This is a genomic window from Streptomyces sp. GESEQ-35 (assembly GCF_017948485.1).
GTDB lineage: Bacteria > Actinomycetota > Actinomycetes > Streptomycetales > Streptomycetaceae > Streptomyces.
Genome location: NZ_JAFFSX010000036.1, coordinates 1 through 115,343, shown reverse-complemented (window position 1 = coordinate 115,343; position 115,343 = coordinate 1). Strand labels below are relative to the sequence as shown.

General features: G+C 70.0%; 92 protein-coding genes, 1 tRNA gene, 1 other RNA gene and 2 pseudogenes (1 of these 96 running past the window's edge). 64 read left to right on the top strand and 32 right to left on the bottom strand.

What is annotated here, in order from left to right:
* Positions 1-403, top strand: partial view of an NAD-glutamate dehydrogenase gene (locus KCH87_RS44090; RefSeq protein ID WP_210593596.1) — the 3' end only. Its footprint begins 4,544 nt before the window's first position; only the last 403 of its 4,947 coding nucleotides appear in the window; its start codon lies off the left edge, out of view; it ends in the stop codon at positions 401-403.
* Positions 404-468: 65 nt separating this feature from the next.
* On the opposite strand, the gene KCH87_RS44085 is transcribed toward KCH87_RS44090, so the two are convergent.
* On the bottom strand, positions 469-1,323 hold the full coding sequence (locus tag KCH87_RS44085; RefSeq protein WP_210593595.1) for an ABC transporter ATP-binding protein: 855 nt from the start codon (positions 1,321-1,323) through the stop codon (positions 469-471).
* A complete protein-coding gene (locus KCH87_RS44080; protein WP_210593594.1) occupies positions 1,316-2,236 on the bottom strand; it encodes an ABC transporter permease in 921 nt (306 codons plus the stop codon). The genes KCH87_RS44085 and KCH87_RS44080 overlap by 8 nt, the downstream gene beginning before the upstream one ends.
* A 181-nt stretch (positions 2,237-2,417) precedes the next feature.
* Here KCH87_RS44080 and KCH87_RS44075 point away from each other — a divergent pair, with 181 nt between their 5' ends.
* The 14 genes from KCH87_RS44075 (at position 2,418) to KCH87_RS44010 (ending at position 16,370) form a co-directional block, all read left to right on the top strand.
* Positions 2,418-3,056 (top strand): TetR/AcrR family transcriptional regulator, encoded by a 639-nt coding sequence (locus tag KCH87_RS44075; protein ID WP_247197708.1) that lies wholly within the window; start codon positions 2,418-2,420, stop codon positions 3,054-3,056.
* Positions 3,057-3,618: 562 nt separating this feature from the next.
* Complete coding sequence (locus KCH87_RS44070; RefSeq protein WP_210593592.1) at positions 3,619-4,587, top strand: LLM class flavin-dependent oxidoreductase; 969 nt, start codon at positions 3,619-3,621, stop codon at positions 4,585-4,587.
* Positions 4,587-5,522: a daptide biosynthesis RiPP recognition protein gene (gene mpaB / locus KCH87_RS44065; RefSeq protein ID WP_210593591.1), complete on the top strand. Its 936-nt coding sequence runs from the start codon at positions 4,587-4,589 to the stop codon at positions 5,520-5,522. The genes KCH87_RS44070 and mpaB overlap by 1 nt, the downstream gene beginning before the upstream one ends.
* Positions 5,519-6,352: a daptide-type RiPP biosynthesis methyltransferase gene (mpaM, locus tag KCH87_RS44060; protein WP_247197707.1), complete on the top strand. Its 834-nt coding sequence runs from the start codon at positions 5,519-5,521 to the stop codon at positions 6,350-6,352. Before mpaB ends, mpaM begins: the two co-directional genes overlap by 4 nt.
* Entirely contained in the window at positions 6,349-7,608 is a 1,260-nt protein-coding gene (gene mpaD / locus KCH87_RS44055; RefSeq protein WP_210593590.1) for a daptide-type RiPP biosynthesis aminotransferase, read from the top strand. The genes mpaM and mpaD overlap by 4 nt, the downstream gene beginning before the upstream one ends.
* A complete protein-coding gene (gene mpaC / locus KCH87_RS44050) occupies positions 7,605-8,783 on the top strand; it encodes a daptide-type RiPP biosynthesis dehydogenase (protein ID WP_210593589.1) in 1,179 nt (392 codons plus the stop codon). Before mpaD ends, mpaC begins: the two co-directional genes overlap by 4 nt.
* Before the next feature lie 37 nt (positions 8,784-8,820).
* Entirely contained in the window at positions 8,821-8,997 is a 177-nt protein-coding gene (locus tag KCH87_RS44045) for a daptide-type RiPP (RefSeq protein ID WP_210593605.1), read from the top strand.
* A 43-nt stretch (positions 8,998-9,040) separates the two neighbouring features.
* On the top strand, positions 9,041-9,229 hold the full coding sequence (locus KCH87_RS44040; protein WP_210593588.1) for a daptide-type RiPP: 189 nt from the start codon (positions 9,041-9,043) through the stop codon (positions 9,227-9,229).
* A gap of 75 nt (positions 9,230-9,304) precedes the next feature.
* Positions 9,305-9,505 carry a hypothetical protein gene (locus KCH87_RS44035; protein WP_210593587.1) on the top strand — a complete coding sequence of 67 codons (201 nt, stop codon included), beginning with the start codon at positions 9,305-9,307 and terminating at the stop codon, positions 9,503-9,505.
* On the top strand, positions 9,495-10,235 hold the full coding sequence (locus KCH87_RS44030) for an ABC transporter ATP-binding protein (RefSeq protein ID WP_247197706.1): 741 nt from the start codon (positions 9,495-9,497) through the stop codon (positions 10,233-10,235). Before KCH87_RS44035 ends, KCH87_RS44030 begins: the two co-directional genes overlap by 11 nt.
* Positions 10,232-10,978 (top strand): hypothetical protein, encoded by a 747-nt coding sequence (locus KCH87_RS44025; protein WP_210593586.1) that lies wholly within the window; start codon positions 10,232-10,234, stop codon positions 10,976-10,978. The genes KCH87_RS44030 and KCH87_RS44025 overlap by 4 nt, the downstream gene beginning before the upstream one ends.
* Complete coding sequence (mpaP, locus tag KCH87_RS44020) at positions 10,975-12,588, top strand: daptide biosynthesis intramembrane metalloprotease (protein WP_210593585.1); 1,614 nt, start codon at positions 10,975-10,977, stop codon at positions 12,586-12,588. The genes KCH87_RS44025 and mpaP overlap by 4 nt, the downstream gene beginning before the upstream one ends.
* 12 nt (positions 12,589-12,600) lie before the next feature.
* Positions 12,601-15,321 (top strand): class III lanthionine synthetase LanKC, encoded by a 2,721-nt coding sequence (gene lanKC, locus KCH87_RS44015; protein ID WP_210593584.1) that lies wholly within the window; start codon positions 12,601-12,603, stop codon positions 15,319-15,321.
* A complete protein-coding gene (locus tag KCH87_RS44010; RefSeq protein WP_210593583.1) occupies positions 15,318-16,370 on the top strand; it encodes a glycosyltransferase family 2 protein in 1,053 nt (350 codons plus the stop codon). The genes lanKC and KCH87_RS44010 overlap by 4 nt, the downstream gene beginning before the upstream one ends.
* Positions 16,371-16,400: 30 nt before the next feature.
* On the opposite strand, the gene galE is transcribed toward KCH87_RS44010, so the two are convergent.
* Positions 16,401-17,390: a UDP-glucose 4-epimerase GalE gene (gene galE, locus KCH87_RS44005; protein WP_210593582.1), complete on the bottom strand. Its 990-nt coding sequence runs from the start codon at positions 17,388-17,390 to the stop codon at positions 16,401-16,403.
* Positions 17,391-17,455: 65 nt separating this feature from the next.
* Positions 17,456-17,920, bottom strand: coding sequence for a MarR family winged helix-turn-helix transcriptional regulator (locus KCH87_RS44000; RefSeq protein WP_210593581.1), 465 nt, complete (start codon positions 17,918-17,920; stop codon positions 17,456-17,458).
* Positions 17,921-18,044: 124 nt separating this feature from the next.
* Here KCH87_RS44000 and KCH87_RS43995 point away from each other — a divergent pair, with 124 nt between their 5' ends.
* Positions 18,045-18,458 carry an organic hydroperoxide resistance protein gene (locus KCH87_RS43995; protein WP_210593580.1) on the top strand — a complete coding sequence of 138 codons (414 nt, stop codon included), beginning with the start codon at positions 18,045-18,047 and terminating at the stop codon, positions 18,456-18,458.
* A 16-nt stretch (positions 18,459-18,474) separates the two neighbouring features.
* On the opposite strand, the gene KCH87_RS43990 is transcribed toward KCH87_RS43995, so the two are convergent.
* The 7 genes and pseudogenes from KCH87_RS43990 to KCH87_RS43960 form a co-directional block, all read right to left on the bottom strand.
* Entirely contained in the window at positions 18,475-20,004 is a 1,530-nt protein-coding gene (locus KCH87_RS43990) for a hypothetical protein (protein ID WP_374199102.1), read from the bottom strand.
* 56 nt (positions 20,005-20,060) lie between these two features.
* Positions 20,061-21,299 (bottom strand): annotated as a pseudogene (locus tag KCH87_RS43985) (CDP-glycerol glycerophosphotransferase family protein); the annotation flags it as partial.
* Positions 21,300-21,342: 43 nt separating this feature from the next.
* Positions 21,343-23,595: a bifunctional glycosyltransferase family 2 protein/CDP-glycerol:glycerophosphate glycerophosphotransferase gene (locus KCH87_RS43980; protein WP_210593578.1), complete on the bottom strand. Its 2,253-nt coding sequence runs from the start codon at positions 23,593-23,595 to the stop codon at positions 21,343-21,345.
* Between the two features lie 150 nt (positions 23,596-23,745).
* On the bottom strand, positions 23,746-24,654 hold the full coding sequence (locus tag KCH87_RS43975; RefSeq protein WP_210593577.1) for a carbohydrate ABC transporter permease: 909 nt from the start codon (positions 24,652-24,654) through the stop codon (positions 23,746-23,748).
* Between the two features lie 88 nt (positions 24,655-24,742).
* Positions 24,743-26,086, bottom strand: a complete 1,344-nt coding sequence (locus KCH87_RS43970; protein WP_210593576.1) for a carbohydrate ABC transporter permease — start codon at positions 26,084-26,086, stop codon at positions 24,743-24,745.
* Positions 26,087-26,090: 4 nt separating this feature from the next.
* A complete protein-coding gene (locus KCH87_RS43965; protein ID WP_210593575.1) occupies positions 26,091-27,473 on the bottom strand; it encodes an ABC transporter substrate-binding protein in 1,383 nt (460 codons plus the stop codon).
* Between the two features lie 180 nt (positions 27,474-27,653).
* Positions 27,654-31,925: an FHA domain-containing protein gene (locus tag KCH87_RS43960; RefSeq protein ID WP_210593574.1), complete on the bottom strand. Its 4,272-nt coding sequence runs from the start codon at positions 31,923-31,925 to the stop codon at positions 27,654-27,656.
* Positions 31,926-32,302: 377 nt separating this feature from the next.
* Here KCH87_RS43960 and KCH87_RS43955 point away from each other — a divergent pair, with 377 nt between their 5' ends.
* The 4 genes from KCH87_RS43955 to KCH87_RS43940 all read left to right on the top strand — a co-directional run bounded on the left by KCH87_RS43955 (position 32,303) and on the right by KCH87_RS43940 (position 37,470).
* On the top strand, positions 32,303-33,970 hold the full coding sequence (locus KCH87_RS43955) for a serine/threonine-protein kinase (protein ID WP_210593573.1): 1,668 nt from the start codon (positions 32,303-32,305) through the stop codon (positions 33,968-33,970).
* A gap of 139 nt (positions 33,971-34,109) precedes the next feature.
* Positions 34,110-35,363 carry a serine/threonine-protein kinase gene (locus KCH87_RS43950; RefSeq protein WP_210593572.1) on the top strand — a complete coding sequence of 418 codons (1,254 nt, stop codon included), beginning with the start codon at positions 34,110-34,112 and terminating at the stop codon, positions 35,361-35,363.
* A gap of 88 nt (positions 35,364-35,451) precedes the next feature.
* On the top strand, positions 35,452-36,558 hold the full coding sequence (prfB, locus tag KCH87_RS43945) for a peptide chain release factor 2 (RefSeq protein ID WP_210593571.1): 1,107 nt from the start codon (positions 35,452-35,454) through the stop codon (positions 36,556-36,558).
* Between the two features lie 312 nt (positions 36,559-36,870).
* The gene (locus KCH87_RS43940; RefSeq protein WP_210593570.1) at positions 36,871-37,470 is read left to right on the top strand and encodes an LPXTG cell wall anchor domain-containing protein; all 600 of its coding nucleotides are present in this window, start codon (positions 36,871-36,873) and stop codon (positions 37,468-37,470) included.
* A 105-nt stretch (positions 37,471-37,575) separates the two neighbouring features.
* On the opposite strand, the gene KCH87_RS43935 is transcribed toward KCH87_RS43940, so the two are convergent.
* Entirely contained in the window at positions 37,576-37,767 is a 192-nt protein-coding gene (locus KCH87_RS43935) for a hypothetical protein (protein ID WP_210593569.1), read from the bottom strand.
* Between the two features lie 293 nt (positions 37,768-38,060).
* On the opposite strand from KCH87_RS43935, the gene ftsE reads away from it, so the two are divergent.
* The 7 genes from ftsE (at position 38,061) to dacB (ending at position 44,758) form a co-directional block, all read left to right on the top strand.
* A complete protein-coding gene (gene ftsE, locus KCH87_RS43930) occupies positions 38,061-38,750 on the top strand; it encodes a cell division ATP-binding protein FtsE (RefSeq protein WP_210593568.1) in 690 nt (229 codons plus the stop codon).
* Between the two features lie 29 nt (positions 38,751-38,779).
* Complete coding sequence (ftsX, locus tag KCH87_RS43925; protein ID WP_210593567.1) at positions 38,780-39,697, top strand: permease-like cell division protein FtsX; 918 nt, start codon at positions 38,780-38,782, stop codon at positions 39,695-39,697.
* Positions 39,698-39,764: 67 nt separating this feature from the next.
* Complete coding sequence (locus tag KCH87_RS43920; RefSeq protein WP_210593566.1) at positions 39,765-40,934, top strand: S41 family peptidase; 1,170 nt, start codon at positions 39,765-39,767, stop codon at positions 40,932-40,934.
* Between the two features lie 58 nt (positions 40,935-40,992).
* Entirely contained in the window at positions 40,993-41,523 is a 531-nt protein-coding gene (gene smpB, locus KCH87_RS43915; RefSeq protein WP_210593601.1) for an SsrA-binding protein SmpB, read from the top strand.
* Between the two features lie 94 nt (positions 41,524-41,617).
* Positions 41,618-42,004: a transfer-messenger RNA gene (ssrA, locus tag KCH87_RS43910) on the top strand.
* Positions 42,005-42,108: 104 nt separating this feature from the next.
* A complete protein-coding gene (locus KCH87_RS43905; protein ID WP_210593565.1) occupies positions 42,109-43,092 on the top strand; it encodes a PHB depolymerase family esterase in 984 nt (327 codons plus the stop codon).
* A gap of 52 nt (positions 43,093-43,144) precedes the next feature.
* Positions 43,145-44,758 carry a D-alanyl-D-alanine carboxypeptidase/D-alanyl-D-alanine-endopeptidase gene (gene dacB / locus KCH87_RS43900; RefSeq protein ID WP_210593564.1) on the top strand — a complete coding sequence of 538 codons (1,614 nt, stop codon included), beginning with the start codon at positions 43,145-43,147 and terminating at the stop codon, positions 44,756-44,758.
* A 27-nt stretch (positions 44,759-44,785) separates the two neighbouring features.
* Here dacB and KCH87_RS43895 read toward each other — a convergent pair whose 3' ends face one another.
* From KCH87_RS43895 to KCH87_RS43865, 7 genes are all read right to left on the bottom strand, one after another.
* Positions 44,786-45,136 (bottom strand): carbohydrate-binding protein, encoded by a 351-nt coding sequence (locus KCH87_RS43895; RefSeq protein ID WP_308299063.1) that lies wholly within the window; start codon positions 45,134-45,136, stop codon positions 44,786-44,788.
* 37 nt (positions 45,137-45,173) lie between these two features.
* The gene (locus KCH87_RS43890) at positions 45,174-46,184 is read right to left on the bottom strand and encodes a LacI family DNA-binding transcriptional regulator (RefSeq protein ID WP_210593563.1); all 1,011 of its coding nucleotides are present in this window, start codon (positions 46,182-46,184) and stop codon (positions 45,174-45,176) included.
* Entirely contained in the window at positions 46,184-48,433 is a 2,250-nt protein-coding gene (yicI, locus tag KCH87_RS43885; RefSeq protein ID WP_210593562.1) for an alpha-xylosidase, read from the bottom strand. Before yicI ends, KCH87_RS43890 begins: the two co-directional genes overlap by 1 nt.
* 11 nt (positions 48,434-48,444) lie before the next feature.
* Positions 48,445-49,269: a carbohydrate ABC transporter permease gene (locus tag KCH87_RS43880; protein ID WP_210593561.1), complete on the bottom strand. Its 825-nt coding sequence runs from the start codon at positions 49,267-49,269 to the stop codon at positions 48,445-48,447.
* Positions 49,266-50,216 carry a carbohydrate ABC transporter permease gene (locus KCH87_RS43875; protein ID WP_210593560.1) on the bottom strand — a complete coding sequence of 317 codons (951 nt, stop codon included), beginning with the start codon at positions 50,214-50,216 and terminating at the stop codon, positions 49,266-49,268. Before KCH87_RS43875 ends, KCH87_RS43880 begins: the two co-directional genes overlap by 4 nt.
* A complete protein-coding gene (locus KCH87_RS43870; RefSeq protein WP_210593559.1) occupies positions 50,213-51,508 on the bottom strand; it encodes an ABC transporter substrate-binding protein in 1,296 nt (431 codons plus the stop codon). Before KCH87_RS43870 ends, KCH87_RS43875 begins: the two co-directional genes overlap by 4 nt.
* 125 nt (positions 51,509-51,633) lie before the next feature.
* Positions 51,634-52,857 carry an MFS transporter gene (locus KCH87_RS43865; RefSeq protein ID WP_210593558.1) on the bottom strand — a complete coding sequence of 408 codons (1,224 nt, stop codon included), beginning with the start codon at positions 52,855-52,857 and terminating at the stop codon, positions 51,634-51,636.
* Between the two features lie 83 nt (positions 52,858-52,940).
* Between KCH87_RS43865 and KCH87_RS43860 the strand changes: the two genes are divergently transcribed.
* From KCH87_RS43860 to KCH87_RS43845, 4 genes are all read left to right on the top strand, one after another.
* Positions 52,941-53,906, top strand: coding sequence for a LysR family transcriptional regulator (locus tag KCH87_RS43860; protein WP_210593557.1), 966 nt, complete (start codon positions 52,941-52,943; stop codon positions 53,904-53,906).
* A gap of 151 nt (positions 53,907-54,057) precedes the next feature.
* Complete coding sequence (locus KCH87_RS43855; protein ID WP_210593556.1) at positions 54,058-55,071, top strand: hypothetical protein; 1,014 nt, start codon at positions 54,058-54,060, stop codon at positions 55,069-55,071.
* Positions 55,071-57,251 (top strand): glycosyltransferase, encoded by a 2,181-nt coding sequence (locus tag KCH87_RS43850; protein WP_210593555.1) that lies wholly within the window; start codon positions 55,071-55,073, stop codon positions 57,249-57,251. Before KCH87_RS43855 ends, KCH87_RS43850 begins: the two co-directional genes overlap by 1 nt.
* Before the next feature lie 116 nt (positions 57,252-57,367).
* Entirely contained in the window at positions 57,368-58,591 is a 1,224-nt protein-coding gene (locus KCH87_RS43845; protein WP_210593599.1) for an acyltransferase, read from the top strand.
* Positions 58,592-58,645: 54 nt separating this feature from the next.
* On the opposite strand, the gene KCH87_RS43840 is transcribed toward KCH87_RS43845, so the two are convergent.
* On the bottom strand, positions 58,646-62,122 hold the full coding sequence (locus KCH87_RS43840) for a DNRLRE domain-containing protein (RefSeq protein WP_210593554.1): 3,477 nt from the start codon (positions 62,120-62,122) through the stop codon (positions 58,646-58,648).
* A 499-nt stretch (positions 62,123-62,621) separates the two neighbouring features.
* On the opposite strand from KCH87_RS43840, the gene KCH87_RS43835 reads away from it, so the two are divergent.
* Both KCH87_RS43835 and KCH87_RS43830 read left to right on the top strand, forming a co-directional pair.
* The gene (locus KCH87_RS43835) at positions 62,622-69,887 is read left to right on the top strand and encodes a polymorphic toxin-type HINT domain-containing protein (protein ID WP_308299062.1); all 7,266 of its coding nucleotides are present in this window, start codon (positions 62,622-62,624) and stop codon (positions 69,885-69,887) included.
* A 15-nt stretch (positions 69,888-69,902) separates the two neighbouring features.
* On the top strand, positions 69,903-70,154 hold the full coding sequence (locus tag KCH87_RS43830; RefSeq protein WP_210593553.1) for a hypothetical protein: 252 nt from the start codon (positions 69,903-69,905) through the stop codon (positions 70,152-70,154).
* Positions 70,155-70,589: 435 nt separating this feature from the next.
* Here the strand turns inward: KCH87_RS43830 and KCH87_RS43825 are convergent, their stop codons facing one another.
* Positions 70,590-70,772 carry a DUF397 domain-containing protein gene (locus tag KCH87_RS43825; protein ID WP_210593552.1) on the bottom strand — a complete coding sequence of 61 codons (183 nt, stop codon included), beginning with the start codon at positions 70,770-70,772 and terminating at the stop codon, positions 70,590-70,592.
* Between the two features lie 7 nt (positions 70,773-70,779).
* On the bottom strand, positions 70,780-71,631 hold the full coding sequence (locus KCH87_RS43820) for a helix-turn-helix transcriptional regulator (RefSeq protein WP_210593551.1): 852 nt from the start codon (positions 71,629-71,631) through the stop codon (positions 70,780-70,782).
* A 233-nt stretch (positions 71,632-71,864) separates the two neighbouring features.
* On the opposite strand from KCH87_RS43820, the gene KCH87_RS43815 reads away from it, so the two are divergent.
* The 5 genes from KCH87_RS43815 (at position 71,865) to KCH87_RS43795 (ending at position 76,696) form a co-directional block, all read left to right on the top strand.
* Entirely contained in the window at positions 71,865-72,323 is a 459-nt protein-coding gene (locus KCH87_RS43815) for an ATP-binding protein (RefSeq protein ID WP_210593550.1), read from the top strand.
* A gap of 83 nt (positions 72,324-72,406) precedes the next feature.
* Positions 72,407-72,757, top strand: coding sequence for a hypothetical protein (locus KCH87_RS43810; protein ID WP_308299061.1), 351 nt, complete (start codon positions 72,407-72,409; stop codon positions 72,755-72,757).
* On the top strand, positions 72,754-73,431 hold the full coding sequence (locus tag KCH87_RS43805; RefSeq protein WP_210593549.1) for a nucleotidyl transferase AbiEii/AbiGii toxin family protein: 678 nt from the start codon (positions 72,754-72,756) through the stop codon (positions 73,429-73,431). Before KCH87_RS43810 ends, KCH87_RS43805 begins: the two co-directional genes overlap by 4 nt.
* A 595-nt stretch (positions 73,432-74,026) precedes the next feature.
* Positions 74,027-75,409 (top strand): NarK/NasA family nitrate transporter, encoded by a 1,383-nt coding sequence (locus tag KCH87_RS43800; protein ID WP_210593548.1) that lies wholly within the window; start codon positions 74,027-74,029, stop codon positions 75,407-75,409.
* A gap of 135 nt (positions 75,410-75,544) precedes the next feature.
* On the top strand, positions 75,545-76,696 hold the full coding sequence (locus tag KCH87_RS43795; protein WP_210593547.1) for a uroporphyrinogen-III synthase: 1,152 nt from the start codon (positions 75,545-75,547) through the stop codon (positions 76,694-76,696).
* Here the strand turns inward: KCH87_RS43795 and KCH87_RS43790 are convergent.
* Entirely contained in the window at positions 76,645-77,169 is a 525-nt protein-coding gene (locus KCH87_RS43790) for a DUF1772 domain-containing protein (RefSeq protein WP_247197705.1), read from the bottom strand. The genes KCH87_RS43795 and KCH87_RS43790 overlap by 52 nt on opposite strands.
* 159 nt (positions 77,170-77,328) lie before the next feature.
* Between KCH87_RS43790 and KCH87_RS43785 the strand changes: the two genes are divergently transcribed.
* From KCH87_RS43785 to KCH87_RS43760, 6 genes are all read left to right on the top strand, one after another.
* Complete coding sequence (locus KCH87_RS43785; RefSeq protein WP_210593546.1) at positions 77,329-77,931, top strand: ABATE domain-containing protein; 603 nt, start codon at positions 77,329-77,331, stop codon at positions 77,929-77,931.
* A gap of 319 nt (positions 77,932-78,250) precedes the next feature.
* Positions 78,251-78,772, top strand: a complete 522-nt coding sequence (locus tag KCH87_RS43780; RefSeq protein WP_010039908.1) for a sigma-70 family RNA polymerase sigma factor — start codon at positions 78,251-78,253, stop codon at positions 78,770-78,772.
* Complete coding sequence (locus KCH87_RS43775) at positions 78,772-79,596, top strand: anti-sigma factor (RefSeq protein WP_282613076.1); 825 nt, start codon at positions 78,772-78,774, stop codon at positions 79,594-79,596. The genes KCH87_RS43780 and KCH87_RS43775 overlap by 1 nt, the downstream gene beginning before the upstream one ends.
* Before the next feature lie 60 nt (positions 79,597-79,656).
* Positions 79,657-82,092, top strand: coding sequence for a UvrD-helicase domain-containing protein (locus tag KCH87_RS43770; RefSeq protein ID WP_210593544.1), 2,436 nt, complete (start codon positions 79,657-79,659; stop codon positions 82,090-82,092).
* A 312-nt stretch (positions 82,093-82,404) separates the two neighbouring features.
* The gene (locus KCH87_RS43765) at positions 82,405-83,814 is read left to right on the top strand and encodes an NAD-dependent malic enzyme (RefSeq protein WP_210593543.1); all 1,410 of its coding nucleotides are present in this window, start codon (positions 82,405-82,407) and stop codon (positions 83,812-83,814) included.
* A gap of 346 nt (positions 83,815-84,160) precedes the next feature.
* Positions 84,161-84,442: an HU family DNA-binding protein gene (locus tag KCH87_RS43760; RefSeq protein WP_105974351.1), complete on the top strand. Its 282-nt coding sequence runs from the start codon at positions 84,161-84,163 to the stop codon at positions 84,440-84,442.
* Positions 84,443-84,575: 133 nt separating this feature from the next.
* Here the strand turns inward: KCH87_RS43760 and murA are convergent, their stop codons facing one another.
* The gene (gene murA / locus KCH87_RS43755) at positions 84,576-85,916 is read right to left on the bottom strand and encodes a UDP-N-acetylglucosamine 1-carboxyvinyltransferase (RefSeq protein WP_210593542.1); all 1,341 of its coding nucleotides are present in this window, start codon (positions 85,914-85,916) and stop codon (positions 84,576-84,578) included.
* Positions 85,917-86,166: 250 nt separating this feature from the next.
* On the opposite strand from murA, the gene KCH87_RS43750 reads away from it, so the two are divergent.
* The 11 genes and pseudogenes from KCH87_RS43750 to KCH87_RS43705 all read left to right on the top strand — a co-directional run.
* Positions 86,167-86,739 carry a YqgE/AlgH family protein gene (locus KCH87_RS43750; protein ID WP_210593541.1) on the top strand — a complete coding sequence of 191 codons (573 nt, stop codon included), beginning with the start codon at positions 86,167-86,169 and terminating at the stop codon, positions 86,737-86,739.
* A gap of 29 nt (positions 86,740-86,768) precedes the next feature.
* A complete protein-coding gene (locus KCH87_RS43745; protein ID WP_210593540.1) occupies positions 86,769-87,062 on the top strand; it encodes a DUF3039 domain-containing protein in 294 nt (97 codons plus the stop codon).
* A 235-nt stretch (positions 87,063-87,297) separates the two neighbouring features.
* Positions 87,298-88,593: an extracellular solute-binding protein gene (locus KCH87_RS43740; RefSeq protein ID WP_210593539.1), complete on the top strand. Its 1,296-nt coding sequence runs from the start codon at positions 87,298-87,300 to the stop codon at positions 88,591-88,593.
* Between the two features lie 53 nt (positions 88,594-88,646).
* The gene (locus tag KCH87_RS43735; RefSeq protein ID WP_374199101.1) at positions 88,647-89,567 is read left to right on the top strand and encodes a carbohydrate ABC transporter permease; all 921 of its coding nucleotides are present in this window, start codon (positions 88,647-88,649) and stop codon (positions 89,565-89,567) included.
* Positions 89,564-90,409, top strand: coding sequence for a carbohydrate ABC transporter permease (locus KCH87_RS43730; protein WP_210593537.1), 846 nt, complete (start codon positions 89,564-89,566; stop codon positions 90,407-90,409). Before KCH87_RS43735 ends, KCH87_RS43730 begins: the two co-directional genes overlap by 4 nt.
* 2 nt (positions 90,410-90,411) lie before the next feature.
* Positions 90,412-92,049 carry a beta-N-acetylhexosaminidase gene (locus tag KCH87_RS43725; protein WP_210593536.1) on the top strand — a complete coding sequence of 546 codons (1,638 nt, stop codon included), beginning with the start codon at positions 90,412-90,414 and terminating at the stop codon, positions 92,047-92,049.
* Positions 92,050-92,285: 236 nt separating this feature from the next.
* A complete protein-coding gene (locus tag KCH87_RS43720; protein WP_210593535.1) occupies positions 92,286-93,179 on the top strand; it encodes a xanthine dehydrogenase family protein subunit M in 894 nt (297 codons plus the stop codon).
* Positions 93,176-95,029 (top strand): 2Fe-2S iron-sulfur cluster-binding protein, encoded by a 1,854-nt coding sequence (locus KCH87_RS43715; RefSeq protein ID WP_210593534.1) that lies wholly within the window; start codon positions 93,176-93,178, stop codon positions 95,027-95,029. The genes KCH87_RS43720 and KCH87_RS43715 overlap by 4 nt, the downstream gene beginning before the upstream one ends.
* A complete protein-coding gene (locus KCH87_RS43710; RefSeq protein WP_210593533.1) occupies positions 95,026-97,335 on the top strand; it encodes a molybdopterin cofactor-binding domain-containing protein in 2,310 nt (769 codons plus the stop codon). Before KCH87_RS43715 ends, KCH87_RS43710 begins: the two co-directional genes overlap by 4 nt.
* Entirely contained in the window at positions 97,332-97,460 is a 129-nt protein-coding gene (locus tag KCH87_RS50330; protein ID WP_282613075.1) for a hypothetical protein, read from the top strand. Before KCH87_RS43710 ends, KCH87_RS50330 begins: the two co-directional genes overlap by 4 nt.
* A gap of 356 nt (positions 97,461-97,816) precedes the next feature.
* Positions 97,817-98,449: pseudogene (locus KCH87_RS43705) on the top strand (SUKH-4 family immunity protein); the annotation flags it as partial.
* Positions 98,450-98,470: 21 nt separating this feature from the next.
* Here the strand turns inward: KCH87_RS43705 and KCH87_RS43700 are convergent.
* Positions 98,471-98,545: transfer RNA gene (locus tag KCH87_RS43700), tRNA-Cys, on the bottom strand.
* 187 nt (positions 98,546-98,732) lie between these two features.
* On the opposite strand from KCH87_RS43700, the gene KCH87_RS43695 reads away from it, so the two are divergent.
* From KCH87_RS43695 to KCH87_RS43670, 6 genes are all read left to right on the top strand, one after another.
* Entirely contained in the window at positions 98,733-100,298 is a 1,566-nt protein-coding gene (locus KCH87_RS43695) for an MFS transporter (RefSeq protein WP_210593531.1), read from the top strand.
* Positions 100,299-100,330: 32 nt separating this feature from the next.
* Entirely contained in the window at positions 100,331-100,528 is a 198-nt protein-coding gene (locus tag KCH87_RS43690) for a hypothetical protein (protein ID WP_210593530.1), read from the top strand.
* A complete protein-coding gene (locus KCH87_RS43685; protein ID WP_210593529.1) occupies positions 100,528-100,896 on the top strand; it encodes a type II toxin-antitoxin system death-on-curing family toxin in 369 nt (122 codons plus the stop codon). The genes KCH87_RS43690 and KCH87_RS43685 overlap by 1 nt, the downstream gene beginning before the upstream one ends.
* 134 nt (positions 100,897-101,030) lie before the next feature.
* The gene (locus KCH87_RS43680; protein WP_210593528.1) at positions 101,031-102,833 is read left to right on the top strand and encodes a DEAD/DEAH box helicase; all 1,803 of its coding nucleotides are present in this window, start codon (positions 101,031-101,033) and stop codon (positions 102,831-102,833) included.
* A gap of 377 nt (positions 102,834-103,210) precedes the next feature.
* Positions 103,211-103,852, top strand: a complete 642-nt coding sequence (locus KCH87_RS43675; RefSeq protein ID WP_210593527.1) for an IclR family transcriptional regulator — start codon at positions 103,211-103,213, stop codon at positions 103,850-103,852.
* A 607-nt stretch (positions 103,853-104,459) separates the two neighbouring features.
* Positions 104,460-105,254 (top strand): S16 family serine protease, encoded by a 795-nt coding sequence (locus tag KCH87_RS43670; protein WP_210593526.1) that lies wholly within the window; start codon positions 104,460-104,462, stop codon positions 105,252-105,254.
* A gap of 59 nt (positions 105,255-105,313) precedes the next feature.
* On the opposite strand, the gene KCH87_RS43665 is transcribed toward KCH87_RS43670, so the two are convergent.
* Genes KCH87_RS43665 through KCH87_RS43645 form a run of 5 tightly spaced genes read right to left on the bottom strand, consistent with a single transcriptional unit; the run spans position 105,314 to position 109,544 of the window.
* Positions 105,314-106,273 carry a glycine betaine ABC transporter substrate-binding protein gene (locus KCH87_RS43665; RefSeq protein WP_210593525.1) on the bottom strand — a complete coding sequence of 320 codons (960 nt, stop codon included), beginning with the start codon at positions 106,271-106,273 and terminating at the stop codon, positions 105,314-105,316.
* On the bottom strand, positions 106,270-107,145 hold the full coding sequence (locus KCH87_RS43660) for an ABC transporter permease (RefSeq protein WP_210593524.1): 876 nt from the start codon (positions 107,143-107,145) through the stop codon (positions 106,270-106,272). Before KCH87_RS43660 ends, KCH87_RS43665 begins: the two co-directional genes overlap by 4 nt.
* Positions 107,142-108,377 carry a betaine/proline/choline family ABC transporter ATP-binding protein gene (locus KCH87_RS43655; RefSeq protein WP_210593523.1) on the bottom strand — a complete coding sequence of 412 codons (1,236 nt, stop codon included), beginning with the start codon at positions 108,375-108,377 and terminating at the stop codon, positions 107,142-107,144. The genes KCH87_RS43660 and KCH87_RS43655 overlap by 4 nt, the downstream gene beginning before the upstream one ends.
* Entirely contained in the window at positions 108,370-109,017 is a 648-nt protein-coding gene (locus KCH87_RS43650) for an ABC transporter permease (RefSeq protein WP_210593522.1), read from the bottom strand. The genes KCH87_RS43655 and KCH87_RS43650 overlap by 8 nt, the downstream gene beginning before the upstream one ends.
* Before the next feature lie 56 nt (positions 109,018-109,073).
* Entirely contained in the window at positions 109,074-109,544 is a 471-nt protein-coding gene (locus KCH87_RS43645; RefSeq protein WP_210593521.1) for an Lrp/AsnC family transcriptional regulator, read from the bottom strand.
* Between the two features lie 123 nt (positions 109,545-109,667).
* On the opposite strand from KCH87_RS43645, the gene hppD reads away from it, so the two are divergent.
* Entirely contained in the window at positions 109,668-110,822 is a 1,155-nt protein-coding gene (hppD, locus tag KCH87_RS43640; RefSeq protein WP_210593520.1) for a 4-hydroxyphenylpyruvate dioxygenase, read from the top strand.
* A 9-nt stretch (positions 110,823-110,831) separates the two neighbouring features.
* Here the strand turns inward: hppD and KCH87_RS43635 are convergent, their stop codons facing one another.
* Entirely contained in the window at positions 110,832-112,250 is a 1,419-nt protein-coding gene (locus KCH87_RS43635; protein WP_210593519.1) for a lipopolysaccharide assembly protein LapB, read from the bottom strand.
* Between the two features lie 92 nt (positions 112,251-112,342).
* On the opposite strand from KCH87_RS43635, the gene KCH87_RS43630 reads away from it, so the two are divergent.
* A complete protein-coding gene (locus KCH87_RS43630) occupies positions 112,343-113,758 on the top strand; it encodes an FAD-binding oxidoreductase (protein ID WP_210593518.1) in 1,416 nt (471 codons plus the stop codon).
* Between the two features lie 2 nt (positions 113,759-113,760).
* Here the strand turns inward: KCH87_RS43630 and KCH87_RS43625 are convergent, their stop codons facing one another.
* On the bottom strand, positions 113,761-114,171 hold the full coding sequence (locus KCH87_RS43625) for an SsgA family sporulation/cell division regulator (RefSeq protein WP_210593517.1): 411 nt from the start codon (positions 114,169-114,171) through the stop codon (positions 113,761-113,763).
* Positions 114,172-114,434: 263 nt separating this feature from the next.
* Here KCH87_RS43625 and KCH87_RS43620 point away from each other — a divergent pair.
* Positions 114,435-115,343: DUF2510 domain-containing protein (locus tag KCH87_RS43620; protein WP_210593516.1), on the top strand; the 909-nt coding region annotated here is incomplete at its 3' end.

The window sequence follows — 115,343 nt, the reverse complement described above, 5'->3', positions numbered from 1 at the left end:
CTTCCCGACGCTGGACATCGTCTCGGTGGCCGACCGCATGGGACGCGAGCCGCTGGACGTCGCCGAGGTCTACTACGACCTCGGCGACCGGCTCCACATCACCCAGCTCATGGACCGCATCATCGAGCTGCCCCGCGCCGACCGCTGGCAGTCCATGGCCCGCGCCTCCATCCGCGAGGACCTGTACGCCGCCCACTCGGCCGTGACGGCGGACGTCCTCGCGGTCGGCAACGGCACCGCCACCCCCGAGCAGCGCTTCAAGCTCTGGGAGCAGAAGAACGCGGCGATCCTCGGCCGCGCCCGCGCCACGCTGGACGAGATCCAGGGCTCGGACGCGTTCGACCTGGCCAACCTGTCGGTGGCGATGCGGACGATGCGGACGCTGCTGCGGACGCATTCGTAGGCCGTACGACGACGAAGGGCGCCGCGAGCCAGCACAGCTCGCGGCGCCCTTCGTCGTCGTAGCACTCAGGAAGGCTGCGTAACCTTCGGCGGCGCCGCCTTCGGCTTGGGCTTGGGCTTCGCGGCCTTGTCGCCGGTGAACGCCTCGTACTCCTTGAGGACGTCCTCCGTCGGCCCGTCCATGCGCAGTTCGCCGCGTTCCAGCCACAGCACGCGGTCGCAGGTGTCGCGGATCGACTTGTTGTTGTGGCTGACCAGGAACACCGTGCCCGCGCTCTTGCGCAGGTCGCGGATGCGGGCCTCGGAGCGCTTGCGGAAGTTGGCGTCGCCGGTGGCGAGGGCCTCGTCGATGAGGAGGACGTCGTGGTCCTTGGCGGCGGCGATGGAGAAGCGCAGACGGGCGGCCATGCCGGAGGAGTACGTCCGCATGGGGAGGGTGATGAAGTCGCCCTTGTCGTTGATGCCGGAGAAGTCGACGATCTCTTCGTAGCGCTCCTTGACCTGCTCGCGGGACATGCCCATGGCGAGGCCGCCGAGGTAGACGTTGCGCTCGCCGGTGAGGTCGTTCATCAGGGCGGCGTTGACGCCGAGGAGGGAGGGCTGGCCGTCGGTGTAGATGGCGCCGTTCTCCACCGGGAGCAGGCCCGCGACCGCCTTGAGCAGGGTCGACTTGCCGGAGCCGTTGGTGCCGATGAGGCCGATCGCCTCGCCGCGGTAGGCGACGAAGGACACGTTCTTCACGGCGTGCACCGTGCGGACGCCGGCCGCCTTCTCGGCGTTCTTGCGGCGCAGTATGCGGTTGAGGGCGGCGGTGGCGGAGCCGCGTCCGGCACCGGTGCCGTTGACGCGGTAGACGATGTCGACGCCGTCGGCGATGACGGTGGGGACGTTCTCAGGGGTGTGAGGGGTGTGATCAGCCACGGCCGTACGTCTCCTCAGCCTTCCAGAAGTAGATGAAGCCGCCGACTCCGGCGAGCAGGGCCCAGCCCGTCGCGATCAGCCACACGTGGTGCGGCAGTTGGCTCGCGTGGAAGCTGTCGATGAGCGCGAAGCGCATCAGGTCGATGTAAACGGCGGCCGGGTTGGCCTGGAGCACCGGGCCCACCCAGGACGGCAGGTCGTTGTGCTGGCTGAGCAGGTGGTCGATGCTCCACATCACGCCGGAGATGTACATCCACGTCCGCAGTACGAACGGCATCAGCTGCGCGATGTCCGGAGTCTTCGCCCCCAGCCGGGCCATGAACATCGCCATGCCCGCGTTGAACGTGAACTGGAGGATCAGCGCCGGGATCGCCAGCACCCACGAGAAGGCGACCGGCACTCCGAAGGCGAGCAGGATGACCACCAGGGCCGCCATCGAGAACAGCAGCTGCTGGAGCTGCTGGAGGCAGAAGGAGATCGGCAGCGCGGCGCGCGGGAAGTGCAGCGCCCGTACGAGGCCCTGGTTGCCGGAGATCGCCCGGGTGCCGGCCAGGATCGAACTCTGGGTGAAGGTCCACACGAACACGCCCGTGACCAGGAACGGCACGTAGTCCGGCACCCCCCTCTTGGTGCCCAGCAGCACGCCGAAGATGAGGAAGTAGACCGCCGCGTTCAGCAGCGGGGTCATGACCTGCCAGACCTGGCCGAGCTTCGCCTGGCTGTACTGGGAGGTGAGCCGGGCGGTCGAGAACGCCGCGATGAAGTGACGGCGGGCCCACAGCTGGCGGACGTACTCGGGCAGGGACGGACGGGCGCCGCTGACCGTGAGGCCGTGGCGGGCGGCGAGCGCCGCGAGGTCGTCGTCGGCCGGGGTGGTCGCCGTGGGGGGCGGTGTGTCGAGGACCTGGCTCACATCCGCTGCTTTCGCTCGGGGGGAGGGGTGCACACGTCCGGCCCTTGATCCCTTGCCGTTTCCTTACGCGTTTCTTCACGTTCTCTTACGTCGGGACGGGACCGTATCGTCGCAACGGGAGAGTATTCCGATTTAACGTCGGAACGCAACCGTTTCGTCGTAACGCCCTATGCTGGTCCGCATGACGACGAACGCCGACGAGCCCAGGGCGCGGGTGGCCGACCGCCGGCGCCGCAGGCCCCCGGCCGGTGCGGCCGTACTGCGGGCGGATGTGACGGAGGCCATCCGGGCCGCCGTCTTCGAGGAGCTCGCGGCCGTCGGTTATGCGCGGATGTCCATCGAGGGCATCGCGCGCCGCGCGGGCGTCGGCAAGACCGCGGTCTACCGCCGCTGGCGTTCCAAGCTGCACCTGGTACTCGACCTGGTCTCGGCCATCGCGGTGCAGGGCCTGCCCGCGCCGGACACGGGCTCCCTGGAGGGCGACCTGCGTCTGCTCTACGAAGTGACCTCCCGCGCCCTGCGCCACCCCGTCGCCTCACAGATCATCCCGGACCTCCAGGCCGAGGCCGCCCGCAATCCCGAGATCGCCGAGGCCATGCAGAAGGCGGTGCGCGAGGGGCAGGACGGGGTGGCGAGCGGGATCGTGGCGGCGGCGCAGCGGCGGGGTGAGGTGCGGGAGGGTATCGACGCGGATCTGGCGTTGGATCTCATCTCCGGTCCCCTGTACTGGCGTTCGGTGGTGATCCGCAGCCCGAAGTTGCCCAAGGGGTATCTGGACGCGCTGGCGCGGGCCACCACACAGGCTCTTGAGGCGCTGTGAGCAAGAGGGGTTGAGCCCCGGCCCCGCAGCGCAATGGATAGGCGCTTGAATTATTAACAATGCATGGCTGAAGTGGCCTACGCCACTCTCGTTGTTGATCAGTTGCATTCATCGCCCTCGGTGTGAGAGTTTTTGGGTGCTGAACCGGTTCGCCACTCAAACGCGGCCTAATCGACTTTCACTGACCATGACTGTCGAGCCTGTGGCGAATATGTGAATTCGGCGTGGTAGAGATCGATTGCTCTCTTGAGCATGGTAAACGGGGGATTTTTCGTGGCGCCGTTCGGCCGTTCGCGTTTTTCGTTTTTACATTGCCGATAGTGCTGCCGTTGTCTTGAGCTGCAGCGTATCCGTGGCGTAAGCGTTCACTTCCAGCTCCGGCGGAGTTCTGAACAATGCGCTTTGGTATCCCGGAACCCTAAGCAGCGTCTGCTCTGACGGGCCGGGTCGAACCTTGTTTTCGGCGCCCGAGAATTCACATGCCGTGCCGTGCTCGCTCGGCTGCCCGGAAATTCACTGTCCTCATGGGCTCGTTCTGGGCCTGCTCGATGGAATTAGGTTGATGAAGACTTCGGTAATGCTGCCGTTCGTTCCGAAACGGCCGGAGCAGGCGCTTCCGTTCGCCGGTCTGGTGGCATGGTCCTCGGCTGCCCGGCTGTGGCAGGGCCAAGGGCTACTGACAGAGGGTTACCACGTCTACAGCTACCTCGCGGGCGCGGGTTTCCGCTTTCCGATGGGCTTCGGGGTCTCCCTGATGCCGTTCCGGCACCCCTACGACGCCGCGGTGCAGGCGCGTTCGCTGGCGCTGACCACCGGTCAGCCCGTGGTCGCCGGCTTCGGCGCGGGGGCGCGGCAGTTGCAGCGGTCGGTCCTCGGCCGCGAGTACTCCAGTCAGCTGGGCGCCTGCCGGGAGTACCTGGGCGCCGTGCGCAGGCTGCTCGACGGCGAGGAACTCGACGTCTCCGGTGAGCACTTCGAGATGCACGGACAGTTGCAGCCCTACCCTGCGCCGCGGGTGGAGGTCGGGCTCGGGGTGCTGCGCAAGGGCTCGGCGGGGGTGGCCGGCGAGGTGGCCGACGCGGCGATCACCTGGCTGACCCCGGCCGACTACGTGGCCGGAACACTGGCCCCGGCCATCGCCGAAGGCGCGCGCCGCGCGGAGCGGGAGGGCAGGCCGCGGATCGTGGCCATCGTGCCGGTGGCCCTGGCCGCCGACGACCGGGATCCCGTGCAGTTGGCGCTGGCGAGCAACAGGCCGCACCTGTCGCTGCCGCACTACCGGAGCATGCTGCGCAGCAGCGGGCTCGAGATCACCGGCGACCCGGCCGTGGACGCCCGTGAGCTCGTCGCACACGACGGCTTCCTCTACGGCGACGAGGACGAGCTGGCCAAGAAGCTGCTCGCGTACCGGGACGCCGGAGTCGACGAGATCGTCCTCAACACCACTGGGGTGTCCGCGGTGTACGGCCCGGAGGTCGCCGTACGTGAACTCGCCGCTCTCCTGCGGCACTTCGAGAAGGCAGTCGCCTGATGACTCCTTACAAGCGGCACCTGATGTCCTGGATCACGGGCCGCGGCTTCGGGCTGCGGCTGCCGGAACAGGGCGCGGCCACCGTGGTGACCGAGGACGTGCGGGCCCTTGAACGGGCCACCGCCGAAGGTCTGGTGGGACCCGAGACCCTGGTGTTCGCGCCGTCCGGCAGCGAGGCCCCCGGCGTGGCCGCCGTCGTGCCGTATCGGGGCTCGCTGGTGGAGCCGGGCGCCGAGGCGCAGATCGGCGAGGACTTCTTCCTCCAGATCCAGGCGTACAGCATCGCCGGTTTCCTTGTCCTGCTGGGGCCCACCGCTGTCCGGCTCACCGACCAGGAGGACGTCGAGGCGTTCCTCGCGGACGCGGACGCGGCGCTCACCGAGGGCAGTTGGCCGGACGTACTGACGAACCCGGCGGTGCAGTTCGCCGACGTTGCGGCGGCCGGTGGTGCGGCCCCCGTGGACGGCCCCTGGCTGCGGCTCTACCTGGACAGTGAAGGAGCGCGGGCCGGCACACCGGGTCCTTTGCTCGGTCCCGAGCAACTGCCGGTCGACGCCGCCCTTCAGCGGGAGGTGGCGGGCCGGACCTGGCTCGGGCGCTACCACGCGGCCGTCCAGGCACTTCAGTCGCTGCGCGCCCGCGGTCACGAGGGCTGCGAGGTCTCCGGCTTCGGTGTGCGGTTCAACTCTCACCTGGACACCGGTGCCCAGGCGCCGGACCTGGCCCTGCCCGAGGCGCCGGTGCTGCTGCGCTCCGGCGAGACGTACTTCGTCTACGAGCCCGTCGGCGGCCGGACCTTCGAGGCCGGTGCCGAGGCCGCGCTGACCCTGGAACGCGCCCTGGTCCAGCCGGAGTCGAGCGAGGACAGCGCCGCCTGGGCGCAGGCACGCACCTTCCTGGAGCGCGGCTCCGCGACCGCCGGAGCGGCGGCATGAGCGCGACATCGCCGGCCCCCGCGCTGCCCGACCGGTACGCCGGCACATCCGCCGCGCAGGCGGTGGCCGGGCTGCCGTCCGGCACCGTGGTCTGTGACATGTACGAGCCGCGGGGCGCGGAGACCTACCACGACTTCACCCTCGGCGACCCCTCCGAGGTGCAGGACATCCTGCGCGAGGTACGGGCGACCGGCCATGGAACCATCCTCGAACTGGCGGCGGGATCAGGTCGGTTGACGCTGCCTCTGCTGGCCCTGCGCCGCGAGGTCCTGGCCGTCGACCTGTCCGCGTCCATGCTGGAGCTGCTGCGCACCCGGCTCGACCGGCTGCCTGTCTCGACCGCCGCACGCTGCACGGCGATTCAGCAAGACATCACCGACTACGTGACCCCGCGGCCCGTTGCGGCGGCCGTGCTCGGCACCACCTCGGTGTCGCTGCTGACCCGGCCGCAGCGGCAGGCCATGCTGCGACGCACCTGGGCGAACCTGGAGCCCGGCGGCGTACTCGTCCTGACGAACACTCAGATCAGTGCGGACGCCGAGGACCTGGCGGAGCGGACGCTGGAGGTCCGCGGCGCCTCGGGAGCCGTCTACCTGGTGCACGACCTCGTCGCGCCCGACCGGAGCGGGCGCCACACCGTCGTCATCGGGCCGGACGGCGGGCCGCAACGGCCGAGGACCGTCTGCCACTCGTACATCCGGGTCGTCCCCCTCGACGAACTTCTCGCGGATCTCACGGCGGCCGGGCTCGTCGTCGAGCACACCGCGACCCTGCCCGGCGAGCGCTATGCCGCCACGCTGATCCGCGCGCGCAAGGAGGGGGCACGATGAGCGGAAGCCTGTGGCCGATGATGATGCCGCTCGCCGAGGCGGACGACGACAGCATCTGCGTCGTCGGCGCGGCCGGGCACCGCGTCCGCTACGCCGACGGCAACGAGGTGCTGTGCGGGACCAGCGGACTGTGGAACGCCAACCTCGGCTACGGCAACGAGGCCATCGCCCGGGCCGTCGCCGAAACCCTCCACACCCATTCGTACGCGGGCATCTTCCGCTATGAGAACGCGCCCGCCCGCGAGGCCGCTGAGCGGCTGCTCGCGGCGCACGCGCACGACTACGCCCGGGTGATCTTCTCGGTCTCCGGCGGCAGCGCCAACGACCTGGTCATGAAGCTGGCCCGGCAGTATCACGAGCTCGGCGGGGAGCCCGCACGCAAGCTGGTGGTCGGCCTGAAGGACGGCTATCACGGACTGACCTTCGGTGCGCACGCCCTCACCGGTGAGGACCTGGGCCAGCGCGGCTACGGCGTCGACACACGTCTCGTACGGCATGTGCCCGCCAACGACGAGGAGGCGCTGCGCAAGCTGTTCGCCGCCGTGGGCCGTCAGGTCGCCGCGGTCGTGGTGGAGCCGCAGCTCGGCAACGGTGCGGTGGAACTCACCGACTCCTTCCTGGAGCAGCTGGGCGCCCTCGCCGACGAGAGCGGCGCACTGCTCGTCGCGGACGAGGTGGCCACCGGCTTCGGCCGCACCGGCGAGATGTTCGCCTCCGACACCTGGCAGCGGCCGGCGGACCTGGTCATCGCCTCCAAGGGCCTGACCAACGGCACGATGCCCGCCTCCGCCCTGCTCGTGAACGAGCGGATCGCCGGGCGCTTCCGGTCCACCGGAGCCCTGCTGCTGCACGGCGAGACCCAGGCGGGCACCGCCGTGACGGCCGCCGCCGTGACAGCCACCCTGGACGAATTCGACCGCCTCAAGGCCGTCGAGTCCGGGCGTGCGGTCGCGGCCGCCCTGGACACACGGCTCGCGGCCTGGCAGAACACCGATGAGCGGGTACGCGCGGTCCGCGGCCGTGGCTGCTTCCGCGCGGTCGAACTCGCCGACCCGCTCGACGCCGGTGCCCCGCTCGCGCCGGCGTACGTGCCCGGCCTCATCCGGCACATCCGCCGGGCGGGCGCCCAGGTGCACGGCGGTCCGCACGGCATCCAGCTGATCCCGGCGCTGACCTACTCCGCCGCGGAGGTCGACGAACTGCTCACCGCGGTCCGGGCGGGTATCGACGCACACGCCGAGGCCGCCACGGCATGAGTACGTTGATCAACAGGTGCCGTGTGCACCGGGGCCTTGACGTGCTGCCGGAACTCGCCACCGATGGCGCCGGCCCGGTCGCGCTGGCTCACGACGCGGCCCTGGACTCCAACCCCGGTCTGGCCGAGTGCCGTCGGCTGCTCGCGGACAGCGGGGTGGAAGTCCGCCCGCTTCCCGTGCACCGGCCGCGGACTCTCGCCGACGCCGAGACGCTGGCGGACAGGCTGGCGGGGACACGACTGGTGGTGGCGGTGGGCGGCGGCTCGCTGCTCGACACCGCCAAGCTCGCCCTGGCCGTGGCCGACCCGTTGACGGCACGGATCGTGGCCGCGCCGCAGCGCAGCGGCTGGGTGATCGGCCCGGACCGCCCGCGGCCCGTGCCGCTGGTCGCCGTACCCACCACGCTCGGTACGGCTGCCGAGGCCAGCAACATCGTGAGCTTTGTGCACGGGGGGCAGAAACGGGCCCTGACCGGCCTGGCGCTGCAACCGGACGTGGCGCTGCTCGACGCGCGGTGCACCGCGGGCCTGTCGGGACAGCTGCTCGTGGAGGGCTGCCTGGAGATCATTCTGCGCAGCGTCGGACCCGTGGTCGGCAGCGAGGGGCCGTGGACGGACACGGACGACCACGCGCTGAGGCAGGCCGCCCGGGTGGCCGGGGTGCTGAGTGACATCAGAGGGACGGGCACGGCCACAGCGGCGCAGCGCGCGGAGCTCGCGGACCTGAGCCTCGCCACGCGACGGGTCGAACTCCTGCGGGACCGCATGCCGTTCACGGTCAAGGTCTGGTTCCTCGCCAACAACCTCTCGCACCACCTCGGCGTCCGGAAGATGACCGCCCTGGCCAACCTGCTGCCGGCCTACTGGAGTCACCTCGCGGACCGGTCCGCCGTGGCCGCACAGCGGGTCGGGCGTACCTGGTCTGCGCTGCGCGCCGCGACCCCCGCGGCGGTGCCCGCCGACCCGGCCGAGGGGTTCGCCGCCTGGCTGGACCTGCTCGGAGTGGCTCCGGCCCCGGTGCCCGGCGACGTGGACATCGAGACCGTCGTCCGGTCCTGCCTGCGGATGTGGGGCGGCGGACTGCCGATGCTGGCCGGGCTCGGTGCCGAGGACCTCCGCCGCATGCTCGGCCAACTGCGCAGCGCGCACTCGGACTCCCGCGTACCGCGCGGGTGAATTGATCACACCTCGTCAGAGGGGGGAGGAGAACAACATGCTGGACATGAAGACCGCACACGAGAGCGCCGCTCTCGAGCTGGGTCTGCAGGAGCTGGAGACCCTTGAGGCTCCGGGCCTGTGGACGAACGTCGGTGTCGGTGTGGGCGTCACGGCCGCGAGCGCCGCCGCCTACGGCAGCTGGGCCCTGACGGCCGCCACGGTCGCCACCTGATCACCGACCCATCAGCCCCACCTTGTATCCCAAGGAGAGCCCTATGAAGAGCACCGACGCGGTGTTCCAGGAGTCCGGTCTGGAGCTGGCGCTCCAGGAGCTGGAGACGCTTGAGGCCCCCGGCTTCTGGAGTGGCGTTTCCACCGGCTTCGGCGCCAGCGCCGCCGTGATCTCGGTTGCCGGCGCTTCCGCCGCCACCTACACGGCGGTCAGCGCGATCGTCGCCACCTGATCAAAGGTCGTGCCGGCCGGGGCAACGCGCGGTGCCCCGGCCGGCCCGGCATTCGTACGACAGCTTTGGAGAATCATGAACGAGCAAGGCACTCCGGCCCCCATGTCCGCCGGACTGGCCCTGTTGGCCCTCGTCGCGGCGATCGGCGTCATCGCCGTAGTGCTGCTGGGCGACACCTGGAGCGGCTGGGTCCGCTATTCGCTGCTGACGGTGGGAATCCTCGTCACCGCGGGTTGCCTCGGGGCGCTGGTGAAGGTCAGTCGCGATGACAGCTGACGGGTACGCCCTGCCCGTCCCGCCGGTCATCCAGGTGGCCGGCGTGTCGAAGTCCTTCGGCGAGCGGCGGGTACTGCACGACATCTCCTTCCAGGTACCGAGGGGCCGTGTGGTGGGCCTGCTCGGTCGTAACGGCGCGGGCAAGACGACCTTGATGAAGTCGCTGCTCGGCACCACCACGGTCGACTCCGGCACGGTGGAGATCTTCGGCGCCGCACCCGGCCCCGAGCACGCTCACCGGGTCGGCGTGGCCATGGACGGGATCGGCTTCTTCCCGGCGGCGACCGTCCAGAAGGAACTGACCATCTGGGCCCGGGCCTTGGGTGTGCCCGCTTCCCGGATAGCCGAAGTCATCGACCTCGTGGAACTCGGCGGCCACGAACGCCAGCGCTGTGCCCGCCTGTCCACCGGCCAGAAGCAGCGCCTGCGGCTGGCGACGGCGCTGCTCGTGGAGACGGTCGAGCTGCTCATGCTCGACGAGCCGGCCAACGGCCTCGACCCTGACGGCATCCGCTGGATCCGCCGCTTCATCCGGAACATGGCCGCCTCCGGCAAGACGGTGCTGGTCTCCAGCCACCAGCTCGGAGAGATGGAGAACACCGTGGACGACGTACTGCTCCTCGACCGCGGCCGGATCGTGCACACCGGTTCGCTGCACGAGTTCACGGCCGGCGGACGGTTCCCGCTCGAAGAGCGGTTCTTCGAGGTTGTCGAAGGGGCCGCGGCATGAGCCGGCTCGCTCTGCTCTCCCGCGCCGAACTGACCAAGGTCACCACCGGCCGGGCCCTGATCGGTTCCCTGGCCGGCGGGGCGTCGTGGTGCGCCCTGACCGGCTACGGCTACTACACCCAGGGCCGCGACAACGCCGCCGCCATGGCCTCCGGCGCCGTGACCGGCGACATCATCCGTGGCTGGATGATGCTGCTGCTGTTCTCGGCGATCACTTGCGCCCTGATCGTCACCCGTGAGGTCTCCGGCCAGACCCTCGCCCGCACCGTCCTCAGCTACGGCGGCCGGGGCCAGGTCTTCCTCGCCAAGCTGGTGGCCGCGGTGTGCACCTCGGCCCTGTTCGCCGTGGTCGCCGCGGGCGGCGCCGTGGCCAACTACGCCCTGGCCGCCCGTTCCAGTGAGCAGGACCTGGTCTGGAACGGGGAGTGCACCAAGACCCTCCTCGGCGTCGTGGTCTGCGTACTGCTGTCCGGAGTGTTCGGACTGGCGGTCGGCTGGCTGGTGCGCAACCAGACGCTTGCCGTGCTTGCCGTGCTGGTCCTGATGGTCGGCATCGAGCCGGCCGTGCAGCGCCTGGTCCCCGAGGTGGCGCAGTACCTGTTCACCATCGCCCTCAGCTCCCTGTACCGGGACCCCAAGCCGGACCTGCTCCCGACCTGGACGGCGTTCGCCGTGTCCGTGCTGTGGGTCGTGGTAGTCACCGCGGCGGCACGCACCGACCTGCGCCGCAGGGACCTCGGATGAACCGTGCCGCGCACCTGGAGCGCCCGCGCCTCAACACGGGCATACGGGTGCACCCTCCCGTCGCGGACGGCGAGCCCTGGGTGGTGCAGCGCGGCGAGCACCAGTACTTCCGTATCGGCGCCGACCTGGCCAGGCTGGCCAGGGAGCTCGACGGAGCCGACGCACAGGGCCTCGCCGAGCGGCTGGGCAAGCCGTGGACGCCGGAGCTGGTCCACACGGCCGTACGGTCGCTGGACAAGGCGCAGTTGCTCGCCGGGACCGCCCAGGACCGGCCCGGCGGTCGGCATCGCAGGATCCGGCGGGTGAAGTACGTACCGCCGCTGACCTTTCAGCTGGCCGTGCTGCGCTCCGGTGACGCCGCCGCGCGGCGGATCAACGGTCTGCGGCTTGCCTCGCCCCGGACGCTGGGGTGGCTGGTCGTGGTGCTCGCCGCGGCCGGCGCCTTCGTGCTCGTCGGACAGCACGCACACGTGGCGGCGGTGCTCGGCAGCCCGGTGTCGCCGGCCACCCTGGGCACGGTGTTCGCCGGGGTGTTCCTCACCACCGTGGCCCACGAGTTCGGCCATGCCTGTCTGCTCGCCCACTACGGCGGGCGTCCGGGCCGGATGGGCGTGATGCTCTTCTACTTCTCGCCCGCGATGTTCTGCGACGTCTCCGACTCCTGGCGGCTCAACCACCTCCAGCGGGCCAGGGTTTCCCTGGCGGGCATCGCGGTCCAGGCCGGGGTGAGCGGCGCCGCGGCCTGCGCCGCCGGTGTCGTGGGGCGGGGCGGCGCCGGTGACGCACTCATGCTGTTCTCCCTGGTGAACGCGGCCGCCGCGGTGATCAACCTCGTTCCGTTCGTCAAGCTCGACGGTTACATCGCGCTGATGAGCTACCTGAACCGGCCGAACCTGCGCGACGCCGCCCTGGGTTCGCTGCGCGAGGGCTTCGTCGCCCTGCTGTCCGGCCGCCCGTACCGGATCAAGGGGCCCGGCTGGCTGCCGCTGTTCGGCGTCGGCTGCATGGTGACCCCGGTGGTCCTAGTGGTCCGCGGACTCGGCCAGTGGCTGGACGCGCTGATGTCTCTCGGGTACTTCGGCACCCTGCTGTCCAGCCTGATCGCCGGCATGCTGCTGCTGATGGTCTGCAAGGCCGGCGCGGGCCTGGTGAAGTCCTTCCGCGGCAACCGGCCGCGCCCCGTGCGGCTCGCGCTGCTCGCCGCCGTCGTCGTCGCACTGGCCTTCGGCAGCACGCAGCTGCACGTGACCGGCAGCCAGGTCGCCGCGTACGAGATCCACCGCGACGGCACGGTCTACCTCTACGTGCCCTCCGGCCCCGAACTCCAGCCGGTGCGGACGGGCGACCGCGTCGAACTCCAGAAGGCCGGAATGATGCTGCGCCACACGCTCGGCACCGCGACCATCAGCTCCCCCGACGCGCACAGGACCTCCGTCCCGCTCGGCGGGCTGCTGCCGGTCACCACCGACAACGTGCGTGTCCAGGGCAAGCGGTACTCCCTCCGGCTCGACGGGCCGATGAGGCCCGGCCGCGGCAGCGCGCGGCTGCACTCCCGGTCGATGTCCCTCCCGCGCTGGGCCTATCAGCGCCTCGTGCTGCCGTTCCACTGACAGGGCAAAGTCATGTACCTCACTTACCTCCAGTACTGCCGGCCGGGTTCACCGTTCTACGAGCAGCGCGACATCGAGGGACCGGAGAGCTCCTTCCCACTGCACCGCGCACAGCTGCCCGAGGGCTGGACCCGTGCGGTGCGCCCGGAGTGGATCATGTACTCGCGCGCGGATCGGCCCTTGCCGTGGCAGGGCTGGAAGATCCACGTCAGCGCCACCGCCGGCAACGCCGAGCGGCTCCTCGACCGTGTCTCGCGGTACTGCTTCGAGCGGCGTGTCCCGTTCAAGGCGCTGGCCGGCCCGGCCACCCTCAGCCGGCGCAACAGCAAGTACGCCGACCGGGGCGCGAGTGGCAAGTTCGTCACCGTCTACCCGCCCACCGACGAGGCGCTGGCCACCACCCTGCGCGCACTCGACGCGCTGATCGGCGGCAGCGAGGGCCCGACGATCCTGTCCGACCTGCGCTACCACGAGGGTCCCCTCCATGTGCGCTACGGCGCCTTCGTCTCCCGCCGCATCACGGACGAGAGCGGTCGGCAGACCGAGTGCATCGAGGACCCCGACGGCAAGCTCGTGCCGGACGAGCGCCGCCCCGGCTTCCACCCGCCGAGCTGGGCCGAACTCCCCGAGGTGCTACGGGAGTCGCTGCGGGCGCGCGACGGCCGCCGACTGGCCGACTTCCCGTACACGGTCAGCCGCGCCCTGCACTTCTCCAACGGCGGCGGCGTCTACCTCGCCGAGCGTCAGGACAGCCCCGGACGGAAGATCCTGCTGAAGGAGGCGCGCCCGCACTGCGGCCTCGACGAGAGCGGCCGCGACGCCATCGCCCGCCTGGAGACGGAACGCGCCGCCCTCACCGACCTGGCCGGACTGCCCGGTGTACCGGCCGTCGACGCCCATGTGGACGGCGTCGAGCACAAGTTCCTAGGGCGGGAGTACATCGAAGGCCGCACCCTCATGGACCTCGCCCTGGAGCGCAACCCCTTCATCAGCCATGACGGTTCGCTGTCCCCCGAGGCCTATGCCAAGTGGATCGCCGGCCTCGTCGGGCAGGTCACCCGGACCGTGGCGCGGATGCACGAGCGGGGCTGGGTCTTCGGCGATCTGCACCCGGGCAACATCGTGGTCGACGAGGCGGAGCGGGTGCACTTCATCGACTTCGAGTCCGCATCCCAGGACCTTGCGGGCTACCGGCAGACCATGGGTGTCTTCGGCTACCGGGCCCCGGCCGAGTACCAGGGCCGGGCGGTCGACCGGTACGCGCTCGGCTGCATGCGGATCGGGCTGCTGCTGCCGATGACCCGCCTGCTGTCCCTCGGTACCGAGCGCGCCACCGACCTGTGCCGGGCCGCCGCCGAGCGGTTCGGGGTGGGGGACGAGTACTTCGCGGGCGTGGCCGAGCAGTTGGCGCCGTGCGGTGAGGTGTCCGGGGCCGGGTCCGCGTCCTCGTGCGTGGCTGCGGATGTGGGCGCAGGCGCTCCCTCAGGGCCTGTGCCGGAAGTGGCGCCTGCCGGCCGACGCCTGGCACGCGCCCCCATCCCCGAACCGGTTTCGCACGGCGCGGACGGGGAGACCCGAGCCGGCGCGGGGGGACCCCCATCGCCGCCGCCTGTCGGGCGGACGACGAGACTTCCGGCGCATGCCCCGGCCACCGAACCGGTGGCGGTGCCCGCGCCGCCCGCCGAGGACGTCTTCGGCGTGGACCGCCTCGCGGACTCCCTGCGCGCCTGGCGGACCCCCGGGCGGGAGGACCGGCTGTACCCCGGTGACGTACGCCAGTTCCTTCAGCCGGGCGGCGGACTCGGTCTCGCCTACGGCGCCGCCGGAGTGCTGTGGGCGCTGCGCCGCTGCGGTGGCGAGGCCGACCCCGAGGACCTGGACTGGCTGCGCCGTCGGGTGCACGCCACCGAGGACATACCGGTCGGCTTCCACAGCGGACTCGCGGGTATCGCCTACGCGGTACGGGAGTGGGACCCCGAGCTGGCCGCGTACTGCCGAGACCGCGCGGTGCGATCGGCCGAGTCCGTTCAGGACCTGTCCCTCGGCTCCGGCCTGAGCGGACTGGGGGCCCACCTGCTGGACACCGGTGAGCTGACGGCGGCCGACCGCCTCGCCGCCCGGCTCACCGACTTGCTGCCGCCGCAACAGGAGCGGATCGCCGCGGGTCTGGTCGACGGGGCGGCGGGCATCGCCGTGTTCGCACTGCGTGCCGCCGTGGCACTCGGCAACCCCGAGTACCGGCGACTCGCGGAGCGGCTGCTCGACCTGGAGGCGACCCGCTTCGGCTTCACCTCCGGTGCCTCCCCGGTGCGGGCCGCGTTCCCCGCCTTCGGCACCGGCATCAGCACCGGCGCCCTCGGTCTCGGTCTGGGCCTGCACGATCATGTGCGCCTGACCGGCGACGACCGCTTCGCCGAACCCCTGCGCCGGATCACCACCCTCGCCCAGCACACCACGGCCGCGCACAACGGCCTGCTGAACGGCCGCCTCGGCCTGGTCCAGCTGCTGCTCGCCGTCGCCCCCGACGAACCTGCCTCGCAGATCGCGGTGCGGCGTGCCCTGGAGGAGGCCGCCTGGCACACCACCCCGCTCGGCCCGCACCGGATCGCTCTCGGCGACGAGGCACTGAAGCTCTCCCTCGACCTCGGTACCGGCCTCGCCGGCCTCGTCGTCGCGGCAGCGGCGGTACGCGAGGCCCGATGCGCCCTGCCGCTGTGGGAGAGCCCGCGATGACCGATACCGATCAGGTGCTGTTCACCGTCGTCTGCCCGACGTACAACCGCTCGGCACGCATCCTGCCGACGCTGCGTTCCGCGCTCGCGCAGAGCGTCACCGACTTCGAGCTGCTGGTGCTCTCGGACGGCAGCACGGACGACACGGCCGAGGTGGCGGCGCGGGTGGGCGACCCCCGCGTGCGGGTGATCGAGCTGCCGCACACCGGCCACCCGAGCGGCCCCCGGCAGGAGGGACTGCGCCGGGCCCGGGGAACATACGTCGCCTACCTCGATCACGACGACATCTGGCGCCCCGACCATCTGCACCAGCTGCATCGCCTGTTCCAGCAGGGCGCCGAACTCGCCGTCACCGGTTACACGGCCGTCGACGACGACGACCGTGTCACCCGCCGCAGCGGCTGGTGGGACCTGTGCTGGCACCCCGAACTCCAGTACCTGGACCCGCTGTTCGAACCCAGCCGCTTCGCGCACCGGCGCGGCCTAGCGGAGTCCGTCGGCGGCTGGCGGGTGACCTCCGGCCTTGAGGACTGGGATCTGCTGGTGCGGCTGACCGAGGCCGGGCACCGCCCGCGTACCACCACCGCCCGTACCGTCTCCGTCTACGAGAGCGCCGTCACCCGGCGCCACCGTGTCGCCCCCGGGCATTTCGCTCCGCTGCTGCACACCTGTGACGCCCGCCTCGCCCGCCGGGTCAGGGAGGCACTCGCGGATCCCGAGACCGAGCAGGCTCTGGACGCCGCCGCGCAGCAGGACAGCCGCGACCGCATCGAACGGCTGCGGGGCAGCGATGAGTTCGTCACGCCGCAGGGCTCGCCGGAGGTGCCCGGCCCCGAGGAGTCGCCGGCCGACGGCGGACGCGGCCCCGCCCCGCTGATCGTCCCCCAGCGCGGCGGCGGCTACCTGCTCGCCGTCCCGGTGTTCCTCTCCACCCCGGAGCACGCGCGGACCTTCGACGCGCTGCTCCACCAGCATGCCGCCGCCCAGCTTGCCGTGCTGCGGCGGCTGGAGAGCCGACTGGCGGCCAGGCAGGGAGCGTTCGGCGCCTGAAAGCTCTGGTCCTGGCTCAGAGCCTGATTCTCAGCTGCGAGCCGCCCCCGGATGCAGCCGCACCCACCCCTCCCACGCCGACGTGATCATGTCGTGGACGTCGTGCTTGGCCTTCCAGCCCAGCTCTGTTGCGATGCGGTCGGCGGAGGCGACGACGCGGGCGGGGTCGCCGGGGCGGCGGGGGGTGGTGGTCGGGGGGCGGTCGTAGCCGGTGACGGCGTTGATGAGATCGATCATCTCGCGGACCGAAACGCCCTCGCCGCGGCCGATGTTGAGGGTGAGGTCGCGGCCGGGGGACGACTGGAGGGCTCGGGCCGTCGCCACGTGGGCCTCCGCCAGATCCATCACGTGGATGTAGTCACGGATGCAGGTGCCGTCCGGGGTCGGGTAGTCGTCGCCGAAGATGCGCGGGGGCGCGTTCTCCGTGAGCTTCTCGAAGACCATGGGGACGATGTTGAAGACGCCGGTGTCCGCCAGTTCCGGTGCGGCCGCGCCCGCCACGTTGAAGTAGCGGAGGGAGGCCGTGGCGAGGCCGGTCGCCCTGCCTGTCGCGCGGACCAGCCATTCGCCGGCCAGCTTCGTCTCGCCGTACGGCGACATCGGCACGCACGGCGTCTCCTCCGTCACGAGCCCCCCTTCCTCGGTGTCCGGCGTGCCGTACACCGCCGCGGAGGAGGAGAAGACGAAGGAGGGGACCTCCGCCTGCGTGACCGCTTCCAGGAGGACGCGCAGGCCCTCGACGTTCTCCCGGTAGTAGTGCAGCGGCAGGTCCACCGACTCGCCGACCTGCTTCTTCGCGGCCAGGTGCACGACGCCGGTGACTGCGTGATCGGTGAGCGCGCGGGCTACGCGTTCGCCGTCGAGGGTCGAGCCGACGACCAGCGGGACACCGTCCGGGACGCGCTCGGCGATGCCGGTCGACAGGTCGTCGTACACGACCGTCCGTTCGCCCGCCTCGGTCATGGCGCGTACGACGTGCGCCCCGATGTAACCGGCGCCGCCGGTGATCAGCCAGGTCATGTGCGGCCGTCCCCTCGTGAGTTGGCCCGTGCGTGGTGCAGTGGTCGGGACAAGTGAATCAGGCCTCAGTCGCTCGCCTGCACCGCCGCCGTGTCCAACGCCGTCGTGAGGCGGTCCAGACGCTCCCGCAGCTCCCGGACCTCGTCGATGTCGAAGCCCGTCGCGGCGGCGATCCGGCGCGGCACCTCCAGCGCCCGCTCGCGCAGCGCGGTGCCCTCCTCGGTGAGCCGTACCTCCACCGACCGCTCGTCGCGCGCGCTGCGCTCCCGGCGGACCAGACCGGCCGTCTCCAGCCGCTTGAGCAGCGGGGACAGTGTGCCGGAGTCGAGGCGGAGGTGCTCGCCGAGCTTCTTCACGGGCAGCTCGCCGTGCTCCCACAGCACCAGCAGCACGAGGTACTGCGGGTAGGTGAGCCCGAGGTCCTTGAGGACCACGCGGTAGAGGCCGCCGAAGGCGCGCGAAGCGGCGTTCAGGGAGAAGCAGATCTGCTGGTCGAGGCGGAGCCAGTCCGAGGTGGGCGTGGAGGTCATGGCTCCAGGGTAGCGCTTGTCCGTCATTTAGTTGCGGGCAATTGAATTGCGTGCTCTACTTGTGGTCATCGGGCGGTCGGGCAAAGGCCGCCTCGACCGTGATCTGAGAGGGATGGGTTTTTCCATGGACGCGATCTACACCGCAGTCGCCACCGCCACCCACGGCCGCGACGGCCGCGCCGTCACCTCCGACGGCAAGCTGGACCTGGGCCTCGGCATCCCCGTCGAGATGGGTGGCAACGGCCAGGGCACCAACCCGGAGCAGCTGTTCGCGGCCGGTTATGCCGCCTGCTTCGGCAGCGCGCTCGGTGTCGTCGGCCGCGCGGCGAAGGTCGACGTCAGCGACGCCGCCGTCACCGCCGAGGTCGGCATCGGCAAGCAGGGCGAGGGCTTCGCCCTGAAGGTCACCCTCCGCGTCGAGCTCCCCGACGGTCTGGACGAGACGACCGGCCGCAAGCTGGTCGAGCAGGCCCACCAGGTCTGCCCCTACTCCAACGCCACCCGGGGCAACATCGACGTCGACATCGTCGTCGAGTAAGTCCGAGAAACGCCTCTCAACCCACCCGCGCCAGCACCTCCCCCGTCCGCTCGCTCCACGCCACCACCACCGCCTCCTCGGGCAGGGTGCGCAGCCGCGTCAGCAGCAGCCGGCGCACGCGGTAGCGGCGGACGACGGCGGAGCGCTCGGCGCGGGTCGACGACGGGGAGAGACAGGCGCGGACGTCGGTCAGCCGGCGCCCGCGCTCTCGTTCGTCCAGCGCCGGATCCGGCCGGACGGGCGCAACCAGATTCGGCCCGTGACCGGCGAGCGCCCGACCGGCGTGATGGCCGTCGGTGATCACGACCTCGCCGGGCCCGATGTGCTGTGCCGCCCAGTCGTACGACGGCCAGCGCGGCGGCTGCCGGAAGCCGACCGGGTCCAGCGAGCGCGGCACCACCGCCCCCGCCTGCACGGTGAGGAACCCGAAGCAGGCACCCGCGGCCGCCGCCACCCCCAGCGCCCGCCGCCACACCGGCCAGGGCCGCGGCGCCGCCAGCTCCACCGCGAGCGCGCACTGCAAGGGCAGTGGCGCAAGTCCGAGGACCCCGCCGTAGGTGTAGTGGCCGCTCAGCCGGCCGTAGGCCACCGCCAGGCAGTCGAGCACGAACATCAGCATCAGCGGATCCCGCCAGGACGACCGCCGCTTCCGCAACCACAGCGCAGGCAGTCCCAGCAGCACGGCCGGCCAGAACTGACCGCCCAGGTCCGCGTACACCCCCCGGTGCACCGGGCCGAGCGCGAACACGTCGAAGTACGGCCAGGACCAGGCGACCAGCAGGGCCACCACGCCCGTGAGGGCCCAGCGGCCGGCCACCGCGGAGCGCCATCCCCGCTGCCGTCCGGCGATCATCGAGATCAGGCCCACCGCTGCCGCCACCGACGTGACCGGATGGACGAGCAGGATCACCCCGTACAGCGCACCGAGCCCCGCGTACCCGGCAACGCCGCGCAGCCCGCCCGGCCCGACGTAGCGCACCGGCCGGGTGTCACGGGCCCGCGTGCCCGTCAGCGCCCAGGCCCAGAGGGCGAGCCCGGTTGCGAAGGCCGACGGGTAGCCGAGGTTGCTCGTCATCGACATCAGCCCAAGGCCGCCACTCGACGAGGCGGTGCCCCCCAGCAGGGTCAGCGCGGCCAGTGCGAGCACCGGCGCCCAGGGCCGCGGGGTCAGCACCCGCACGAAGCGGCCGAGGCCGGTCAGCAGCACCATCAGGTTCAGCGGCCCGGCGAGCCGCACCACCTCCCAGCCCGTCAGCCCGGTCAGCCGCGCGAACGCGCCCTGCGCCACCGTGTACGGCGAGTAGTAAGGGCTGCCCGCGCCCGGCAGGTCCGCCGTCGGATGGCGCGGACGCAGCAGGTCCGCCGTGAGGCGCTCGACGACCGCCGCATGCTGCCCGGCGTCGCAGCACAGCGGCACCCGCCAGTACGCCAGCGACATCAGCAGCCAGAACAGGAAGCCGAAGACCTGGTACGGCGTCGGACGCCAGAGGCGGCCGCCGCGCAGCGCCGTCGCGCCGTCGGCGGCCTGCCGGGTGAGGACAAGCATCGGGGGCATCTGTCGTACGTTCCCGCCCGGAGCCGACGACCTTGCCTCACCTCATCTCATCGGGTGAGCGCCGGGGTCCGCTCCGCGAGCGGGACCACCGGCGGGATCGTCTCCGGCGGCTCGCCGAGGAAGATCCGCCGGACCACTCGCTCGGCGGCCAGGCCGTCGTCGAACTGGCAGAAGCGTTGCCGGAAGGCGGCCCGCAGGGCATGGGACTCCGTGTACGAGCGGTCGCGGAACACCCGCGCCAGCTCCTGAGGAGTGCGGGCGACCGGGCCGGGCGGCGCCGCCGGCAGGTCGAAGTAGACGCCGCGCGTCTCCCGGTAGACCTCCCAGTCGTCGGCGTACACGACGATCGGACGGTCCAGGTTGGCGTAGTCGAACATGATCGACGAGTAGTCGGTGAGCAGGACGTCGGCGGCCAGACAGATGTCCTCGGCCGAGCGGTGGCCGGTCACGTCGATGATCCGGCCGCGGGTTCGCAGGGCACCACGGTCGTGGAAGTAGTGGGCGCGCAGCAGGACCACCACGTCGTCACCGGCGGCCGCGCAGAAGGCCTCCAGGTCCAGGTCCGGTTCGAAGCCCGCGCGGTGGGTCGGCGCGTACAGCACGGCCGTCGCGCTCCGCGGTACGCCCAGTTCACGGCGGATCCGGGCCACGTCGTCGGAGGTCGCCGTGAAGAACCGGTCGTTGCGCGGATAGCCGTACTCCAGGATCTCGTACGAGCCGGGGAACGCGCGCTCCCAGATCCGTGTCGAGTGCCGGTTGGAGGAGAGGTTGAAGTCCCAGCGGCGGACCCGGCGCAGCAGCCGGTCGTGGCCGCCGACCGTCGGCTCGTCGACGCCCATCGTCTTGAGCGGGGTGCCGTGCTGTGTCTGGAGATGGATGGTGCCGGGCCGTTTGACCACCCGGCTCGCGAAGTTGGCGTTGTTGACCAGGTAGGTGGCGCGGGCCAGCAGCTCCCAGTACCGGTTGCTGCCGATCACCGCGTACTCCACGTCGTACGGCATCGTGGCCGCCGCCTCCGCGTCCACCAGGAACACCGAGCGGATGTGCGGGGCGAGTTCGCGGGCCTTGGCGTGGATCGCGGCCGGGTTGCAGGTGTAGCCGCGGCCCCAGTAGGCGCAGTACACCGCGAGCTCCGGATCCAGCGGACGCTGTAGGTGCCACCGGTAGCGGAGGCGCGTGCGGAGCATCATGAGGCCGCTCGGCCGGGCCGCCCCGCCGGACGCCAGGTGTGCGGCCTGGTGGGAGTGGGCCGTGACGGACTGGAGGGCAAGGGAACTCCCTGGTGTGAGAACGGTGTTCAGACGAGCTCGGCCGGTTGCGCAGCCCTGGTCAGCGGGGAGCTTCGGCCGGTTGCGGAATCATGGTCAGCCGCGTGCGCGCAGGCGACGGGACCGGGTGACGCTCCCCGAGCGGTACGACGGGCGGGAGGGCCGCGTCCGCTTCGCCCAGCACCACACGGCGTACGACCCGCTCGGCGGCGCGTCCGTCGTCGTACGGGCAGAACCGCTCACGGAACGCGGAGCGCAGCTGGGCGGAGCGGGAGCCGCGCCAGTGGCCGGTGGCGAAGATGTCGATCAGCTCGTCCTCGCTGCGCGCGACCGCACCCGGCGGGAAGGAACGCAGGTCGAAGTAGGTGCCGCGGGCCGCCTCGTACGCCGCCCAGTCGTCGTCCGTGGCGTGGACGACGATGGGGCGGTCCAGGTTGGCGTAGTCGAACATGATCGACGAGTAGTCGGTGACCAGGGCGTCCGCGGCGAGACACAGGGACTCGACGCTTCCGTGGTCGGTGACGTCGATGACGCGGGCCGTCGGGCCGGCGAGCGGGCCGCCGTGGCGGTGGTGGGCGCGGGCCAGGACGACGAAGCGGGGGCCCAGCCGGCGTACGACGCGCTCCAGGTCGAGGGCGGTGCGCTGGGTGCGGCGGTAGTCGCGGTGGGTGGGCGCGTACAGGATCGCGACCGTGTCCGTGGGGATGCCGAGGGTCTCGCGCAGCCGGGCCACGTCCGCCGAAGTGGCCCGCTGGAACATGTCGTTGCGGGGACAGCCGTGGGCGAGGGTCGTGTAGCCGCCCGGGTAGACGCGCTCCCAGGTTAGTGTGGAGTGGCGGTTGGCGGAGACGACGTAGTCCCATGTGTCGACGTTGCGCAGGAGCGCGGCGAAGTCCGTGTCGCGGGCCGCCGCCGGACGCTCCTGGAGGTCCAGGCCCATGTGCTTGAGGGGGGTCCCGTGCAGGGTCTGGACGACGACCTGGCCGGGGCGCTTGACCGGAGGGCCGTCGAACTCGGCGTTGATGACGAGGTACTTGGAGCGGGCCAGCGCCGTCCAGTACGCGGCCGTGCCGGGCCGCACGCGCCGGGTCGCCGTCGGGACGGTGTGGTGGTGTTCGGGGCGAGCGATCCACGCCGTGCGGATGTGCGGGGCGAAGGAGCGGAACGCGGCCTCCAACGCGCCCGGGTTGCAGCCGTGGCCGCGGTCCCGGTGGGAGGAGAAGACGGCGCGGTCGGTGCGCAGGGGCAGGCGCAGCTGGATGCGGTAGTGGAGCCGCAGTGCCATGGCCCGCGTCGATCGGAGCAGCCGGGCCGACTGCCTCATCGCCCTGCGGTGCACGGCCGAGGTGAGGCGGAGCAGGCGATACGTGCGCAGCAGGCCCAGCCGGATCAGGGCATGCCGCGTACGCGAGCCCGGCGGGACCGGGGAGCCCGGGGTGCGGTAACGCCGGTAGTACACACGGGACTTGCGCAGGAACTCGGTGCGGGCCGCGCGCGGGAGACGGGCCCGCTTGCCGTACACCGTCACCAGGTGGTCGACCATCCGGCGGAACAACAGCGGCCGCCACCCGGCAAGTTCGGGGCGGCCGTCGAGGAACGCGAAGAGACGGTCGTACTGCTCGAAGACATCGAAGTGGCGGCGGCTTGTGGTGCCGAGGACGCTGCCCCGGCGGCGCTGCCGGTGGTGCACGCAGACCCGGTCGAGGGTGGCGAGGGAACCGGCGGTCATGAGGACCGGACAGGTCCACGGAGTGTCATCGTCGTAGCCGGAGCCGGGCGGGAAGGCGAAGGCCTCACGCTCGACGAACTCCCGGCGGTACGCCTTGTTCCAGGCCACCATCAGCAGGTTCAGCAGCTCCGGCCGGTCTCCCAGGCGGAAGGGTGCCGGGCCCTGTTCGGTGAGGTGCCCGGCGGACTGGTCGCGGACGGTCTCGCCCGACCAGTGCGTGCGGGCGTGGTCGTACACCAGGACGTCCGGATCACCCGTCTCCTTGAGCCGGTCGGCGATCGCGCGCAGCGCGTCCGGGGTGAGGGTGTCGTCGCCGTCCAGGAACAGCACATAGTCGCCGGTGGCCTCGGCCAGCCCGGCGTTGCGGGCCCGGCCCAGGCCTCCGTTCGCCGGCAGGTGCAGCGGCCGTACGCGCGGGTCGCGGGCCGCGAACTCGTCGACGATCGCACCGCAGGCGTCCGGCGAGCAGTCGTCCACGGCGATCAGTTCCAGATCCGGACACGACTGGGAGAGCACCGACTCCAGGCACTCGTGCAGATACGCCTGAACCTGGTACGCGGGGACGATGACACTGAACCTGGGCAAGGCACATCCATGGGTCGGCGCGGGCGTTCCGGCCCGGGAACGGCCAGTGGAGTGACTTGGTTACGTTTCGTACGGCATATGGGGGATCGTGAGTAAATGTTGAGGGGTGGGCCGGTGTCGGCCCACCCCTCTGACGTCCCTGTGTACGGACTACTTCACCGCGCCCGCCATCACCCCGGACACGAACTGTCGCTGGAACGCGAAGAACACGACCAGCGGGACCACCATGGAGATGAACGCGCCCGGCGCCAGGATGTCGACGTTGTCGGCGAACGCGCGCATCTGCGTCTGGAGGGCCACCGTGATCGGCTGACTGTTGGTGTCGGAGAACACCAGCGCGATCAGCATGTCGTTCCACACCCACAGGAACTGGAAGATGCCCAGGCTCGCGATCGCGGGCCCGCCCAGCGGCATCACGACCCGGACGAACAGGCGCAGTTCACCCGCACCGTCGAGTCGGGCCGCCTCCAGCAGTTCCTTCGGGATCTCCGCGAAGAAGTTCCGCAGCAGGAACACCGCGAAGGGCAGGCCGAAACCCGTGTGGAAGAGGACCACGCCCATGATGTTGCCGAACAGGCCGATCTTGCCGAAGAGTTCGGCGACCGGAATCAGCGCCACCTGCACCGGCACCACCAGCAGACCGACGACCCCGAGGAACCACCAGTCGCGGCCCGGGAACTCCATCCACGCGAACGCATAGCCCGCGAGCGCGCCGATGACGACGACGAGGACCGTCGCCGGGACCGTGATCAGCAGGGTGTTGACGAGCGAGTCGGTGATGCCGCTGTTCTGGAGGAGCTTGTCGTAGCTCTCGAAGGTGAGCTGGGACGGCTTGCTGAAGACGTCCCACCAGCCGCTGATCGTCATCTCCTCCGGGGGACGCAGCGAGGAGAGGAGCAGCCCGATCGTCGGGACCAGCCAGAACAGTCCGACGAGGATGAGGAACACCCGGACCAGCCCGCCGCTGACCCCTTCTACGAGGCGCGAGCCCAGGGACTGCTTCGCCTTGACCGCCTCGACCGGCGCCGGCTCGGAGAGCCTGTCGGCATGTGTGGTCATCGCCGTACCTCCCGCCTGAGCCGACGAATGTTACTGCGCCTTCCCGGGGGATAACCCCCGGACCCCCAGCAGAAAGACAGGTGGCCGCTCATCGCCGTACCTCCCGCCTGAGCCGACGAATGTTGAACCACATCACCGGGATGACCAGCAGAAGCAGGAACACCGAGATGGCGCTGGCGATGCCCGGCTGGTCCTCGGAGAAGCCCTTTCTGTACAGCTCCAGTGCGAGGACGTTCGCATCGTCCTGGGCGGAGCCCGGGGCGATGATGTAGACCAGGTCGAAGATCTTCAGCACGTTGATCATCAGGGTGACGATGACGACCGCGAGGACGGGCGCCAGCAGGGGGACCGTGACTCTGCGGAACACCTGCCACTCACTGGCGCCGTCGACACGGGCCGCCTCCAGCAGTTCGCGGGGGATGCCCGCGAGCCCGGCCGCGATCAGCACCATCGCGAAACCGGCCCACATCCAGATGTACGACCCGATGATCGACGGCGTGACCAGCGACGGGCCGAGCCAGTCCAGGCCGTTGTACGGCTCCTTGAAGTTGCTCGCCGGGAGGCGGAGCTGGGCGCCGTCGGCCTTTTCCGACAAGGAGAACGTGCCGTCCGCGCCGGCCCTCGCCGACTCCACGACCTTGCCGTCCTTGACCGCCTCGATCTTCATGCCGGGGTAGCCCAGTTCGGTCGCGTCGGGCGCGCCGAGCGTGCCGACGCCCTTGCCGCGCGTGAAGTCCTGCCAGGTCGTACCGGTGATCATGCCCGGGTCGGCCTGCGGCGATACGGCCCTCTTCGCGTCGCCGGGCATCTGCTCGGGGGCGACGCCCACAAGGGGGAGGGTGACCGTGTCCCCGGTCTGGACCGTCGCCTTGGTGATGAAGCCGCCGCTCTGTGCCTCCAGCGGCGACTCACGGCCCGGGTGGGCCTTCGGGAACGCGGACGACTCGGCGAACGTGTCGTGGATGCCCACCCACACCGCGTTCGCGACGCCCTTCTCCGGGTCCGCGTCGTAGACGAGGCGGAAGATGATGCCGGCCGCCAGCATGGAGATCGCCATCGGCATGAAGACGACCAGCTTGAACGCCGTGCCCCAGCGCACCCGCTCGGTCAGCACCGCGAAGATCAGACCGAGCGCGGTGGCGACCGTCGGCGCGAACACCACCCAGATGACGTTGTTCTTCAGGGCGGTGCGGATGCCGTCGTCGGTGAACAGGGCTTCGTAGTTGTCGAATCCGGCGAAACCGCTTCCCGACTGGTCGTAGAAACTGCGGACGACCGAGTACCCGATCGGGTAGACCACGAGCGCGCCCAGCAGCACGAGAGCGGGCAGCAGGAACAGCGCTGCCACGGTCTTCCGGGTGCCGGTCACGCTCTTGCGCGACTTGGGAGCGGCAGGGGGCGGAGGGCCCCCTGCCGCCGTGGCGGACGTCATCGCGTCAGCCTCCGTAGGCGGCCGCCGCGTCGGCCTCCAGCTTCGCCTGCGTGCCCGCGATGTCCTTCGGGTTCGTCAGGAAGTCCTGGAGTGCCTTCCACTCGCCCTTGCCCGGGGTGCCGCCGAAGGCCTGCGGGGCCTGGTCGGACATGTCGAAGCGGAAGTCGTCGCCCGAGTCGACGAGGGCCTTGGCGATCTTCTGCTGCACCGGGTTCGGATACGCCGAGTTGTCCACGTTCTTGTTCGGCGAGAGATAGCCGCCCAGCTTCGCCTGGATCGTTGCCGCGTCCGGGGAGGCCAGGAAGGTGGCCAGCGCCTGCGCCGCCTTGGAGTCCTTCAGGATCACCGCCGCGTCGCCGCCGGAGACCACGGGGGAGCTGTCGCCCACGGCCGGGAAGGGGAACACCTTCGCGTCCGTGCCGACCTTCGCGCCCGCCGTACCGATGTTGACCTGCGCGAAGTCGCCCTCGTAGACCATGCCGGCCTTGGGCTGGTCGCCGCCGGTGAAGGTCTGCGTCACCGAGGCCGGGAAGTCCGTCTGTAGGGCGCCCTTCGCACCGCCGGCGACATAGTCCTTCTTGCCCCAGACCTGCGCCAGCGTGGTCAGCGCGTCCTTCACGGACGGGTCCGTCCACTTGATCTCGTGCTGGGCGAGCTGGTCGTACTTCTCCGGGCCCGCCTGGGAGAGGTAGATGTTCTCGAACCAGTCGGTGAGGGTCCAGCCCTCGGCGCCGCCGACGGAGAACGGTGTGACACCGGAGTCGTAGATGGTCTGGGCGGCGGTGAGGAGTTCGTCCCAGGTCTTCGGTTCCGTGGCCCCCGCGTTCTCGAAGACCTGTGTGTTGTACCAGATCAGGGACTTGTTGGCGGCCTTGTAGTAGACGCCGTACTGCTCGCTGCCGACCTTGCCGATGTCCTGCCAGCCCTGTGAGTAGTTCTTGGCGAGCTCGGCCTTGGCCTCGGCGCCCAGCGGCTTGGCCCACTTCTTGTCCACGGCCTGCTTGATGGCGCCGGGCTGCGGGAGCATCGCGATGTCCGGCGGCTGGCCGCCCGCGATCTTCGAGCCCAGGAAGTTGACGATCGGGTCCTGCGCGGGCACGAAGGAGACCTTGGCGCCCGTGCGCTTCTCGAACTCCGCGAGGACCTTCTTGAAGTTGTCCTGCTCCGCGCCGCTCCACACGGCGGCGACTTCAAGGCTCTCGCCGTTCAGTTTGGGGAGGGTGACGGTGGTACCGCTCTCCGTGCCGCCCGTCTCATTGCTGTCGCCGCCGCCGCTGTCGTCGTCTCCGCCGCACGCGGTGAGTGTGAGTGCGAGTGCTCCCGCGAGGACGGCGGCTGCGGCTTTCGCTGCCGTCTGTTTCCGGATGGTGCTGTACGTGCTACGCATCACTGCCCCGTTCTTCGTTCCTCGTCGAACGTCCGAACGCTGTCCCGTGCGATCTGGTCTACGCCGGGTGCCTGGGGTCGGCAAGAGCGCGTTCAGTGTCAAGACGGTGATCGTGATGCCGTCGTGACCAAGCGCTCCGGGGGCGGGCGGACTCGGGTGCGGGTGTGTCGCGGCTCGCGCCTAAAGAAGCGAGGGCACCGACACCGCCGACACCTCCCGCGCCGCCCTCTCCAACGCGCTCGCGAGCAACGCCAGGTCCGTCGGTCCGTTCCCCAGCTCCCGGACGGGACGGCGGGCCGGAGGATCGCCCATGCGCTCCCACTCCAGCGGTACGACCGTCGGCCGCAGGGTCGCCGTACGGGGAATCCGGCCCGTGACGCGCCCGCCCTGGAAGGGCGTCCCCCGGCCGTCGGCGAACGTCAACCGTCCACGTCCCGGCGCCGGCTCGTCCGGACCCGGTGCGGGCGGGTCGAGAGTGACCCGCAGCGTCGCCTGCTGGGCCGGCTCGGTCTGGGCCGTACGACCGCCGACCCCCGCCGCGGCGACCAGGTGCACGCCGAGCCGCTCACCCTCCCGGGCCACGGCCTCCAGCGCCCGCATCACGGACCCGGCGGCCGGCCGCCCCGGTGAACCGAGGGCGGGCGACACCAGCGCGTCCAGGTCGTCCACGACCACGACGAGCCGCGGCAGCGGAGGTATCACCTCGGCCTGCTGACGAGCGGCCGCAGGCCGCAGCCGGATCGTCGAACTGGGCGGCGCGTCGATGTCCCCGGCACCACCGGAAGCACTCGAACCCGCCGATCGCTGGGCGACCATACGGCCGGACAGCTCCCGCCCGGTGTGCCAGTCGGCGAAGTCCGCGCGCCCCAGCAACTCGGCCCGCCGTTTCAGCTCGGCACTCAGCGACTGCGCGAACTCCCGCATCCGCACGGGGTCGTTGGCGGCCAGATGGGTGGTCACATGCGGTACGTCCGTACACACACGCAGGCCCTCGCCGTGTCCGCTGCCCGCGCCCACGCTGTCCCGGCCGTCGATCAGCACGACGCTCAGCCGGTCGGGCCGCTCGGCGGCGGCCAGCGACGCGACCATGGCCCTGAGCAGCTCCGTACGTCCGCTGCCGTGCGGTCCCTCGATCAGCAGATGCGGTCCCTCGGCGACGAGGTCCGCGCAGACCGGCCCGCGCGGCCCGGCCCCGAGCACGGCCAGCGCCCGACCGCCGAGCGTCTCCGCGTCGTCGGCCGCGTCCGCCCAGCGCGCCATCAGCGATGCCGGGGTGGCCCGGGCGAGCCCCAACTCGTCCAGCAGACGTGTCACCTGGGGCAACGGCGCCGACACCCTGCCCTGCCGCTCTCCCGCGGCACCGTCCGTCCGGAGCGGCGCCAGCGCCCGCGCGAACCGCTCCGCCCACGCGAGCGAGACGGCGTCCACCGTGGCGACCGTGCCGTGTCCGACGGGGCCGGGCAGCGACGCCCCCGCCCCCGCGACCCGCATCAGCCGCAGCGCCGTGGCCACATCACCGCTGAGCAGCGCGACGGCACCGCACTCTCGGAAGACCGGGGACGCTCCGCATGCCGCCTCGTACGTCTCCGTCACCGGCGAGGCCGGGGAGGCGGGAGCCGTCTCGGCCAGGCACACGACATGTATGCCGACCCGCGGCCCCTGAGACGCCAGCCGCGCCACCGCCTCCCGCACGTCGGCACCACCGGGGTCTCCGTCCACGACGACCACGGTGTACGGCCCCGCGAATCCGCCCCCGCCGTGCACGGCTTCGTCGTCCGCGGCCCAGGAGGGCCGGTGGGCCGCGCCCCGGACCGGCTCCTGGGGGTCGGGATGGTTCGCGGGTGTGTCGTACGACGCCGTGGCGCGGCGGGCGGAGGGGATGGATACGTCTGCGGATGCCGGGGTGACCGCGGGGGCGGATCCGTCGGGTCCGCCGGTGGTTGCCGGACTCGTTCCGGTCGCGGACCTGCCCTGCCTGGTGGCCGTGGTGGCGCCCTCGGCGGTCGGGGGCGTCGGCGTACCGCTTCTCAGTTCCGCCAGGTTGTCCTCCAGGCGGCGCAGCAGTTCGTCGGTGCGGGCGGTGGCCTGTTCACGGTCGTAGGCGAGGAGGAGGCGGCAGTCCTGGCCATGGCCCGGGCGGAGGTGGGGGAGCCAGCCCAGCCAGGACCACTCGGCGGTGCGTTCCTCCACCGGGCGGGCGCGGTCCGCGCTGATCAGGACGACTTCCAGGGTGTCGGGGGAGTGCAGCGCGGCGAGCTGGGCCACGACCGCGCGGGCCAGCCCGGCGAGCCGCGCGCGCGGGCCGGCCAGCCCCAGCGCCCCGACCTCGCGCAGATCGGCGGTGACCGGCACGGCGGGCAGCAGGCCGGAGCCGTCGGGTGCCGTGCGGTCGGTGGTGCCCAGCCGCACGGTGAGTGCCTCCGGGTGTCCCAGGCCGCGCTCCCACAGCCGGGGCCCGGGGCCCAGCGCCGTCAGCAGCAGCGCCGCCGGGTCCGGCCAGACCTCCGGTACGGGGGATGCGGTGACCGAGGGTTCCGCCGCGGCCTCGGCCACTTCCTCGTCGTACGCCCCGCGTCCGGCCGCTCCCTGCTCCGCGCGCCCCCCGGCCAACCGCCGCGCCCACGCTGTCAGCCCCCCGCGCCTCCGCACGCCCTGCGGCATGTCGGTCCCACGGAGGGGAGTCCCTTTGCGCCGGCTCCTGCCATCAGCAGGGTGGGCCGACGCCTCTCCGGCTGCCGCCTCGGATGCCCGATCACCGAGCCGGTCGTGCGCCGCCCCGTCAAAGACCGCGCCACCGCCGGTGCCTCCGGCGGTCGGGCGGGGATCGGTGCCGCCGGGAGAGTGGCCGGTCGTCGTACGGGGATCGGGGTCGCCGGGTGAACGCCCGGCAGGTGTACGGGGATCGGGGTCGCCGGGTGAACGCCCCGCAGGTGTACGGGGATCAGGGCCGCCCGGTGAACGCCCGGTAGCTGTACCGGGGTTGGGGCCGCCGAGCGTGTCTCCGGCCGCCGTGCCGGAAGCGGCGCCGCTGAGCGTGTGTTCGGTCGTCGTACCGGACCCTGCGTCGCTGCGGGTGCCTCCGGCGGTCGGGCGGGGATCGGTGCCGCCGAGCGAGTGGCCGGCCGTCGTACGGGGATCGGGGTCGCCCGGTGAACGCCCCGCGGGTGTACGGGGATCGGGGCCGCCCGGTGAACGCCCGGCAGGTGTACGGGGATCAGGGTCGCCGGGTGAACGCCCGGCAGGTGTACGGGGATCAGGGCCGCCCGGCGAGCGCCCGGCAGCTGTACCGGGGTTGGTGCCCCCGGCCGCCCCACCGGCAGCTGTGTCGGCGAGCCTGCCCTTGGCCGTCGTACCGGAGCCGTGGGCTGTGGTGCCGGAGACCGTGTCGACGGGGCTGCCCCCGGCAGCCGCACCGAAGGTGTCACTGTCACGCCCGGCTCGGCGGGCGCCACTGTCGCGCCCGCTCCCGGCACTTGCACCGAAGGCGCCGGCGTCGAGCCCACCGTCGGCGGACCTGCCGACGGACGCCGCCGTCGGTCCGCCCGCTCCGAACCGGCCCCCGTGGGTGTCGCCCCCACCCGAGCGCCCCCTCGGAGCCGCTCCGCGAGCCGCGTCGGCGGCCGTCCCACGGCGCTCGATGTGCGGTGCGCCGCCCTGCTCCGGCACCACCGCCGCTTCACCGGAGCCTTGCCCCGGTGTCGCCCAGGCCGCCGTCCCGTAGGCGTGGGACGTGCTGCCGGAAGGCCCGGACCCTGCCGTTTGGGCCGCCGCACGCGCGTGTGGCGCTCCCGGGGTCTCGCCGTCCCCGGCAGGCACCCGCACATGCCCTTCTCCGTCGGGTGCCGTCCGTAGACGCGGTCCAGGGCCGCCGGCGGGGGCCAGTCGGAGTGCGGACTCGCCGATGCGGAGCAGGGTGCCCGGGGTGAAGCGGACCGGGCGGGTGCTCACTCGGCTGCCGTCCAGGGTCGTGCCGTTGGTGGAGCCGAGATCGGCGACCGTGACACGGCCGTCGGCGGCGACGGTGACCGCGCAGTGGAGGCGGGAGACGTCCGGGTCGTCGAGGGCGACGTCGGCGTCGGCGGAGCGGCCGATGTGGATCTGGCCGCCGTGCAGGAGGTGGACCCCGCCTGCGTCCGGGCCCGCGACGATGTCCAGCCGGGTCGGGGCGTCGTCGACCTCGGGGTGCGGTTCGGGCTCGGCCGGGGCGCCCAGGGACAGCACGGCGCCGTCTATCAGCGGGGGCTCGCCCAGCGTGCCGCGCCGGTCGTCGAGCCGCTCCGCCCCGGCGAACAGCACGGCCGGGCCGTCGCTGCCGGAGACCGCTGAGGTGAGCGCCGACGCGACCGCGGACAGCGCCGTGCCCGCGGGCGCTGTGACCAGTACGTCGCAGCTCGCGGCGCGGCCGGGTGAGGGCGCCCCCAGGGGGTCTATGACGGTCAGCCGGATCTGCATCGCGTCAGCGGTCCCTTCTGCGCGGGCGCGGCGCGGACTTCCCCCCACCCCACACGAGCACGTCGGCCAGTACTGAAGGCATCCTCGCACCTGCCACTGACAACGCGCCCCCCGCCAGGTGGCAAGTGATCTTGATTGGTCGGCTCTGCCCGTAAAAGTGCCTGACCGGTACCGCACCTGTGATCGTTCGGGAGCCACTTGGGATCGCTCACGTCCGGGTCCGGCAACCGACGGACCGAGTCGAGCGTCTTTCCTTCGAACATGGACAGACGCATGGACAGTCGGACGACAGCCCGGTGCCGGCCGCGACGGCACTACAGTGGTTCGGAAACACAGGCAAGCAGCGAAACACAGGCAAGCAGCAGGGAGCACATGACGTGCGGCCGGTAGGCAGCAAGTACCTGCTCGAGGAGCCGCTCGGACGCGGCGCCACGGGCACCGTCTGGCGAGCTCGCCAACGGGAGACCGCGGGCGCCGAGGCCGCCGTGCCAGGCCAGCCCGGCGAGACCGTCGCGATCAAGGTCCTCAAGGAAGAGCTCGCGAGCGATCCCGACATCGTGATGCGCTTCCTGAGAGAGCGCTCCGTCCTGTTGCGGCTCACTCACCCGAACATCGTCCGGGTCCGTGACCTGGTCGTCGAGGGTGATCTGCTGGCCCTGGTCATGGACCTGATCGACGGCCCCGACCTCCATCGCTACCTGCGTGAGAGCGGGCCCCTCAGCCCGGTCGGTGCATCCCTGCTCACCGCCCAGATCGCGGACGCGCTCGGCGCCAGCCATGCCGACGGCGTCGTCCACCGCGACCTGAAGCCGGCCAACGTCCTGCTCGCCCAGCAGGGCGGCCAGATGCACCCGATGCTCACCGACTTCGGTATCGCGCGCCTCGCCGACTCCCCGGGCCTGACCCGCACCCAGGAGTTCGTCGGCACGCCCGCGTACATCGCGCCCGAGTCCGCCGAGGGCCGCCCGCAGACCTCCGCCGTCGACATCTACGGCGCCGGAATCCTGCTGTACGAGCTGGTCACCGGCCGTCCGCCGTTCTCCGGCGGCTCGGCCCTCGAGGTCCTGCACCAGCATCTGAGCGCCGAACCGCGCCGCCCCTCCACCGTTCCCGACGCGCTCTGGACGGTCATCGAGCGCTGTATGCGCAAGAACCCGGACGAGCGGCCCAGCGCCGAGAGCCTCGCCCGCGGGCTGCGCGTCGTCGCCGAGGGCATCGGGGTGCACGCGAACTCCGCGCAGATCGCCGCCGCCGAGGGCGTCGGCATGCTCCTCGCGCCCGACCCGGCGCCCACGGCCGTACCCGGCGTGCCCGGATCCGCCGACCCGACGCAGGTGCTGCCGCACGGGAACTACGACCCGAACGCCGCGACCAGCGTCATGCCCCACACCGGCGGCCCGGTCGGCGCCGGCGACCCCACCTCCGTACTGCCGAACCGCGGCGCGGCCGACCCGACCGCCGTCATGCCGCCGGTGCCCCAGGGGCAGCCGGGCCAGCAGCCCGGGGGGCCCGAGGACCCGCATCCCTGGCAGAACCAGATGCGAGCCGCCCGCGACCGCAACGAACCGACGCAGGTCCAGTACCTCGACCCCAGCCAGGACCCGCTGCGCCGTCGGCCTCAGCGGCAGGTCGCCCGGCCGCAGCAGCCCCAGCAGCAGCCGCGCCGGCAACAGCCGCAGCAGCAGGGCTACGGCTATCCGCAGCAACAACAGCCGCAGCGGTACGCCCCGCAGCAGCCTCAGCAGCCTCAGCAGCCCCAGCGGTACGCGCCGCCCCAGCAGCCGCAGCAGCCGCCGCCGCGCGAGCCGCGGCAGTCGCGGCAGCGCAGCTCCAACCCGATGAAGATCCCCGGGCTCGGCTGTCTGAAGGGGTGCCTTTTCACGATCGTCATCCTGTTCGTCGCCGGGTGGCTGGTCTGGGAGCTGAGCCCGCTTCAGGACTGGATCGGCACGGGCAAGAGCTACTGGGACCAGATCGGCGACACGTTCAACACGGTCACCGGATGGGTCGAGGAACTCGGTGGCGGGGACTCGGGCTCCAACTGAAGCCATCCCCTGAATCCACCTCCGTGGTGGCGGGGTTGGGGATTTGTCGACACCTGGCGGGTGATTTCCGCCTCCGCGGTGAAGGTTGGCTCGTCGGACGCGTAGTTTTAGCGACTAAACCGCGTCTGTAGGAGCAGCCTTGGCACGGAAGATCGGCAGCCGGTACACCGCGCACCAGATCCTGGGGCGGGGCAGCGCCGGCACGGTGTGGCTGGGCGAGGGGCCGGAAGGGCCCGTCGCCATCAAGCTGCTGCGCGAGGACCTCGCGTCCGACCAGGAGCTCGTCGGCCGCTTCGTACAGGAGCGCACGGCGCTGCTCGGCCTCGAGCACCCGAACGTCGTCTCCGTGCGCGACCTGGTGGTCGACGGCAACGACCTCGCACTCGTCATGGATCTCGTACGGGGCACCGATCTGCGCACCCGGCTGGACCGCGACCGGCGGCTGGCCCCCGAGGCGGCGGTCGCGATCGTCGCGGACGTCGCGGACGGGCTCGCGGCCGCGCATGCCGCCGGAGTCGTGCACCGGGACGTGAAGCCGGAGAACGTGCTGCTCGACATGCAGGGCCCGCTCGGGCCCGGGAGCTCGCACCGCGCCCTGCTGACCGACTTCGGTGTGGCGAAACTCATCGACTCCCCGCGGCGGACCCGCGCGACGAAGATCATCGGTACGCCGGACTATCTCGCGCCGGAGATCGTCGAGGGCCTGCCCCCGCGGGCGGCGGTCGACATCTACGCGCTGGCGACCGTGCTGTACGAGCTGCTGGCCGGCTTCACACCCTTCGGCGGCGGACATCCCGGCGCGGTGCTGCGGCGCCATGTGACGGAGACGGTCGTCCCCCTCCCCGGGATCCCCGACGAGCTGTGGCAACTGCTCGTCCAGTGCCTCGCCAAGGCGCCGGCCTCGCGGCTGCGGGCCTCCGAAATGGGCGCGCGGCTGCGGGAGATGCTGCCGCTGCTGGCCGGGATGCCGCCGCTGGACGTGGACGAGCCGGACGCGGAGTCGGACGAGGAGACGCCGGAGGAGGCGACCGACGCTCCGGTCCCGCCCCCGAAGAGCGGTGAGCGCGCACGGCGGCGGGGTGCGGTGCCGTTGGTTCCCGGGGCGAAGCCGGCCGACTCCAACCGGGACACGCATACGTCGATGAGGGTGCCGGGGCCCGATGAGCTGGCCGGGGGTGCGCGGGGGACGGCGCGGGTGCCGCGGGCCGCGGGTGCGCCTCGGCCCGGTTCCGCGCGGCACCGGGCGGTGACCCGGCGGCGCAGGGTGACGCTGGGAGTGGCTGCGGCGGTGCTGATGGCGGCCGCCGGGGTGGGTACGTGGCTGGCGACCTCGGGCGACGACGCGGGAGCGACCCCGCAGGACACGAAGAACTCGGCACCGGCGGCGCCGTGAGTGTCCCGCCGCCGGGCCCCCGCTCCGGTCACGGGCAAGTGACGCTCACCCGGCGCTGGCCGCTTGGCGGAGCCGTTACGCTGGAGGCGTGGCAGTCGTCGATGTATCCGAAGAGCTCAAGTCCCTCTCCTCGACCATGGAGTCGATCGAGGCCGTTCTGGACCTCGACAAGCTGAGGGCAGACATCGCCGTGCTCGAGGAGCAGGCGGCCGCGCCGTCCCTGTGGGACAACCCGGACGAGGCGCAGAAGATCACCAGCAAGCTCTCCCACCTCCAGGCCGAGGTCAGGAAGGCGGAGGCGCTGCGCGGACGGATCGACGATCTGAGCGTGCTCTTCGAGATGGCCGAGGAGGAGGACGACCCGGACACCCGCGCCGAGGCCGAGTCCGAGCTCACCGCCGTCAAGAAGGCCCTGGACGAGATGGAAGTGCGGACGCTGCTCAGCGGTGAGTACGACTCCCGCGAGGCGCTCGTGAACATCCGCGCGGAAGCCGGTGGCGTCGACGCCGCCGACTTCGCCGAGAAGCTCCAGCGGATGTACCTGCGCTGGGCCGAGCGGCACGGATACAAGACCGAGGTCTACGAAACGTCGTACGCCGAAGAGGCCGGCATCAAGTCGACCACGTTCGCCGTGCAGGTGCCGTACTCCTACGGCACGCTCTCCGTCGAGCAGGGCACGCACCGGCTTGTCCGGATCTCGCCCTTCGACAACCAGGGGCGCCGGCAGACCTCCTTCGCGGGCGTCGAGGTCCTTCCCGTGGTCGAGCAGACCGACCACATCGAGATCGACGAGTCCGAGCTGAGGGTGGACGTGTACCGGTCGTCCGGACCCGGCGGCCAGGGCGTCAACACGACCGACTCCGCGGTGCGGCTCACCCACCTGCCCACCGGCATCGTCGTCTCCTGCCAGAACGAGCGGTCGCAGATCCAGAACAAGGCGTCCGCGATGAATGTCCTCCAGGCCAAGCTGCTCGATCGGCGCCGTCAGGAGGAGCAGGCCAAGATGGACGCCCTGAAGGGCGACGGCGGCAACTCCTGGGGCAACCAGATGCGTTCGTACGTCCTGCACCCGTACCAGATGGTCAAGGACCTGCGCACCGAGTTCGAGGTCGGCAACCCGGAGGCCGTGTTCAACGGCGAGATCGACGGGTTCCTGGAGGCCGGAATTCGCTGGCGCAAGCAGCAGGAGAAGTAGCGCCGGACAAAGGGCGCGGGTTCGCCGCTTTGTCGACAAGGCAACTGTCGCCTCCCTGGTGGCAGTTGCCTTTCTGCTCCCGGATGTCTGGGTTTTACATCACACTCACAGACTCCAACCTCCCTCAAAGAACTCGTACTTGGACATTGCGCGCGCAACGGCCTTGACGTTGCTTTGAAAAATGGGAAGGGTAAAGCGCGGCATGCGTATCTCTGGGGCGCATGTGAACCGGGGGTCTAGCGCAGCCGCCTCCGTCGATCACAGCCCTGAGCGCCGCCTCATTGACGATCAGCTACTGGGGGTAGCAACCAGATGACTAACAAGACGCGCATCCGCGTCGCGCGCATCGCCGCCGCGACCGTGATCGCCGCCGGTGCCTCGCTGACCGCTGCGGGCGCCGCCTCGGCCGCACCTGCTGAGGACGACTGCTTCCTCGGCATCCTGTGCGGCGACGAGTCTCCCGCGCCGACTGACCCGCCCGTCCCGACCGGTCTGCCCACGGACCTTCCGACGGATCTGCCGACGGACCCGCCGACCGAGCCCACGGAGGAGCCGACCGAGCCCACCGAGGAGCCGACCGAGCCCACGGACGAGCCCACGCAGCCGACCGAGGAGCCCTCGGACCCCGGTAACGGGAACGGCAATGGGAACGGGAACGGTAACGGCGGCGGCAACAACGCCGACCCCGACGGCGGCTCCTCCGCCCAGCAGGAGGGCTCGTCCTCGCTGACCGACACCGGCTCGGACGCCACGGTCGACCCCGCTGCCCAGGGCGGCGGTGACGAGCTCGCCGAGACCGGTGCGGCTCAGACCACGTTCCTGCTGATCGGTGCGGCCACGATGATCGCCGGCGGTATCGGCTTCCGCTTCCTGCCGCGCCTCATGGGCGGCCGCGGCGGTGCGGCTGCCTGAAGGTAGCCGCGCGCGTACGGAACGTATGCACTGTGCGTGAAAAGGGGCCTGGAGCGGGAGTCGCTCCGGGCCCTTCGCGTGCCTCTGTACGTCTGTGAGTCCGCCCTAGGCGGTCTGGTGCGCCAGGAGGGCCACGGCAGCGATCAGGATCGCCAGCAGCGCGATCAGCGTCATCGGGTTGAGCCCCGCGAAGAGGTTCTCCTGCTCAAGTCGCTCGCGGCTCGCCCGGCAGACCGGGCAGCGGCCTTCGTTCACGGGCGCCGCGCAGTTCGCGCACACCAGCCGGTCGTACGTCATGCGCCTCGCCCTCCTTGCGAACGGTTCCACCGAGAGAACGCCGTGGGGTCCGAGAACGTTCCCCTCTCCACCATGCCAGGTTCCTCCGGAGGTCGCGCGGTTCGCTCTCAGAGGGGTGGTTGCTCATTATCTCGCGGCTGCGGGCCGTGTGTGGCCGGTCGCGCCGTTCCCCGCGCCCCTTCGGGTGCTCACAAAAGTGCACAACCCTCGCGCAACCCCACCGGCGCCTGCGCTCGTGCTCCCGGTTCGCGTATGGTCACGCACATCTACCCCCGGCTAACCGTGGTGCATCCGTGATCCGATTCGACAACGTCTCCAAGGTCTACCCCAAACAGACCCGTCCCGCACTCAGGGATGTCTCCCTGGAAGTGGAGAAGGGCGAGTTCGTGTTCCTCGTGGGGTCCTCCGGCTCCGGAAAGTCCACCTTCCTGCGGTTGGTCCTCCGCGAGGAGCGGTGCAGCCACGGTCAGGTGCACGTGCTGGGCAAGGACCTCGCGCGCCTCTCCAACTGGAAGGTGCCGCAGATGCGCCGCCAGTTGGGGACGGTGTTCCAGGACTTCCGTCTCCTGCCGAACAAGACGGTCGCGGAGAACGTGGCCTTCGCGCAGGAAGTGATCGGCAAGTCGCGCGGCGAGATCCGCAAGTCCGTGCCGCAGGTGCTCGACCTCGTCGGGCTCGGCGGCAAGGAGGACCGGATGCCCGGTGAGCTGTCCGGCGGTGAGCAGCAGCGCGTGGCCATCGCGCGGGCCTTCGTCAACCGGCCCAAGCTGCTGATCGCGGACGAGCCGACCGGCAACCTCGACCCGCAGACCTCCGTCGGCATCATGAAGCTGCTCGACCGGATCAACCGGACCGGCACGACCGTGGTGATGGCGACGCACGACCAGAACATCGTGGACCAGATGCGCAAGCGCGTCATCGAGCTGGAGACGGGTCGCCTCGTCCGCGACCAGGCGCGCGGCGTCTACGGCTACCAGCACTGACGATCCACGGAAAGGCTTAACCAGTCGCCATGCGCGCCCAGTTCGTACTCTCCGAGATCGGTGTCGGTCTCCGCCGCAATCTGACGATGACCTTCGCGGTGATCGTCTCCGTCGCCCTGTCCCTCGCCCTGTTCGGCGGGTCGCTCCTGATGAGCGACCAGGTCAACACGATGAAGGGCTACTGGTACGACAAGGTCAACGTCTCGGTCTTCCTCTGCAACAAGAGCGACGCCGAGTCCGACCCCAACTGCGCCAAGGGTGCGGTCACCAAGGACCAGAAGGACCAGATCCTCGGCGACCTGAAGAAGATGTCCGTCGTCGACTCGACCACCTACGAGTCGCAGGACGCGGCGTACAAGCACTACAAGGAGCAGTTCGGCGACTCCCCGCTCGCCAGCTCGCTCACGCCGGACCAGATGCAGGAGTCGTACCGGATCAAGCTGAAGGACCCGGAGAAGTACCAGGTCATCGCGACCGCCTTCGACGGGCGGGACGGTGTGCAGTCGGTGCAGGACCAGAAGGGGATCCTGGACAACCTCTTCGGGCTGCTCAACGGCATGAACTGGGCGGCGCGGGCCGTGATGGCGCTGATGCTGGTCGTCGCGCTGATGCTGATCGTCAACACCGTGCGCGTCTCGGCGTTCAGCCGGCGGCGTGAGACCGGGATCATGCGGCTGGTCGGCGCCTCCGGTTTCTACATCCAGGCGCCGTTCATCATGGAGGCCGCGGTCGCCGGGCTGATCGGCGGTGGGGTCGCCTGCGGCTTCCTGGTGGTCGCGCGGTACTTCATCATCGACCACGGTCTCGCCCTGTCCGAGAAGCTGAATCTGATCAACTTCATCGGCTGGGACGCCGTACTGACAAAGCTGCCGCTCATCCTCGCGACGAGCCTGCTGATGCCGGCGTTGGCCGCGTTCTTCGCGCTGCGCAAGTACCTGAAGGTGTGACGCACGCCAAGGGGGCCGTCCGGTCAACCGGCCGTGCGGCCCTTCGCGTTGTCCTAGACTCACCGGCATGTCAGGCCGTGACCTGTTCTGTCAGCCCCGCCGCATTCGCCGCGGGGCCGCCCTGACATTGGTGTTCGCGAGCGTGCTCGTCGCCGGTGCCGCGACCGGCTCCCTTCCCGGACCTGACCGGAAGACCGCGTCGGGCGCGCCCCGCTCCGCCGCCTCCGCCGGCCGGCCCGAGGAGGTCGCCGAGGTCGCCGCCGAGGCGAAGGCCGCCGGCGAGTCCCCGATGGAGGCCGCCGAACGGGCGGTGAGCCGCAGCGGCAACCGCTGGGACGCCGTCTACTCCCAGGGCGAGTACGAGGAGTTCGAAGAGGCCCTCGACGGTGAGTACACCGGCGTCGGCCTGTGGACGCGCCGCGAGCGGGACGGCCGTATCGAGGTGACCAAGGTGAGCTCCGGGTCGCCCGCGGCCGGCGCCGGGATCCGGGCCGGGGACCGGCTGCGCAGCGTCGACGGTGCCCGCGTCGACGGGCGCCCCGTCACCGAGGTCGTCTCCTTGCTGCGCGGTGACGCGACCGACGCGGCCGCCGGTACGGCCGTCCGGCTCGGCCTGGAGCGCGGCACGCACGCGTGGAGCCTCACTCTGCACCGGGCCCGTCTGTCCACGGACTCGGTCACCGTCCGGAATCTCGCCGACGGCGCCACCGTCATCGCGATCGACGCGTTCACCAAGGGCTCGGGCACACTGGTGCGCGATGCCGTACAGCAGGCCCCGGCCGGCACCGGGATCGTCCTCGACCTGCGCGGCAACTCCGGCGGACTGGTCACCGAGGCCGTCACCGCCGCCTCCGCCTTCCTCGACAGCGGCCTCGTCGCCACGTACGACGTCGACGGCGAGCAGCACGCCCTGCACGCCGAGACCGGCGGCGACACCACCAGACCCCTGGTCGCGCTCGTCGACGGCGGCACGATGAGCGCGGCCGAGCTGCTCACCGGCGCCCTCCAGGACCGCGGTCGTGCGGTCGTCGTGGGCTCCCGCACTTTCGGCAAGGGGTCCGTGCAGATGCCGACCCGGCTGCCCGACGGCTCCGTCGCCGAGCTGACCGTCGGGCACTACCGCACGCCGTCGGGCCGCGGCGTCGACGGCAAGGGGATCACGCCCGACCTCGACGCCGACACCGGGGCGCTGAAGCAGGCGGAGACCGTGCTGAGCGGGCTCGGGGACGCTTCGTAATCGCCTTTCCCTCGGACCCCCCTGTAGTGCGAAAATGGCCAGCACTATGAGCAAGGGAATGTACGTACCCAAGGAGTCCCAGCCCAAGCAGGGCGGCGGGGCCGCCAAGGCCAAGGACGGCAAGCGCAAGATCGTCGCGCAGAACAAGAAGGCCCGGCACGACTACGCGATCATCGACACCTACGAGGCCGGGCTCGTCCTGACCGGCACCGAGGTGAAGTCGCTGCGCCAGGGACGGACCTCGCTGACCGACGGCTTCGTCCAGATCGACGAGGGTGAGGCGTGGCTGCACAACGCCCACATCCCCGAGTACAGCCAGGGCAGCTGGACCAACCACTCCGCGCGCCGCAAGCGCAAGCTGCTGCTGCACCGCGAGGAGATCGACAAGCTGGAGGCGAAGTCCCAGGAGACGGGTCACACCATCGTGCCCCTCGCCCTGTACTTCAAGGACGGTCGCGCAAAGGCCGAGATCGCCCTCGCGCGAGGCAAGAAGGAGTACGACAAGCGGCAGACCCTGCGGGAGAAGCAGGACCGCCGGGAGTCGGACCGGGCGATCGCGGCGGCGAAGCGGAAGCAGCGGGCGCAGTAGCCACTGGGAATACGGTGGCATCGGCGTGCGTTCCTCACGTATGATGGCAGCAACACCGGGGAGGTATCCGGTGTGAGCATTGAAAACAAAACATGGGGATGATCGGTTTCGACAGCGGCTGTTGAAACAGGGGAAGCGTGTCGAGGAAGCGGCAATGATCTCGTTAACCATATGTCGCAACCAATAATCGCCAATTCCAAGAGCGATTCCCGCGCCTTCGCCCTCGCTGCCTAATAAGCAGTGAGTGAAGGCCCTAACGGGTGTCAGCCCGGGAGTGTTCCCGACCCGGACCCTGGCATAATCTAGGGGACTAAACCATCGAGCCCGGTCACGGGGTTCGATGGGAAATCAAACAGTGACTGAGCCCGTCGGCGACTTGTTCGCGTGATCGCCGGGGCTGAGAAAATCGCAGCGAACTGCACACGGAGAAGCCCTGATTCTGCACCGTTGGACGCGGGTTCGATTCCCGCCATCTCCACAATTCCCATGTACACGAGGGCCTGGCGGCCACACATACCGCCGGGCCCTCGTTGTGTTGTCCGGCGACATATCCGCCCGTGGTTCACGGTCCTACCGTCCCGCACCATGACCCAGACGAGAGCCGCACGTCGTATCAGTGTCCTGGTGACCCTTCTGGTCGCCCTTCTCGCCGGTTTTCTGACGCCGGGCAGAGCCTCTGCCGCCTCCCTCCAGGAGGTCACCGGATTCGGCAGCAACCCCGGTGCCCTGCGCATGTTCCGGTACGTCCCCGACGGCCTTCCCGCCGGGCGGCCCGTCGTCGTCGCGCTGCACGGGTGTACGCAGGACGCCGCCGGATACGGCACCGGCAGCGGGTGGACGCAGCTCGCCGACCGGTGGGGGTTCTCCGTCGTGCTGCCGCAGCAGCAGAGCGGCAACAACGCGTCGAACTGCTTCAACTGGTTCCAGAGCGGCGACATCGCGCGCGGCCAGGGCGAGGCCGCCTCCGTCGCGCAGATGGTCGACCGGCAGCTCGTCGACGCCGGCGGGGACGGCTCGCGCGTGTACGTCACGGGGCTGTCCGCCGGGGGCGGGATGACGGCCGTGATGATGGCGGCGTACCCGGAGAAGTTCGCCGCGGGCGGGATCGTCGCCGGGCTGCCGTACGGGTGTGCGCAGGCCGCCGGGTCGCCGTACGTGTGCATGTACGTCGGCGCCACGCAGACCCCGCAGCAGTGGGGCGACCGGGTGCGTGCCGCCCGGCCCGGGTACGGCGGGCCCTGGCCCACTCTGGTCGCCTTCCAGGGCACGGCCGACTACACCGTGAAGCCCGTCAACATGGCCGACCTGGTGGAGCAGTGGACCGATGTGCGCGGGGCCGATCAGGTCGCCGACGTGAGCGACAGCGTTGCCGGGTATCCGCACCAGGTCTTCCGGGACGCGGGCGGCACCGCGGTCGTGGAGACGTACAGCCTGACCGGGATGGGGCACGGGCAGCCCGTCGATCCGGGGAGCGGGAGCGAGCAGTGCGGGACCGCCGGGGCCTATTTCCTCGACGTGAACCTGTGCGCCGCGTACCGCTTGGGGCGGGCCTGGGGGCTGGAGGGCTGAAGCGCGCAGGCGGTCTGTTGCCGGGCGGCCCGATCCGGGAGGGTGCTGTGCCATGAGCAGACCCGTGAGATCTTCCGGAAGATTCTTCAACTCCCGTGGAAAACTGTGGATTTGGGCCGTCGCGGTCGCGCTTGCCGCCGCCGTCCTCGGGCCCGGCGCGTCGGCCGGTGCGGACTCGGAACGCACCGGCCTGCCGGAGGCCATCGACACCGTGCTGGGCGATCCGCGGATGGAGGGCGGGGTGGCGAGTGTCGTCGTCGCCGACGCGGCGAGCGGTGACCTTCTCTACCAGCACCAGCCCACCACCCGGCTGATGCCCGCCTCCAACACCAAACTGGCCACCTCGGCCGCCGCGATGGAGATCCTAGGACCCGAGTACCGGTTCACCACCGATGTGCTGGCCGCCGGACGGCGGCAGGGCTCCGTGCTCCACGGCGATCTGTATCTGCGTGGCACCGGCGACCCGACCCTGCTCGCCGGCGACTACGACAAGCTCGCCGCCCAGGTCGCCGCGTCCGGCGTCACCCGTGTCGACGGGCGGCTGCTCGCCGACGACACCCGGTTCGACGGCGTGCGGCTCGGCCGCTCCTGGGCCGCCGACGACGAGTCCGCCTACTACTCGGCGCAGATCAGCGCACTGGCTGTGGCGCCGGACACCGACTACGACACCGGGTCCGTGATCGTGACCGTCGCGCCGGGGGCCAAGGCGGGGGACGAGCCGGTCGTCACCGTCACGCCCGACACCGGCTACGTCGACCTCGATGTCCGGGCCACCACCGTCGCCGCCGGCGGGGCGAACGACCTCACCGTCGAGCGGGAGCACGGCACGAACGACATCGTCGTCAGCGGTACGACACCCGTGGGCGGGGCCGGCATCAAGGAGTGGGTGGCCGTGTGGGAGCCCACGGGCTACGCCGCCGCCGTCTTCCGGGACGCGCTCGCCGCGCACGGCGTCAAGGTGAGCGGGCCGACCCGGCTCGGGCGCCAGACACCGGGCACGGCAACGGAGTTGGCCGCGCACGACTCCATGGCCCTCAAGGATCTGCTGATCCCCTTCATGAAGCTGTCCAACAACATGCACGCCGAGATCCTCACCAAGGCCATGGGATACGAGGTCTCGCGACAGGGGAGCTGGAGCGCCGGGCTGGCCGCGATCAGCGGTTATCTCAAGGGCGTCGGCGTCGATGTCGCCAAGCTGCGGCAGGTCGACGGGTCCGGACTCTCGCGCATGGACAACTTCCCCGCCGGGCAACTCGTCGAGCTGCTCCTCGCCGTGCGCGCCGAGCCCTGGTACGCCGACTGGAACCGCTCGCTGCCGGTCGCCTGCGACCCCGACCGGTTCGTCGGCGGCACGCTGCGAACCCGGATGTGCGGGACGGCCGCCGCGCTCAACGCCCGTGCGAAGACCGGGTCGTTGACGGGCGCCTCGGGCCTGTCCGGGTATGTGACCGACGCCGGGGGACGTGAACTCGTCTACAGCATCGTCCTCAACAACTACCTGGCCTCGTCCGTGAAGCCCCTGGAGGACGCCATCGTGACGACCCTCGCGAAGTCGACCGCCGAGGCCGCCACCCTCGTAGAACCGAAGAAGCAACCGAAGGCGGAACCGGAGGCGGCACACGGCACCGACCTCGAGTGTGCGTGGCGCAAGCCCGCCCTCTGCTGAACGGGGCAGGCCTGCGCCACGGGCCGGTCAGCCGATGCTGAAGGTGGACAGGCGCAGGCCCTCACCCAGCACCAGATACACGTCCGTACGGACCATCGCCGCCGCACGCAGACCGGCGGTCACCGTCTCGTACGTGTACGGCGACGAGGTCCCGCCGAAGCGTGCCGTCCCGGCGAGGGGGCCGGACGGTGAGCCGAGGCGGACCTCGACCGTGCCGGGCGGGCCCGCGAGGCGGGCGGTGAACTTCGCGGCTCCCGCGCCGAGTTGGGTGTCCGCGAACTTCAGCCACGCCCCGTTCGCCGATGAGGACACCGCAGTCCCGCGCGCCTTCGACTCGTCGACCAGGTGGACCCCGGCGTACGGGCGCAAGTACAGCACAACGGGTGCCCGGACGGCACCATGGATCGGCGACTCGTCACGGAAGCGCCCGCGGCGCCGTGCTCGCCCGTTCCGTCATCCGCGGCGCCAGCAGCGTGGCCTCCGGTACCTCCGTCCCGCCGAGCTTCTGCATCAGCAATTCCACCGCCCGGGTGCCGATCTCGCCGGAGGGGAGGGCGACGGAGGTGACCGGGATGCGGACGGACTCGGCGAGTTCGTCGGGGCAGATGGCGGTGACGGAGAGGTCGCCGGGGACGCGCAGGCCGAGCTGTTCGAAGGCGTCGACGAGGGGTTCGAGGAGGGGTTCGTTGTGGACGACGACGCCCGTCAGCGCGGGCTGCTCACACAGGAGTTGTTCGGCGATACGGCGGGCCGCGGAGGGCGCGGCCTCGCAGGGGTGGACGGCCGAGGCGAGCCCTGCGCGGTCGGCGGCGGCCGTGAAGCCCTGGACCACCCGCTGGGCGAACGCGGTCTGCCGGACGTACACCTCGGGCGGTGAGCCGACCAGGGCCAGGACCCGGTGTCCCAGCCTGGCCAGCTGCTCCACGCACGCCTCGCCGGCCGCCTTGAAGTCGAGGTCGATGCAGGTCAGTCCGGCATGAGAGGCCGGGAAGCCGATCATGACCGACGGCCGGTCCAGCGCCCGCAGCAATGGCAACCGGGGGTCGTGCAGTTGTACGTCCATCACGATCAGCGCGTCCACCAGTGCCGTGTCCGCCACTCGCCGTAGCCCCTCCTCGCCCTCCTCCTGGGTGAGGAGCAGCACGTCATGGTCGTACCGGCGTGCCGTCGTCACCACCGACACCGCGAACTGCATCACCACCGGCACATGGATCCCGGCCCGTAACGGCACCACCAGTGCCAGCACGTTGGAGCGGCTGCTGGCCAGGGCCCGGGCGCCCGCGTGCGGTCGGTAGCCCAGCTCGCGGATGGCCGCCTCGACGCGTTGCCGGGTCTCCTCGGAGATGGGCCGCTTGCCGCTGAGGGCGTAGGAGACGGTGCTGGGGGAGACGCCGGCGTGCCGGGCGACATCAGTGATCTTGACCATCAGCCGAGCTCCACCATCAGAAAACCCGTCCCCGCCGCGGCCTTCGCGACCCGCTCCCCGGCCGCCAGTGCCCACGGCGCCGACGGGTCACTGGACGACGCCCGCAGCGTGTCCCCTTCGCGTACGACGGTGAAGGCCACGTCCTCGACCCGGACCGTCACCTGCTCGCCGCGCGCGAGACCGAACGCCCGCAGCGTCACCCCCTCCGCGAACGCATAGTCGGGCCGGTCCTCCACGGCCCCCACCGGAATCACCGCCCCAGGTCTGACCAGCAGCGGCACGCTTGTGAACCCGTGCCGTTCCCGCACCCAGCGCGGTCCGGTCACCGGCTGTCCGCTCAGGAAGTGCGTCCAGGTGCCCTCGGGGACGTAGTACGCCACCTCCCCCTCGTCGCAGAACACCGGCGCGACCAGCAGATCCGGCCCGAGCATGTACTGCCGCTCCAGATGCGCGCACCCGGGATCGTCCGGGAACTCCAGCACCATCGCCCGCATCATCGGCACCCCCTCGGTGTGGGCGACGCGCGCGGCCTCGTACAGATAGGGCATGAGCCGCAGCTTCAGCCGGGTGAAATGCCGTGCCACGTCCACCGCTTCCTCGTCGAACAGCCACGGCACGCGGTAGGAGGAGCTGCCGTGCAGCCGGCTGTGGGCGGAGAGCAGCCCGAAGGCCAGCCATCGTTTGAAGAGGGCGGGGGTCGGCGTGCCCTCGAAGCCGCCTATGTCATGGCTCCAGTAGCCGAAGCCGGAGAGCCCGAGCGACAGCCCGCCGCGCAGCGACTCCGCCATCGACTCGTACGTCGCCTCGCAGTCGCCGCCCCAGTGGACGGGGAAACGCTGGCTGCCCGTCGTCGCCGACCGTGCGAAGACCACGGCCTCCGCCTCGCCCCGTTGCTTGCGCAGCACCTCGAAGACGGTCCGGTTGTAGAGGTACGTGTAGTAGTTGTGCATCCGCTCCGGGTCCGAGCCGTCGGACCACGCCACGTCGACCGGCACCCGCTCACCGAAGTCGGTCTTGAAGCAGTCCACGCCCTGCGCGAGCAGCGCCTCCAGCTTCGACGCGTACCAGTCGCGGGCCGCCGACGAGGTGAAGTCGACCAGCGCCATCCCGGGCTGCCAGAGGTCCCACTGCCAGACGCTCCCGTCGGGTCTGCGCAGCAGATGCCCGAGCGCCTTGCCCTCCGCGAACAGCGGCGAGCGCTGCGCGATGTACGGGTTGATCCACACGCTGATGCGCAGGCCCCGCGCCTTCAGCCGCGCCAGCATGCCCTCCGGGTCCGGGAACACCCGCGGATCCCACTGGAAGTCGCACCAGTTGAACTCGCGCATCCAGAAACAGTCGAAGTGGAAGACCGAGAAGGGGAGCCGGCGCTCTCGCATGCCGTCGACGAAAGAGGTGACGGTCTCCTCGTCGTACGACGTCGTGAAGGACGTCGACAGCCACAGGCCGAACGACCAGGCGGGCGGGAGGGCCGGGCGGCCGGTGAGGGCCGTGTACTTGCGGAGGATGTCCTTCGGGGTCGGGCCGTAGATGACGTAGTACGTCAACTGCTGTGTCTCCGCGCTGAACTGGACCCGTGACACCGCCTCCGAGCCGACCTCGAAGGAGACCTTGCCCGGGTGGTCGACGAAGACGCCGTAGCCCGCGTCGGTGAGGTAGAAGGGGACGTTCTTGTAGGCCTGTTCGGTGGCCGTGCCGCCGTCGGCGTTCCAGACGTCGACGACCTGGCCGTTCTTGACCAGCGGACCGAAGCGTTCGCCGAGGCCGTAGACGGACGTACCGACGCCCAGGCCGAGTTGTTCGCGGAGGTAGTGGGCGCCGGTCGCGTCCCGCATGATGCCCATGCCCTTGGGGCCGCTGGTGGTCAGGGTGCGGCCGTTCGCGAGGAAGTCGACCTGCCAGGGGCCGGACCGGGTGACGCGGACCGACAGCTCGCCCGAGGTCAGGGTCGCGGTCTCGTCGTCGTACGACACAGGGGAGCTGAACTCCTCCTTCTGCACCTCGAATTCGGGGCCCCGCGGCTGCTCGCCCTCGAAGTGGGTGAAGGTGACGCCGATGACGTCCGGCAGGGGGGCGTGTGCGCTGATCGTCACGACCGGTCCCTTCAGCAGGTCGCCGCGGTGGCGGATGGGCTGGGTCGGCGCGTGGATCTCCAGCGTGCCGTCCTTGGCCGTGACGTCGAGGACCTCGACCGGGTGGGCTGCGGTGACGCCCTCGCGCAGCAGCCAGTAGCCGTCGGTGAACTTCACGCGCTTACCCCTTACTTGACCGCTCCCACGGCGATGCCGCGGGTGAGGGTCCGCTGGAAGACGAGGAAGAAGACGAGGGCGGGGAGGACGCCGAGCAGGGCCGCCGCGTTCGTCATCGTGGCGTCCATCAGACGCTGGCCCTGGAGAACGCCGAGGGCCACCGACACGGTCTGGTTGTCGTTGGAGATCAGCATGACCAGGGGGAGCAGGAACTCGTTCCAGGTCCAGATGAAGAAGAAGACGAGCAGGACACCGAGGGTGGGACGGCTGACGGGGACGACGATCCGCCACAGGATCTGCCACTTGTCCGCGCCGTCGATGCGGGCGGCCTCGATGATCTCGCGCGGGAACCGGCCCAGGACGGCGGAGAGGAGATACGTCCCGAAGGCCGCCTGGATCACCGTGAAGACGATGATCACGCTCAGGCGGGTGTCGTAGAGACCTGCCTCCTTGCTCAGGTAGTAGATCGGATAGACCAGCGCCTCCTGCGGCAGCATGTTCGCCAGGACGAAGAAAGCCAGCACCCAGGTGCGGCCCCTGATACGGCCGATGCCGATCGCGTACGCGTTGAGCACCGACAGGATCACCGCGAACACGGCCACTCCGCCGCTGATCAGCAGGGAGTTCACAAGCTTCTGGGTGTAGTCGACGCGCTCCCAGAAGTCCTTCAGGCCGTCCAGGTAGAGGCCGTCGGGCAGGCTCAGCGGGCCGTTCTGGGAGTACTCGGTGGGTGACTTGAACGCGTTGAGCGTGACGATGAGGAACGGGACGATCATGAAGAGGGATGCGATGCACAGGGCGATCAGCACCGGGTAGCGACGCAGGGCGCCGGTCATGACCCCTCCCTTTCCTCCGCGCGGGTCTGGAGCTTCAGGCCGATCAGGGACAGCAGCAGGATGATCACGGTCAGCACCGTGGAGATCGCGGCGCCGTAGCCGACCTGCGTCTTCTCGAAGAAGGTGGTGAAGGAGAAGTAGGACGGGACGTTGGTGGCGCCGCCGGGTCCGCCCTTCGTCAGGACGTACACCGCGCCGAAGACCTTGAGCGCGGCGATCGTGCACCAGGTCAGGACGACATAGATCTCCGGGCGGATCTGCGGCAGCGTGATGTGCCAGAAGCGGCGCCACCAGCCGGCGCCGTCCAGCTCGGCCGCCTCGTGCAGCTGCGGGTCAACGCGCTGGAGGCCCGCCATGAAGACGACCAGCGGGAAGCCGAGCTGGACCCAGACCATCACGCCCATGACGGAGTAGAGCGCGAGGTCGGGGTCGCCGAGCCAGTCCTGCTGCCAGCTCGACAGGCCGATCGCCTTGAGCAGTTCGTTGAGGGAGCCGTTGTCGGGGGCGAGGATCCAGCTCCAGACGATGCCCGCGACGGCGATCGGCAGCACCTGGGGGAGGTAGAAGCAGGCGCGCAGGACGGCAACGGTCCTTGATCCGAAGTGCTTTCCGATGTAGTCGAACAGCGCGGCGGCCAGCACCAGTCCGACCGCCGTCGGTACGGCCGCCATGGCGACGACCATGAACAGGCTGTGCCGGAAGGACGCCCAGAACTCGGAGTCGTCCATCAGCTCGCGGTAGTTGGCGAGCCCGGACCACTCGGGGGAGCCCACGCCCTGCCAGTCGGTGAAGCTGACGCCCGTGTTCATCAGGAACGGGACGATGATCACGACCAGGAAGGCGAGGACGCCGGGCAGCAGGAAGAGGGCGTACGAGTCACGGGGGCGGCGCGGGTGACCGGCGTGGGTCTGTCTGCTGGTCACCCCCCGTTCGACGGTCACCGTCATTGCTTCGGCACGCCCTTGTCGTACGCCTCCTGGAGGGCGTCCAGATAGCCGTCCGGTTGCTCACTGCCGGTGATCAGCTTCTGGGTCTCGGAGACGAGGACGTCGTAGTAGCCGGGGACCGGCCAGTCGGGATAGAAGGCCAGGCCGTCGCGCTGGGACAGGGTGTTGAAGTCGTCGATGAGCGTCTTGGATTTCGGGTCCGTGATGGCGCTCGCGTCCGCCGCGACCGGGACGCCGCCCTTGTTGCCGAGCAGGTTCTGGATCTTCTCCGACATGGTGATGTCGATGAAGTCATAGGCGAGTTGCTTGTTCTCGGCGCCCTTGGGGACCACCCACAGGTTGCCGCCCGAGCCGAGCGTGAGGCCCGAGTCGGGCCACAGGAAGGTGCCCCAGTCGAACTTCGCCTCGTCCACGAAGCGGCCGTACCACCAGCTGCCCGAGAAGAGGATCGGCGCCTTGCCCTGGATGAAGGAGACACCGGTCTCCTCGGCCTTCACGCTGCTGGACGTCTTTCCGATGTAGCCCTTCTTCACCCAGTCGGCGAAGGTGTCGGCCGCGTAGGTCCAGGCCGCGTCGTGGAAGTCGGTCTTGCCCTTGTAGAGCTCGTACGAGTCCACCCAGGAGCGGTCGGCCTTCGACAAGGCCAGCTGGTAGAGGTACTGCTGGGCGATGTACTCGGCCCCGCCGTTGGCGAGCGGGGTGACCTTGTTCTGGACGAACGTGTCCATCGCGGCGGTCAGTTCGTCGAACGTCTTCGGCTCGGGGATCTTGTACTTCGCGAAGACGTCCTTGTTGTAGTAGACCATCGTGTACTCGGCGTAGTTGGGCACGCCGTACCACTTGCCGGAGCCCATGACGCCGTTCGCGTCGTACACGCTGGTGGTGCGGACGCTCGCGCTGAGCTTCTTGTCCCAGCCGCGCTTCGTGGCCTCATCGGTGAGGTCGGTGAGCAGGCCCTGCTTGGACAGCAGACCCGCCGTCGCGTTGCCCTTGTTGTACTCCATCACGTCGGGTGCGTCCGAGGAGTTGAGGACCATCGGGGCGGTCTTCTGGATCTGCTCGAATCCCTTCGACTCGAACTCCACCTTCACGCCCGGGTGCTTGGCCTTGAACTCCTTGATCGCCTCGTTCCAGGCCTGTCCCATCGCGCTGTTCGGGGCCTCGTAGTGCCACAGCTTGAGCGTCTTGCCGTCTTCGGACGACCCGCTGTCGGAGTCTCCGCAGGAGGTCAGGAGCAGTGATCCGGCGAGAATCACCGCCGTCGCCACCGCACGCCTTCGTGTCGTCAACATCCCGTGCCTCCAGAGGAGTCGGAGCCGGATGGATCTCGGGACGTCACGCCGGGGTCGTCGAATCGATTCGATGCATGACGTCGAAGCGCTTCGACGAGGGAAGGTATGTGGGGCCTGTGAGGGCGTCAATGGGCTGGACGGGAATTGGTTCGGCGGAGAGTGCCGGGCACCGTGATCACCAGTGCCGCTGCCGCTGCGGTCACCGGGATCCCGAAGCCGGCCGTCGCCGACACGTGTTCCGTCGTCCAGCCGCCCAGTGCGCTGCCGCAGGCGATACCGCCGAGCAGCGCGGTCACGGCGAGGGTCATGCCCTCGTTGAGGCGGCCGGCCGGGGTGCGCCGCTGGATGAGGGTCATGTTGGTGACCATGGTGGGCGCCGTCGCCATTCCGGCGAGGAGCAGGGCGCCGGCCAGGGCGAGGAGCGAGCCGTTGAGGGTTGCGGCGAGCAGGGGGAGGGTCATGAGGGCGGTCATGGCGGCTATGCAGTACGGGTAACGGCGTTCTGCGGGACCGGTCGGCTTCAGCGCGCCGTACAGCAGTCCGGCCGCGAAGGAACCGGCTGCCTGGAGAGCGAGTACCGCCCCCGCCGCCGACTTGTGGCCCTGTGCGTCCGCGAACGCGAGCGTGACGACCTCCATCGAGCCGAAGACCATGCCCATGGCGAGACAGGCGGCGAGGAGCGGGGGTATGCCGGGGGCGCGGAAGGGGGCCTTCGCCGCGGTCCGTTGCTGTACCGGCGGCTCGGTGGAGCGTTGCGCCGCGAACAGCAGCATGCCGGTGAGGAGGAGTACGGCGCCGACCAGGGTGCCGGCCTCCGGGAAGAACGTTCCGCAGAGGAAAGCCGCGAGGACCGGGCCCAGCATGAAGCACAGCTCGTCCGTGGCCTGTTCGAAGGAGATCGCGGTGTGCAGGGCCTGGTCGTCGCCCTTGAGCAGATGGGCCCAGCGGGCGCGGGACATCCCGCCGAGGTTGGGCGTGGTGGCGGTGGCGGCGTACGCGGCGAACAGGGTCCAGTCCGGGGTGTCGTGGCGCACGCACAGCAGCAGCGCGACGCTGCCCAGCGCGGCGAGGGTGGTCGCGGGTACGGCGATCCGCGCCTGTCCGTGCCGGTCGACGAGCCGGGCGATCCAGGGGGCGGTCACGGCGGTCGCCGCGAGGCCGGTGGCGGTGACGGCGCCGGCGAGGGCGTACGAGCCGCGCGAACCGGCGATCATGAGGATCGCGCTCACGCTGAACATGCCCATGGGGATACGGGCGATGAGATTCCCGATCGTGAACGCCCGGGTGCCGGGGAGGGTGAAGAGCCGGCGGTAGGGGCCGGGCATGGAGGAGCGGTCGAGGCTGGCCATGGAGCAACCGTCACCCGTAAGCGATCAAGGGGTCCAACACCTTCTCCGTACCGATTCACGCACCTGCGTTGTAAGTTCCCGTCATGCCCGCTCATCTCGACCCCCGTCTGCTGCGCGCCTTCCTCGCCGTCGCCGAGGAGCTGCACTTCACGCGTGCCGCCGCCCGGCTCTACGTCGCCCAGCAGGCCCTCAGCCGTGATGTACGGCGGCTGGAGCGGGAGTTGGGCGCCGAGCTGTTCGTACGGACCACACGGCAGGTGACGCTGACGGCGGACGGTGAGCGGCTGGTGCCGTACGTGCGTCGGGTGCTGGCGGCGCAGGAGGAGCTGCTGGCGGCGTTCGGACAGGCCCGGCCGCTGCTGGTGGACCTGAACTCGCCGGGTCTGGTCACCGGTCGCCGGGTGCTGCACCGGGCGCGTGAACTCGCCCCCGAACACGAGCTGATGGCCCGCTTCGAGAGCGGGCTGACCGGCGCGGCGGCGGAGTTGGTCGCGGGGCGGCTGGACGCGTCCTTCGGGCGGTACGCGGGCCTGGACCCGGCGCTGCGGGCCCAGTTGGACCACCAGCCGGTGCGGTACGAGCCGATGGCGGTCGTGCTGCCCGAGGATCACCGGTTGGCCGGATCGGACGTAGTGCCGCTCGCCGCACTGGCGGGCGAGACCGTGTACGCGGGCGCCGGTAATCCGCGCACACCGGAGTGGACCGAGCTGGCTCACAGGCTGTTCGAGGGGCGTGGGATCGAGGTCGCCGCACCCGTACCGCTTGCGGTGGGTGACGAGGAGTTCCAGCGGATCATGGCCAAGATGCGGAACCCCATCCTTGCCGTGGTGGAATTTCCGGCCATGCCTTCGACGGTGGTACGGCCCCTCGTCGACCCCGTCCCCCTGTCACTCGTGTCACTGGTGTGGCGGAAGGGGCTGGTGCACCCCGGATTCGAGGCACTTCGACGGGCGGCGGTCGAGCTCGCCGCCGAGGAGGGTTGGCTGCGGAGGCCCGCCGAGGGATGGATTCCGGCCATTGACGTGAACACAGTAAGTACGCATATCTGACACGTGGCGACCACGGATCCTCCGTGTGCGCTACATTCGTGCCCTGAGCACGGTGTGGTAAGGGGGGCGCTCGGATCGGGTGGGGGCCCGGTTCGACGACGTGAGCTCAGTGTCGTGTGCGCGCCCAGAACTGTCCCGTGGGGGGATGTGCGTGCGCGTGAAGAATTGGCGAGAAGACGCCCAACCGGAGTGGCCCGAGGTGGCTCCCGGCACCCGGGCGTTGCCGGTGACCGGGCCGGGCGATGGGCCCGGTGCCGGAACCCAGGCCTTTCCGGAGACCGGGGAGATGAGGGCGCGGCAGGAGACGCCGTCGGCTTTGCCCGCCGATGAGACCGAGGTGCTGCCGCGGGCCGGCAGAGCCGGTGCGGCCACCGCTCCCAGAGACCCCTGGGCCGAGACGGCCGAGCACACCCATGACCCGCACGAGGTGACGGTCCAGCTCGACGGCATAGGACTGCAACTCGACAACATGCGCCTGCACGCGGCGAAGGGCGGACCGGCCGGCACGGACGGCTCCTCCTCCCGTTCCTCCGCCCCCTCCTCCGACGGACCGGTGTTCGTCGACGAGTCGGGCCGCCGCAGCCGCAGGTACCGCCGGATCGGCATGGCCGTGGGCCTCGCCTGCGCGGTCTACGCCGTGGTCATCCTGGCCACCCTGGTGTCCGGCAACTCCAACGCGCCCTGGCTGCCCGTGCCGGGCCAGAAGGACGAGCAGCCGGCCGGCAAGGTCGACACGCCGCCGCTGCCCGCCGAGTCGGTGCCGCCCGCCGGCCCCGGTCTCGTCTCACCCGGCGCGACCGAGTCCGCCGGCGTGGGCGTGACGCCCTCGCCGGGAGCGTCCGCCACCGCGCCCGGCGCCTCGGCCGGCGCCGAGAACCCCGGCACATCCACCGACCCCGAGCCGACGGCGACCCGGACGACCCAGAACCCGGGCACCGGCGAGAGCGACAACCCCGTGGACCCGGACCCGTCGCCCGACCCGCCGACGTCCCCGTCGACCGACCCGAGCCCGACGGACGGCGGCGAGCCCTCGCCCACGTCCAGTGAGTCCGCGATCGGCGACGGCACCGGCACGGTGGCCGACGGCGCGAGCGAGCCGAGCCCCGTCGCCGAGGAGCCGAACGGCACCTCGTCACCCTCCCCGTCCCCGGAGAACGTCCTCTGATGGCATCCCGCACCCGCCGTCCCGGGCCCGCAACCGGAGCCCCCGACGGCTCCCGGCGCCGCCGCCTGCCCATGCGCCTGCTGTTGCCCTCGCTCGTCCTTGTCGCGCTGATGGCGATGCTGATGTTGCGGGGGTACGTCCACAGCGAGATCCTCGCCGACCACCGCGTCCAGCCGCCCGCCGCCACCGACCGGGTGCCGGAAAGGATCCTCAAGGGCGGCCCGGTCATCGACACCCGCAGCGGCCGCACCACCAGCCTGCGCGTGCCCGACCACCGTCTCGTCCTCACCTTCGACGACGGCCCGGACCCGACCTGGACCCCGAAGGTCCTGGACGTGCTGAAGAGGCACCACGCCCACGCGGTCTTCTTCGTCACCGGCACGATGGCCTCGCGCTACCCCGACCTCGTCAGACGCATCGTGGACGAGGGCCATGAAATCGGCCTGCACACCTTCAACCACCCCGATCTCTCCTACCAGTCGAAGAAACGCATCGACTGGGAGCTGTCCCAGAACCAGCTCTCGATCAGCGGCGCGGCGGGCATCCGTACCTCGCTGTTCCGGCCGCCGTACTCCTCCTTCGCCGACGCCATGGACAACAAGTCCTGGCCGGTCACCGAGTACATCGGCGCCCGCGGCTACATCACCGTCGTCAACAACACCGACAGCGAGGACTGGCGGCGGCCCGGCGTCAGGGAGATCATCCGCCGCGCCACCCCGCACGGCGGCAAGGGCGCGATCGTCCTCATGCACGACTCCGGCGGCGACCGCAGCCAGACCGTCGCCGCGCTGGACCGGCTGCTGCCCGACCTCACAGCGCGGGGCTACGAGTTCGACAACCTCACCGAGGCCCTGGACGCGCCCAGCGCGCACACCGAGGTCACCGGCCTCGACCGGTTCAAGGGCAAGGCGTGGATCTTCCTGGTCCAGGCCTCGGAAAGGATCACGGACGTCCTCGTCGTCTGCCTGGCCGTGATCGGCTTCCTGGTCATCAGCCGCTTCGTCCTGATGCTCGTGCTCTCCGGCATCCACGCCCGCCGGGTACGCCGACGCGACTTCAGCTGGGGACCGCCGGTCACCGAACCGGTGTCGGTGCTCGTCCCGGCGTACAACGAGGCCAAGTGCATCGAGAACACCGTCCGTTCACTGATGGCCAGCGAGTATCCGATCGAGGTCGTGGTCATCGACGACGGCTCCAGCGACGGCACCGCCCGCATCGTCGAGGCGATGGGTCTGCCCAACGTACGGGTGGTCCGCCAGCTCAACGCGGGCAAGCCGGCCGCCCTCAACCGCGGGCTGGCGAACGCCCGTTACGACATCGTCGTGATGATGGACGGCGACACAGTCTTCGAACCGGCCACGGTCCGCGAGCTGGTGCAGCCCTTCGGCGACCCGCGCGTGGGTGCGGTCGCGGGCAACGCGAAGGTCGGCAACCGGGACTCGCTCATCGGCGCCTGGCAGCACATCGAGTACGTGATGGGCTTCAACCTCGACCGCCGGATGTACGACATGCTGCGCTGCATGCCGACGATCCCCGGCGCGGTGGGCGCGTTCAGGCGGACCGCCCTCGAACGGGTCGGTGGCATGAGCGACGACACGCTCGCCGAGGACACGGACATCACCATGGCGATGCACCGCGACGGCTGGCGGGTCGTCTACGCGGAGAACGCGCGCGCCTGGACCGAAGCCCCGGAAACCGTCCAGCAGTTGTGGTCCCAGCGCTACCGCTGGTCGTACGGCACGATGCAAGCGATCTGGAAACACCGCCGCGCACTCGTCGAACGCGGACCGTCGGGACGCTTCGGCCGCGTGGGCCTCCCTCTGGTGTCACTGTTCATGGTGCTCGCGCCCCTGCTGGCCCCCTTGATCGACGTATTCCTGCTGTACGGGCTGGTGTTCGGCCCGACGGAGCAGACGATCGTCGCGTGGGCCGGCGTGCTGGCCATCCAGGCGGTGTGCGCGGCCTACGCGTTCCGTCTGGACCGGGAACCGATGACCCATCTGATCTCGCTCCCACTCCAGCAGATCCTCTACCGACAGCTGATGTATGTCGTACTCCTGCAGTCCTGGATCACCGCGCTGACCGGAGGCCGCCTGCGCTGGCAGAAGCTGCGTCGCACCGGCGCGGTGGGACTGCCGGGCGTGAGCGAGCAGCGGATGGACCGGAGGCCGGTCGGATGAGCCAGCCCCCGCCCATACCTCCATGGACAGCGACGCCCAGGACCGGACAGGACGCCTTCGTGTACGACGAGCACCACAACCGCCCTTCGGCGTCGGGCGTCGCGGATGTCCCGGCCATGCCCCGGCAAGCGACGCCCCCATCGATCGATCCGGCGCCCCCGGCCAAGCCCACGGAACCGGCCGCTCAAGTGGCCCCGCGTGCACCGGTCCGGGACCGCTACTTCGACCTGCTCCGGGCACTCGCCCTCTTCCGCGTCGTCCTCTACCACCTGACGGGCTGGGCCTGGCTCCCGCTGCTGTTCCCCTCCATGGGCGTGATGTTCGCGCTCGCCGGGAACCTCATGGCCCGCTCACTGAAGCGCCCGCCCGCGCAGGTCATCAAGAGCCGCATCCGCCGACTGCTCCCGCCACTCTGGCTGCTGGGCGTCGTCGGCGTCACCGGCATGGTCCTCCAGGGCTGGGGGCCCGACTCGGGCGGCCACCCGGGCTGGTGGTGGCTTCACCTCACGTACTGGATCCTGCCGTTGAGCGACCCGCCGTACGCGGAGGGGCTGCCCGGCATTCAGGGCTTCATCGGCGAGGACTGGGCCATCGATCTCGCCGGACCCCTGTGGTACCTCCGCGCCTACCTCTGGTACGTCCTGCTCTCGCCGTTCCTGCTGCGTGCCCTGCGTGCGCTTCCGCTGGCGACGATCGCCGCGCCGATCATGTTGTCGGTGGCGTTCGAGCTGGGTTACATCACCTTGCCCGGGGAGCGGATCCCCTCGGCGCTCACGGACTTCAGCACCTTCGGTGCCTGCTGGATCCTAGGTATGGCGTACCAGCAGGGCATCCTCCAGCGCCTCCCGCGCTACGTCGTCCCGTCCGTGGCGCCGGCCGTCGCGCTCGGAGGGCTCTGGTACGCCCTGAACCACAACTTCACGATGGACCATGACCTCGACAGCATGCCCCTGGCCCAGGCCCTCTGGTCCTGCGGAACGGTCATGCTCCTGTTGCACGTCAGCCCGTCCTGGTCCGAATGGCCCCGCCGGCTGCGCCGTTGGGATAGGCCCATCACCCTGCTCAACTCCCGTGCGGTGACGATCTATCTCTGGCACAACACCTGCATCCTCGTGGCCGCCACGCAGTGGGACCGGCTCTGGGAGATCGACGTGATGTGGCAGCACTTCTCGTGGCTGCTGGAGAGCCCATGGCCCGTACTGGTCATCACTTGGGTGCTCATCGGGTTCTGCGTCGTCGCGTTCGGCTGGGCGGAGGACTTGGCGGCGAAGCGGAAGCCGCAGTTGTGGCCGGATGGTTCCAAGCGTGGCAGGGGCAGGGGCAGGGCGCATCGGGCGTGAGCCATGGACGCTGGGACCCTCCTTCGGGAGTAGGGCCCCAGCGTCCAACCACGCTCACCCCACGGCAATGCGCTTCGCCCACCAGGTGGTAGGACCGACGACCGCGGTTCCCGTGTTCGAGGTGGTGGTTCTGCCGCCGGAGTGGAAGCGGACGGAGCCGTCGGACCGTACTGCCCAGATGTCGGGGATGCCGTCGCTGTTCGCGTCGGGTGTGCCGAGCAGGAAGGGCACGCTGCTGACGGCCCAGCCGGAGGCGCTGTACTCGATGTCGGCACCGCCGGAGGAGTTGGCGGCGGTGGACAGGGAGTTGAGGTCGACTCCGCCGCCGCTCGCGGCGATGCCCTTGCGGAGGATGAGCCTGCCGGAGGCGCCACTGCGGTAGACGAGGTCGGTGACTCCGTCGCCGGAGACGTCCTGAGCGAGGACGATGTCGCGGTCGGCCCAGGAGGTGGAGATCAGGCGGACGGCCTGATCAACGGTTGCGCCGTGGTAGCCGGTAAAGGCCCACAACTCGTCGTCGGTTCCACTGGCGTTCTTCACAGTGGCGAAGAAGTCGGTGCGGCCGTCGCCGGTGACATCGCCGGCGGCCACGATCTGCGTGAAGGCGGAGGGGCTGGGAGCGCTCGAAGGCAGCAGGATCTCCTGACGCCGATCGATGTTGACCGCTCCGTAGCCGTCGCCGGGGTAGACCCAGAGCCTGCTCCCGAGGCGGACGACGAGGTCCTGGAGACCGTCTCCACCGTAGATGTCGCCGTTGTGGGTGATCAGCGCGCCCTTGAAGTGTCCGTTCGGCGCGGCGACGTACGGTGGTTCTTCGTCGTCGCCGTTGGGGTCCTTGCTGGGGTTGGTCCGGTAGGCGCCCGGCATTGAGTAGTCCAGGTCGCCGGTCCCCTTGGCGAGGTCCTTGGCATCGGCCTGGGAGGGGTAGAGAGCCAGGTTGCCGCCCTCGGTGACCGTCATGACGTCGGGCATCTGGTCGCCGGTGAAGTCGCCGGGCTTGTCGGCCTGGTCGCGCGGAGTGACGTAGAAGAGGTACTTGGTCGGTTCGGAGACGTTGTCGGAGCTGTCGACGGCCCGGACGAACAGCACATTGGGTCCGGCCGTGGGCGGTTTGGCACCCGTGATGGTGCCGCTGACGCTGGTCGCCGCGCCGTTGGTGCGGGGCAGGCTGCCGGTGTAGGTGGCGGAGTTGTAGCCGTATTCGTAGCGCACGACGTCGGTGTTCAGGGCTCGGACGGTGAAGGAGCCGGCTGTCCCGAACTTGATGGTGGACCAGTTGGCGTCCTCGGCGCTGTTGCCGAACCCGTTCTCGCTGCCGTCGGCGTTGGGGAAGTCGGTGGAGGACACCTTGGGCGGGCGGGGCGCGGTGGTGTCGAGGACGAAGCGACAGGGTGTCTTCGGGTACCAGCCGGAGGTGATGCCTGTGTCGTCGACCGCCCGCACCCGCCAGGAGTACGTGGCACCGGACTTCAGGCCGCTGGTGGCGAACTTCGGAGTGGTGCGCAGGGCGGTGTCGGTGTCGCCGCCCGCGGAGACCTTGCCGGTCGACTTGAGCAGGTCACCGGTGGTGTCCAACTTGCCCAGCTCCCACAGGTCGAAGTCGAAGTAGTCGAGGTTCTTGTCCTTGTCGGCGGCCTTGGCGGTGAAGGTCAGGTCACCGGAGCCCATGCGGACGTACGGCTTGGTGGTGGTGCACTTGCCGTCCGGGCCGAGGTCGAGGGAGTTGGAGACGATGGAAGGTTTGCGGTTGTAGACGAGTTCGAGGACAGGCGCGTAGTCGCCGTTCGCCTGGAACTTCTTCCAGGCGTACTGGGCGTTTTCGTCACGGGCGCGCAGGCCGAAAGTGATCAGGTTCTCGCCTTTGTCGGCCCTCTTCTGGGCGCCGCTCTTCACGTCGAAGGTCTCGAAGGCGTCGCGGCAGCCGGACTTGTAGCCGTGGGCGAAGCTCTTCGTCGCCAGTTTGTTGCCGTCGTGCAGTTTGGGCGCGTTCTTCCAGTTGGTGTGGGAGTTGATCGCGCCGGTGAGGTGGACGCTCATGGACCGGGACTGGCACGACCAGGAGTAGGTCTCCAGCATCCGCAGCTTGGCGCTGGTGATCTTGGTGCCTTTGAGGTCCTTGTCGAAGGAGATGTTGAAGTACGACCGCGAGGTGCCCCAGGTGTCGGACTCGAAGCCGACGCGGGCCTCGTGGGTGCCGCCCTTGTTGAAGCCCTTGCCGTTGTAGAAGGTGGCGTTGGGGTGCCGGTTGTAGGCGGTGGTCCAGTTCTGAGTGTGCTTCTTGACCGACGGGTCGATGAAGACCGGAAAGGTGGTCGCCGGGTCGTTCAGGAACGCCTGGTCGGGGGTGAGCGTCCACTGGCCCGTGGTGAGGTCGGCCTCGACGAGGTCGCCGCGGGAATCGGGGGAAGGGCCGTTCAGGGAGGGCAGGCTCAGCGTCGCCGCGGACCCGGTCTGCGAGGGCGCCGGGGTTGGCTCCGCCGGTGCGGTCGGCAGTGGGGACTCCGAGACGGTCGGCTCGGGTCCGTCGCTGGCCGAGGGAAGGATCTCCACATCCGTGTCGCCCTGTTCGTCCGACTCGGCGGCCTCTTCCTCGGAGGGGCTGGGAGTGTCCGAAGGGGACGCACTCGCCGAGTCCGTCGGGTCCGGGGACTCAGGTGTCGTCGGCTGTGCGGTGGCGCCGACCGTGCCGTCGGTGACGGCCGGAGTGCCGCTGCTGTCCCACATCAGCGGGGTGGGGGAGACGGCGACTTCCTCGCTGTAGGCGTTTACAGCAGTGACCATCCCGGTGATCGGGTCGAGGCGGAAGGTCAGATCGGCTGACTGCAGACCGTATGCGAGCTGCTGAACATGTGGGTCCGCAGCCGCCTGACGGTTCTTCACGACGACGACCTGGCCGAAGCCGTCGTCGTCGGCGGTCAGCACCAGGTCGCCGCCGGGGAAAATCTCCGGGTACAGGATTCGGTTGCCGTCGACGATGGGTGTCGGCACCACGCCCGGCCAGGTGAGCTGGATCGCGTGGTCGCCGACGTACAGCGTGACCAGCGGGGTTCCGGTGTCTGCGGCAGCGGTCTTCACCAGGGAGACCCGCCGTACAGCCGAGCGGTCGGCGCGCTGCTCGCCCCGGCTTTCGGAGCCTGCCGAGAACACCATCCGGGTGTTGGTGGCTCTCGGTTCCCAACCCGCCTTTGTGCGGTGGAGGTTGGGGTCGATGGTCTTCCACTCGCTGCTCACCTTTGCGTGGATCGGGGAGGAGTGCAGCCGCTTTTCCATGAAGCCGTCGGGTCGGGCCCAGGTGGTCGAGGACGCGGAGCGTGCAGCTGTTACCTCGACCTTCTTCCCGGTCTTGGAGGCCGTGGTGAGAGCGGCTGACTCGGTGACCTGCTTGACCCGCTGGTCGCGGTCGGCCTTTTCGTGCGATGTGTCGCCGTCCAGCTGGAATCCGGCGTACACGATGCCGGTCGTGGCGATCGCGGTGGCGAGCAGCGCCGCGACGGCTTGACGACCGGGCGCACGGCGCCAGTTGCGCGTCATGGGCCCAGTTCCCCTTCCCCAGATTCCCCGGAATGCAGGCGGACAGGGCAGAGCGCCCCCGCACGGCAGCCGATGATGACTCATGAAGAGGCTGTAGTCACCCTGTGGGAAATCCGTGCACGCGGCGTGATGTCCTTCAGAGATGCATCCCTCGGGACGTGGCTGCGGTGGAGCGGTTCGCGTTGGTTGACCGTCATGCCGCGTCAGGAATGGTGCGAATCACCGGCAGAAGGGGGCAAGTTCGCAGCGGGTTCGGGTACTTATGAGTTGCTTCTTGGTGAGAAGCGAGAATGCATAGATCATGCACAGATCATTGAGTCTTCGCACCTCTTGAGTGGATCCAAAGCGTTACGAGCCGTTACATGGCGTGATCATAGTCACATGATCGCGTCTGATATGGCGTTCCTTCACAGAGTGACCACAAAATCTGCGCTGTCTGATAGTCAGCGCGCGTGGTCCGTCACCGGTCCCGCTTCAAGTGGTCCGGGGGGACCTCGTCGTGTTCGACAGACTTCTGCATGCCCGCCTGCGCATCGCACGCGTCGCGGTGCCGACCGTGGCAGCCGCTCTGCTGGTGGGGCTGTTGCCCGCCCAGTCGTTCGCGCTGCCGCCCGACCCCAACCCGTCGTCCGACGAGACGGGGCGCGAGTCGGTGGAGCTGGAGCAGCTGGAGAACGAAGTGCCCGTGGAGGGCGAGGAGTTCTCGCGTGACTTGGAGACTCTGAGGGGCGACATACCCAAGGATCTACTCCAAGCGCCGACGGGCACTGTGACGCCGCCGTCCAACCTGACGGGTTCGGTGACTTTCGGTGCGGCGACATCCACGCCGACGACTCTGCGCTCCGCTGCCTCGACCGAGCAGGCCGCACTCACGCCGGTCGGGTCCCTGCCCGTCAGCCTCGGCCAGGCTGCCGACCAGCCGGCGCCGACCGGCACCTGGCAGGTCACCATCCCGGACCGCACTTCGTCCGTCAGTCAGGGCGTGGACGGGGCTGTCCTGCACGTGCAGGCCCCGGCCACTGGCGCAGTCCCCGTCTCCGTGAAGCTCGACTACTCCAAGTTCGAGAGCCTGTATGGCGCCGACTGGGCCTCCCGCCTGCGGTTCGTGCAGTTCCCCGAGTGCTACCTGACGACGCCCGACGACGAGGCTTGCCAGACGTACGAGGAGCTGGAGACCACCAACGACACGGCGGCGAGGTCCATCACCGCCACGGTCGACCCTGCGGCCGACGGGACAGTCACGCCCGCCTCGGCGTCGTCCGGCCCCGCCTCAGGATCCGAGGTGTTCCAGGCCGCCTACCGCACCCCGACATCGGCGGACCCGGCCGCCACCGGCGGCGACTCCGCCGTCCTCGGTGCCGTCGACTCCGGCGCCGGCAACGGCGGCACTTTCAAGGCAACCCCGCTCGCTTCCGACGGCAACTGGGAGGCGGGAGGATCGTCGGGCGCTTTCACCTGGTCGTATCCGCTGAACCTGCCGTCCGCGCCCGCGGGGCCCGCGCCCAAGGTCTCCTTCGAGTACAACTCCCAGACCGTGGACGGCCGTACGGCTGTCTCCTCGCCACAGGCATCTTGGATCGGCGAGGGCTGGAGCTATGACGCCGGCTACATCGAACGCCGGTACCGCTCTTGCAAGGACGACCGCAAGACACTTGGCTCCGGTACGCCCAACAACACGGCGAAGAAGGACAAGACGTCGGACCTGTGCTGGGTCTCGTACAACGCGGTGATGTCTCTGAACGGCCGGACCGTCGAACTGGTCCGCGCCGCCGCCTCCGGCAGCAACCCCGAGACCGACACCGAGATCTACCGCTTGCAGCAGGACGACGGCACGCGCGTCGAGCACAAGGTCGGCGGTACCAACGACGACAACAACGGTGAGTACTGGATCGTCACGACCCGGGACGGTACGAAGCACTACTACGGCCAGAACCAGGTCGGCGGCGGCCACGCAGACACCAACTCCGTCTCTACCGTTCCGGTCTTCGGCAACCACCCGAGCGAGCCCTGCCACGCCTCTGTCTTCGCCGACTCCCGCTGTGGCGCGGGCAAGCAGCAGGCCTGGCGCTGGGGCCTGGACAAGGTCGTCGACATGCACGGCAATGCGATGGTCGTCAACTGGAGCCAGGAGTCGAACTACTACGCGGTCCGCAAGAAATTCAAGTCGCCCGAGCACTACGACCGCTCCGCCTACCCGACCTCGATCGAGTACGGCATGCGCAGCGACCTGACCAAGCCGTCCGCGAAGATCGAGTTCGGTGTCGAACAGCGCTGCCTGAAGTCCACCACTGCTTGTGACACCGCCAACTTCGCCAAGACCGCCGACCCGGGCGCCTACCGCCCCTGGTGGGACACGCCTGGCAACCTCAATTGCAAGTCCACGTCGAAGCTGTGTCCGGCGTTCCCGTCCTTCTGGACGCAACTGCGTCTGGACAGGGTGACGACCAAGGCCGCGCGCGCCGGACAGACCGGCCTGGGCCTGGTCGACAAGTACACGTTGCACCAGTCCTTCCCCGAGGACTGGTACGACACCGCGCCCGGCCTGTGGCTGAACTCCATCACCCGCACCGGCTACGCGCCCGGTGACACAACCGGCACCCTCCAGTCCGAGCACGGCATCAGCTTCTCGGCATACAAGGTGAGCTCCACCTCGCCGCTGAAGAATCGCCTCAAAGACCGCATGCTGCCCAACCTGGTCCTCACCGGCAAGGCCGACCAGCGCCCCGGCTTCACCCGCCCCCGCATCGGCACCGTCTCCACCGAGCTCGGCGGCGACATCGAGGTCGAGTACACGGGCGGCTGCGCGAGCGAACCGGCCGAGGACAAGGGCAAGAGCAATGGCACCTGTTTCCCGGTGCGCTGGTCGCCCGACGGCGACGAGAGAACACCACCGAAGGCCTGGTTCAACAAGTACGTCGTCGACTCCGTGACCGAGACCGACAAGGTCACCTCGCACGGAGTGCCGGTCATCAGCACATACGCCTACTCGGGCTCGGCCTGGGCCAAGAGCGATGACGAGTTCATGCGCCCCGCGCTGCGTACGTACAGCGACTGGAAGGGATACCGGCAGGTCTCAGTCCGAAAGGGCAGCAAGAGTAACCCCATGCTGGGTGAGGTCAACGGCCAGTCGTACACCGTGACCCGCTATTTCCAGGGCACAGGCGGAGAGGTCAAGGACTCCACCAGCACTTACACCCTCCTCGCCGATGACGCACCACAGTTCGCCGGCATGACCGCGGAGACCATCGTTTACCGGGACTCGGGCGGAAAGGTCCAGAAGCAGAACCTGACCTTCCCCTACTCCAAGCAGACCGCCTCCAGAGCTCGCGAGAACGAGGACGGCACCGCCGCGGATCCGCTCCTTGCCCATCGCGTCGGCGTCAAGCGGACAGATGACATCCAGATGGCTGACCCCACCTGGCGCGCCGTCCGCACACTCACCACGGTCGACGACATCTACGGCCTTCCCTTCCAGGTGGAGACGGCCGTCGTCAAGCCCAACGGCACCGCCGAAACCCTCTCCGACCAGTCCTGCACCACGACGTTGTACGTACACAACACGTCTGCCTGGCTCATCGGCTTGCCCAAGGAACAGCGCACCACCGGCACCACCTGCGCCGCCCAGGCCACGGCCGACCCGGCCACCAAGCTGAAGTCGTCGGTGCAGAACACCTACGACGACCTGGCCTACGGCGCCTCACCGGCCAGGGGTCTTGTCACGTCGTCAGCCCAGATCAACGGCACCGGTACAGCGCACTCGGTCGTCATGAAGGCGACGTACGACCCGCTGGGTCGCGTGCGCACTGTCACCGCGCCTGGAACCGGCACGACCGAGACCGAATACACCCCAGGTGACGAGGGCGGTCCGGTCACCGAGGTGAAGTCGATCAATGCCAAGGGGCACACCACCACCACGACCTACGACCCCGGCCGCGGAGTACCTCTGACGGCCACCGACCCCAACAACCGTGTCACACGCAGCGAGTACGACGCCCTCGGCCGGCTGGTGAAGGGCTGGTCACCATCGCGCTCGCCCTCCGGCCAGTCACCGACCATGCAGATTTCGTACCAGATGCCGGTGATCACGTCCGGCGAGAACAGACCCGCCGCGGTCACAGTCCAAACCCTCAAGGACGACGGTTCGTACAGCCGTGAAATGACTCTGTACGACGGTCTTCAGCGCGAGGTTCAGAGGCAGACTGAAGCCCACGGCCCCGGCCGGATCATCGTGGACACCGACTACAACGATCACGGTCTGGTCGACCGGAAGACCGGGGGGTACCTGGCGAAGGGCGAGCCGAGTACAGAACTCTTCGCGCCCCGGTCCAACTCGCTGATACCCAGCTGGACCAAGTACCGCTACGACGGCCTGGAGCGCGAGGTCCGCGCATCGGTCTACCACAGCGGCGACTACAAGTACGCGACGTACACCTCATACAGCGACACCAGCACGTACGTGGATCCGCAGGGCTCAACGGCCCCCCGAACGCGGACCTACTACGACGCCCTCGGCCGGGTCACCTCCGTCAAGCACTACAGCAAGGCGAGTTCAGACACCGGACGCACGACGACGTACGAGTACGACGCCAGGGGCTACGGCAACAAGATCACCGATCCGGCGGGCAACGTCTGGTCCTACGTCCACGACGCCCGCGGCCGGGTGACCTCGTCCGCGGACCCCGACACCGGCACCACCGACACCTTGTACGACGAGGCCGACCGCCCCAACCGTGTGAAGAACGCGCGTCAGCAGGAGACGTTCACCGAGTACGACGTGCTTGGGCGCGTGCGGTACGTGCGACAAGGCTCTGCAACGGCAAGCCCTAGCAAGGAGTTCACGTACGACGAGACGCCCGGCGGACTGGGGCAGCCGACCGCATCCATCCGCCACACCCCCGATGGCGACTACGTCAACCGCGTCAACGGCTACGACTCCGAATACCGCGCCACCGGCAGCGAAACCGTCATCCCGCCGAACTCGATGACCACGGGCCTGTCCGGCGCATACACGTACGGCTACACCTACACGCCGACCGGCAAGCCGCTGTCCGTGACGCTGCCTGCGAAGGGCGGTCTCGCGAGCGAGAAGGTCGTCACCCGCTACAACAGTGACGGTCTCACCGAGTCCACTTCTGGCCTGACCTGGTACACATCCGACGCAACCTACTCGCCCTACGGAGAGGTGCTGCGCTCGGTCTCCGGCGCCCAGCCCTACCGAGTGTGGACGACGAACTTCGTCGACCCGCACACGGGCCGCCTCCAGCGCACGGTCACCGACCGCGAGACCGCAGGCCCACACCGCATCACGGATGGCTACTACTCCTACGACGCCTCGGGCACGATCACGTCCAACGCCCGGAACCTGGCAGTGAGTTCGGGAAACACGTGGGACACCCAGTGCTTCACGTACGACGTGATGGGCGAGTTGGTGCACGCCTGGACGTCGAGCATCGCACCGAACGGCAGCGGTACCGGCTGCAAGGCGTCCGACGGCACCACGTGGGGCCCCCGCACCGACTACGCGGCGTCCTCCGGTCCGGTCGCCGAATCCCCCGACGAGTCGACGGACGCCATTACCCCCGACTCCACGCTGACGTCGACCCTCGCGGCAGCGGCCCCGGATGCGGCCACCGTGTCCACGGGCGGTACCACCTACCGCCAGTCGTACACCTTCGACTGGATAGGCAACCGCGCCGCGATGACCGAGCACGACACAGCGGACGCAACAAAGAACGTCGCGTTCTCGTACGGCTACGGCAAGACGGTCACCGGCAATGGCACGACCCCGTCGTACAAGACGCAGCCCCACACCATGACGTGGATCAACTCCTCCCCGTCGGGCAAGGGCAGCGCCTACACGTACGACGCGACGGGCAACACCGAGACCCGGGACCTGTACAACACCACCCAGAACCTGATCTGGACACCGGAGAACAAGCTCGACTCGATCACCGACGACGGCAAGAAGACGACGTACATCTACGACGCCGCCGGCAACCGCATCCTGGAGAACACGTCCACCGGGTCGACTCTGTACCTGGGCGAGACGGAACTGACGACGGACGCGACGGGCACGATCACCCGGGCATCGCGGTCCTACGCACAGTCCGGCGCCCCCATGGTCGTCCGCACGACCACCAACGGGGCGACGACGGGCCACAAGCTCAGCGTCCTGCTTGCCGATCACCTCGGCACCGCCAACACGTCGGTGGACATCGCCTCCGGTCAGGCGGTCACTCGCCGCTCCTTCAAGCCGTACGGCGAGATCCGCGGTACCAAGCCGTCAACCTGGCCCAACAAGCGTGGCTACTTGGGCGTGGGCATCGACGACGCGGCGACGGGCCTGACGCACATCGGAGCGCGCGAGTACGACCAGGCGACGGGCCGTTTCCTGTCCGCCGACCCGATCATCGACATCGCGGATCCGCTGCAGATGAACGGGTATGCGTACAGCAGCAACAGCCCGGTCAGCAACAGCGACCCCACGGGCCTGTGCGCCGACCTTGACTGCCCCACCCGGGCATCGCCCAATCACGAGAACAGAACCCCTACGCATCCGGCTTCCTCTGGATCGCCGAGGTACTCGCAGAACCATCAGGCCGCACGCGCTGCCGGCAACGTCTACCCGGCTTCTTTCGTCAAGAAGCACTACGAGGTGTATCCGGGCGTCTTCGTCCCGAAGTGGAAGAACGCCGACAAATACGCGCATCAGCTCACCAAGGAAGTCGAGAACTTCTGCCAGGAGGAGGGGTACGGCTGTCTGCTTCACTCTGAAAACGAGGAAGTGGGCGACAGCATCCTCAGGCATCTCATGTTCCTCGCCTGTATGAGGCTGGGGAGCGACAGCGGGTGCGGCAGCCGGGCTCCTGCCATGGGCGAGGCCATGGCAGCCGTCGCTGCTGTTGCCGGAATTGGGGGAGAGGGGCCGGGCGCCCTGGGCGGCGTCGGTGCGGGCCGGGGTGGAAAAGCAAGATCGGGCTCTTGCACCCAGTGCTTCCTGGCGGGCACGGACGTCCTCATGGCCGACGGTACGACCAAGAACATCGAGGACGTCAAACTCGGCGATGAGGTCCTGTCCACGGATCCTGAAACCGGCGAATCAGGCCCCAGAAAAGTCAGCCGCCTCATCATCACCGAGGACGACAAGCACTTCAACGAGCTGTCCATCGCAACAGACGACGGCATCGAAAAGCTGACGGCCACCTACGAGCACCCGTTCTGGTCTCCGTCGGAGCGACGCTGGGTCGATGCGGGAGACCTGAAGCCGGGCATGACCCTGCTCACCGACGAGGGCGACACTGTCATCGTCACCGTCAACCGCTCCTTCACCAAGCATGCCCGCACGTACAACCTCACGGTTGACGACTTGCATACGTACTATGTGCTGGCTGGGCAGACGCCGGTACTCGTTCACAACAGCAACTGCTCGATCGATGTTGATTTCGCATCGCAGTCGGGGGCCAAGATCGACCCTTCGGATAAGCGCGGCGAATACAGCATGGCAGGGCGGGCCCTCCAGAAGCACGCGGGACGCAACGGAAACCCGAATGGATGGCCAACGCCGTCCGGGAGGCAGAACCCTGGCGCATGGAACGCAACCGGCCAGGACATGTTGGATGAGATCCTCACTCATCCGGGCGCGGTGGAGACGCGCGGGCGAGGGCGAATTGGAGGACAGTGGCAAGATGTCGTCGATGTTCGCCTGCCGAATGGTCTTGGGGCACGCTTCACCCCAGGTGGAAGCTTCTCCGGGTTCTTGGACTGAGCGGAGGAGACCAAGATGCGCACAGTGAAGTTCGGTGAGTCGGAGATCCACGTGATCGACTTCGAGGATGTTGCCGCTGGGGAGCGGGTGATCGAGTTCCGCTATCGCGGCGAGCCGAAGGAGGCTTCCTTCGCCGCGATCGTCGTTCCGGATGGCGGGAGCTGGTCGTCAGCGCTGCTGAGCATTGATCCGCAGGCGGGTGACGTCTCCGCCCCGCTGATGGCAGACCTCATAGAAGTCGCTCGTAGCCTGATCGAGGCGAGGTAACTGCCGCAAATATGAAGCCCCGCCAGGTGGGTCCTGGCGGGGCTTCTGCATGGGGTGACGGCAGTAGTTGACGGCAACGTCAGCGGACGGTGGCTCCGCACAGCGGCGGGTCATCGCCGTCATCGCGGGGCGACTCGTCGTTGGCGGGGCTGTCAAGGGCGGTGCTGAGGGTGTCGCAGGGCCAGCCCGGATACGCGACGGCGAGAGATAGTCAGCGCACTTGCTCGCCTGCCTTGCGTCCACATTGGGGCCGGTCAGATGGACGGCGGACCGGATGCAGTGCCCCAGCCGGCCTTCAAGAGCCGACGCCGCCACCGCCCAGCTACCAGCGCCGGACCTCATCGACCACCTTCCAGCCCTGCACCAGGTAGGTGCCCTTGGCCCGGAACGTGCAAGAACTTGCGCCCCGATCACCCGAGCGAGTGTGCTTCGTGCTCAGCGCCTCGCGTCCGCCGCGTGCGAGAGGAAGTCCGCCCAAGTGGTGGGTGGGAACGTGAGGTGGGGTCCGGTGGGGGTTTTGGAGTCGCGGATGTGGATGGTGGTGGGGGCGATGGCTATCTCGACGCAGTTCGAGGCGTCGGGGCTGTAAGTGGACTTCTTCCAATGGAGTTCGGACACGGTTACCTCAGACGGTCTGGGCGATGCGGCGGATCAGGTCACTGGACTCTGCGGGTTTGAGGGCGTTCGCCTCCATGCGGTCGAGTACGAGGCGGTACTTCTCCAACTGGGCCTCGGCGTCCAGGAACTCGCAGCCGTGATGGGTGTCCAGCTGAACAGTGTCCAGCCGGGGAACCGGCCCCGCCAGATAGTCGACGGACTGTCCGGTGCCGGGAAAGGAACCCTTGCCGAACGGGATCACTCTTACGGTGACGTGGTCCAGCTCGCTCATGTCCAGCAGGTGCTGGAGCTGGGCGCGCACGGTAGCGGGGCCGCCGTACCCCATGTGCAGTGCGCACTCGTGGAGCACAGCTGTGTACGGGGGCGGGTCCTCGCGGTGGAGGATTCCCTGTCGCTTGATCCGGTGGCTGACGCGGTGCTCGATCTCGTACTGCCGCAGTTCAGGCACCGCCTCCTTGAAGAGGGCGCGGGCGTGGTCGGTCGTCTGGAGCAGGGCGGGGATGTGAATGACCAGGGCGACGCGCAGGGCTGCCGCGTGGTGTTCCAACTCGGCGAGGTCGATGAGGCCGACCGGCAGGTGGTCGCGGTAGCTGTCCCACCAGCCGCGCGTCTGGCGTTGCGCCATCGCGGCGAGGGCATCCACGAGGCGGGGGTCTCCGCAGTCATAGGTGCGTGCGAGTGAGCGGACACGGTCCGCGCTGAGGGGGCTGCGCCCCGTCTCGATCATGCTGACCCGTCCTTGGTTGACGCCGAGTTTTGCGGCTGCGCCAGTGGCCGTCAGCCCCGCTCGCTCGCGAGCCTTGCGCAGTTCAGCCCCCAAACGCCGTTGTCGCAGGGTCGGTGTGCTGGCGGGTGGCAAGGGGCCTCCTTTCCGGCCGCGGCGCGGCTCTCGGGTACCTCGCACGAGGTAATTACTAATGCACTTCCCTGGATTCACTGAGAAGTATCTCAATGCTGCGTTAGCGTAGCGCCACACCGCCCAACTCCCCCCACCCATAAGCCGGAAGTGCACCAACCCAGGCAATGCCACCGCCGGGCACGGCAGTTGAGCGAGCCCGTCTCCCCCTTCCTGCGAGACTCCTGGAGGTTTCCATGGGCACCGTATCCCCGCCCGACACCTGGGTGTACGCCCTCCGCCTGCCCCACGACCCCCGCGCGGCACGGGTCGCACGTATGACCGTACGAGCCACTCTGAACGGTCACGGCATGCACGAAGTCGTCGACGTCGTCGAGCTGTTGACATCCGAGTTGGTCACGAACGCCTACCGCCACACACGGGGCCCCTCGTCCCTCCGGCTGACCGCTCTGGGCGACGGACGCCTCCGGACCGGCGTATGGGACACGAGCTCCCACATCCCCGCCCCCTTCGACAAGCCGCCCGGCGACCGCGTCCCGTCCCCGCCGACGGACGTCACAAGCGGGCGGGGCCTGCTGCTCGTCCAGGAGTACGCCGATTCATGGGGCGGCTGGCCCATCGGTGACGGCCTGTTCGACAGGGGCGCCGGGAAGCTGCTCTGGTTCGAGGTCGGCGGGAGGAAGGCCGGGTGTTGAATCGGGCAGCGGCTTCGGGTTCGTACGGACGGAGCCGTTCGCGCGGGCCGCATGCCGTCGAGCAGTACCGGCATACTGCTGTCGTGGCCGAGTACGCAGACGGAAGCAGCAGAGCGCCCTCCCGCTGGGGCTACGGGACGGAGCGGCTGCCGGTGACGCTCGACGAGCTGGCCGGTCCCGAGAGCGGGTCCGTCGAGCTTCCGCTGGAGCTCGCGTGGTCCGGGCTGCGGGCATTCGACCTCGGTGACGTGAAACTGCTGCTCGGTCTGTACCGGATCGTCCTCAACAACGGGTCCAGGGATGATTTCGTGCGCTACCTCAACCGCGAACATCTCGTGCGCCACTGGCCGATCCTGCGCAAGATGCTGGGTCGTGGTGTGCGTGAGACATGGGAGGAAGCTTTCCCCGAGCTCCGCCGCTCCGGCACAGCATGAAGCTGCCCGCACTGCACCGCCGTCTGCTGGCGGACGCCCTCGACGCGGGCGGTGACTACGAGCTGGCCCTCGCCGGTGGCTATGCCGTACAGGCTCATGGCCTGGTCGCTCGCCTCAGCCAGGATCTGGATTTCGCGACCCGGCATCCCGCGTCGATGACGGACATCGTCTCGCGTCTCGCCGACGGCCTGATCGGCAAGGGCTGGGCCGTTTCCGTGGTGGACGTCAGACCGCTGAAGGCGCGGCTGCTGGTTACGGATCCGGACAGCAAGGAAGCCTGCGAGGTCGACCTCCTCAAAGAAGCCCTGTCCCGTCGTCCCGTTGCCCTGGACGTCGGACCCGTGGTGGATCTCGAAGACCTCGTGGTCATGAAGGTACGTGCCCTCGGTGATCGCGGGCTACCGCGAGACGTGATCGACGTGCACGCGGCCTGCCGCTATTACTCCGTGATCGAACTCGAGCAGCTGGGGTTGCGGGACGAGGGGGAGCTCGACCTGGTCGAGCTGCGTGACCGGCTGGAGAGCGTGGTGTGGGTGAGCGACGAGGAGTTCGCGGCCTACGGGCTCGGGCCCCGGGAGATCACCGAACTGCGTCAGTGGGCATTGGACTGGGAATCCGATCTAGGGCTTCGGCTGGCCGAGGATTACGACGACCGTGAAGCCGGTGATGACTAGGGGACCACTGTTTTGTCCCCACCCCCCGAAGCCGCTGTCCGGAGTCGCCCGTGGGCTTGCCCTTCCGTGCCGTGCACGAACGAGGTGAAGTCCAGGGCCTACACCCCTCAGCCCCAGCAGCCTTACGGCCACCCGCACAGCCCCACCCCAACCCCCACAGCAGTGACGCGTCACTCCACCCGCTCGATGCCGACTCGCCGGTGAGCCGGAGGAGCGGCCACTGGCGGTGAGCAGCACAGCCCACCCGAAGTGAAGCGAAGCACTACGGACGGCACGTCCTCGACGTCGACGGGCTGCCCGGCTCGCAGTCGTGGCCGTACCTGCGCGTCTTCTGGTGAGCGGGTGAGGTGAGGGGATGACCGGCACGGTCCGTCCTCCCTCGGGGGAGAGGACGGGCCGCGCCGCCCGTCCGTGACGGCCGTCCGCGTTCGTATCGCCGTACAACCTCTCATCCCGCCCCCCGCCGAGGTGAGAGCAAAGTTCCTTTCCGGTCACCCGAGGCCACAGACAGGAAACGCGCCCTCCCTACCTTCGGGACTCATACCGCTCAGCACCGCAAAGAACCGCCCGAGCCCCGGAGCACCGTGGAGGCGTCATGACAGCCCCTAGCCAGGCCCCCGCCCAGAGCAGGGGAGGCCGCTGGATCGATCACTGGGATCCCGAGGACGAGACCTTCTGGAACGAGACCGGAGAGAAGGTGGCCCGCCGCAACCTCCTCTTCTCCGTCCTCTCCGAGCACATCGGGTTCTCGATCTGGACCCTGTGGTCGGTGATGGTGCTCTTCATGGGCCCGGAGTACGGGCTCACCCCGGCCGACAAGTTCTTCATCGTGTCGATGGCGACGCTGGTCGGCGCGATCGTCCGGGTCCCCTACACCTTCGCGGTCGCGGTCTTCGGCGGCCGGAACTGGACCATCGTCTCCGCGTCCCTGCTGCTGCTCCCCACCATCGCCGCCTTCATCGTCATGGAGCCGGGGACGTCGTTCACGACCTTCCTGATGTGCGCCATGCTCGCCGGTATCGGTGGCGGCAACTTCGCGTCCAGCATGACCAACATCAACGCCTTCTTCCCGCTCAGGAAGAAGGGGTGGGCGCTCGGGCTGAACGCCGGTGGCGGCAACATCGGTGTCCCCGTCGTGCAATTGGTCGGCCTCGCGGTCATCGGCGCGAGCGGCGGACCGCGCGTGCTGCTCGGGATCTACATCCCCTTCATCATCGTCGCCGCGATCCTCGCCGCGCTGTACATGGACAACATCTCGTCCGTGAAGAACGACACCGGCGCCGCCAAGGAGGCCGTGAAGGACGCCCACACCTGGATCATGTCCTTCCTCTACATCGGGACGTTCGGGTCGTTCATCGGCTACAGCTTCGCCTTCGGGCTGGTCCTTCAGACGCAGTTCGGGCGTACGCCCCTGGAGTCCGCGTACGTCACCTTCATCGGCCCGCTGCTCGGCTCGCTGATCCGTCCGGTGGGCGGCTGGCTTGCCGACCGCTACGGCGGCGCGAAGATCACGCTGTGGAACTTCGCCGCCATGGCTGCGGCCACCGGCGTCATCGTGATCGCGTCGATGCAGGAGTCGCTGCCGCTGTTCACCACCGCGTTCATCTTCCTGTTCGTGCTGACCGGCCTCGGCAACGGGTCGACGTACAAGATGATCCCCGGCATCTACCAGGCCAAGGCGACCGCCATGGGGCTCGAGGGTGAGGAGGCCGCCTCCTACGGCCGCCGGCTCTCCGGCGCCTCCATGGGGCTCATCGGCGCGGTGGGCGCGCTCGGCGGGCTCGGGATCAACCTCGCCTTCCGGCAGTCGTTCCTGAGCGTGGGCTCCGGCACCGGCGCGTTCGTCGCCTTCCTCGCCTTCTACGGCGTCTGCTTCGTGGTCACCTGGGCCGTATACCTTCGCCGCCCGGCCGCGCAGGCTTCGGCCACCTCGGCCGCCTCGGAGAGGAAGCCGCAGCTCAGCTACGCCGAGGTGTGACGTAACACCAGCGACATCAAGTCGAACCGAGCCTGTCACGCACCGTTGACAGGCTCGTTCGCCATGTAGGCGGAAGAGCCGAAAATGCCTCACCAGAGCCAGACGGTGCACCGACTCGAGTGTGGGACGAGTGTTATGTACGACGAACAGCAGCGATCGGAACACGGGCCGTTGGCCGGGTTCACCGTGGGTGTCACCGCCGCGCGCCGGGCCGACGAGCTCGGGGCGCTGCTCCAGCGGCGCGGCGCCGTCGTGCTGCACGCCCCTGCCCTGCGGATCGTGCCGCTCTCCGACGACGGCGAACTGCTCGCCGCCACCAAGGACATCGTCGACAACGTGCCGGACATCGCGGTGGCCACGACCGCGATCGGTTTCCGGGGCTGGGTCGAGGCCGCCGACGGGTGGGGAATCGGCGAGGACCTCTTGGACCGGCTGCGCGGTGTGGAACTGCTCGCGCGCGGGCCGAAGGTCAAGGGTGCGATACGGGCCGCCGGGCTGACCGAGGAGTGGTCGCCGTCCAGCGAGTCCATGGCCGAGGTGCTCGACCGGCTGCTGGAGGAAGGGGTCGAGGGGCGTCGTATCGCCGTACAGCTGCACGGTGAGCCGCTGCCGGGGTTCGTCGAGTCGTTGCGGGCCGCCGGAGCGGAGGTCGTCGGGGTGCCCGTCTACCGGTGGATGCCGCCGGAGGACATCGGCCCCGTCGACCGGCTGCTCGACGCGTTGGTCTCGCGCGGCCTGGACGCGCTCACCTTCACCAGCGCGCCCGCCGCCGCGTCCCTGCTGAACCGTGCCGAGGAGCGCGGTCTGCTGGCCGAGCTGCTCGCCGCCCTGCACCACGACGTGCTGCCCGCCTGTGTCGGCCCGGTCACCGCGCTGCCGCTCCAGGCCGTGGGCGTGGACACGGTCTCGCCCGAACGCTTCCGGCTCGGCCCCCTCGTCCAGTTGCTGTGCAAGGAGCTGCCGGCCCGGGCGAGGTCCCTGCCGGTCGCCGGGCACCGGGTGGAGATCCGGGGGCACGCGGTCCTGGTCGACGGTGAGCTGAAACCGGTGCCGCCCGCCGGAATGTCCCTGCTGCGGGCCCTGTCCCGGCGGCCCGGCTGGGTCGTCGCCCGGGCCGAACTGCTGCGTGCTCTGCCCGGCGCCGGGCGCGACGAGCACGCCGTGGAGACGGCGATGGCCCGGCTGCGTACGGCGCTCGGGGCGCCCAAGCTGATCCAGACCGTCGTCAAGCGCGGCTACCGGCTCGCCCTGGACCCGGCCGCCGACTCCAAGTACGCCGACGTCTGACGGCCGTGCAGGACAAGGGCCCGGGCCAGGAACCCAAGGGCGAGCGTCGACAGCAGCGTCCGTACGACGTTCCAGGCCACCCACATGTCCTCGAAGTCCTCGAGTGCGGTCGACGCCGAAGTGCCGGTGTCGGCGAGGTCGTCGTTGAGCGGGATGTTCACCATGACGGTGATGAGGAAGGTGAGGGTGTACGCCGCGAGGCCCGCCCACACCCACTTCCGGTGGGGCGCCGCGCGTAGCTGCCACGCCGACACCCCGGTCAGCAGCAGCGCCCCGAAGAAGCTCAGGAAGAACACCGGGTTCAGGATCGCGTCGTTCATGTTCCGCATGGCCTCGACGAACACCTCGTCGTCGCTGCGGGCCAGGCCCGGCATCACCGCGCACGCGAAGGTGTAGAAGGTCCCGGCGGCCAGACCCATGGCGACCGTGGCCGCACCCAGTACGAATCCGCCGGCAGTCCTGTTCTCTGTCATGCCCTTCAGTCAACGGGCCGCACGGCGGACGGAACATGGCCGAGGCCCGCACCCGCATAAGCGGACGTCCACGCACGGGCGGTACGAGGGGTTCCGGGCGCGTGAGCGGGCAGGCACTGTTAGAGGAACGGTTCTCCGGACCTAGGCGGTGACAGGCACATGGCACTGGGTACGGCCACGGGCGTGACCTCGTCCGCGTACGAGCTGCGGTTCGACGCCGGGCGGATCTGCCTGGATCTCCTCGCGACCACCCACCCCGACGAAAAGGTCGACTCCGTCGAGGTGCTGCGCGCCTGGATCACCGGCTCCGGCCTCGTCCCGCCGGGCACCCCGCTCACCCACGCCGACGCCTCCTGGCTGGTGGGCTTCCGTGAACTGCGCGGCCACGTCGGCCGGTTGGTGCACGGCCGGCTGTCGCCCACGTCGCCGTCGTACGACGTCTCGCTCACCCGCGTCAACGAACTCGCCCGCACCGCACCACCGGCCCCGCGCGCCCTGCGCGGCGAAGACGGCACGCTGGTGAGGGAGTTGGATCCGCCGGAGTACGCCGCGCTGCTCGGTGCGATCGCCCGGGACACCGTCGAGCTGCTCACCGACCCCGTCGCCCGGACGAGTCTCAGACAGTGCGAAGGGGACAACTGCCCCATCGTGTACGTCGACACATCACGGGGTCGCAGGAGGCGCTGGTGCTCCAGTGAGGTCTGCGGGAACCGTGAACGGGTGGCCCGGCACCGGCGCCGCGCGGCTATCGCCCGAACCTAGGTGTCCCATAAGTGCCGTATGTGAAACGGCTGTCGAAGTGATTTCGATAACACTCCGTGAGATTGCGGCATGCCGTCGGCATAGGCATCGATCTTGCCACTGTGGCGGGAATGTAAAGACAAGGCGGGGGGAATGTGCACCCATGTCCTCCCTCGTCACGTCACCGCGAAGAAAACTGTCACGTCACTTTGAACACACAACGGCCCCCCTCCGTACCGGTAGTCGAGCGACCGACTGGGGGAACCCCCGGACATCGGAGGTGGGCGTGCGCAAGGATTCCGTCGTGGCCAATGAACGTGGATCGAGGGCCCGACATCGCATGTCCCAGCCCTCGGAACCAGATGAGGAGCTGATGCGTGCGCTGTATCGAGAGCACGCCGGACCTCTGCTCGCTTATGTACTCCGGCTGGTCGCCGGAGACCGGCAGCGCGCCGAGGACGTCGTGCAGGAGACACTCATCCGTGCCTGGAAGAACGCCGGTCAGCTCAATCGAGCGACCGGATCGGTACGCCCCTGGCTGGTGACGGTCGCACGCCGCATCGTCATCGACGGCCACCGCAGCCGGCAGGCCCGGCCGCAGGAGGTCGATCCGTCGCCGCTGGAGGTCATCCCCGCGGAGGACGAGATCGACAAGGCGCTGTGGTTGATGACGCTGTCGGATGCGCTCGACGACCTGACCCCCGCCCACCGGGAGGTGCTCGTCGAGACGTACTTCAAGGGGCGTACGGTCAATGAGGCGGCTGAGACGCTTGGCATACCGAGTGGCACGGTGCGCTCACGGGTGTTCTATGCCCTGCGGTCGATGAAGCTGGCACTGGAGGAGCGGGGGGTGACGGCGTGATGAGTGTTTACGGGGGACATCAGGGATTCGGCTCGGGTGGTCCGGGTATGTCTGGCCCCATGCAGGGATCTCCGGGCCCGAATGAGCACGAGACCGTCGGCGCCTACGCCCTCGGGATTCTCGACGACGCCGAAGCGACCGCTTTCGAAGTCCATCTCGCGACCTGCGAATGGTGCGCCCAGCAGCTCGACGAACTCGCCGGGATGGAGCCGATGCTGGCCGCCCTCGCGGACCTGCCCGGCACCGGCACGCCCGCCATCGGCGAGTCGCTGTCCGCCAAGCCCAGCCCGCGCCTCGCGGAGAAGCTGGTCAACGAGGTCGCCGAGCGACGCGCCATGACGCGACGCCGTTCCTTCTACATGGTGGCGGCCGCGGCCGCGCTGATCATCGGCGGTCCGGTGGCCGCGGTGGCGACGACGGCCGGCGACCAGGGCTCCGGCGGCAACGAGACGCTCGCCGCCAGCCCCGCCAAGGAAGCCTTCGACCATATGTCCGACAAGATCTCGGCGACCGACCCGACCACCAAGGTCAGCGCCACCGTCGGCCTGGAGCCGAAGGCCTGGGGCACCCACGCCGTCCTGGAGCTCAAGAACGTCAAGGGCCCGCTGAAGTGCTCCCTCATCGCCGTCGGCAAGAACGGCGAACGCGAGACGATCACCTCCTGGTCCGTCCCGAACTGGGGCTACGGCATCGAGAACGCCAAGACCGAGCAGGCGCGAAACCCGCTCTACGTCCACGGCGGCGCCGCCTTCACCCCGAACGAGATCGACCACTTCGAGGTCATGACCTTCGAAGGAAAGCGGCTCGTAGAGGTAGACGCATAGCTTTCCGGGGCCCCCTTCGCGTACCTTTGACGGCTGCCCAGCACGTCAGAAGGGGGCCCGGTGGCCGCACAGGCTCAACAGGAAACCGCGCTCGACTCCTCCCAGGACTCCGTACGCGACGACTCCGCTCGCGACCAGGAGATCAGCGTCGAACAGGAACACCTGAACCGGGTGTACCAGCGGCTCGAGGAGAAGATCCACGAGGCCGAGTTCCTCATGCACGACGCCGCCAAGCGCGGCCAGGTCGGCACACCCGGCGCACTCGCCGAGCGTGACGCGCAGGTCTTCCGGGCGGGTGTCCACCTCAGCCGCCTGAACAACGAATTCGAGGACTTCCTCTTCGGCCGGATCGACCTGCTCCTCGGCAAGGACGGCAAGAAGGGACCCGACGGCGCCTACACCGCCATCGAGCCCGCCGACGGCGCCGTACGCGACGACGGCACGGCCGACATCGCCGAGACCCTCCACATCGGCCGTATCGGCGTCCTCGACCAGGACTACGCGCCCCTGGTCATCGACTGGCGCGCCCCCGCCGCCGCCCCCTTCTACCGCTCGACCCCGGTCGATCCGGGACGGGTGGTCCGGCGCCGGGTGATCCGCTCCAAGGGACGCCGTGTCCTCGGCGTCGAGGACGACCTGATGCGCCCCGAGCTGAAGGCCACGCTGGACGGCCACGAGCTCCCGGTGATCGGCGACGGCGCCCTGATGGCCGCCCTCGGTCAGGCCCGCAGCCACACGATGCGCGACATCGTCGCCTCCATCCAGGCCGAGCAGGACCTGGTCATCCGCGCCCCCGCCGCCTCCGTGACGTATGTCGAAGGCGGCCCGGGAACGGGGAAGACGGCGGTGGCGCTGCACCGGGCAGCGTATTTGCTGTACCAGGACCGGCGCCGGTACGCGGGCGGCATCCTCATCGTCTCGCCGACCCCGCTGCTGGTGGCGTACACCGAGGGCGTCCTGCCCTCCCTCGGCGAGGAGGGCCAGGTCGCCATCCGCGCCATCGGCTCCCTCGTCGACGGCACCGAGGCCACGTTCTACGACTCCCCGTCGGTGGCCCGCGCCAAGGGTTCGTACCGCATGCTGAAGGTGCTGCGGAAGGCGGCGCGGGGGGCGCTGGAGCTGGGGCCGGGTGCCGCCTCGGGCCGTTCGGCCTCAGGCCGTCCCGCCTCCGTCCGTCCCGCCTCCGGCCAGCTCGCCTTCGGCGAGGAGGAGGACGACGCCACGGCAGGATCGGCGCCGGCCCCCGCCGGTCCGCCCACCCGGCTGCGGGTGGTCGCGTTCGGGCGCCGTCTCGAACTGGAGGCGGCCGAGCTGGAACGTATCCGCCACGCCGCCCTCGGCGGCACCGCCCCCGTCAACCTGCTCCGCCCGCGCGCCCGCAAGCTTCTCCTGGACGCGCTGTGGGACCGGTCGGGTGCCGCCACCCGCCACACCGACCCCGAGCTGGCCGCCGAGCTGCGGTCGTCGTTCGACGAGGACATCACGTCCGAGGACGACTTCCTCGCCTTCCTCGACGCCTGGTGGCCGGAGCTGACACCGCAGCACGTGCTGGCCGCCATGGCCGACGAACGCCGGCTCGGCCGCTGGGCCCGGCGGATCCTCAACCCCGGCGAGATCCGCAAGGTGGCCCGTTCGCTCAAGCGGGACGGTCACACCGTGCACGACATCGCCATGCTCGACGAGCTCCGGGCGATCCTCGGCGCCCCCGCCCGCCCCCGCAGGAAACGCGAACTGGACCCGCTCGACCAGCTCACCGGGCTCGAGGAGCTGATGCCCGTACGCGAGGAGTCGCAGCGGGAGCGGGCCGAGCGGCTGGCGCAGGAGCGCGTCGAGTACGCGCACGTCATCGTGGACGAGGCCCAGGACCTCACGCCCATGCAGTGGCGCATGGTCGGCCGCCGCGGCCGGCACGCCACCTGGACGGTCGTCGGCGACCCGGCCCAGTCCTCCTGGTCCGACCCCGACGAGGCCGCCCAGGCCCGGGACGAGGCCCTCGGCACCCGCCCGCGCCGCCGCTTCGAGCTCACCGTGAACTACCGCAACCCGGCCGAGATCGCCGAGCTCGCGGCGAAGGTACTGGCACTGGCCATGCCCGGCTCCGAGTCGCCCCGGGCGGTCCGGTCCACCGGCGTGCGGCCCCGCTTCACCGCCGTGAGCGCCTCCCTGGGCCGCACCGTCCGCGAGGAGGCCGCCCGGCTGCTCGACAGCGTCGACGGCACGGTCGGCGTCGTGGTCGCCATGAACCGGCGCGAGGAGGCCCGCCGCTGGCTCGCCGGCCTCGGCGACCGGGTCGTGGCGCTCGGCAGCCTGGAGGCCAAGGGCCTGGAGTACGACGCGACGGTCGTCGTCTCGCCCGCGGAGATCGCCGACGAGAGCCCGGCGGGCCTGCGTGTGCTGTACGTCGCACTGACCCGGGCCACCCAGCAGCTGACGGTGGTGTCGGCGGAGCGGGACGCGCCGGACGGGAACGGGGTGCCGGACCTGCTGCGGGACTGAACGAGGGACGGCTGGATGAACTCTCGGGACGGGAATGGCCCTACGGGATCTGTTTGTTAGCCTGGGTGTGGCACCGGCCCGATCCAAGCCCCCGGGCCCAACCTTCGTCGCTACGAGCGACCACTTGCCGCGAGGCGAGCATGGCGGGTCGGTGTCACTGAACGTTCGAGAGGCCCACGTCGATGTGACGTGGGCCTCTTTCGCTGTGAACAAAACGTTCGCAATCCGGGGCGGCTACCAGCTACCCGACAGTAGGTGCGACCATCGGACGGCATACCCAGCGTCACCCGGTGAAAGCAGAGGAAGTCGGCCATGGCAACGGCGCCCAGCGTCTCCTACTCGATTACGGTCCGGTTGGAGGTGCCCGCGAGTGGAACCGCGGTCTCCCAGATCACCACGGCCGTAGAGTCCCACGGAGGCTCGGTGACCGGCCTCGACGTGACCGCGTCCGGCCATGAGAAGCTCCGGATCGACGTCACCATCGCGGCGAGCTCCACGGCCCATGCCGACGAGATCGTCCAGCAGCTCCGCGGCATCGAGGGCGTCACGCTCGGCAAGGTCTCCGACCGTACGTTCCTCATGCACCTCGGCGGCAAGATCGAGATGCAGTCCAAGCACCCCATCCGCAACCGTGACGACCTGTCCATGGTCTACACGCCGGGTGTGGCCCGCGTCTGCATGGCGATCGCCGAGAACCCCGAGGATGCGCGCCGCCTCACCATCAAGCGCAACACCGTTGCGGTCGTGACGGACGGCTCCGCCGTCCTCGGGCTCGGCAACATCGGCCCGATGGCCGCCATGCCGGTCATGGAGGGCAAGGCGGCCCTCTTCAAGCGCTTCGCCGACATCGACGCCTGGCCGATCTGCCTGGACACCCAGGACACCGACGCGATCGTCCAGATCGTCAAGGCGATCGCCCCCGGGTTCGCCGGCATCAACCTCGAGGACATCTCCGCGCCCCGCTGCTTCGAGATCGAGGCCCGGCTGCGTGAGGCCCTCGACATCCCCGTCTTCCACGACGACCAGCACGGCACCGCGATCGTGGTGCTGGCGGCGCTCACGAACGCACTTCGCGTGGTGGGCAAGGGAGTTGAGAACGTACGGGTCGTCATGTCCGGCGCCGGAGCGGCCGGTACGGCGATCCTGAAGCTGCTTATCGCCGCGGGCGTGAAGCACGCCGTCGTCGCCGACATCCACGGCGTCGTGCACGCCGGCCGCGAGGACCTGGTGGACGCCGCCCCCGACTCGCCGCTGCGCTGGATCGCCGACAACACCAACCCCGAGGGCATCACCGGCACCCTCAAGGAGGCCGTGCGCGGCGCCGACGTCTTCATCGGCGTCTCCGCCCCGAACGTCCTCGACGGCGATGACGTGGCCGCCATGGCCGACGGCGCCATCGTGTTCGCGCTCGCGAACCCCGATCCCGAGGTCGACCCGGCAATCGCCCGCCAGACGGCGGCGGTTGTGGCCACCGGCCGCTCCGACTTCCCCAACCAGATCAACAACGTGCTGGTCTTCCCGGGTGTCTTCCGCGGCCTCCTCGACGCCCAGTCCCGCACGGTCAACACCGAGATGATGCTCGCGGCCGCGAAGGCGCTGGCGGACGTCGTGACCGAGGACGAGCTCAACCCGAACTACATCGTCCCCAGCGTCTTCAACGACAAGGTCGCGGGCGCGGTGGCGGGGGCGGTGCGGGAGGCCGCCAAGGCGGCGGGGGCGTAGGCGTCGTAGGCTCTTGGGGCGGGCACCTGCTGTGAGGATCGCCACGGCAGGCCTCACCTCGGCGCGTCGCGGAACGCAGGGGCTTTGGCCGCCGTTTATCGTTGCGGCCAGGCTCAACCCTCTTTTCGTGTGACTCCCAAGGGTGTTATCACGACTCCTACGGGTGCCGGATTGGCTTTCCCGCCGCAGGTAGGGGCAGGATGCCTCCCTGGGCGCGAGGGTCCGATGGCGGACCCGGGTCCGGGGAATGTCCGAGGGCCCTGGCAGCATCTACTTCGCAGTGCCCGATATGCGGCTCCGCCGCGTGGCACGCCTCATACGGCAAGAAGAACACGGGAGTAACAACATGAACCGCAGTGAGCTGGTGGCCGCGCTGGCCGACCGCGCCGAGGTGACTCGCAAGGACGCCGACGCCGTTCTGGCCGCTTTCGCCGAGACCGTCGGCGAGATCGTCGCCAAGGGCGACGAGAAGGTCACCATCCCCGGCTTCCTGACCTTCGAGCGCACCCACCGTGCCGCTCGCACCGCGCGCAACCCGCAGACCGGCGACCCGATCAACATCCCGGCCGGCTACAGCGTGAAGGTCTCCGCGGGCTCCAAGCTCAAGGAAGCCGCCAAGGGTAAGTAACCTTGCCATCTGTATGCCACGGGATGGTGTACGGCTTGTAGCAACGCCAATGGGGCGGCGCCCGGACTCCGGGTGCCGCCCCATCGTTGTCGCTGTCACCAATGGCCTCAAACGCCGGCCGGGCTGACCAATCTCACCCGAGCGCCTTACCAGGCAGCTCCACCTTCGCGCCCAGTTCCACGAGCTTCTCCATGAAGTTCTCGTAGCCGCGGTTGATGAGGTCGATGCCGTGGACGCGGGAGGTGCCCTGGGCCGCCAGCGCCGCGATGAGGTAGGAGAAGCCGCCGCGGAGGTCGGGGATGACGAGGTCCGCGCCCTGGAGCTTCGTGGGGCCGCTCACGACTGCCGAATGGAGGAAGTTGCGCTGCCCGAAGCGGCAGTTTGAGCCGCCGAGGCACTCGCGGTAGAGCTGGATGTGGGCGCCCATCTGGTTGAGCGCGGACGTGAAGCCCAGGCGGGACTCGTAGACCGTCTCGTGGATGATGGAGAGGCCTGTCGCCTGCGTGAGGGCCACGACCAGCGGCTGCTGCCAGTCCGTCTGGAAGCCGGGGTGCACGTCGGTCTCCAGCGCGATCGACTTCAACTGGCCACCGGGGTGCCAGAAGCGGATGCCCTGGTCGTCGATCTCGAAGGCGCCACCCACCTTCCGGTAGGTGTTCAGGAACGTCATCATCGAGCGCTGCTGGGCGCCGCGGACGTAGATGTTGCCCTCGGTCGCCAACGCCGCGGACGCCCACGAGGCGGCCTCCAGGCGGTCCGGCAGCGCGGCGTGGTTGTAGCCGCCGAGCTGGTCCACACCGGTGACGCGGATGGTGCGGTCGGTGTCCATCGCGATGATGGCGCCCATTTTCTGGAGAACGCAGATGAGGTCCTCGATCTCCGGCTCCACGGCGGCGTTGGAGAGCTCGGTCACGCCTTCCGCGAGGACGGCCGTCAGCAGCACCTGCTCGGTCGCGCCGACCGACGGATACGGCAGCTGGATCTTGGTGCCGCGCAGCCGCTGCGGAGCCTCCAGGTACTGGCCGTCCGCCCGCTTCTCGATCTTCGCGCCGAACTGCCGCAGCACCTCGAAGTGGAAGTCGATGGGCCGGCCGCCGATGTCGCAGCCGCCGAGACCGGGGATGAACGCATGCCCGAGGCGGTGCAGCAGCGGACCGCAGAACAGGATGGGGATGCGCGAAGACCCCGCGTGGGCATCGATGTCGGCGACATTCGCGCTCTCCACGTGCGAGGGGTCGAGGACCAGTTCGCCAGGCTCCTCACCCGGAAGGACCGTCACCCCGTGCAGTTGCAGCAGACCGCGTACGACACGCACGTCACGGATGTCCGGAACGTTGCGCAGTCGACTCGGTGCGCTGCCCAGCAGGGCGGCGACCATGGCCTTCGGTACGAGGTTCTTCGCACCGCGGACACGAATCTCGCCCTCCAGCGGGGTTCCGCCGTGGACAAGCAGGACATCGTCGTTGACGGTCATGTATCTCGCGTTCCGATGAGTTGGGCAGGGCCGGGGAAACAGAGTAATCGCCGCCGACCCCCCTTCCGTAAGCCCAAGTACCACCCAGCTGCGTCATAGCTCTGTCACAACACGAACCGTTCACAATCGGACACATGGGGTCACTGGCCGAGTTGTGCGCCTGGGACGCACCTGTGAGCCCTGAGCTGCATTCACTCCCGTACCCCCATTGCCTCCCCGAGCGAAGGGAAGATGCGGGATCATGTCTCGCATGACCGAGGTGTCCTCGCTCACAGGGCGGTTGCTCGTGGCCACGCCCGCCCTGGCGGACCCGAACTTCGACCGCGCGGTGGTGCTTCTCCTCGACCACGACGAGGAGGGCTCGCTCGGTGTCGTCCTCAACCGCCCCACCCCGGTGGGCGTCGGCGACATCCTGGAGGGCTGGGCGGGTCTCACCGGCGAGCCCGGCGTCGTCTTCCAGGGCGGCCCGGTGTCGCTGGACTCGGCCCTCGGTGTGGCCGTCATCCCGGGCGAGCCCTCCGGCGAGTACGTCCCGCTGGGCTGGCGCCGGGTGCACGGCGCGATAGGGCTCGTGGACCTGGAGGCCCCGCCGGAACTGCTCGCCGCGGCCCTCGGCTCCCTGCGCATCTTCGCGGGCTACGCCGGCTGGGGCCCCGGTCAGCTGGAGGACGAGCTGGTGGAAGGCGCCTGGTACGTGGTCGAGTCGGAGCCCGGCGACGTGTCCTCCCCGGCGCCGGAAAGACTCTGGCGCGAGGTCCTGCGCCGCCAGCGCAACGAGCTCGCGATGGTCGCGACGTACCCGGACGACCCTTCGCTCAACTGATGCATGTGAGCTTCAGTACCCTTGGGCGTATGAGCACTCTTGAGCCCGAGCGCGGGACTGGTACGGGGACCCTCGTAGAGCCGACGCCACAGGTGTCCCACGGCGACGGCGACCACGAGCGCTTCGCCCACTACGTCCAGAAGGACAAGATCATGGCGAGCGCCCTCGACGGCACCCCCGTCGTGGCGCTCTGCGGCAAGGTGTGGGTACCGGGCCGCGACCCGAAGAAGTACCCGGTGTGTCCCATGTGCAAGGAGATCTACGAGTCCATGGGCGTCGGCGGCGGCGACGACAAGGGCAAGGGCGGCAAGGGCGACAAGTAGCCCTTCGGCTCACGTGGCCCTCCGGCCGGTCGGAAGTAAGTGAGGCCCCTGAGGCACGTTTTGCGTGCCCTTGGGGGCCTTTGTGCTGTCCGTGCGTTGCACGGGGTGCGTCTGCCGGTCACAGAGTGGTTGAGACCTCTTGTGGTCGTGTTCATGCAGTCCCTAGCCTCCGTTGTGTTGTGCAGAGCGAAACCACCATTGCGTATGTTGCAACGCACTCCCGGAGGACTACTCCATGAAGCTTTCTCCCAGACTCCCCGCCCTCCTCCTCGCCGCCCTGGTCGTCACGGCCTGCGCCCCCCAGACGTCCGACAACTCCTCCTCCGACGAGGACGAGAAGACCGGCACGCTGCGGGTCTGGCTCTTCCAGGAGGTCGGCAACCAGCCGAAGGAGAAGGTCGTCGACTCCGTGGTCGCCGCCTTCGAGAAGGCCCACAAGGACACCGAGGTCGACGTCGAGTACATCCCGATCGAGACCCGCGCCCAGCGCGTCAAGGCCGCCTTCAACGACCCGAAGTCCGCTCCCGACGTCATGGAGTACGGCAACACCGACACGGCCGGCTATGTGAAGGACGGCGGGCTCCTCGACGTCACGAAGGAGTTCGGCGACTGGAGCGAGGCCAAGGACACCGACCCCACCGCGAAGCAGTCGGTCACCGTCGACGGCAAGGTCTACGGAGCGCCCCTCTACGTCGGCGTCCGCGCCCTGTACTACCGGACGGACGTCTTCGAGGAACTCGGCCTCGAAGTCCCGAAGACCATGGCCGAGCTGGCCTCCACCGCACGTGAGATCCGCGCCGCGAAGCCCGACCTGTACGGCCTGGTCGTGGGCGGCGCCTACACGTACGGCGCGATGCCGTTCATCTGGGCCAACGGCGGTGAACTCGCCACGGGCAAGGGCGGTTCGTACGCCTCCGCCATCGACAGCGCGGCCGCCCAGAAGGGCATCAAGGCCTACACCTCCCTCTTCGGCGACGACAACTGTCCCGCCGCCAAGTGCGCCGGCATGGGCGGCAACGACACGATCACCGCGTTCGCGGCGGGCAAGGCGGGCATGGCGATCGGCGGCGACTTCAGCCACACCGCCGTCGAGGCGGGCAAGGTGAAGGGCAAGTACGCGGTCGTGCCGCTGCCGGGAGTGGAGTCCGGCTCGATCGCGCCGGCCTTCGCGGGCGGCAACAACATCGGTGTGCTGAAGTCCACGTCGCATCGGACCCTCGCGGTCCAGCTGATGGAACAGCTTGCCTCGAAGGAGACCCAGTCCTCGCTGTTCGACGCGATGGGATTCCTGCCGACGTTCGCGGATGTGCGGCAGCAGGTGGCGGCGGAGGAGCCGTACGTGAAGCCGTTCGCGCAGACGCTGTCCGCGGGGACGAAGTTCGTTCCTGCCTCGCCCGCGTGGGCGCAGATCGATTCCTCGCTGGTGTTGCCGACGATGTTCCAGGAGGTCATCAGCGGTAAGAAGGATGTGGCGGGGGCGGCCGAGGGGGCGGCGACGAAGATGAACGATGCGTTTGGCTCTGCGGGGTGACGCCTAATAGCTCGGGGGTTGTGGAGCGTCGGCGGGTGCAGGCATTCGGTGGCTTGTCGCGCAGTTCCCCGCGCCGCTTGGGGGGTGGGGGTGCGCGGCGTCGAGGAAGCTGGACTCCCTGGTTGTACCTCGCTCCCGCCCTCGTCGTTCTTGGTGGGCTGCTTGTCTATCCCATCTATCAGCTTGGGCTGATCTCGTTCTTTCAGTACACGCAGGCCCAGGTCAGTGGTGGGGAGCCGACCACCTTCGAGGGGTTCGGGAACTACGCGGAGCTGTTCTCCGACGAGCAGTTCTGGCAGGTGCTGCTGGCGACCGTGCTGTTCGCGTCGGCGTGCGTGGTGTCGACGCTGGCCGTCGGGTGTGCCCTCGCCGTGCTGCTCACGCGGGTGCGTGCGGTGCCTCGGCTGGCGTTGATGCTGGCGGCGCTGGGGGCATGGGCCACGCCGGCGGTCACGGGATCGACGGTCTGGCTGCTTCTCTTCGATCCCGACTTCGGGCCGGTGAACCGGGTGTTGGGGCTCGGTGACTACTCATGGACGTACGGGCGCGTCAGTGCCTTCTTCCTTGTCCTGCTCGAAGTGGTGTGGTGCTCCTTCCCGTTCGTGATGGTGACGGTGTACGCCGGGATCCGTGCCGTGCCGAGTGAGGTGCTGGAGGCCGCCGCGCTGGACGGTGCCTCGCACTGGCGCATCTGGCGTTCGGTGCTCGCGCCGATGCTCCGGCCGATCCTCGTGGTCGTCACCATCCAGTCGGTCATCTGGGACTTCAAGGTCTTCACCCAGATCTACGTCATGACGAACGGGGGCGGCATCGCCGGGCAGAACCTCGTCCTGAACGTGTACGCGTACCAAAAGGCCTTTGCGTCCTCGCAGTACAGCCTGGGCTCGGCGATCGGCGTCGTGATGCTGCTGATCCTGCTGGCGGTCACGCTCGTGTACCTGCGGTTGCTGCGCAGGCAGGGGGAGGAGCTGTGAATCTCGTGCGTGGTCTGGTACGGCGTCCCTGGCGGCTGGCCGCCGAGGCGTCGGCGCTGCTGATCGCGGTCGTCGTCGCCTTCCCCCTCTATTGGATGGCGCTCAGCGCCTTCAAACCGGCCGGGGAGATCGAGTCGACCGAGCCCCGGCCGTGGACGCTGGCGCCTTCGCTGGATTCCTTCCGGCGGGTCTTCGGGCAGCAGGAATTCGGCCGTTACTTCGTCAACAGTCTGGTGGTGGCCTGCACGGTCGTGTTGGCCTCCGCGCTGATCGCGTTTCTCGCGGCGACCGCGGTGACACGATTCCGCTTCCGTTTCCGGACCACCCTGCTGATCATGTTTCTGGTGGCCCAGATGGTGCCCGTGGAGGCGCTGACGATCCCCCTGTTCTTCCTCATGCGGGACTTCGGCCAGCTGAACACCCTGGGTTCGCTGATCCTGCCGCACATCGCCTTCTCCCTGCCCTTCGCGATCTGGATGCTGCGAGGGTTCGTGAAAGCCGTTCCGGAGGCGTTGGAGGAGGCCGCCTACATCGACGGGGCGAGCCGGGCGCGATTCCTGTGGCAGATCCTTTTCCCGCTGGTCTTCCCCGGGTTGGTGGCGACCAGTGTGTTCTCCTTCATCTCGGCCTGGAACGACTTCCTGTTCGCCAAGTCCTTCATCATCAGCGACACCTCCCAGTCGACCCTGCCGATGGCTCTGCTGGTCTTCTACAAGCCCGACGAGCCGGACTGGGGAGGGGTGATGGCGGCCTCCACGGTGATGACGATTCCGGTGCTGGTGTTCTTCGTACTCGTACAGCGGCGGCTGGTCTCCGGACTGGGCGGCGCGGTAAAGGACTGAACGTGACTTCATCGACGGATCTGATTCCGGCACCTCGCAGCGTCGTCGCAGGTTCAGGCGAGGTGCGGCTGACGGTGCACTCTCAGCTCTACGCCGGAACCGCGACGGAGGGCGTCGGTCACTGGCTGCGCACCGTCCTGAGGCAGGCCACCGGTCTGCCGCTGCGCGAGGGGAGGGAACTCGACGACGCCGTGGACGACGGCATCGGGCTCCAACTCGTCCCCGGGCTCGGCCCCGAGGAGTACCGCCTTGTCAGCGACGCGACCGGCGTGCTGATCGAGGGCGGCAGCCCGGCCGGTGTCCTCTGGGGCGCCCAGACGCTGCGTCAGCTTCTCGGCCCCGACGCGTACCGCAGGGCCCCGATCGGCCGCGACCGCACCTGGGCCGTGCCGCACGTCACGATCGAGGACTCCCCCCGCTTCCGCTGGCGCGGCCTCATGCTCGACGTGGCCCGGCACTTCATGCCCAAGGACGGCGTCCTGCGCTACCTGGATCTGATGGCCGCCCACAAACTCAACGTCTTCCACTTCCATCTGACGGACGACCAGGGCTGGCGCGTCGAGATCAAGAAGTACCCCCGGCTGACCGAGGCCGGTTCCTGGCGGGCGCGCACGAAATTCGGCCACCGCGCCTCACCGCTGTGGGAGGAGAAGCCGCACGGGGGCTTCTACACCCAGGACGACATCCGGGAGATCGTCGCCTACGCCGCCGAGCGGCATATCACCGTCGTCCCCGAAATCGACGTACCGGGCCACTCGCAGGCCGCCATCGCCGCGTACCCCGAACTCGGCAACACCGACGTCATCGACACCACCGCTCTCTCCGTCTGGGACGACTGGGGGATCTCTCCGAACGTACTCGCCCCCACTGACAACACCCTGCGCTTCTACGAGGGGGTCTTCGAGGAACTCCTCGACCTGTTCCCCTCGGAGTTCGTTCACGTCGGTGGCGACGAATGCCGGAAGGACCAGTGGAAGCAGTCGCCGACCGCGCAGGCGCGCATCAAGGAACTCGGGCTCGCGGACGAGGACGAACTCCAGTCGTGGTTCATCACGCACTTCGACGGCTGGCTCACCGCGCGCGGGCGCAGGCTCATCGGCTGGGACGAGATCCTGGAGGGCGGTCTGGCGCCGGGTGCGGCGGTGTCGTCCTGGCGTGGGTACCAAGGCGGAATCGCCGCCGCGCGGGCCGGCCACGACGTCGTCATGTGCCCCGAGCAGCAGGTGTACTTGGACCACCGCCAGGCCGCGGGCGAGGACGAACCCGTGCCCATCGGGTACGTGCGCACCCTGGAGGACGTCTACCGCTTCGAGCCGGTTCCACCGCAGCTCACCGAGGAGCAGGCCGGCCATGTGATCGGCACTCAGGCCAACGTGTGGACCGAGGTGATGGAGGACCACGCGCGCGTGGACTACCAGACGTTCCCGAGGCTCGCGGCCTTCGCCGAGGTGGCCTGGAGCACCGGCCTGCCCGCCCCCGCGGAGCGGGACTTCGCCGATTTCGAGCGGCGGATGGGCGTCCACTACCGGCGACTTGACGCCCTGGGCGTCGGCTACCGGCCGCCCACGGGGCCGCTGCCATGGCAACGGCGGCCGGGCGTTCTGGGCCGTCCCATCGAGGGGGCGCCCCCGAACAGGTAATGGGAACAGGCAGTGAAAAAGACCCCAAGCATCACCGAAGAGTGGCAATTCGAGCGCACGGTTGATCTCGTGTGAAAACGGACCATCTCGCTGGTGAGGGGGGCGAATGCCTCCTAGCGGACCCCCGCGTTCGGGTCCTGCGAAGATGTGCCAGAGTTGCCAAGTCCGCCCTGTCAGCACGTACCGTACGGCAGCACAGGTGGGACCAGGTGGGGCAGCGGGAAGGGGCAGTCGGTTTGACCACGAGCGCACCGCAGGCGGCGCAGGCCGTCACGCTGCCCACGACGCTGGACGAGGCCGTGGCGGCGCTCGCCGCCATGCCCGCCGCCGTCCCCGTGGCCGGCGGCACCGACCTCATGGCCGCCATCAACTCCGGACAGCTCAGGCCCGCCGCGCTGGTCGGCCTCGGCCGGATCAGCGAGATCCGCGGCTGGCAGTACCAGGACGGCCACGCGCTGCTCGGCGCGGGTCTCACGCACGCCCGCATGGGCCGCCCCGACTTCGCCGCCCTCATCCCGGCGCTCGCCGCCGCCGCGCGCGCCGCGGGCCCGCCGCAGATCCGCAACGCGGGCACCCTGGGCGGCAACATCGCGACGGCCGCCCCCACCGGGGACGCGCTTCCCGTGCTGGCGGCCCTGGAAGCGACACTGGTCATCGCCGGCCCGGGCGGGGCCCGCCGGGATGTCCCGGTGTCGCACCTGCTGGCCGGCGTGGAGATGCTGCGCGGCGGCGAACTCATCGGGTACGTGCGCGTGCCGCTGCTGCACGCCCCGCAGGTCTTCCTCAAGGCGACCGGCCGCACCGGCCCCGGCCGCGCCGCCGCCTCGGTCGCGCTGGTCCTCGACCCCGCCCGGCGCGGAGTCAGGTGCGCCGTGGGGGCCATAGCGCCGATGCCGCTCAGGCCCCTGGACGCCGAGCAGTGGGTCGCCCGGCTGATCGACTGGGACAACAACCGCGCGATCGTCCCCGAAGCGCTGACCGCCTTCGGGGAGTACGTCGCCGCGGCCTGCATCCCCGACCCGGTACCGGCCGAGGACGGCTCCGTACCGCAGCTTCCGCCCGCCGTAATGCACCTGCGGCGCACCGTCGCCGCGCTGGCCCGACGAGCACTGGGGAGGGCACTGTCGTGACCGACGACCAGCACGGAGAGGGCGCGCCCCAGGGCGGCGGCCGCTGGGATCCGCTGCCTCAGGGCGACTACGACGACGGCGCCACCGCCTTCGTGAAACTCCCCGAAGGGGGCATCGAGGCCCTCCTGGCCTCCGTCGACCCGCTCGCCGCGCCGGGCCACGGGTATGTGCCGCCGCCGATAACGGCCAACCCCGCCCCGCCCGCCGGGCCCGACCCCGCCGCCCCCGGCGGCTGGCCGGCGCCCGCCGACGGTGTGCAGTGGCCCGACCCGAACGCCGCGCCCCAGGACGCCGGGAGCGACCGGTTCGGGTACAACCCGGGGGCGACCGGGCAGTGGAACTTCGAGACCGTCGAAGGCTCAGCGGGCTCGGCTGCGGACCATGCCGCCGCGCCGGGCCACGACGTGACCGGGCAGTGGTCGATCCCCGTCGCCGGCGGTGACCTTCCGGACGAATCGGGCGAGTTCACCACATCGTCCCTGGTCGAGCAGTGGGGCGGCACACCGCCGGCCACACTGCCCGGCGGCGCGGCCGCTCCCTGGGCGACGGAGGGGGCCGGGCAGCCGTGGGGGCAGGACGCGGCGCACACCGCGACTCCGGCCGAGGCAGCCGGGCCCGCGGTCGACGCTCCTCCCGGTCACACGCACGGCGAGGTGTCCGCGCAGGCGTACACGAGGGCGCACCCGGGCACTCCGGCGCAGCAGCACGGGGACACCACGGCCCAGCAGCACGCGGTTTCTCCCGCTCAGCCGCACACGGACGGGCGAGGGGACGGCGCCGCGCAGCCGCACGCGGACACCCGCGCCCAGCAGCACCCGCAGGCCCACCCCTCGCAGCGCCCGGGGACGCCCGCCCAGCCGCACGCGGAGACGCGCGGGGAGACCGACGCGCAGCACGCGCAGGCCCACGCCCAACAGCACGGCGACGCGCCTGCCCAACAGCACGGCGAGGCGCCCGCCCGGCACCCGCACGATCAGCCCCACGCCCAACAGCCCGCCGATGGACGCGCCCCAGCGGCCGCACGGTCGGCGCACGAGACCGCCGTAGCCGCCGCACAGCTCGCTCAGAAGGCCCGTGACGCAGCCGAGGCGGCTGAGGGTGCCCAAGGGGCCACGGAGGCCGCTGAGGGCGCCGTAGAGCCTTCTGTGGAGCCGGAGCCGGGAGCCGACGCGGAGGCCGGCGACGAGCGCGGCGCGTCGCAGACCCCGGGCGACACGCCCACGCCACCCGGCGAGGAGCACCCGCTCGCCTCGTACGTCCTGCGCGTCAACGGCGTCGAACGGCCCGTCACCGACGCCTGGATCGGCGAGTCGCTGCTCTACGTACTGCGCGAGCGGCTCGGTCTCGCGGGCGCCAAGGACGGCTGCTCGCAGGGCGAGTGCGGCGCGTGCAACGTCCAGGTCGACGGCCGGCTCGTCGCCTCCTGCCTGGTGCCCGCGGTCACCGCGGCCGGCAGCGAGGTCCGTACGGTCGAGGGCCTGGCGGAAGACGGACAGCCCTCGGACGTGCAGCGGGCGCTCGCCCGGTGCGGCGCGGTGCAGTGCGGCTTCTGCGTGCCGGGCATGGCGATGACCGTGCACGACCTGCTGGAGGGCAACCCGGCACCGACCGAACTCGAGGCCCGCCAGGCGCTGTGCGGCAACCTGTGCCGCTGCTCCGGCTACCGGGGCGTCCTGGACGCCGTCAAGGACGTCGTCGCCGAACGCGAGGCGCACAGCACGGCCGACAGTGAGACGAACTCGGACGAGGCACGTATCCCGCATCAGGCGGGCCCGGGCGCCGGCGGCGTCAACCCATCGGCGTTCGAGCCGCATGACCAGGCGTACGGACAGGACGGAGGCCAGGCGTGAGCAACGAAGCCGCCACCGCGACCACTGCCGCGGAGGCAGCCCCCGCCCCCGAGGAGATCCCGCACGGCCTCGGCGCCTCCCTGCACGCAGCCGACGCCCGCGCCAAGACCGAGGGCACGTTCCCGTACGCGGCCGACCTGTGGGCCGAAGGCCTGCTCTGGGCGGCCGTCCTGCGCTCCCCGCACCCGCACGCGCGCATTGTGTCGATCGACACGTCCCACGCGCGCGAGATGCCCGGCGTCCGTGCCGTCGTCACCCACGAGGACGTGCCCGGCACCCCCCGGTACGGCCGGGGCGCGGCCGACCGTCCGGTGTTCGCCTCCGAGGTCGTACGCCACCACGGCGAGCCCATCGCCGCCGTCGCCGCAGACCACCCCGACACCGCGCGGATGGCCGCGGCCGCCGTCATCGTCGAGTACGAAGTCCTCGACCCGGTGACCGACCCGGAGCAGGCCTTCGAGGCCGAAGCGCTGCATCCCGACGGCAACCTGATCCGCCACATCCCGCTGCGCCACGGCGACCCGGACGCGGCCGGCGACATCGTCGTGGAGGGCCAGTACCGCATCGGCCGCCAGGACCCGGCGCCCATAGGAGCCGAGGCGGGCCTCGCGGTGCCGCGCCCGGACGGCGGCGTCGAGCTGTACCTCGCGTCCACGGACCCGCACAGCGACCGCGACACGGCCGCCGCCTGCTACGGCCTGGAGCCCGACCGCGTGAAGGTCGTCGTCACCGGCGTCCCCGGCGCCACCGCCGACCGCGAGGACCAGGGCTTCCAACTCCCGCTGGGCCTGCTGGCGTTGAAGACCGGCTGCCCGGTCAAGCTGACCGCGACGCGCGAAGAGTCCTTCCTGGGCCATACCCACCGCCACCCCACCCTGCTGCGGTACCGCCACCACGCGGACGCCGAGGGCAAGTTGGTCAAGGTCGAGGCACAGATCCTGCTGGACGCGGGCGCCTACGCGGACACCTCCTCGGAGGCGCTGGCCGCCGCGGTGTCCTTCGCCTGCGGCCCGTACGTCGTCCCGAACGCGTTCATCGAGGGCTGGGTCGTACGCACCAACAACCCGCCCTCCGGCCACGTACGCGGCGAGGGCGCCATGCAGGTCGCCGCCGCCTACGAAGCCCAGATGGACAAGCTCGCGAAGAAGCTGGGCGTCGACCCGGCGGAGCTGCGCCTGCGCAACGCCCTGGCCACCGGCGACGTACTGCCGACCGGCCAGTCGGTGACCTGCCCGGCCCCCGTCGCCGAACTCCTCCAGGCGGTACGGGACTTCCCCCTCCCGGCGCTCCCCAAGGACACGCCCGAGGAGGACTGGCTGCTGCCCGGCGGCCCCGAGGGCGCGGGCGAACCGGGCGCGGTGCGCCGGGGCGTGGGCTACGGCCTCGGCATGGTGCACATGCTCGGAGCCGAGGGCGCCGACGAGGTCTCCACGGCGACGGTCAAGGTCCAGGACGGGATCGCCACCGTGCTCTGCGCGGCCGTCGAGACCGGCCAGGGCTTCACCACCCTCGCCCGGCAGATCGTCCAGGAGACACTCGGCATCGACGAGGTGCACGTCGCCCCGGTCGACACCGACCAGCCACCGGCGGGCGCGGGCTGCCGGGGCCGCCACACCTGGGTGTCCGGCGGCGCGGTGGAGCGCGCGGCGAAGATGGTCCGCACGCAACTGCTCCAGCCCCTGGCCCACAAGTTCGGCATGTCCACGGAGTTGCTCCAGATCACCGACGGCAAGATCACGTCGTACGACGGAGTTCTTTCGACCACCGTCACCGAGGCGTTGGACGGCAAGGAACTGTGGGCCACCGCCCAGTGCCGCCCGCACCCGACGGAACCCCTGAACGAAGCCGGCCAGGGCGACGCCTTCGTGGGCCTCGCCTTCTGCGCGATCCGTGCGGTCGTGGACGTCGACATCGAACTGGGCTCGGTACGGGTCGTCGAACTGGCCGTGGCCCAGGACGTGGGACGCGTGCTGAACCCGGTCCAGCTGACGGCGCGCATCGAAGCGGGCGTCACCCAGGGCGTGGGCATCGCGCTGACGGAGAACCTGCGCACGGCACGCGGACTGATCCGCCACCCCGACCTGACCGGCTACGCCCTGCCCACCTCCCTGGACGCCCCCGACATCCGCATCGTCAAACTCGTCGAGGAGCGGGACGTGGTCGCCCCGTTCGGCGCGAAGGCCGCCAGCGCGGTACCGGTGGTGACGTCCCCGGCGGCCGTCGCCTCCGCGGTGCGCGCCGCGACGGGCCGCCCCGTCAACCGCCTCCCGATCCGCCCGCAGGCGGCGGTGGTGACCGGCCAGTGACGGCCCCCGACCCCGAGCCGCCACGATACGAACCGCCGCCCGGCGTGGGGAAGTTGCTGGTGTGGGTGCTGGTGTTCGTGTTCGCGGCGGTGGTGGTCGTGCTGGGCGGCATCTACTTTGCGTGACCGGCTGTGTGCGACGTAACACCCTTGGCGTTGCTGGGCTACGGGCCGTTGTCAGTGGTGCGGCGTAGTGTCTTCGGCGTGGGGACGGTGCGGCTGCGACCGCGCTCGACGGCTGCCACGCCGCGCCCCGCTCGGGGATTGTGAACGACCATTCATGCACGGGGGATTCCATGAGCACGACCAGCGCGACCTGCATCGCGGTGACCGCCCTGACCGGGGACGAGCCGGATCCGTTCGAAGTGGCTGCACCGCCGGGCCACGGGCTGCGGGGTGACGAGGAGCCGAGTCCGTTCGGGGTGGACGGGGCGGTGTGCGGCGAGTTGGCTCCGTATGCGGTGGACACGTCGATGCACCGCACGCTGGTGTGGTTCGCGACGGCGGCCGATGAACTGGCCGGGCTGCGCGGCGAGTTCGCGGCGTATGCGGGGCGCTTCGGGCCGGGGGCCGTGGCAGTGGCTTCGCGACGGCTGCTGACGGTGTGGGAGGAGGGGACGGGCGGCGTGATGCCCGCGTTCCGGAGCATGGGCGCCCTGATCCGCCCGCTCGCCTGGATCGCGGAGCCCGGCAGCGGCCTCGCCCTCGACTTGCCGCCGCGGCTGCTGGACGAGGAGTTCGGCACCGGAGCGATCGTCTGCTTCGAGGACGTCGACTTCCCCGCGACCCTCACCCACGAACCGACCCGCCGCTTCCTGCGCGACGTGGGCCTGCCGGAAGAGGCCGCCTGGTTCACGCTGGACACGGACGTACCGCCACGGACACTCGCCGAGTACGGAACGGACGAGCGCGACGGCGACCTCACCCTCCCGCCCGGAGCGAACCGCCTGATACGCCTCGGCCACATCACCGACGACACCAGCCTCGTGATCGACGGCACGACAGGCACGGTCCTGTACTGGACCGAGCGAGAAGCACTCCCGCGCCCCCTGAACACGGACCTCTCCACCCTGGCGTTCACCCTGTGGCTGCTACGGCGCGAAGAGAACCGGGACGCGAACTGAGCGGGACTTTCTTGGAGGCCGTGGCGGGAATCGAACCCACGTAACTCGCTTTGCAGGCGAGCCCCTAAACCACTCGGGCACACGGCCTTGCTTCGTGCACTGACCGTAGGGCGCGGTCGGGGAGGGGCTCAAGGGGAGTGGGGGTGCTGCAATGGGACTGCCATACGGCGTTCATGAAGCGGGGGTGAGTGGGGCGGTCGTACGACCAAGGGTCTAGGTGGGTCCGTTCTCCCGACAGGGGTCAAAGCGGGTTGTGGCCCTTACGCTGGCGACCATGGCCGTCCTCGAACCTCGCGACACCGGTGTCGCGGACCTCACCGATTCCCCTTCGGTCGCCGAGCGCGACGAGACCGTCCTGAGCCGTGGCTACCGCGCGCTCAGCATCGGCATCGTCTCGGTCGTGCTGCTGATCGCCTTCGAGGCGACCGCCGTCGGCACGGCGATGCCGGTCGCGGCGCGGGAGCTGGACGGGGTGTCGCTGTACGCGTTCGCGTTCTCCGGGTACTTCACGACGAGCCTGCTCGGAATGGTGCTCTCCGGTCAGTGGTCGGACCGACGCGGCCCGCTCGGGGCGTTGACCACGGGCATCGCAGCCTTCGCGGCCGGCCTGCTGCTGTCCGGCACGGCAGGCGCGATGTGGCTGTTCATCCTGGGGCGGGCCGTCCAGGGGTTCGGCGGCGGGTTGGTGATCGTCGCGCTGTACGTCGTCGTCGGCCGCGCCTACCCGGGGCGGCTGCAACCGGCGATCATGGCGGCGTTCGCGGCGAGCTGGGTCGTGCCGTCCGTCGTCGGCCCGCTCGCGTCGGGCGCGGTGACCGAACACCTCGGCTGGCGCTGGGTCTTTGTCGGCATCCCGGCACTCGTCGTGTTCCCGCTGGCGCTCGCGCTGCCGCAGATACGGCGCCGGGCGGCGGGTCCGGTGGATGGGGCAGTGGACGGGGAGCCCGCGCCGGTCCGCCTGGCCTCCACTCCGGGGGAGGGAGGCGCCGGCCCTGCACGCCAGGCCTCCCCTCCGCAGAAGGGAGCCGGCGGCCCTGCACGTAAGTCGTCCTTCGATCGTCGCCGTATCCGGCTCGCCCTCGGGATCTCCCTCGGTGCGGGGCTTCTTCAGTACGCCGCTCAGGATCTGCGGTGGGTCTCGCTGGTCCCCGGTGTGGTGGGGGCGGCGCTGCTGGTGCCGGCTGCGCTCGGGCTGCTGCCGCGCGGTACGTACCGGGCCGCCCGTGGTCTGCCGTCCGTCGTGTTGTTGCGCGGAGTCGCCGCGGGCTCCTTCATCGCCGCCGAGTCCTTTGTGCCGCTGATGCTGGTCACCCAGCGGGGGTTGTCGCCGACGTTGGCCGGGTTCTCGCTCGCGGCGGGCGGGGGGACGTGGGCGCTGGGTTCGTGGGTGCAGTCGCGGGCGCGGGTGGCGCCGTACCGGGAACGGCTGATGACGCTCGGGATGGTGCTGGTGGCTGCCGCGATCGCCGCCGCGCCGAGCGTGCTGATCGAGGCGGTGCCGGCCTGGACCGTCGCCGTCGCGTGGGGCGTGGGCTGCTTCGGCATGGGCCTGGTGATCTCCTCCACCAGCGTGCTGCTCCTCAAGCTCTCCGCCCCCGAGGAGGCCGGTACCAACTCCGCCGCCCTCCAGATCTCCGACGGCCTCTCCAACGTCCTCCTCCTCGCGGCGGGCGGCGCGGCCTTCGCGGCGCTGGGTGGCGGCACGGTGGCGCATACGGCGACGGGGGCGGCGGGCTCGGGTTCGCATCCGGCCGCGTTCGCCGTGGTGTTCCTGCCGATGGCGGGGGTGGCGTTGGTGGGGGCGTGGGTGACGACTCGGCTGCGAGTCGCTGCGCGCTGACACCGAGTGGTACCGCGTAGTACCATCGAAGCATGGCTGGATTGAACCTGCGATTTACGGACGACGAGCTCGACGCACTGCGCGAGCGTGCGGCATCGGAAGGGCGCAGCATGCAGGCCTTCGCGCATGACGCCGTGATCGCGGCCATAAACGAGCACTCGCGCCTGTTCAACGAGGCGGCCGAGCACGTGCTGAAGGCCAGTGCCGAGCTGAACCGGAGGCTCGCCTGATGCACTACCTCACGCTGCCCGAGCTGCTGAACCTTGCGAAGCGGCTCGGGGCGGACGAGGTGCGTGACTACGGGCTCCTGGACTCGGCATTGGCCCGCCCCCAGTCCAGCGTGTTCGGACAGGACGCGTATCCCGACGTCTGGCAGAAGGCCGCGGCACTGATGGAGTCGCTCGCCCGCAACTACGCCCTCGTCGACGGGAACAAGCGCATCGCCTGGTACGCGACCTGGGTCTTCCTGCACATGAACGGGCACCCCCTCGACGCCGACTTCGACGTGGACGAGGCCGAGGCGTTTGTGCTCGACGTCTGTCAGGGGGCATTGGACGTACCGAAGATCGCGGCTCAGCTGCCGCGCTTCGCACGCTGATCCCAAGTGCCACTGTGACCTCAGTCCCATCCATGGGTGCCCCGGCACAGTCCGCCCGTTGACGGAAACCCGGCGCCGGTAGGGTGGCCCGGTTGTCATACCCAGCCGAGCCGCTCGACCGAACAACGGAGACCGTGACTACCACCGCCGCCGCCAGCTCCTCGTCGTCGCATCACCTGTCACCCGCGTTCCCCGGCCGCGCCCCCTGGGGTACCGCCAGCAAGCTGCGTGCCTGGCAGCAAGGGGCCATGGAGAGGTACATCCAGGAGCAGCCGCGTGACTTCCTGGCCGTGGCCACGCCCGGCGCCGGGAAGACGACGTTCGCGCTGACGCTGGCGTCCTGGCTGCTGCATCACCACGTCGTGCAGCAGGTGACCGTCGTCGCGCCGACCGAGCATCTGAAGAAGCAGTGGGCGGAGGCCGCGGCGCGTATCGGGATCAAGCTCGACCCCGAGTACAGCGCCGGGCCGCTCGGCAAGGACTACCAGGGGGTCGCGGTCACGTACGCCGGTGTCGGCGTGCGGCCCATGCTGCACCGCAACCGCGTCGAGCAGCGCAAGACCCTCGTCATCCTCGACGAGATCCATCACGCCGGTGACTCCAAGTCCTGGGGCGAGGCGTGCCTGGAGGCCTTCGAGCCGGCCACGCGCCGGCTCGCGCTCACCGGTACGCCGTTCCGGTCCGACACCAACCCCATTCCGTTCGTGGCCTACGAAGAGGGCAACGACGGCATCCGGCGCTCGGCCGCCGACTACACGTACGGGTACGGGTCCGCGCTCTCCGACGGCGTCGTCCGGCCCGTCATCTTCCTGTCCTACAGCGGGAACATGCGGTGGCGTACGAAGGCCGGTGACGAGATCGCCGCCCGGCTCGGCGAGCCGATGACCAAGGACGCCGTCAGCCAGGCCTGGCGTACCGCACTCGATGCGGGCGGCGAGTGGATGCCGAGCGTGCTGCGCGCCGCCGACCAGCGGCTGACCGAGGTCCGGAAGGGGATCCCGGACGCGGGTGCGCTCGTCATCGCGTCCGACCAGGACTCGGCGCGTGCGTACGCCAAGCTCATCCGTGAGATCACGGGCACGAAGGCGACGGTCGTCCTGTCCGACGACGCCGGCGCGTCCAACCGGATCGACGAGTTCAGCGCCGGTGACGACCGCTGGATGGTCGCGGTGCGGATGGTGTCGGAAGGCGTCGACGTGCCGCGGCTCGCGGTCGGGGTCTACGCCACGACCATCTCCACGCCGCTCTTCTTCGCGCAGGCCGTCGGCCGTTTCGTACGGTCCCGGCGGCGCGGGGAGACGGCTTCCGTCTTCCTGCCGACGGTCCCTGACCTCCTCACCTTCGCCAACGAGATGGAGGTCGAGCGCGACCACGCCCTCGACAAGCCCAAGAAGGAGGGCGAGGAGGACCCGTACGCCGAGGAGGACAAGCTCCTCCAGGAGGCCGAGCAGCAGCAGGACGAGGACACCGGCGAGCAGGAGCAGTTCGCCTTCGAGGCGCTGGAGTCCGAGGCCGTCTTCGACCGGGTGCTGTACGACGGCGCCGAGTTCGGCATGCAGGCCCACCCGGGGAGCGAGGAGGAGCAGGACTACCTCGGAATTCCTGGGCTGTTGGAGCCCGACCAGGTGCAAATGCTGCTCCAGAAGCGGCAGGCCCGGCAGATCGCGCACAGCCGCAAGAAGCCGGACGAGGAGGCCGACCTGCTCGAACTGCCCGCCGAGCGGCGGCCGGTGGTCAGTCACAAGGAGATGATGGAGCTGCGCAAGCAGCTCAACACGATGGTGAGTGCGTACGTCCACCAGAGCGGCAAGCCGCACGGCGTCATCCACACCGAACTGCGGCGCGTGTGCGGCGGCCCGCCGAGCGCGGAGGCGACGGTGGGGCAGCTGCGGCAGCGGATCGCCAAGGTGCAGGAGTGGGCCACGCGGATGAAGTGACGTCCGTCCCGTCGATCCATCCGCACGGGGGCGCGTGACCTGGGGCGTGTGCGCTGTGTGCGGGTGTGGTGCACGGCGCGTGGTGGGCGTCGTACATGTCGGGGTAAATGCCTTTACCCATCCAGGCAAAGGGGAGTGGTCCGTACCGGCCGCTGACCGGATTCTGGACGGAGCCTTCCGCTCAGCGAACCGCCTTCGCTACTGTCCCGCTACGCACACGCCCCGTGGCAGCGCCGCCGCGGAGCGCAGCCGTGAAGCGACGCGGTCCGGAAGGCCGGGCCGCCGACCGATCGGCGGCCTCTGAAGCGCGTCACTGACGGGACTCGGTGACGCATCCGCCGCGAGGCCGTCGACCTCACCACTAAGGAGTGGGCGTCGTGACCGCGGAGACCTCTCAGACGCTCGACCGGGGACTGCGTGTCCTCAAGCTGCTGGCCGATACGGACCACGGGCTGACCGTCACCGAGCTTTCCAACAAACTGGGCGTGAACCGGACCGTTGTGTACCGGTTGCTCGCCACGCTTGAGCAGCATGCACTCGTACGACGTGACCTGGGCGGACGTGCCCGGGTCGGGCTCGGGGTGCTGCGGTTGGGCCGTCAGGTGCATCCGTTGGTGCGCGAGGCGGCGTTGCCCGCTCTGCGGTCGCTCGCCGAGGACATAGGGGCGACCGCGCATCTCACGCTGGTGGACGGGGCGGATGCGTTGGCCGTGGCGGTCGTCGAGCCGACGTGGACCGACTATCACGTGGCGTATCGGGCGGGGTTTCGGCATCCGCTGGACCGGGGGGCCGCGGGGAAGGCGATCCTCTCCGCGCGGCAGCGGACGGTGGGGGAGCCGGGGTACACCCTGACGCATGGGGAGTTGGAGGCGGGGGCGAGTGGGGCCGCGGCGCCGTTGATCGGCGTGACCGGGGTCGAGGGGAGTGTGGGGGTCGTGATGCTGGCGGATGCGGTGCCGGAGCGGGTGGGGCCGAGGGTGGTGGACGCGGCGCGGGAGGTTGCGGAGGCGCTGCGCTGACGTGAGCTGGGGCGTGGGTTGTGGGGTCCGGCGCTTGCGGGGTGTGGCGGGTTGGGGCCGGCCGGGGCGTGGGTTGTGCGGTCCGGCGCTTGCGGGGTGCGGCGGGTTGGGGCTGGCCGGGGCGTGGGTTGTGCGGTCCGGCGCTTGCGGGGTGCCGCGGGTTGGTGCCGGCCGGGGGTGGGTTGCGCAGCCCGGCGTCGAGGGGTGCCGCGGGTTGGTGCCGGCGTGGGGTGGGTCGCGCAGCCCGGCGCTGGCGGGGTGCCGCCTGCGCCCACCCGTGCCGCCCCAGGCGGCACGACTGCCCGCAGCTGTGGCGGCGTGGCAGCGCTCGCAGCTATGGCGGCGCGGAACGCCCGCAGCTACGGCGGCGTGGGTAGCCTTCGCAGCTACCGCCGCAGCGCGGTGCCCGCAGTACGGGCGCGTGCGTGGCGCCGGCAGCCTTGCCGCACGCCTGGCGTCCGCAGCTACGGCCGCCTGCGTGGTACCCGCAGCCACGGGCGCGTGCGTGGTGCTCGTCGGCACGGCGATGTGCGTGCTGTTCCCCGTTGAGGCCCCGTCCGTGCTGCCCGCGGCCATCGGCCCGAACGCCGCCCGTTAGATTGACCCCGTGCTCCTCTCTCGTCTCACGCGCCCCCAGGCCCTGGTCGCCTGTGCTCTGCCCGTTGTCGGTCTGATCGCGACGGCGGTGTTCGCGCCGCTGCCGTTTTCGCTGACGCAGCCGGGGCTGACGGCGGACGTGCTCGGGGAGAACAGGGGGACGCCGGTGATCACGATCTCCGGGGTGCCGACCCGGGAGACGAGCGGGCAGCTGCGGATGACGACGATCGAGGCGACCAACCCGGACACCGACGTCTCGCTCGGCGATGTGATCGATGCGTGGTTCCGTACGGACAAGGCGGTCATGCCGCGCGACTCGGTCTATCCGAGCGGCGAGAACGTCAAGGAGATCGAGCAGCACAACACCGAGCAGATGCGTGAGTCCCAGGACGCGGCGACCGAAGCCGCGCTGAACCACCTCGACCTCAGCGACAAGAACGTCAAGGTCACGCTCAGGCTCGCCGACGTCGGCGGCCCCAGCGCCGGGCTCCTCTTCTCGCTCGGCATCATCGACAAGCTCGACGGCAACGGCAGCGGCGGCGAACTCACCGGCGGTCGTACCGTCGCCGGCACGGGGACGATCGACGCCGACGGCACGGTCGGCGCCGTCGGCGGTGTCGCCCTGAAGACGCAGGCCGCGCGACGGGACGGCGCCACCGTCTTCCTCGTGCCGAAGGACGAATGCGGTGACGCCGAGTCCGAGCTGCCCAAGGGGCTGCGGCTGATTCCGGTGACCACCCTCAAGGGCGCGGTCAGTTCCCTGGTGGCGCTGGAGAAAGGGACGGGCTCGGTACCGAGCTGCTGAGCCCCCCCCCCCCCCAAACCCCCCCCCCCCCCCCCGCCCCGCACCCCCCGCCCCCCGCCTCACCCCTCCTTCACGAACCCCTCCTCCTTCAGCCAGTCCAACGCCACCTGATGCGGATCCTGCCCGTCGACATCCACCTTGCCGTTCAGCTCCTGCGCCACCGCGTTGTTCAGCCGCTTGGTGATCGGGTCGAGGACCTCCGCGATGGCCGGGTGCTTCTTCAGCGCCTTGGTATTGATCTCGGGCGCCGCGTTGTAGTTGGGGAAGAACTTCTTGTCGTCCGCCATCACCTCCAGGTTCATCGACTTGATGCGCCCGTCGGTGGTGAACACCTCCCCGTACGTGCAACTCCCCTTCGCCGCCTGGGTGTAGATGATCCCGGTGTCCATCTGCGTGATGTTGCCCGCGGCCACGTCCATGCCGTACGCCTTCTGCATCCCCGGCAACCCGTCCGCCCGGTTGGCGAACTCGCTCTCCACGCACAGCGTCACCGCGCCGGGATCGGACTTCGACAGTGCGGCCACGTCGGACAGGGTCTTCGTGCCGTACTTCTTGAAGTTGGCCTGGTTCATGGCGAGCGCGTAGGTGTTGTTCAACGACGCCGGGGGCAGCCAGGTCAGCCCGTTCTTCGCGTCCGCGTCGCGCACCGCCCGCCACTGCTGCTCCGGGTCGGGGATGGGCTCGCTGTTGCCGAGGTAGGTGATCCAGGCGGTGCCCGTGTAGTCGTACATCCCGTCCGCGTCCCCGCTCTTGACCGCCTCGCGTGCGCCGATGGAGCCCTGGATGCCGGTGCGGTCGAGCACCTCGGCGCCGGCCGCCTCGAAGGCGATGCCCATGATCGCGCCGAGGATCAGCTGCTCGGTGAACTCCTTCGACGTCACCGTCAAATCGGCGCCCTTGAGCGGCTCGCCCTGTCCGATCGAGCCGGGACGGACGTCGTCCACCATCGGGGAACCGCTGGTCAGACCGCAGCCTGTCACCAACACCAAAGCGGCGAGCACCGCACACTTCCGCCTCATGTCCCCACCTCCAGTCCCCGCGGCCGCAGCAGCAGTTCGGCCAGCGAGGCCAGCCAGTCGACCAACAGGGCGAGGGCGACCGTGAGGATCGAACCCAGCATCAGCACGGGCATCCGCTGGGTGGTGATGCCGGTGGTGATGAGGACCCCCAGCCCGCCGCCCCCGCCGAACGTCGCCAGCGTCGCCGTACCGACGTTGAGGACGAGCGCCGTCCGCACGCCCGCCAGGATCAGCGGGACCGCCAGCGGCAGCTCCACCCGGGAGAGCACGCCGAGCGGGGACATGCCGATGCCGCGGGCCGCCTCCAGCAGGGTCGGGTCGTTGGCCTTCAGGCCGGCGATCGTGTTCGACAGCACCGGCAGGACGGCGTAGATGATCATGCCGATCAGGGCGGCTCTCCGGCCGATGCCCAGCCAGATCACCAGCAGGGCGAGCAGGCCGATCGCGGGTGTCGCCTGGCCCATGTTGGCGAACGCCATCGCCACCGGGGTCGCCTTCCGGAAGGTCTTGCGGGTCAGCAGGATGCCCAGCGGGATCGCGATGATCAGCACGAAGAAGGTGGAGATCGCGGTGAGTTGGATGTGCTCCCAGAGCAGTTTGGACACCACGCCGTCCGACAGCGCGTTCTCGGCGATGGGGTCCAGGTCGGCCTGCTCGAACCACAGCCAGGTGGCCAGCAGTACGGCGACGAGGACGGCCGGCAGGAAGGTGAGCTTCTGCCAGCCGATCCGGCGCTTCGCCACCGCCGGTGCGGGCGGCGGCGGTTCCTGGTCGCCCGGCACCTCGCCCTCGTCCCGGAAGACATGCCCCTTGACCTCGTGCTCGCCCTCGGGACGCCGGCCGGCGGAGGTGGCCCCGCCTTCTCCCCTCACGCCTTCTCCCCTCCGACGCCCTCCTGCTCGGCATGGGTCTGCTGGGCCCGCAGCTCCTCCAGTTCGTGCTGGTGCTCCATGGCGTCGAGCCGGTCGGCCTCCAGCAGCTCGTGCACGGAGTTCATCAGCGTCTCCATGTCGACCACGCCCGTGTACTCACCGCGCCGCCCGGTCACCGCGACCCGCCCCGCGTTGTCGGTGAGGACCGCCTCCAGCGCGTCGCGGAGGGTCGCGTCCCGGGTCACCGTGTCGTGCACGAGCGTGCCCGCGCGGGCCAGCGAGCCCTTGGCGCGCATCATGTCGCCGCGCCGGAGCCACTTGTACGGCCGTCGGTGCTTGTCGAGCAGCAGGATCTCGTTCGTGCCGCTGGCGCGGAGCTTGTTGAAGATCTGCTGGAGCGGGTCGTCGACGGTGACCGTCGGATAGTCGGTGATCTCCACATCCCGGACGCGGGTGAGGTTGAGCCGCTTCAGCGCCGCCCCGGCCCCGACGAACCCGGAGACGAAGTCGTCGGCCGGGTTGGTGAGGATCGCCTCCGGGGTGTCGAACTGAGCGATGTGGGACCGTTCGCGCAATACGGCGATGCGATCACCCAGCTTGATCGCCTCGTCGAAGTCATGGGTGACGAAGACGATCGTCTTGTGCAGCTCGTGCTGGAGCCTGATCAGCTCGTCCTGGAGGTGATCGCGGGTGATCGGGTCGACCGCACCGAACGGCTCGTCCATCAGGAGTACGGGCGGATCGGCGGCCAGCGCCCGTGCCACGCCCACGCGTTGCTGCTGACCGCCGGACAGCTGGCGCGGATAGCGGCCGTGGAACTCGCCCGGGTCGAGCCCGACGAGGTCCAGCATCTCCTCCACCCGCGATCTGATCCGCGCCTTCGGCCAGCCGATCATCTTCGGCACCAGCGAGATATTCTGGGCGACCGTCATGTGCGGGAAGAGACCGGACGCCTGGATCGCGTACCCGACGTTGCGGCGCAGCTTCACCGGGTCCATGTCGGTGACGTCCTCGCCGTTGATGCGGATACGGCCGCCGGTCGGTTCGATCAGCCGGTTGATCATTTTGAGCGTCGTGGACTTCCCGCACCCCGAAGGGCCGACGAAGATGACGATCTCGCCCGCCTGGATCTCCATGTTGACGTTCTCGACGGCCGGCTGTGGGGTCCCCGCATACCGTTTGGTGAGGTTCTCCAGCTCGATGGAGGCACCGGAGGTCGCTGTCTCAGGCACGGATCCCCCTGGGAATGGTCAGCCGTCCGATCAGGACGTACGCGGCGTCGAACAGCAGCGCCAGGATGATGATCCCGAGCGTGCCCGCGAGCACCTGGTTGAGCGCGTTCTTGCTGCCCAGCGAGGCGAGGCCGCGGAAGATCACGTTGCCGAGGCCGGGTCCGGAGGCGTAGGCGGCGATCGCCGCGATGCCCATCAGCATCTGCGTCGAGACCCGGATGCCGGTCAGGATCGGCGGCCAGGCCAGCGGCAGCTCGATCCGCACCAGCCGCATCACCCGGGACATCCCGATGCCCGTGGCCGCGTCCACCAGCGTCGGATCGACCCCGCGCAGCCCCACGATCGAGTTGCGCACGATCGGCAGCAGCCCGTACAGGGTCAGCGCGATCACCGTGGGCGGCACGCCAAGACCGACGATCGGGATGAGCAGACCGATCATGGCGAGCGACGGGATGGTCAGAATGGTCGAGGTGGTCGTGGTGGCGAGACTTCCGGCCCATTCGCTCCGATAGGTCACGATGCCGATCAGAACGCCGAGCAGGGTCGCCACGACCATGCACTGGAAGACGGCACTCGCGTGTTGATAGGCGTCCGCGAGCAACTGCTGATGCCGGTTGCCCAGGTACTCCCAGAAGTTCACGCGTCACCCCAGAGGCTCGGTCACTCCCGTCCGACCGGGCCCCTGCGACCGCTCGGTCACTCGTGAAGCGCCGCCTGCTCCACCAGCGGGATGATCCGCAGCGGAACGGGGTTCTCCATGACGATCGCGGTGGAGGCCCGGACGATGCCATCAAAACCGACAACCAGGTCGATCACCCGCTGAAGATCGGCGTTGGACCGGGCCACGAGCCGGCACAGCATGTCCCCGGTGCCGGTGGTCGTGTGCAGCTCCAGCACCTCCGGCACGGTCGCCAAGTGCGCCCGTACGTCCGGCCCTTGCCCCTGCCGGATCTGTAGCGTCGCGAACGCCGTGACCGGATACCCGAGCGCCGCGGAATCCACCTGGGGGCCGAACCCCCGGATGACGCCATTCGACTGAAGCCGGTCGAGCCGCGCCTGCACCGTCCCCCGGGCGACCCCCAGCCGGCGGGACATCTCCAGCACCCCGATCCGCGGCTCCCGCGCGAGCAGCACGATGATGCGCCCGTCCAGGTGATCGATCCCCATACGGCCCCTCCCGGGTGGTCATCCTGTACAGGAGGCCCGCAGAAACGGGCACTGCACTGGTCGTATTGCCCAGCGAATACGCAAACTATTGCGCACCTTGCAGGGCAGCGCGAGGCTTCCGCTATGGCCGTATCTTCTGCGAACACAGACCACACTCCCGACACCGCCCGGCAGGCCGACCCCTTCCCGGTCAAGGGAATGGACGCGGTCGTCTTCGCCGTGGGCAACGCCAAACAGGCGGCGCACTACTACTCCACCGCCTTCGGCATGCAGCTCGTCGCCTACTCCGGACCGGAGACCGGCAGCCGCGAGACCGCCTCGTACGTGCTCACCAACGGCTCCGCCCGCTTCGTCCTCACCTCGGTGATCAAACCCGCCTCCACCTGGGGCCACTTCCTCGCCGAGCATGTGGCCGAGCACGGCGACGGCGTCATCGACCTCGCCATCGAGGTCCCGGACGCCCGCAAGGCCCACGCGTACGCCGTCGAGCACGGCGCGCGTTCGATCGCCGAGCCGTACGAGCTGAAGGACGAGCACGGCACGGTCGTACTCGCCACGATCGCCACCTACGGCCAGACCCGGCACACCCTGGTCGACCGGTCGGGCTACGACGGCCCGTACCTCCCCGGCTTCACCCCCGCCGCCCCCCTCGTCGAACCGCCCGCCCAGCGCACCTTCCAGGCCATCGACCACTGCGTCGGCAACGTCGAGCTCGGCCACATGAACGAGTGGGTGGCCTTCTACAACAAGGTCATGGGCTTCACGAACATGAAGGAGTTCGTGGGCGACGACATCGCCACCGAGTACAGCGCGCTGATGTCGAAGGTCGTCGCGGACGGGACGCGCAAGGTCAAGTTCCCGATCAACGAGCCCGCCATCGCCAAGAAGAAGTCCCAGATCGACGAGTACCTGGAGTTCTACGGCGGCGCGGGCGTCCAGCACATCGCGCTCAACACCAACGACATCGTCCAGACGGTACGGACGATGCGGGCGGCCGGCGTGCGGTTCCTCGACACCCCCGACTCGTACTACGACACCCTCGGCGAGTGGGTCGGCGACACCCGCGTCCCCGTCGAGACCCTGCGCGAACTGAAGATCCTCGCCGACCGCGACGAGGACGGCTACCTGCTCCAGATCTTCACCAAGCCGGTCCAGGACCGCCCGACCGTCTTCTTCGAGATCATCGAGCGCCACGGCTCGATGGGCTTCGGCAAGGGCAACTTCAAGGCCCTCTTCGAGGCGATCGAGAGGGAACAGGAGCAGCGGGGCAACCTGTAACCAGGAGAACTAGGCAGGCGGGGGCTCGTCGGCGGGCGGGTCGCCGAGCCCCCGCAACGCCTCCCGTGCCGAGGGAGCCCCCCACGGCGAGAAGTACGGGTTGATCCGCAGCGCCTCCTGAAGGTGCCGCCGGGCGGGCCCGTACAGCTCCGACTCGCCCTCGATCATGCCCCGGTGATACACGTACAGCGCGCTGCGGACCCCACCCCCGTGTTCCTTGTCCGTCGCCCGTACCGCGAACTTCAGCGCCTCCTCGTTGTGCCCGGCCCGGTGCAGCGCCCACCCCAGCGCGTCGGCCACGGCGATCCCCGGCTGGCGCTGCCACTCGGCACGCAGTCGCCGTACCGCCGCCTCCGGATCCCCGTGGTCGGCCTCGAACTGCCCGAGGATCAGCTCCTCGTCGGCCCCGCCCGCCGCGGCGCCGCGTACCCGCTCCCGCAGCAGGTCGTACTGCACGCGCGCGGCCTGGTCGAGCCCCAGCGACTCGTACAACTCGCCCAGTTCCAGGGCGTACTGAGGCAACGGCTGCTTGGCGAGCGCCACCCGGTACGCGTTCAGGGCCTCCGACGTCCGCCCCAGCCCCGCCAGCGCCCGCCCCTGCCCGGCCTGCGCTCCCCGCTGGTCGGGGTCGATACGGACCGCCTCCTGGAAGTGCCGCAGCGCGACCTCCAGATCCCCGCGCTCGAAGGCCAGCTGCCCGGTCCGCTCCAGATACGCGGCCTTCTCGGCGGGTGCCTCGGCGCCGGCCGCCGCGTCGGTGAGCGAGGCCGCCGCGTCCTCGCGCCAGCCGTGGTCGCGGTAGACGGCCGCGGCCCGCGCGAGCACGGCGGGACCGGAGTGCAGCTCCAGCAGCCGGTCCAGGGCCCGCTTGGCGGCCTTGTGGTCACCCAGCCCGGTGTACGCGTCGATGAGCACCGGATACGTCGTCCAGCGCTTCGCGTCCAGCTTCAGCGCGTCCTGCCCCCACTTCCGCGCCGTCCGGAAGTCGCGCCGAGCGTTCGCCAGCACCGCCATCCCGGTCAGCGCCTCCGCTCGCGCCACGGTCCCCTTCACCCGCGTGCGCAGCGCCGTGCGCAGCGCCTGCTCGGCCCGCGGATAGTACGACGGCTCCGCGACCCGCCGTCCCTGTTCGACGTACGCCGTCCCGAGCACCGCCCATGACCGCGCGTCCTGGGGATGAGCACGCACCCTGGCCTCGCGCTCGCCGATCAGCGCCGCGAGGTCGGGCAGCGCGGCCGGCACCCCGGCCCCGACCGCCGCCAGCGCCTGCGCCCCCGGCGCCGCGACGGACGCCCGCGAGTCCGGCCGTTCCCAGGGCAGCAGCACCAGCAGTCCGCCGAGTACGGCAGCCCCGGCGACCGCCGCGATCAGCACCCTCCGGGCAACAGGCCTACGCACCTTGTCCGGCGCTTCCTCGTGGTTCTCCATGGCGATCACTGTGCGTCGATACGACGACCACATTCCCGTACCCGAAGCGGTGTGCGGACGGGGTTCACACCGATGGCCGTGAGTGCGACGCTGTGATCATGAGCCGTATCGAAGCGCCTCGTGATGAAGACACCGCAGCGACCGGCAACCTCGTCGACCGTCTGCTCAGCGGCCTGCCCGCCGAGGCCGTCCTCACCGACCCCGACGTCACGGCCTCCTACGCCAACGACATGGCCAGCTTCTGTCCGGCCGGCGCCCCCGCAGTGGTCGTACTGCCGCGCACGGTCGAAGAGGTGCAGCACGTCATGCGCATCGCCACCGAACTGCGCGTCCCGGTCGTCCCGCAGGGCGCCCGCACCGGCCTGTCGGGCGCGGCGAACGCCTCCGACGGCTGCATCGCGCTGTCCCTCACCAAGATGGACCGGATCCTCGAGATCAACCCGGTCGACCGCATCGCCGTCGTCGAACCCGGCGTCATCAACGCCGCCCTGTCCCGCGCGGTGGGCGAACACGGTCTGTACTACCCGCCCGACCCCTCCAGCTGGGAGATGTGCACGATCGGCGGCAACATCGGCACGGCGTCGGGCGGCCTGTGCTGTGTGAAGTACGGGGTCACCGCCGAGTACGTCCTCGGCCTGGACGTCGTCCTGGCCGACGGGCGGCTCATGACCACCGGCCGCCGTACGGCGAAGGGCGTCGCCGGGTACGACATGACCCGCCTGTTCGTGGGGTCGGAGGGCTCACTCGGCATCGTCGTACGCGCGACTCTGGCGCTGAAGCCGCAGCCGCCGCAGCAGCTGGTGCTGGCCGCCGAGTTCGCGTCCGGGGCCGCCGCGTGCGACGCGGTGTGCCGGATCATGGCGGGCGGACACGTGCCGTCCCTCCTCGAACTGATGGACCGTACGACGGTGAAGGCCGTCAACGACATGGCGCACATGGGACTGCCCGAGTCGACGGAGGCGCTGCTGCTGGCGGCCTTCGACACCTCGGACCCCGCCGCCGACCTCGCCGCCGTCGGCGCGCTGTGCGAGGCGGCCGGCGCCACCCAGGTCGTACCGGCGGACGACGCGGCCGAGTCCGAACTGCTGCTCCAGGCACGGCGGTTGTCGCTGACCGCGCTGGAGGCGGTCAAGGGCACGACGATGATCGACGACGTGTGCGTGCCCCGGTCGCGGCTCGGCGACATGCTCGAAGGCACCGAGCGGATCGCCGAGAAGTACCAGCTCACCATCGGGGTCGTCGCCCACGCCGGTGACGGCAACACCCACCCGACGGTCTGCTTCGACGCCCAGGACCCCGACGAGTCCCGGCGCGCCCGCGAGTCCTTCGACGAGATCATGGCGCTCGGCCTGGAACTCGGCGGCACGATCACCGGCGAACACGGCGTGGGCGTCCTGAAGAAGGAGTGGCTGGCGCGCGAGATCGGCCCGGTGGGGGTGGAGATGCAGCGGGGTGTGAAGGCCGTCTTCGACCCGCTGGGCATCCTGAACCCGGGCAAGTTGTTCTGATCTCACTGGGCGAGCAGCTGGTCGAGCGCGTCGTCGATCCCCAGCTGCCCGCCCTCAGTCCCCGGGGGCACCACCCGCAGCGTGCGCTCCAGCCAGGCCGACACCTGGGCCGCCGGGGCCTGGAGCAGGGCGTCTCCGTCGGGTGAACTCAGCGCCATCAGGACGACGCTGCGGCCCTCGGCCTTGGTCGGCCACACCCGCACGTCCCCCTGCCCGCAGGGCCGGAACACGCCCTCGACCAGCAGGCTGCGGGCGAAGGTCCAGTGCACCGGGGAATCGGAGTTGATGTGGAAGGAGATGTGGACGGCGTACGGGTCGTCGCTGCGGAAGCTGAGCCGGGCCGGGACCGGGATGCTCCGCTCCGGCGACAGGATCAGCTTCAGTTCGAGCTCCCGCTCTACCACGCTGTACATATGGCGCGTTTCCTCTCTGGTGTCGCTCTCGTGGGCCCTGGCGTGGGCCCGTACGAGTGGAGAGAGCGGAGAGGCCGGAACCATTACGCGGGTTCGCACAAGTTTTTTCGCCCCCGGAGCTACTTGCCTCCGGGACGTGTGAAGTACGTGTACGAGGTTGCCCGGAAAGGGGTGGGTCCTACGGGACCGGCGGTGGTTGTCGCGCCGGTCTGATAGATGTGGAGGCCCCTATTCGACCCCCGAGCAGATACGGGACGACGGACATGAGCGCCCCAACCCCGGCCCCAGGTGACGACAGGCCCCGCGAGGGCTATTACCCGGACCCCTCCATTCCCGGATATGTCCGGTACTGGAACGGTGCTGCCTGGGTACCGGGCACCAGCCGCCCGGCCCCGACGGACGGCGAGCCGCTCGCCCCGCCGCCCGGCGCCGGCCCGGCTCCGGTGCAGGTCGAGGAGACGGGCCCGCACTTCTTCGACGAGGACCCGGCGAACACGCCGGGTTCGGCAGGCGGCCCCAGCCCGGCCGAGGCCCAGCACGGCAGCCGGCCCGAGCCCGCGTCCGCGTGGGGCGCCGACCGCTCCCGGCAGTCCGGCTTCGGCGGCGACCAGGACCACCGCGTCTCCTGGGGGGCCGCGCAGGGCGCCGACCCGAGGGCGTCCGCCGAGCTGCCGGCCCAGCCGGACGGCCAGTCCGCCCGCACGGACGGTACGGCGTCCATCCCGCCCGCGGAGTCGGACGACGTCGACTCGGGCAACACGTTCCTCTTCCGCCGGCCGACGGCCGGGCCGGGCCGGGCGGCCGCGTCCGCCGACTCCGGCAGTGACGAGGGCACCAACGAGGGCACGATGAAATTCCGCGCGCTCTCCCCGCGCACACCCCAGCAGACCAGGGGAGCGGGGGCGCAGAGCGGGAGCACGGCCGGATCGACCGCGGGCGGTGCGGCCGCGGCCGGTGGTCCTGCCGCCGCCCCGGGAGCCCCCGGTTTCGGTGCCGGAAAGGCGGCGGCCGCCCGTGCGGCGGGCGCCCCCCCCCCCCGCCGCTCCCGCGCCTCTGCCCGGCCCCCAGCAGCCGCCGTCGGCCGCCCCCCAGCAGCCCGCCCCCGCCGTCCCCCCCCCCCCCCCCCCCGCCCTCCCCCCCCCCCCCCCCGGGAGGGCGCAGGCCCGCCTCCC

What these genes read in the sequence shown, in the direction of transcription:
- KCH87_RS44075 (WP_247197708.1), top strand. Translation starts at nt 2,418, where the DNA reads ATGACGACGAACGCCGACGAGCCCAGGGCGCGGGTGGCCGACCGCCGG.
- KCH87_RS44070 (WP_210593592.1), top strand. Translation starts at nt 3,619, where the DNA reads ATGAAGACTTCGGTAATGCTGCCGTTCGTTCCGAAACGGCCGGAGCAG.
- mpaB (WP_210593591.1), top strand. Translation starts at nt 4,587, where the DNA reads ATGACTCCTTACAAGCGGCACCTGATGTCCTGGATCACGGGCCGCGGC.
- mpaM (WP_247197707.1), top strand. Translation starts at nt 5,519, where the DNA reads ATGAGCGCGACATCGCCGGCCCCCGCGCTGCCCGACCGGTACGCCGGC.
- mpaD (WP_210593590.1), top strand. Translation starts at nt 6,349, where the DNA reads ATGAGCGGAAGCCTGTGGCCGATGATGATGCCGCTCGCCGAGGCGGAC.
- mpaC (WP_210593589.1), top strand. Translation starts at nt 7,605, where the DNA reads ATGAGTACGTTGATCAACAGGTGCCGTGTGCACCGGGGCCTTGACGTG.
- KCH87_RS44045 (WP_210593605.1), top strand. Translation starts at nt 8,821, where the DNA reads ATGCTGGACATGAAGACCGCACACGAGAGCGCCGCTCTCGAGCTGGGT.
- KCH87_RS44040 (WP_210593588.1), top strand. Translation starts at nt 9,041, where the DNA reads ATGAAGAGCACCGACGCGGTGTTCCAGGAGTCCGGTCTGGAGCTGGCG.
- KCH87_RS44035 (WP_210593587.1), top strand. Translation starts at nt 9,305, where the DNA reads ATGAACGAGCAAGGCACTCCGGCCCCCATGTCCGCCGGACTGGCCCTG.
- KCH87_RS44030 (WP_247197706.1), top strand. Translation starts at nt 9,495, where the DNA reads ATGACAGCTGACGGGTACGCCCTGCCCGTCCCGCCGGTCATCCAGGTG.
- KCH87_RS44025 (WP_210593586.1), top strand. Translation starts at nt 10,232, where the DNA reads ATGAGCCGGCTCGCTCTGCTCTCCCGCGCCGAACTGACCAAGGTCACC.
- mpaP (WP_210593585.1), top strand. Translation starts at nt 10,975, where the DNA reads ATGAACCGTGCCGCGCACCTGGAGCGCCCGCGCCTCAACACGGGCATA.
- lanKC (WP_210593584.1), top strand. Translation starts at nt 12,601, where the DNA reads ATGTACCTCACTTACCTCCAGTACTGCCGGCCGGGTTCACCGTTCTAC.
- KCH87_RS44010 (WP_210593583.1), top strand. Translation starts at nt 15,318, where the DNA reads ATGACCGATACCGATCAGGTGCTGTTCACCGTCGTCTGCCCGACGTAC.
- galE (WP_210593582.1), bottom strand. Translation starts at nt 17,390, where the DNA reads ATGACCTGGCTGATCACCGGCGGCGCCGGTTACATCGGGGCGCACGTC.
- KCH87_RS44000 (WP_210593581.1), bottom strand. Translation starts at nt 17,920, where the DNA reads ATGACCTCCACGCCCACCTCGGACTGGCTCCGCCTCGACCAGCAGATC.
- KCH87_RS43995 (WP_210593580.1), top strand. Translation starts at nt 18,045, where the DNA reads ATGGACGCGATCTACACCGCAGTCGCCACCGCCACCCACGGCCGCGAC.
- KCH87_RS43990 (WP_374199102.1), bottom strand. Translation starts at nt 20,004, where the DNA reads ATGCTTGTCCTCACCCGGCAGGCCGCCGACGGCGCGACGGCGCTGCGC.
- KCH87_RS43975 (WP_210593577.1), bottom strand. Translation starts at nt 24,654, where the DNA reads ATGACCACACATGCCGACAGGCTCTCCGAGCCGGCGCCGGTCGAGGCG.
- KCH87_RS43970 (WP_210593576.1), bottom strand. Translation starts at nt 26,086, where the DNA reads ATGACGTCCGCCACGGCGGCAGGGGGCCCTCCGCCCCCTGCCGCTCCC.
- KCH87_RS43965 (WP_210593575.1), bottom strand. Translation starts at nt 27,473, where the DNA reads ATGCGTAGCACGTACAGCACCATCCGGAAACAGACGGCAGCGAAAGCC.
- KCH87_RS43960 (WP_210593574.1), bottom strand. Translation starts at nt 31,925, where the DNA reads ATGCAGATCCGGCTGACCGTCATAGACCCCCTGGGGGCGCCCTCACCC.
- KCH87_RS43940 (WP_210593570.1), top strand. Translation starts at nt 36,871, where the DNA reads ATGACTAACAAGACGCGCATCCGCGTCGCGCGCATCGCCGCCGCGACC.
- KCH87_RS43935 (WP_210593569.1), bottom strand. Translation starts at nt 37,767, where the DNA reads ATGACGTACGACCGGCTGGTGTGCGCGAACTGCGCGGCGCCCGTGAAC.
- ftsX (WP_210593567.1), top strand. Translation starts at nt 38,780, where the DNA reads ATGCGCGCCCAGTTCGTACTCTCCGAGATCGGTGTCGGTCTCCGCCGC.
- KCH87_RS43920 (WP_210593566.1), top strand. Translation starts at nt 39,765, where the DNA reads ATGTCAGGCCGTGACCTGTTCTGTCAGCCCCGCCGCATTCGCCGCGGG.
- smpB (WP_210593601.1), top strand. Translation starts at nt 40,993, where the DNA reads ATGTACGTACCCAAGGAGTCCCAGCCCAAGCAGGGCGGCGGGGCCGCC.
- KCH87_RS43905 (WP_210593565.1), top strand. Translation starts at nt 42,109, where the DNA reads ATGACCCAGACGAGAGCCGCACGTCGTATCAGTGTCCTGGTGACCCTT.
- dacB (WP_210593564.1), top strand. Translation starts at nt 43,145, where the DNA reads ATGAGCAGACCCGTGAGATCTTCCGGAAGATTCTTCAACTCCCGTGGA.
- KCH87_RS43890 (WP_210593563.1), bottom strand. Translation starts at nt 46,184, where the DNA reads ATGGTCAAGATCACTGATGTCGCCCGGCACGCCGGCGTCTCCCCCAGC.
- KCH87_RS43880 (WP_210593561.1), bottom strand. Translation starts at nt 49,269, where the DNA reads ATGACCGGCGCCCTGCGTCGCTACCCGGTGCTGATCGCCCTGTGCATC.
- KCH87_RS43875 (WP_210593560.1), bottom strand. Translation starts at nt 50,216, where the DNA reads ATGACGGTGACCGTCGAACGGGGGGTGACCAGCAGACAGACCCACGCC.
- KCH87_RS43870 (WP_210593559.1), bottom strand. Translation starts at nt 51,508, where the DNA reads ATGTTGACGACACGAAGGCGTGCGGTGGCGACGGCGGTGATTCTCGCC.
- KCH87_RS43865 (WP_210593558.1), bottom strand. Translation starts at nt 52,857, where the DNA reads ATGGCCAGCCTCGACCGCTCCTCCATGCCCGGCCCCTACCGCCGGCTC.
- KCH87_RS43860 (WP_210593557.1), top strand. Translation starts at nt 52,941, where the DNA reads ATGCCCGCTCATCTCGACCCCCGTCTGCTGCGCGCCTTCCTCGCCGTC.
- KCH87_RS43850 (WP_210593555.1), top strand. Translation starts at nt 55,071, where the DNA reads ATGGCATCCCGCACCCGCCGTCCCGGGCCCGCAACCGGAGCCCCCGAC.
- KCH87_RS43845 (WP_210593599.1), top strand. Translation starts at nt 57,368, where the DNA reads ATGCCCCGGCAAGCGACGCCCCCATCGATCGATCCGGCGCCCCCGGCC.
- KCH87_RS43840 (WP_210593554.1), bottom strand. Translation starts at nt 62,122, where the DNA reads ATGACGCGCAACTGGCGCCGTGCGCCCGGTCGTCAAGCCGTCGCGGCG.
- KCH87_RS43830 (WP_210593553.1), top strand. Translation starts at nt 69,903, where the DNA reads ATGCGCACAGTGAAGTTCGGTGAGTCGGAGATCCACGTGATCGACTTC.
- KCH87_RS43815 (WP_210593550.1), top strand. Translation starts at nt 71,865, where the DNA reads ATGGGCACCGTATCCCCGCCCGACACCTGGGTGTACGCCCTCCGCCTG.
- KCH87_RS43805 (WP_210593549.1), top strand. Translation starts at nt 72,754, where the DNA reads ATGAAGCTGCCCGCACTGCACCGCCGTCTGCTGGCGGACGCCCTCGAC.
- KCH87_RS43800 (WP_210593548.1), top strand. Translation starts at nt 74,027, where the DNA reads ATGACAGCCCCTAGCCAGGCCCCCGCCCAGAGCAGGGGAGGCCGCTGG.
- KCH87_RS43795 (WP_210593547.1), top strand. Translation starts at nt 75,545, where the DNA reads ATGTACGACGAACAGCAGCGATCGGAACACGGGCCGTTGGCCGGGTTC.
- KCH87_RS43790 (WP_247197705.1), bottom strand. Translation starts at nt 77,169, where the DNA reads ATGACAGAGAACAGGACTGCCGGCGGATTCGTACTGGGTGCGGCCACG.
- KCH87_RS43785 (WP_210593546.1), top strand. Translation starts at nt 77,329, where the DNA reads ATGGCACTGGGTACGGCCACGGGCGTGACCTCGTCCGCGTACGAGCTG.
- KCH87_RS43780 (WP_010039908.1), top strand. Translation starts at nt 78,251, where the DNA reads ATGTCCCAGCCCTCGGAACCAGATGAGGAGCTGATGCGTGCGCTGTAT.
- KCH87_RS43775 (WP_282613076.1), top strand. Translation starts at nt 78,772, where the DNA reads ATGAGTGTTTACGGGGGACATCAGGGATTCGGCTCGGGTGGTCCGGGT.
- KCH87_RS43765 (WP_210593543.1), top strand. Translation starts at nt 82,405, where the DNA reads ATGGCAACGGCGCCCAGCGTCTCCTACTCGATTACGGTCCGGTTGGAG.
- KCH87_RS43760 (WP_105974351.1), top strand. Translation starts at nt 84,161, where the DNA reads ATGAACCGCAGTGAGCTGGTGGCCGCGCTGGCCGACCGCGCCGAGGTG.
- murA (WP_210593542.1), bottom strand. Translation starts at nt 85,916, where the DNA reads ATGACCGTCAACGACGATGTCCTGCTTGTCCACGGCGGAACCCCGCTG.
- KCH87_RS43750 (WP_210593541.1), top strand. Translation starts at nt 86,167, where the DNA reads ATGACCGAGGTGTCCTCGCTCACAGGGCGGTTGCTCGTGGCCACGCCC.
- KCH87_RS43745 (WP_210593540.1), top strand. Translation starts at nt 86,769, where the DNA reads ATGAGCACTCTTGAGCCCGAGCGCGGGACTGGTACGGGGACCCTCGTA.
- KCH87_RS43740 (WP_210593539.1), top strand. Translation starts at nt 87,298, where the DNA reads ATGAAGCTTTCTCCCAGACTCCCCGCCCTCCTCCTCGCCGCCCTGGTC.
- KCH87_RS43695 (WP_210593531.1), top strand. Translation starts at nt 98,733, where the DNA reads ATGGCCGTCCTCGAACCTCGCGACACCGGTGTCGCGGACCTCACCGAT.
- KCH87_RS43690 (WP_210593530.1), top strand. Translation starts at nt 100,331, where the DNA reads ATGGCTGGATTGAACCTGCGATTTACGGACGACGAGCTCGACGCACTG.
- KCH87_RS43685 (WP_210593529.1), top strand. Translation starts at nt 100,528, where the DNA reads ATGCACTACCTCACGCTGCCCGAGCTGCTGAACCTTGCGAAGCGGCTC.
- KCH87_RS43665 (WP_210593525.1), bottom strand. Translation starts at nt 106,273, where the DNA reads ATGAGGCGGAAGTGTGCGGTGCTCGCCGCTTTGGTGTTGGTGACAGGC.
- KCH87_RS43645 (WP_210593521.1), bottom strand. Translation starts at nt 109,544, where the DNA reads ATGGGGATCGATCACCTGGACGGGCGCATCATCGTGCTGCTCGCGCGG.
- hppD (WP_210593520.1), top strand. Translation starts at nt 109,668, where the DNA reads ATGGCCGTATCTTCTGCGAACACAGACCACACTCCCGACACCGCCCGG.
- KCH87_RS43635 (WP_210593519.1), bottom strand. Translation starts at nt 112,250, where the DNA reads ATGGAGAACCACGAGGAAGCGCCGGACAAGGTGCGTAGGCCTGTTGCC.
- KCH87_RS43625 (WP_210593517.1), bottom strand. Translation starts at nt 114,171, where the DNA reads ATGTACAGCGTGGTAGAGCGGGAGCTCGAACTGAAGCTGATCCTGTCG.